The organism is Klebsiella sp. F11 (assembly GCF_056712265.1).
Genome location: NZ_CM160060.1, coordinates 2328886 through 2442217, shown reverse-complemented (window position 1 = coordinate 2442217; position 113332 = coordinate 2328886). Strand labels below are relative to the sequence as shown.

The following is a 113332-nucleotide window of genomic DNA, read 5'->3' as shown; positions in this document are numbered from 1 at the left end:
ATTTTGCATACCTTTTCATTACACTTGATTTAAGTGGTCATAAAGTAGCCTGCTGAAAGGTGTCAGCTTGACATAAAATTGATCTAAATCACGTAAATCGTACTCAGAAGTGAGTAATCTTGTTTACACCAAAGAGTGGAAGCCGGCAGTACCTGAGGATAAAGAAATAAAGCTTCGTTAGTAAATCAGTGAAGCCAGCAGAGCAAAATTCGATACGTTAACATTTAGATGCAAGCTATTAACCGCCTGTCTATACTATCGAATCGAGCTACTGATTTACTAAAAAAGTTTAACATTATCAGGAGAGCATTATGGCTGTTACTAATGTCGCTGAACTTAACGCACTCGTAGAGCGCGTAAAAAAAGCCCAGCGTGAATATGCCAGTTTCACTCAAGAACAAGTTGATAAAATCTTCCGTGCAGCCGCTCTGGCCGCCGCAGACGCTCGAATCCCTCTCGCAAAAATGGCCGTCGCCGAATCCGGCATGGGCATTATCGAAGACAAAGTGATCAAAAACCACTTCGCTTCTGAATACATCTATAACGCTTATAAAGATGAAAAGACCTGCGGTATTCTCTCTGAAGACGATACCTTTGGTACGATCACCATCGCAGAGCCTATCGGTATTATTTGCGGTATCGTCCCAACGACGAACCCAACTTCTACAGCAATCTTTAAATCACTGATTAGCCTTAAAACGCGTAACGCGATCATCTTCTCGCCACATCCGCGTGCTAAAGATGCCACCAACAAAGCGGCTGATATCGTTCTGCAGGCGGCGATCGCAGCCGGCGCACCGAAAGATCTGATCGGTTGGATCGACCAGCCTTCCGTTGAGCTGTCCAACGCCCTGATGCACCACCCTGACATTAATCTGATTCTTGCGACCGGCGGTCCAGGTATGGTTAAAGCGGCCTATAGCTCCGGTAAACCGGCTATCGGCGTTGGCGCAGGTAACACCCCGGTTGTTATCGATGAAACCGCTGATATTAAACGCGCCGTGGCGTCGGTGCTGATGTCCAAAACCTTCGATAACGGCGTTATCTGTGCGTCTGAACAGTCCGTTGTCGTCGTTGACTCCGTCTACGACGCCGTTCGTGAGCGTTTCTCCAGCCACGGTGGCTACCTGCTGCAGGGCAAAGAGCTGAAAGCGGTTCAGGACATCATCCTGAAAAACGGCGCGCTGAACGCCGCCATCGTTGGTCAGCCGGCGTATAAAATTGCTGAACTCGCAGGCTTCACCGTCCCGAGCAACACCAAAATTCTGATTGGTGAAGTGACCGACGTTGACGAAAGCGAGCCGTTTGCTCACGAAAAACTGTCTCCGACTCTGGCCATGTATCGTGCCAAAAACTTCGAAGACGCCGTTGATAAAGCTGAAAAACTGGTGGCGATGGGCGGTATCGGTCATACCTCCTGCCTGTACACCGACCAGGATAACCAGCCGGCTCGCGTGGCCTTCTTCGGCCAGATGATGAAAACCGCACGTATCCTGATTAACACTCCGGCTTCTCAGGGTGGTATCGGTGACCTGTATAACTTTAAACTCGCGCCTTCCCTGACTCTGGGTTGTGGTTCCTGGGGTGGTAACTCCATCTCTGAAAACGTTGGTCCGAAACACCTGATCAACAAGAAAACCGTTGCTAAGCGAGCTGAAAACATGTTGTGGCACAAACTTCCGAAATCTATCTACTTCCGTCGTGGCTCTCTGCCAATCGCGCTGGATGAAGTGATTACTGATGGTCACAAACGCGCGCTGATCGTGACCGACCGCTTCCTGTTCAACAACGGCTATGCCGACCAGATCACCTCCGTACTGAAGGCATCCGGCGTTGAAACCGAAGTATTCTTTGAAGTTGAAGCTGACCCAACTCTGACCGTAGTACGTAAAGGTGCAGAACTCGCCAACTCCTTCAAACCGGACGTCATCATCGCCCTCGGCGGTGGTTCCCCGATGGATGCCGCGAAAATCATGTGGGTGATGTACGAACATCCGGAAACCCACTTCGAAGACCTGGCGCTGCGCTTTATGGATATCCGTAAACGTATCTACAAGTTCCCGAAAATGGGCGTGAAAGCGAAAATGATCGCCGTCACGACCACTTCCGGTACCGGTTCTGAAGTGACCCCGTTTGCGGTCGTTACCGACGATGCGACCGGTCAGAAATATCCGCTGGCAGACTACGCGCTGACTCCGGATGTGGCGATTGTCGATGCCAACCTCGTCATGGATATGCCGAAGTCCCTGTGCGCATTCGGTGGTCTGGATGCCGTCACTCACGCCCTGGAAGCCTACGTTTCCGTGCTGGCGTCTGAGTTCTCCGATGGCCAGGCTCTGCAGGCGCTGAAGCTGCTGAAAGAGTACCTTCCTGCGTCCTACAATGAAGGTTCTAAGAACCCGGTAGCGCGTGAACGCGTGCACAGTGCAGCGACTATTGCCGGTATCGCGTTTGCTAACGCCTTCCTCGGCGTATGTCACTCGATGGCGCACAAGCTGGGCTCCCAGTTCCATATCCCGCACGGCCTGGCCAACGCCCTGCTGATTTGTAACGTTATCCGCTACAACGCGAACGATAACCCAACCAAGCAGACCGCATTCAGCCAGTACGATCGTCCGCAGGCTCGTCGTCGCTACGCAGAGATTGCTGACCACCTTGGCCTGAGCGCGCCTGGTGACCGCACCGCAGCGAAAATCGAGAAACTGCTGGCGTGGCTGGAAAGCATGAAAGCTGAACTGGGTATTCCTAAGTCTATCCGTGAAGCTGGCGTGCAGGAAGCTGACTTCCTGGCCCACGTTGACAAGCTGTCTGAAGATGCATTCGATGACCAGTGCACCGGCGCTAACCCGCGCTACCCGCTGATCGCCGAGCTGAAACAGATTCTGCTGGATACCTTCTACGGTAACGAGTTCAGCGAAGGCGAAGCTGCCGCAAAGAAAGAAGCCGTAGCAGCGCCGAAGGCCGATAAAAAAGCGAAAAAATCCGCTTAATTTACGCCGGTAACAATAAATAAAAGGCCTCATCTTTTGATGAGGCCTTTTTTGTCGTCACTATTTTGCCTGACGTCGTAAAACCGGCGCAGAGCGGCGCCGAAGCATCAGCCCATCATATTACAGCAGCAATGGTAGCAGGACATTATCAGGCGCCTGGTGCGCGCCTGAGCGGGATCGACGAAGGGAGATTAGCTGGAGCGCTGTCTGCTTTGTACAAGCGTTAAAGAGCCCTCTTTTAAGGCTTCTTTATAATGTTTACGGCAGACCGATACGTAGCGTTCGTTGCCGCCAATAACCACCTGCTCACCCTCATTGTACGGCCGCCCTTCCTGGTCAAGGCGCAGCACCATACTCGCCTTGCGGCCGCAAAAACAGATGGTTTTTAATTCAACCAGCTTATCTGACCAGGCCAATAAATACTGGCTGCCGATAAACAGCTCCCCGCGGAAATCAGTACGCAGGCCGTAGCACAGCACCGGGATATCCAGACCATCAACAACCTCGGATAGCTCATGCACCTGCGCACGGCTCAGAAACTGGCTCTCATCAACTAATACACAATGAACCGGCTGCTTTGCATGCTCTGCGCTAATCTCGGCAAATAATGAGGTCTGCGGGTTAAACAGCCGGGCCGGCGATGAGAGGCCAATTCTTGAACTGACCTTACCGGAGCCAAAGCGGTCATCAATCTCAGCCGTATAAACCAGGGCACGCATGCCTCGTTCCTGATAATTGTATGAGGACTGCAGTAGCGCAGTCGACTTACCTGCATTCATTGCAGAATAGTAAAAATAAAGTTGTGCCATCGGCTGCGTAACCCCAATCAATGTGTTTTATCGCGGCGGGATTGTAGCATATTTTCTACCGCTGTCGGCCCCTTCAGGGAAGGACTGGCGGTTTATGTTGCGCAAACCGCCGCCTGAAAGATTAAGCGTCTTAATACAATCGGAGCTTCGGCTATTTGCCCGAAGCGCGAGGTTCAGGCGGCTGGAGCCGTTGTCTTTTGTGCCAATCAGCGCATTTTGCGGGCGGTTATAACGGATTTTGTGCAGCGTTTTATATTAAACATCCCCGTAACTAATGCGCTAATACTGAAGGGGGATATTTATCCCTGCAAAGTATAATTTTACTCCCTGGCCGCCAGGAAAATCATACTATCTCAGGGTTTTAGCTTGAGGTGCCGGTTAAGCTATAAGCGAGAAAGATGTGAACTCACGCGAAAAATTTAACTTAAATTAATTAATTACCGGGACAAATAACAAGTAATTTTGAATTCCTTACATTCTACCCTATTGCACATCTGATTATATCGCTCTATTATTAGTCCAACAAACCACCCCACAATATAAGTTTGAGATTACTACAATGAGCGAAGCACTTAAAATTTTGAACAACATCCGTACTCTTCGTGCGCAGGCGAGAGAATGCACCCTTGAAACGCTAGAAGAAATGCTGGAAAAATTAGAAGTTGTCGTTAACGAACGTCGCGAAGAAGAAAGCGCTGCGGCTGCAGAAATTGAAGAGCGTACTCGTAAACTGCAACAATACCGTGAAATGCTGATTGCTGATGGTATTGATCCGAATGAACTGCTGAGCACCATGGCGGCAGTTAAAGCGGGCACCAAAGCCAAACGCGCAGCACGTCCGGCAAAATATAGCTACGTTGATGAAAACGGCGAAACCAAAACCTGGACTGGTCAGGGCCGCACCCCGGCAGTGATCAAAAAAGCGATGGATGAGCAGGGCAAATCTCTGGATGATTTCCTGCTTTAATAAGTCGTCAGATTTGAAAAATCCCGCTTCGGCGGGATTTTTTTATCTTTACTCACTGCGATAAAAAAGCCGGAGCACAATACCTGCGCCCCGGCTCTGATATCTAAAGATAACGATTACTTAGCGATCGCTTTTTCCAGCCACTCTTTAAAATCGGCGCCGAGCGTTTTATGGCGCACGCCATATTCAACGAAAGCCTGCATGTAACCCAGTTTATTACCACAGTCATGGCTCTTGCCCTTCATATGGTAGGCTTCAACCGTTTCCTTCTCGATCAGCATATCGATGGCATCGGTCAGCTGGATTTCGTCGCCTGCGCCCGGAGGGGTTTTGGCCAGCAGCGGCCAAATATCGGCGCTCAGCACGTAACGACCGACGACGGCCAGGTTAGAAGGCGCAACGTCTGCTTTCGGCTTTTCTACCACGCCAACCATCGGCACGCTCTCACCCGGCTGCAGGGTCTGCCCCTTGCAATCAACGACGCCATAGGCGGTGACGTCAGCAACCGGCTCAACCATAATCTGGCTGGATCCGGTTTCATCGAAACGCGCGATCATTTCCGCGAGGTTATCGCTGCTCAGGTCGGATTCAAACTCATCCAGAATAACGTCCGGCAGAATAACCGCGACGGGCTCGTCGCCCACCACCGGGTGCGCGCACAGTACGGCATGACCAAGGCCTTTAGCGAGGCCCTGACGAACCTGCATAATGGTAACGTGCGGTGGACAAATAGATTGGACTTCTTCGAGAAGCTGACGTTTTACACGTTTTTCCAGCATTGCTTCCAGTTCAAAACTGGTATCGAAATGGTTTTCGATAGAATTTTTGGAAGAGTGCGTGACCAGAACAATTTCAGTAATCCCGGCCGCAATACATTCGTTAACAACATACTGAATTAAAGGCTTATCTACCAGCGGCAGCATTTCTTTCGGAATAGCCTTGGTAGCGGGCAGCATCCTTGTGCCTAATCCCGCAACCGGGATAACAGCTTTTCTTACTTTAGAATTAACGGCAGCCATTGAAATCTCCTGGACTGTATGTTTTTTAAACTAGCCATAATAATAACGCACCGAGTATATCAGCCTACCCAGGTAGGTCTGGTCTGAAAGGCGCGGATTTTCTCGAATTAGGACTTATACGTATAAAACCCATCGATAGTATCACTGCCAAAGACGATGCGGTAATCCTACCAGCGTGAAAATAATCTTAACTGTTCATTCCGCAGACAACATCAGGCGTAAACGGCCGCCCGCCCCCCAAATTTGGCACTGCCACGAGGAGCAGCGCTGGCTAATTTGGTTGAGATAAGCATTACCTAATGTGCCAAGCGGCACACCATTACTAATCTGTATTTGATGTTCTCCGGTATTCAGCGTGCCGTTTAAACCCGCCGATACCAAAATCAAATTTTTCAACCCGCTGTGGTAATAACCCACCAGCAGAGGAAATTGTCCGGGTAAATTCGCCTGACGAAGTAGCTGGTTGACCTGCTTTAACAATCCGGTCATTTCCGGCAGACGCTGGCCCTGATGGGCAAGCTGCTCCTGAAGCAAACCGTTAAACAGCGCGCGCAGCAGCAGCGCCGCAAGAACGCCATTATCACCCGCCCGGGTGACATCCAGACAGTAAAATGCCAAATCATTTTCTGATAATGGCGCAATATCGAGAACCAGACCGGGCCTGTCGGCGGTGACCAGCTGGCGATAGTGAATGCGGCAGCGCGATATTTCCTGCTGCACCGGTGGCTGTAGCTCCTGCAGCAGCCGGGACGCCGCGTTCGGGTCGCTGACCAGCGCATCCCAGTCCTCAAACAGCCGCTCCTCCTCTTCCACCCGCGAACTGAACATATGGGGATAGAGGCAGGCATAGACCGTCTCACGCAGGCGGTTAAAATCTTTTACCGGTTTAAGCAGAACATCCTGAACTCCAAGACGCAGCGCCCTGGCAATATCCGCCATATTCTCCGTCGCCGAAATCATCAGAATCGGCATCTGCTCGCCCTGGCCACGCAGATACTCCACCAGCTCAAGGCCATTCATGCGCGGCATCGAGATGTCGCAGATCATCAGGTCAGGCTTTGACTCGGCCATCTTTTGCAGTGCATCAACGCCATCCTCAGCCTGCGCGGTAGCGGCGCCCAGCGAGGTTAACCAGGAGTGCAAAAGAGTGCGGAAAACGGGCTCGTCTTCAACGATCAGAATGTGTTTTCCCGCCAATGGCTGCGTCATGATCTCTCCTCTGGCTGACGATAATTAAATATTGGCATGCAATTCACACTATCGCCTGTCAGAATTTACTGAAGTCTAAGTCAAGGGCGTCACGCCGAAGCGCGCACCAAAGGTAATAGTTCATCCATCTTTTTTTCCACCGCCAGATGGCCGGCAGCAATCGCCTCCCCGGCGCGATGGAAATCAAGGGTCGATATTTGTGGGCAAAAGGGCTGCAGCAGAATATCCGGTGGGTCACCCGCCATGCGGTTACGCTTCAGGCGGTTTTCCAGCACCTGAATAGAGGTGGACATAATTTCCATTGCCGTAGGCGTCGCGGTGGTCTTTTGCCGGGAACTCATTCCCGTCAGCCGCGCGCGCAGGCGCGAATGCCAGGTAAATTCTTTATCATCTTCTGCGCGCGGCTTCTCGATAGACCATAAGTCCTGCTGCATCAGATGCGCGTCGTGCTGAAGATCGACGGCGATGACAATGTCTGCCCCCAGCGCGCGCGTCAAAGAGACCGGGACGGGATTGACGACGGCGCCGTCAACCAGCCAGTAGCCATTGTGCATAACGGGCGACATCAGGCCGGGCATGCTGCAGGAGGCGCGTACCGCCAGATGCAAATCGCCTTCGGTAAACCACAGCTCGCGGCCGGTGCTCAGGTTGGTGGCCACCGCCGCAAACCGGCGATCGCAGCGTTCAATTTCAGAGGTAGGCAAGACTTGTCGATATTGATTGAATACGCGCTCCCCGCGCAGCAGGCCTCCACGACGCCAGGAGAGATCCATTAACCGCAGCACGTCCCAGTTGCTAAAGGAGCAGACCCATTTCTCCAGTACCGGAAGACGATTGCAGGCGTAGGCCGCGCCAACCAGCGATCCGATAGAGCACCCTGCCACAACGTCAATTTCAATACCTGCTCGCTGTAGCGCTTTAATCACACCGATATGCGACCACCCTCGGGCGGCTCCCGCCCCTAAGGCCAGACCAATCTTAAGCTTTCTCATTATTACCGATATACTTCCTTCCACCGCGAACATGGCATCATCGTCACGGCTCAGTTAACATAAAACACTTTGGCGTCGATGCGCCGTCATTCTTTTTCCATGGAGGCCGCTTTGTCGCCATTATGTCCCTGTGGCAGCGCTCTGGAGTATAGCGCATGTTGCCAGCGTTATCTGGACGGCGCGCTGCCAGCGCCAGACCCGTCACAGCTTATGCGATCCCGCTACAGCGCGTTTGTTATGAAAGATGCCGATTATCTGATTAAAACCTGGCATTCCTCTTGCCAGGCGCAGCAGTTCCGCGCGGATCTGGAGAGCGGTTTTGCCAAAACGCACTGGCTGGGATTGAGCGTCTTTGCCGCCGATGAGGGGCGAAATCCCGATGAAGGATTCGTCAGCTTTATTGCACGCTTTAACGACGATAGCCGTTCCGGCGTAATTATTGAACGTTCCAGATTCTTAAAAGAAAATGGACAGTGGTACTATATCGACGGCACGCGACCGCTGGTTGGTCGTAACGACCCCTGCCCTTGTGGCTCAGGTAAAAAATTTAAAAAATGCTGCGGCCAATAAACCGGCGTCAGCAATAGCAAACACTACAGGATTTCCCCCGCGATGCATTCATTACAACGTAAAGTACTACGCACTATTTGCCCTGATCAGAAAGGACTCATCGCGCGTATCACCAACATTTGCTACAAGCACGAGCTGAACATCGTGCAGAACAACGAGTTTGTCGATCACCGAACCGGCCGCTTCTTTATGCGTACCGAGCTGGAAGGTATTTTCAATGATGCCATCCTGCTGGCCGATTTGGATAGCGCGCTGCCGGAAGGTTCGATTCGCGAACTGACGCCTGCGGGGCGCCGCCGCGTGGTCATTCTGGTCACCAAAGAAGCGCACTGCCTTGGCGATCTGCTGATGAAAGCTAACTATGGCGGTCTGGATGTGGAGATTGCCGCTGTTATCGGTAATCACGAGACGCTGCGTACGCTGGTTGAGCGTTTTGATATTCCGTTCCAGCTGGTCAGCCATGAAGGCCTGACGCGTGAGGAGCACGATAAGCGGATGGGCGATGCTATCGAAGCTTTGGCGCCGGACTATGTGGTGCTGGCGAAATATATGCGCGTGCTGACGCCAGAGTTCGTTTCCCGCTTCCCGAACCAGATTATCAATATCCACCACTCATTCCTGCCGGCCTTTATTGGCGCTCGTCCGTATCATCAGGCTTACGAGCGCGGCGTCAAAATCATCGGCGCCACCGCGCACTATGTGAACGATAATTTGGACGAAGGCCCGATCATTATGCAGGACGTGATTCATGTCGATCACACCTATACGGCAGAAGATATGATGCGCGCCGGCCGCGACGTTGAGAAGAACGTGCTGAGCCGTGCCCTGTATCAGGTGCTGGCGCAGCGCGTGTTCGTTTACGGCAACCGAACGATTATTCTTTAATCGATAGATAAATTAGCTGGTTAGCTTTGCGCCTTTGCGCGCAAAAAGCAGGCAACCAGTTTATTTTTATCAACGGAGTGCTTTACAGGGGCGCGTCATTTGGTATGATGCGCCCCGCTTCCCCGGAAGGGAGCAGGCCAGTATTAGCATTACCCCGTGGTGGGGTTCCCGAGCGGCCAAAGGGAGCAGACTGTAAATCTGCCGTCATCGACTTCGAAGGTTCGAATCCTTCCCCCACCACCATTATTCACCACAGCCATGTGGTAACCCCGATGAGCCTTAGCGAGGTTTGCACTTATCGGGAAGGGTAAGAACCTTCGACCAGGGTTCGACTCGAGCGTCAGCGAGAGAACGTTGCCGAAGGCAACGGCCCGAAGGGTGAGGAGCGAAGCGACGAATAATCCTTCCCCCACCACCATTGTTCACTTTGCTGAATAGCCTACAATTTGATTTTACCCCTGGTGGGGTTCCCGAGCGGCCAAAGGGAGCAGACTGTAAATCTGCCGTCATCGACTTCGAAGGTTCGAATCCTTCCCCCACCACCATCACTTCCAGATATCTCATCAGTCGTAAACAAACACCAGCGTTGCATATCCTACCCATGCGGGAAGGATGAGAAGCTTCGACTAAGGTTCGACTCGAGCGTCAGCGAGAGAACGTTGCCGCAGGCAACGGCCCGAAGGGTGAGGAGCGAAGCGACGAATAATCCTTCCCCCACCACCATCACTTCCAGATATCTCATCAGTCGTAAACAAACACCAGCGTTGCATATCCTACCCATGCGGGAAGGATGAGAAGCTTCGACTAAGGTTCGACTCGAGCGTCAGCGAGAGAACGTTGCCGCAGGCAACGGCCCGAAGGGTGAGGAGCGAAGCGACGAATAATCCTTCCCCCACCACCATCACTTCCCAGATATCTCTTCACTCCCAAACAAGCATCAGCGTTGCACATTCTGCCCATCCGGGATGAACCTACATCGGCGGCAGGCGGCGCGTTACCGGCGAGCTTTTTACTATCGAGGTGTTGCACTGGGCATGTTCCGCCAGACCATCCAGCAGGGTATCAAGCTGCGCAATATCCCGCACCGACAGGCGCATGACGAAGCAATCTTCCCCCGTGACCTTGTCACATTCGATGCATTCTGGCATTGCCTGAATATATTTATCGACCTTCTGCAGCAACCCCGGAAGGGGCCTGACGCGAACCAGCGCCTGCAGGCCGTAGCCCAGCGCGGCCAGATTAATCCGGGCGCCATATCCCTGAATCACCCCGCGCTCTTCCAGACGCTTCACCCGCTCGGCGGTGCTGGGCGAGGTCAGCCCCACCCGCGCGCTCAGCACCTTTAGCGATACGCGCGCATCTTCCGCCAGACAGGCCAGGATAGCGCGGTCGATATTATCAATTAAGTGTTCCACTGTTTTTACCTGATAAATAAAAGTCATACCCGGAATTTACCTTAGATCACGCATATCAACCTGTCATCTGATTAACGACAATAGAGATACGCAAACGGAGGTAGAAAAATGACACATACGGTGACGGGCGTCTGGCAAATGAGCCTGGCGATGGTGATTTCGGGTTCGATCGGCGCATTCGTTTTACTCTCCGGTTTGCCGGTTATCGACGTGGTCTTCTGGCGCTGCCTTATTGGCGCGCTGACCTTAGCGGGCTTTATCTATCTCAGCCGACAGCCGTTCAGCCAGCTCACGCGGCTCACGCTGCTGCTGGCGATCCTCGGAGGCGTCGCCCTGGTCATTAACTGGCTGCTGCTTTTTGCCGCTTACGCCCGAATATCTATTGGCATGGCCACCGTGGTGTATAACACCCAGCCATTTATGCTGGTATTGATGGGAATGCTGGCCGGCGAGCGGGTGACGCTGATTAAGTGGGGCTGGCTGATTCTGGCCTTTTGCGGCGTGGTGGTCCTGCTCTCCAGCGAGCTGCTGCAGGCGCACGGCGGCCAGCTGGCGGCGGGTATTGCGCTGGCCCTTGGCGCCGCCTTTTTCTACGCGTTAACGGCGATAATCGCCCGCAGGCTGCGCCCTCTCCCACCCCAGCATATTGCCTTTATTCAGGTTATCGTCGGGACCATCATGCTGCTGCCGCTGGTTCAGGTTCCCGATTTTACCGCTGCGTTCCCCTGGCGGTACCTGCTGATTCTGGGCATTGTGCACACCGGCGTCATGTATCAGCTGCTCTACAGCGCGATTCAGAAACTGCCGACGCCCGCGATCGGTTCACTCTCCTTTATCTATCCGATTGTGGCGATCGTTGTCGATTATCTGGTCTTCGACCATGCGCTGGCGCCGGTGCAGCTGGCCGGGGGCGCGCTGATTCTGCTGGCGGCGGCGGGAAACAATCTGGGCTGGGGGGATGGGCTGGCGCTGAGCAATAAAAAACCCCGCCGAAGCGGGGTTTGATACGACCGATAGCGGCATTAGCGACGGGCGCGAACGATCTGATATTTGCGCGTCAGGTACTCTACCGGCGCGCTCCAGATATGCACCAGGCGGGAGAACGGGAACAGCAGGAACATCGTCATCCCCAGCACCAGGTGCAGGCGGAACACGAACGCCACGCCGTCCAGATGCTGTGAAGCGCCGCCGTGGAAGGTCACCACCGACTGCGCCCAGCCGACCAGCTTGAGCATTTCGCTCCCGTCCATATGCTGCGCCGAGAACGGAATCGTCAGCAGGCCCAGCGCGCACTGCACCAACAGCAGCGAGAGGATCAGGATATCCGCCGTCGTGGTGGTTGCGCGCACGCGCGGGCTGAACAGACGGCGCTTGAGCAGCAGCGCGCCGCCGACCAGGCACATCACGCCGCTGGCGCCGCCGGCAATCATCGCCATCTTCTGCTTCACGTCCATCGGCAGGAAGGACTCATACATCCAGTGCGGCGTCAGCATCCCGAGGAAGTGGCCGGCGAAAATGCCGAGGATCCCGATATGGAACAGGTTAGACGCCAGGTTCATGCCCTTGCGATCCAGCATCTGGCTGGACGCGGCTCGCCAGGTGTACTGACCATAGTCGTAACGCAGCCAGCTGCCGATCAGAAATACCGAACCGGCAATGTACGGGTAGATGTCAAAGAAGAACATATTCAGGAAGTGCATTATTGCGGTCCTCCGTTAGAGATATCCAGGTATTGCGGGGCCACGGCCCCGGCAAAACGACGCTGGTGAGCGGCAATTTCTGATTCGCCGCAGCCTTTATCGGCAAAGAATTTCACCTGCTCTTCTTCCCATACCGCGTCCAGCGCCTGCGGCGTATCGTCGCGGGCTTCATCGGCGATTTTTTCCGCGACCTTCTGGCTATCAACCCGGGTATCCGCCAGCTTCAGCAGCAGTTCAAACAGTACCGCATAACGGCTTTCGCGCTGCTGCAGGCGGGCGCTAAGCAGACCCAGAATCGGCGCCACGTCCTTCAGCCCGGCGATAGCTTCATCTTCCGGCAGCTGCGCCAGATATTCCAGGTACAGCGGCAGGTGGTCAGGAAGCTCATGGCTGTCGAGCTCCAGGCCATGACGCTCATATTGCGCCATCAGATCGACCATCGCCTGACCGCGATCGCGGGACTCACCGTGAACGTGTTCGAACAGCAGCAGCGACGTCGCCCGCCCGCGGTCAAACAGCTCGCTGTAATCCGACTGGGTATCCAGCACCTCCCGGGCGGTCAAATGGCGCAGGAAGTCGCCCAGCCTGCGGGCATCCTCCGCGGCGAATTTTTCCGATGACGCCAGCGCCTCCAGCATCTCCTGCTGATGCTGCCACAGGGCAGCGTCAGGATACTCAAGCAGGCGCGATACGATCACGAGTTCAATCATGGGTGCGGCTCCGTTTTGCTGGTCACGTCGATAGTGTCGATGCGGCGGCTATTGAACAGGTTGAACTGGCTGTCCGAACCGTGGCAGCCGTCACCGAAGGTGAAGCCGCAGCCGCTTTTTTCCGGGAAGGCGTCACGCGCCTGCTCGCGGTGGCTGCTCGGTACCACGAAACGGTCTTCGTAGTTGGCAATCGCCAGGTAGCGATACATCTCCTGCGCCTGGGCTTCGCTCAGACCCACCTCTTCCAGCGCGCGGGTATCCACGACGCCATCAACGCTTTCAGCGCGTTTAAAATGACGCATCGCCAGCATGCGCTTCAGCGCCAGCAGCACCGGCTGGGTATCGCCTGCGGTCAGCAGGTTCGCCAGGTACTGAACCGGAATACGCAGGCTTTCCACGTCCGGCAGAATACCGTTGCTCCCCAGCTCGCCGGCATCCGCCGCGGACTGAATCGGTGACAGCGGCGGCACGTACCAGACCATCGGCAGCGTGCGGTATTCCGGATGCAGCGGCAGCGCCAGCTTCCAGTCCATCGCCATCTTGTAGACCGGAGACTTCTGGGCGGCGTCGATAACCCCCTGCGGTACGCCGTCTTTCAGCGCCTGCTCGATGACTTTCGGGTCATTCGGGTCAAGGAAGACGTCCAGCTGACGCTGGTAGAGATCTTTCTCGTTTTCGGTGCTCGCCGCGGTTTCAATCGCATCCGCGTCATACAGCAGTACGCCAAGGTAGCGGATGCGGCCGACGCAGGTTTCTGAACACACGGTCGGCTGGCCCGCTTCGATGCGCGGGTAGCAGAAGATGCATTTCTCAGATTTACCGCTCTTCCAGTTAAAGTAGATCTTCTTGTACGGGCAGCCGGTGATGCACATCCGCCAGCCGCGGCACTTGTCCTGGTCGATCAGCACGATGCCGTCTTCCTCGCGCTTGTAGATAGCGCCGCTCGGACAGGTCGCCACGCACGCCGGGTTGAGGCAGTGCTCACACAGACGCGGCAGATACATCATGAAGGTATTTTCGAACTGGCCGTACATCGCCTTCTGCATGTTCTCGAAGTTTTTATCTTTCGCCAGCTTCTCGAACTCACCGCCCAGATCGTCTTCCCAGTTCGGACCCTTGGTGATTTTAGCCATGCGCTGGCCGGTGATCAGCGAGCGCGGGCGGGCAATTGGCTGCGCTTTGCTGTCAGCCGGCGCGTTATGCAGCGTCTGGTAGTCAAAATCAAACGGCTCGTAGTAGTCGTCGATACCCGGCAGATGCGGGTTGGCGAAGATTTTACCCAGCAGCATCGCGCGGTTGCCCATACGCGGCTGCAGCTTGCCGTTGATCTTACGAACCCAGCCGCCCTTCCATTTTTCCTGGTTTTCCCAGTCGGTGGGGAAACCGACGCCCGGCTTGGTTTCAACGTTGTTGAACCACGCGTACTCGGTCCCTTCACGGCTGGTCCAGACGTTTTTACAGGTGACTGAGCAGGTATGACAGCCGATGCATTTATCGAGATTCAGCACCATGCCGACTTGTGAACGAATTTTCATTTTACGCTCTCCTGTACCTGATCATTGCCTTCGCCATCCAGCCAATTAATATTTTTCATCTTACGTACCACCACAAACTCATCACGGTTCGAGCCGACGGTGCCGTAGTAGTTAAAGCCGTATGCCAGGTGCGCATAGCCGCCGATCATATGCGTCGGTTTTGGCGTAATGCGGGTCACCGAGTTATGGATCCCGCCGCGCTGGCCGGTAATTTCCGAACCCGGCAGGTTCATGATGCGTTCCTGCGCGTGGTACATCATGGTCATCCCGGCCGGCACGCGCTGGCTCACTACCGCACGCGCGGTCAGGGCGCCGTTGTTGTTGAAGACTTCAATCCAGTCGTTATCTTCAATGCCCATCTCTTTGGCATCCGCTTCGCTCATCCACACGATGGGGCCACCGCGGCCGAGGGTCAGCATCAGCAGGTTGTCGCTGTAGGTCGAGTGAATGCCCCATTTCTGGTGCGGCGTCAGGAAGTTGAGCGCTTTCTCCGGGTTGCCGTTTGATTTCTTACCCATCACCGCTTTCACCGAACGAGTATCGATCGGCGGACGGTACACCAGCAGGCTTTCACCAAAGTCGCGCATCCACTGGTGGTCCTGATACAGGGACTGGCGGCCGGAGAGCGTACGCCACGGGATCAGCTCATGGACGTTGGTGTAGCCGGCGTTATAGGAGACATGCTCATCTTCCAGTCCTGACCAGGTCGGGCTGGAGATAATCTTGCGCGGCTGCGCCTGGATATCACGGAAGCGAATTTTCTCGTCTTCTTTATTCAGCGCCAGGTGCGCGTGATCGCGACCGGTAAACTCGCTCAGCGCCGACCAGGCTTTCACCGCCACCTGGCCGTTGGTTTCCGGCGCGAGGGTGAGGATCATCTCAGCCGCGTCAATCGCCGTATCCAGCATCGGCTGGCCTTTCGCCGGGCCATCGGCCTTGGTGTAGTTGAGCTTACGCAGCAGATCCATCTCGCTCTGGGTGTTCCAGGCAATCCCCTTACCGCCGTTGCCGATTTTCTCCATCAGCGGGCCGATGGAGGTAAAGCGTTCCCAGGTTGCCGGATAGTCGCGCTCAACCGGAAGAATGTGCGGCGCGGTTTTCCCTGGGATCAGGTCGCATTCGCCCTTTTTCCAGTCCTTCACGTCGAGCGGCTGCGCCAGCTCGGCCGCCGAGTCGTGCTGGATTGGCAGGGTCACAATGTCGGTCTCTTTTCCGAGGTGCCCGACGCAGACTTCGGAGAATTTCTTCGCGATGCCTTTGTAGATCTCCCAGTCGCTTTTCGATTCCCAGGCCGGGTCGACGGCGGCAGAGAGCGGGTGAATAAACGGATGCATATCCGAGGTATTCATGTCGTCTTTTTCGTACCAGGTGGCGGTCGGCAGCACGATGTCGGAGTACAGGCAGGTGCTCGACAGACGGAAGTCCAGCGTCACCACCAGGTCCAGCTTGCCGTCGAGGCCGTTATCCTGCCACTCCACTTCTTCCGGCTTCACGCCGCCCTGTTTGCCCAGATCCAGCCCCTGAATACCGTGTTCTGTACCGAGCAGGTACTTGAGCATATATTCGTGACCTTTACCGGAAGAGCCCAGCAGGTTAGAACGCCAGATGAACAGGTTACGCGGGTGGTTTTTACCGTTTTCCGGCTGCTCCGCCGCGAAGCGGATGGTCCCCTCTTTCAGCGCCTTCACGGTGTAGTCAACCGGCGTCATACCGGCTTTCTTCGCCTCTTCGGCGATGCGCAGCGGGTTAGTCCCCAACTGCGGGGCGGACGGCAGCCAGCCCATACGTTCGGCGCGCACGTTGAAGTCCAGCAGATGGCCGGTGTAGCGGGATTTATCCGCCAGCGGTGACAGCAGCTCCTGCGCGGTGACCGACTCGTAGCGCCACTGGCTGGAGTGGTTATAGAAGTAAGAGGTGCTGTTCATGTGACGCGCCGGGCGCTGCCAGTCAAGGGCAAACGCCAGCGGCTGCCAGCCGGTCTGCGGACGCAGCTTTTCCTGACCCACGTAGTGAGCCCAGCCGCCGCCGCTCTGGCCGACGCAGCCGCAGAACACCAGCATGTTGATCAGGCCGCGATAGTTCATATCGAGGTGATACCAGTGGTTCAGACCGGCGCCGACGATGATCATCGAGCGACCGTGCGTCTTATCAGCGTTATCGGCGAACTCGCGGGCGGTACGAATGATGTTCGCCCGGGCAACGCCGGTAATTTTTTCCGCCCACGCCGGGGTGTATGCCTTAACGTCATCATAGCTTTTGGCGCAGTTTTCATCGTCCAGACCACGTTCCAGGCCGTAGTTGGCCATGGTCAGGTCATAAACGGTGGTCACCAGAGCGGTCGTCCCATCCGCCAGCTGCAGGCGTTTTACCGGCAGCTTATGCAGCAGGATGTTTTCCAGCTCAACGTTGGTGAAGTGTTCGGTGCCTTCGCCGCCAAAGTACGGGAAGCCCACCTGAGCTATCTCATCCTGGCTGCCCAGCAGGCTCAGCTGCAGTTCGATCTCTTCGCCGGATGCGCCGTCGCGCTGTTCAAGGTTCCATTTGCCTTTTTCACCCCAGCGGAAGCCGATTGAGCCGTTCGGCGCCACCATGTCGCCGTCGACGTTAATCGCCACGGTTTTCCATTGCGGGTTGTTTTCCTGGCCCAGCGAATCGACCAGGTCGGCGGCGCGCAGCATACGGCCCGCCGCGTAGTAGCCGTCGCGCTCTTCCAGCATCACCAGCAGCGGCATGTCGGTATAGCGACGGACGTAGTCGGTGAAGTACTGGCTTGGCTTGTCGAGATGGAACTCGCGTAGCATAACGTGGCCCATCGCCAGCGCCATCGCCGCATCGGTCCCCTGCTTCGGCGCCAGCCACAGGTCGCAGAGCTTGGCGATTTCGGCGTAGTCAGGGGTGATGGCAACGGTTTTGGTGCCTTTGTAGCGGACTTCGGTAAAGAAGTGGGCGTCCGGCGTACGGGTCTGCGGAACGTTAGAGCCCCAGGCAATAATGTAGCTCGAGTTGTACCAGTCGGCGGACTCCGGTACGTCGGTCTGCTCGCCCCAGGTCTGCGGGGAGGCCGGCGGAAGGTCGCAGTACCAGTCGTAGAAGCTCAGGCAGGTGCCGCCAATCAACGACAGGTAGCGCGCGCCGGAAGCGTAGGAGACCATCGACATCGCCGGGATCGGCGAGAAGCCCGCCACGCGGTCCGGGCCGTAGGTTTTGACGGTATAAACGTTGGATGCGGCAATCAGCTCGTTCACTTCCTGCCAGGAGGAGCGAACGAAGCCGCCGCGGCCGCGCGCCTGCTTGAAGCTTTTGGCTTTATCGGCATCTTCAATAATCGAAGCCCAGGCCGCAACCGGATCGCCGTGCTGGACCTTAGCCTCACGCCACATTTTCATCAGGCGTTTACGCATCAGCGGATATTTCAGGCGGTTGGCGCTGTACAGATACCAGGAGTAGCTGGCGCCGCGCGGGCAGCCGCGTGGTTCATGATTGGGCAGGTCCGGGCGGGTACGCGGATAGTCCGTCTGCTGGGTTTCCCAGGTGACGAGGCCATTTTTGACATAAATTTTCCAGCTGCATGAGCCGGTGCAGTTTACCCCGTGAGTGGAACGCACGATTTTGTCATGCTGCCAACGCTGACGGTAACCATCCTCCCAGTCCCGGTTGGTGTGTAGAAGCTGGCCGTGCCCGTCGGCAAAGGTCTCGCCCTTCTGTTTGAAGTAGCGAAACCGGTCCAGGAATTTACTCATGGGTTTCTCCTGTTTGGAGCCTGACGGCTCTCTGATAAATCGACATTGCTGGATTTGCAGCGAAGGTAACGCCATGAAAGAGGGAGAGAATTGATAACGATCAATGCGAAATGCCTTATGAATACCGCCCGAACCGCCAGCTACCACTTTGGTATTAGCTTTTTCTATTTTTTATCTAGCTGTTTTTTAAGGATTTTAATGGAAAAGTACGCCATTCGAAGCACGAGCATTATCCATATAGGTATTAAGGGGTAGACCGGACGACCGGGGGACGGTTTTGCTGAATTTCGCTACGCCGCCGCGCTAGCGCAGACGGCAGCGATTTAGGGGACAAAAAAAGGCGCAAATCACCTTGCGCCTTATGCCGGTAAACCGCATCGCTTAGGACTTCTGTTTACGCCCGTAAACCAGCCAGGTAATGATGACGCAGGCCACGTAGAACACGAGGAAGACCTTCATCGCCCCCGCCGGAGAGCCGGTCAGATCCAGAGAGATACCGAACGCTTTCGGGATAAAGAAGCCGCCAATCGCGCCGATCGCTGAGATAAAGCCCAGCGCCGCCGCCGTATCGGTCGCCGCTTCACGCGTCGCCTGCTCTTCGCTACCGCCCTGCGCCTTCACCCGCTCGGTGGTCATCTTACGGAAAATAACCGAAATCATCTGGAAGGTAGACGCGCTCCCCAGCCCGGCGATCAGGAACAGCACCATAAACACGCCGAAGAACGCGATAAAGCTACCGCCTTCACCGTGAGTCGGCAGCGTCAGGAACAGCAGGCCGCAGAAGATGGCCATCACCACGAAGTTAACCAACGTCACGCGAGTCCCGCCCAGACGGTCAGAGATAGCCCCGCCGGTAGAGCGCGCGAGGGCGCCAATAAACGGCCCGAAGAAGGCATAGTGCAGGATCTGCACGTCCGGGAACTGCGTTTTAGACAGCATCGCAAAACCGGCGGAGAAGCCGATAAACGAACCGAATGTTGCCAGGTACAGCAGCGCCATGATCCACAGATGCGCGCGCTTGAGCACCGGCAGCTGCTCGCGCAGCGAGGCTTTCGAGGCCGACAGGTCGTTCATAAAGAACCATGCCGCCAGAGTCAGGACGACAAGGAACGGAACCCAAATCCAGGCCGCGTTTTCGAGATACAGAATAGAGCCATCCGGCTGTTCGGCGCCGGTCCCGCCGAAGACGGCGAAAATAGACAGAGATACCACCAGCGGCGCAACCAGCTGCATAACGCTGACGCCCATGTTGCCGAGACCGCCGTTAATACCCAGCGCCCCGCCCTGCTTCTGTTTCGGGAAGAAGAAGCTGATGTTCGCCATGCTCGACGCAAAGTTTGCCCCGGCAAAACCGCACAGCAGGGAGATAATCACGAAAACGCTGAACGGCGTAGAGGTATCCTGCACCGCGAAGCCCAGCCAGACGCAAGGTACGATCATGATCCCGGTGCTGAATGCCGTCCAACGGCGGCCGCCGAACAGCGGAACCATGAACGCATAAGGCACGCGCAGCAGCGCGCCAGACAGCGCCGGCAGCGCGGTCAGCATAAATAACTGATCGGTCGTAAACTGAAAGCCAACCTTATTCAGGTTAACGGCCACGGCACTGAACAACATCCAAACGCAAAACGCCAGCAAAAGACACGGCACGGAGATCCACAGGTTGCGGCTGGCGACGCGGTGACCGCGCTGCTGCCAAAACTGAGGATCTTCCGGACGCCAGTCGGTGATGACTGAAGTGGTAGTCTTCTCCGGAAGGGAAGATTGACTCATATATACCTCTGATTATTCATATATCCCGCAGATACATTAGGGGTTACATGCGGCAGTAAGTTGATATAAATCAAAGGAAAAGTTGGCACCAATTGGCTTAAAAAAAAGCCATCACCCGAAGGGGGTAGTTATTTTCGCTTAAAAAAGTGTGGTTTTTCACATGACTGCCGGCCTTAATCGATCCCCTCATGGCGGCCCCCCTACTACCGACAATTAAAGGGTAATCCTTTATAGGTATGGGTATACTCCATCGGATATCCGAGAATAGGTCCCACTCCCGGATGGTTTGCCGGTCAGGAGCCACGCATTCTATGTTAAAACGTCTTTTTACCCCGCTCACGCTGGTGAATCAACTGGCGCTGATTGTCCTGCTTTCGACGGCCATTGGCGCCACCGGGATCGGCATATCCGCGCGGCTGGTGCACGGCGTTCAGGGCAGCGCCCACGCGATTAATAAAGCGGGCACGCTGAGAATGCAGAGCTATCGCCTGCTGGCCGCGGTGCCGCTCAACGCCAGCGACAGCAGGCTGCTCGACGAAATGACCGCCACCGTATTTAGCAAAGAGCTGCAGGACGCCGCCCTGCGGGACGGCCAGCAAAATCAGCTTAAAACGCTGCAGCACTACTGGCAGCAGGAGCTGGCGCCGGGGATGCGGCACGCGCAGAATCAGGCGACCGTCGCCACCGACGTCGCCGGCTTTGTCGACCGCATAGACCATCTGGTCACCGCCTTTGACCATACAACCGAACAGCGCATCAGGCACGTTGTCTGGATCCAGCGGATCCTGGGCTGCGGCATGGCGCTGCTGTTTCTGTTCACCATCGTCTGGCTGCGGGCGAGGCTGCTGCGCCCGTGGAAACAGCTGCTGGAGATGGCCCGCGCCATAAGCCATCGCGACTTTACTCGCCGCGTGCGCATCCGCGGACGCGATGAAATGGCCACCCTCGGGATGGCGCTGAACAACATGTCGGAAGAGCTGGCGGAGAGCTATTCCGTGCTCGAACGGCGGGTGCAGGAAAAAACCGCCGGTCTGGAGCAGAAAAACGAAATCCTCGCTTTTTTGTGGCAGGCCAACCGCCGCCTGCACTCCGGCGCCCCGCTCTGCGAGCGCATCTCGCCGGTGCTCAACGGCCTGCAGGGGCTGACGCTGCTGCGCGATATTGAAGTCAGGGTCTATGACCTTGAAGATGAGGACAACCATCAGGAATTCGCCTGTCATTCCGATTTTCACTGCGATGACAAAGGCTGCTATTTATGTCCGCGCGATCTGCCGCCGCTGCCCGACGGCGGGGCAACGCTGAAGTGGCGGCTCTCGGATGCCCATAACCAGTACGGCATTCTGCTGGCCACCCTGCCGGCGGGCCGCCATCTGAGCCACGATCAGCAGCAGCTGGTGGATACCCTGGTCGAGCAGCTGACCTCGACGCTGGCGCTGGACAGACATCAGGAGCATCAGCAGCAGCTGATCGTCATGGAAGAGCGCGCCACTATCGCTCGCGAACTGCACGACTCGATTGCTCAGTCGCTCTCCTGCATGAAGATGCAGGTCAGCTGCCTGCAGATGCAGGGCGAAAATTTACCGGAAGAGAGTCGCCTGCTGCTGGGTCAGATTCGCAACGAGCTGAATACCTCCTGGGCGCAGCTGCGCGAGCTGCTGACCACCTTCCGCCTACAGTTAACCGAACCGGGACTGCGTCCGGCGCTGGAAGCCAGCTGTCTGGAATATAGCGCCCATTTCGGCTTTACGGTAAAGCTGGACTACCAGCTGCCGCCGCGTTTCGTCCCCTCGCACCAGGCGATCCATGTGCTGCAAATCGCCCGCGAGGCGCTCAGCAACGCGTTGAAGCACGCCGAAGCGACGGAGGTCACCGTAACCGTGTCGCTGCGGGATAATCAGGTCAGGCTGATGGTCGCGGATAATGGCCGCGGCGTACCCGACCATGCCGAACGGAGTAACCATTACGGTTTAATTATTATGCGGGATCGCGCCCAGAGCCTGCGCGGAGACTGCCAGGTACGCCGTCGCGAGACGGGCGGTACCGAAGTGGTCGTCACCTTTATCCCGGAAAAAGCGTTTTCAATCCAATAGGAGAACCCCATGAGTCAACAGGAACGGGCAACCATCCTTCTCATTGACGATCACCCGATGCTACGCACCGGCGTTAAACAGCTGGTTAGCATGGCATCCGACATCCAGGTGATCGGCGAAGCCAGCAACGGCGAACAAGGTATTGCGCTGGCGGAGTCGCTGGATCCAGACCTGATCCTGCTGGATCTCAATATGCCGGGCATGAACGGCCTGGAAACCCTCGATAAGCTGCGAGAGAAGTCGCTCTCCGGCCGGGTAGTGGTCTTCAGCGTCTCCAACCATGAAGAGGATGTGGTCACCGCCTTAAAACGCGGCGCCGACGGCTATCTGCTTAAAGACATGGAGCCGGAAGATCTGCTGAAAGCCCTGCAGCAGGCGGCTGCCGGCGAGATGGTGCTGAGCGAGGCGTTAACGCCGGTGCTGGCGGCCAGCCTGCGCGCCAACCGCGCCACCTCGGACCGCGATATCAGCCAGCTGACCCCGCGCGAGCGCGATATCCTCAAGCTTATCGCCCAGGGCCTGCCGAACAAAATGATCGCGCGCCGTCTGGAGATCACCGAAAGTACCGTCAAGGTGCACGTTAAGCATATGCTGAAGAAAATGAAGCTAAAATCGCGCGTCGAAGCCGCGGTCTGGGTACACCAGGAGCGCGTTTTCTAGGGCAGTTGCTGCCAGGATACGCCCTGGGCCGAGAATTTTACCAGTGGCTCGCTCAGCGCCAGTGCGATCTCATTGGAAGAGACGCGCTGACCCGTTTTATCTTCTACCACCACCGACAGATGCCACAGATTGGTCGCGCCCGGTTCATCGCTCCACGCCGGCAAAATCACGCTCCAGCCGTCAGGGCTATTGGCATCCACGGGCGACGTCAAACTCAGCAGCTGCGTATCCCCCTGCCATTTCAGCGATTTAATCCCATGCAGGCTACGAATCTGCAGCTTAAGCTGTACCGTTTCCCCGGACTGCAGATCCCACGGCGGCGTGGCCAGATAGGCCGACAGCGATTTACGCTGGCGATACTCAACCACCGGCAGATTATCGCGCTCCGGGCTGTCGTAGCGGCTGCCGCGCAGGGAGCGGCCGATCGCCACCTCGTCGGCCGCCAGCTGCTGCTTTAACGGCACGCCGAAGCGATAGTTCAGATTCAGCCCGACGTTGTTCTGACTGAGCCCGCTTTCGCCCTGCTTATGCTTTGCCGTAACCGTCACCAGCGGAACCGGGGTGTAGTTGAGTCCCACCGAGACCGCCACCGGATTATGGTAGCCGGTACCCGAATGGAACAGGTCAACGCTGTCGCCAAAATACTGCTCGACGCTGACGCTGGTATTAATATGCTGGTAAAAGGGCAACCGCGCCTGGGCCGTGACGTCGTAGCCGCTCGCCATGCGCTGCTCCTGGGTCAGGCTCCCGCCCTGCTGCCAGCTGCCTACCGGGTGGTAGTAGTTGGCCGACAGGCGTATCGACTCTCCCCACGCCTCGGCGCCGATGCTGCCGCGCGCCAGGCTCTCATCCAGCACCTTATCGTAGAATGAGTTGTAGCCCAGCAGCCAGGTTCCAACCCGCCAGCGCTGCCCGAGGCCGATATTGCCCACCAGGCCGCTGTCGCGCTGGGTCACCGAATACTGGTTCCAGGTGAGGAAGTCGCCGCTATCCTGCAGCGGCACAAACCAGCTGCCCTTGCTGCCGGTAAAGCGTCCTTCCTTATTCACCAGCAAATCAACGTTGGCGTTGCCCCACGGCGATAGCCAGCTCTCCAGCTGCTGGCTGACCTCGCTGCCAATCTTGCCGATCGCAAGCATCCGCGCCTGCTCGCCGGTGGTCAGGCCATTATCGCTCATGCTGGCTTCGCCGAATTTTTTCGCCATCTCGGCAAAGTGCTGCGCGTCTTCATCAAGCTGGGGCGCGATGCCGAGATCGGGCAGCGCCGTCTGTTGCTCGCTAAAAGCATTGCTTCCCTGCAGGGCACGTACCGGCGCGCCGGCCAGCAGCAGGAGGATGGGGAGAAGTGGCGTAAGGCGGAATGACAAAGGCATTAAACGGATGACACAGGCTCGCGAAGGATGGCAACAGAACCTAAGTTTACCGTTTTTTGCCATCCCCCGCAGCCCATTAGCCAATTTCAGGAATATGCCGAATCTTACGCCCCGGCCCAATTTTCCGTTAACGGCGCTTTCAGTTGCGGGAGAGAGGAGCCCGCAGCAGACGGGTCTCCGCCATCAGGAGGCCTCCGCCCGCGCCAGCAGAACCTGGTTGCCCACCCACACCTTGCCGTTCTCCACCTTGACCGGCCAGGCGCGTACCGCCTGCTCGCCGCCGTCGCAGGCGCGGCCGTCGCGCAGGCGAATGCGCTGTTTGTAGAGCGGGGAGATGACTATCGGCTCGCCGCCGGCGTCGCCGAGGATCCCGCGCGACAGCACGTTGGCGTCGCTGCCGGGCTCAAGGTTATCGAGCGCGTAAATCTGCTCGCCAAAGCGGAACAGCGCGATCTGCCGCTCACCTAGCCGCGCGCCGATCCCGGCCTCGGCGGGGATCGCCTCGAGATCGCAAATCGCCTGCCACGGGCGGGCCGAAGGCGCGCCTTCATGCAGCACGGGCGCCGCCACCGGCTGCGGCTGGCCGCGGAGCGGCCGGCGCTGCACCGCGTCATCCGGCTGCTCGCTGTTGACGTAAGAGCGGAATAGCGCCAGGCGCTGCGGATCGTTAAGGGTGGTTTGCCACTCGCACTGATAGCTCTCCACCACCCGCGCCATCTCCTGCTCCAGCTCCTCGCCGATCCCGAGGCTATCCTCAAGGATCACCTCGCGCAGATAGCCGATGCCGCCCTCAAGGTTGTCCAGCCAGGTGCTGGTACGCTGCAGGCGATCGGCGGTGCGGATATAGAACATCAGCAGACGGTCGACGGTGCGGATCAGCGTCGCGTCATCGATATCGCTGGCAAACAGATCCGCATGGCGCGGCTTCATGCCGCCGTTGCCGCAGACGTATAGATTCCAGCCCTTCTCGGTAGCGATTACCCCGATATCTTTACCCTGCGCCTCGGCGCACTCCCGCGTACAGCCGGAAACCGCCATTTTGATCTTATGTGGCGCGCGCAGGCCCTTGTAGCGGTGCTCCAGCGTCACCGCCAGGCCGGTCGAATCCTGCACACCGTAGCGGCACCAGGTGGAGCCGACGCAGGATTTCACCGTGCGTAAGGATTTACCGTAGGCGTGGCCGGTTTCAAACCCGGCCTCCGCCAGTTCGCGCCAGATGGCCGGCAGCTCCTCAAGGCGGACGCCGAAGAGATCGATACGCTGGCCGCCGGTAATTTTGCTGTACAGCTGATAGCGTTTGGCAATCTGCCCGATGGCGATCAGGCCATCCGGCGTCACCTCTCCGGCCGCCATCCGCGGCACCACCGAATAGGTACCGTCCTTCTGGATGTTGGCGAAGTAGCGGTCGTTGGTATCCTGCAGCGGCAAATGCGCCGGCTTCAGCAGATATTCGTTCCAGCAGGAGGCCAGCACCGAGGCCACCAGCGGTTTACAGATTTCGCAGCCGTGCCCCTGGCCGTAGCGGGCAATCAGCTGTTCAAAGGTGCGGATGTGGTTCACGCGCACGAGGTGATAAATCTCCTGCCGCGACCACGGGAAGTGCTCGCAGATGTCTTTTTTGACCTCGACGCCCTGGGCGGAGAGCTGATACTCCATCACCTGCTTGACCAGCGCGCTGCAGCCGCCGCAGCCGGTAGCGGCTTTGGTACAGCTCTTGATCGCCGCCATGTCGCCCGCGCCGCCGCTGACCGCCCGGCAAATATCGCCTTTGCTGACGTTGTGGCAGGAGCAGATTTGCGCGCCGTCCGGCAGCGCCGCTACGCCGAGCGCCTTCGGCGCGCTCCCTTCGAGAGCGGGCAGGATCAGGCTTTCCGGACGCGCCGGCAGCGCCATAGCGTTGAGCATCATCTGCAGCAGCGTGGAGTAATCGCTGGCGTCTCCGAGCAGCACGCCGCCAAGCAGCGTTTTGCCATCCTCGCTGACGACGATTTTTTTATAGATCTGCTCCGGCCCGTGGGTCCACTGATAGCTCTGGCAGCCGGGCGTGCGCCCCTGGGCGTCGCCGAAGGAGGCGACGTCGATGCCCAACAGCTTGAGCTTGGTGCTCATATCCGCCCCGCTGAACCTCGCCTCCTCTCCGGCGAGGTTCGCCGCCGCCGTTCTCGCCATCTGATAGCCCGGCGCCACCAGGCCGTAAATTTTATTCTCCCACAGGGCGCACTCGCCGATGGCCAGCACGTCCGGGTCGGAGGTACGGCAGAGATCGTCAATGCAGATACCGCCACGCTCGCCTACCGCCAGCCCGCCGCTGCGCGCCAGCGCATCCTGCGGGCGGATACCGGCGGAGAACACCACCATATCGGTACTGAGCGAGCCGCCGTCGGCAAAATTAAGCGTCAGCCCTTCGGCATCGCGCACGATGGCCTGGGTTGCCTTGCTGGTATGCACCCCGACGCCAATATCGCTAATTTTTTCCCGCAGCATCGCCGCCCCCGGACCGTCCAGCTGTACCGCCATCAGGTTCGGCGCAAACTCCACCACGTGGGTTTCCAGCCCCAGTTGCCTGAGCGCGTTGGCGGCCTCCAGCCCGAGCAGGCCGCCGCCGATCACCACCCCGCGCTTCGCCCCGCTGGCGCAGGCGGCGATCCGGTCGAGATCGTCCAGCGTGCGGTAGACGAAGCAGCCGTCAAGATCGTGGCCCGGCACCGGCGGAACGAAGGGGTAGGAGCCGGTGGCCAGCACCAGCTTGTCCCAGTGGGTTTCGTGGCCGCGGCCGTCGCGAACCACCCGCGCCTCGCGATCAATGGCGGCCACCGGCTCGCTCAGGCGCAGCTCAATCCCGTTGTCGGTAAAGAAGTCGCCTTCCACCAGCGACAGCGATTCCGCGCTGCGGCCGGCGAAATATTCCGACAGATGCACCCGGTCATAGGCGGCGTAGCGCTCTTCACCAAACACCACGATCCGATACTGCTGATGCAGGTTACGGCTGACGCATTGCTCAAGAAAGTGGTGGCCGACCATGCCGTGTCCGATCAGCACCAAAACGGGTTTTGTCATAGAGATTTGTCCTGCAGCGCGCGGCTGCGTTGAAGAAGGTTCAAAAAGCCATTCTGGCGGTGCGCGGATTCCCGGCCGTGCCGTCAGCGGCGCTGAACGGCTCAAGACCGGTCACCTTCAGGCGGGTACCGCCGCCCCCCTACGCCGCTTTCGGCTGTTTTTCGTAGAGGAAATGCAGGATCTGCTGGCGCAGGTGGTGATAGCGGCTATCGTCCGCCAGCTGCACGCGATTGCGCGGCCGGGGCAGATTGATATCGAGGATTTCACCGACCGTCGCCGCCGGGCCGTTGGTCATCATCATTACCCGGTCCGACAGCAGCACCGCCTCATCTACGTCGTGGGTAATCATCACGATGGTGGTGTTCAGCGCCTGCTGTATTTGCATGACCGCGTCCTGCAGATGGGCGCGGGTCAGGGCGTCGAGCGCGCCGAAGGGTTCATCCAGCAGCAGCACCTTGGGCTTCATCGCCAGCGCCCTGGCGATCCCCACCCGCTGCTTCATTCCCCCGGAAATTTCCCCCGGGCGCTTGTGCAGCGCATGGCCCATCTGCACCCGATCGAGGTTGTGCTCGATCCACTCCCGGCGCTCGGCCTTGCTCATGGTGTGGCGAAAGACCCGATCCACCGCCAGAGCCACGTTGTCAAAGCAGGTCAGCCACGGCAGCAGGGAGTGGTTTTGAAACACCACCGCCCGCTCCGGCCCCGGTCCGGCGATTTCGCGGTTATCGCACAGCAGGCCCCCTTCCGTCGGCAGCGCGATCCCGGCAATCAGATTCAGCAGCGTCGATTTGCCGCAGCCGGAGTGGCCGATCAGGCTGACGGTTTCCCCTTCGTAGATATCGAAGGAGACGTTTTGCAGCGCCAGAAACTCGCCGCTGGCGGTATTGAAACGCTGGCTGACGGCCTGTACCTGAATTAATGGTTTCATAGCGACTCCCTATTTTTCCTGCCAGCTGAAGCGGCGGGCGATAAGCATGAGGCCCTGCTCAAGCAGCAGGCCGACGACGCCGATAATCACGATGGCGATAATGATGTTTTCCACGTTGAGGTTGTTCCATTCGTTCCAGATCCAGAAGCCAATTCCCAGTCCGCCGGTGAGCATTTCGGCGGCGACGATCACCAGCCAGGCGATGCCAATGGAGAGGCGTACGCCGGTCAGCACCGCGGGCAGCACCGCCGGGAAGAGGATGCGGCGCATCACCGTCCATTCGGAGAGCTGTAAGACGCGCGCCACGTTGAGGTAGTCCTGCGGAATACGCCGGACGCCCTCGGCGGTGTTGATCACCATCGGCCAGATGGAACAGATAAAGATGGTGCAGCTCGACGCAGGTTCGGCTTTCTGGAACAGCAGCAGGCCGATTGGCAGCCAGGCCAGCGGGCTGACCGGACGCAGCAGCGCGATCAGCGGGTTAAACATGCGGGCAAAGAACAGCGAGCGGCCAATCAGGAAGCCCAGCGGAATGCCGACCAGCGCCGCGAGGCCGAAGCCCACCGCCACGCGCTGCAGCGATGCCAGCACGTTCCAGCCGATGCCCATATCGTTGGGGCCATCCTGATAAAACGGATCGGCAAACAGCGTCAGCGCCGAATCAAGGGTGCTGAGCGGCGTCGGGAAGCCTTTGCCGTTAATCGCCGCCAGCTGCCAGCAGAACAGGAGCAGCCCTAGCCCCAGCAGCGGCGGCAGCACCCGCTGGACGCCTTCACGCAGCCAGCGCCTGACGGCGGGCGTTGGGCGCCGGACCTGCACCGGCGGCAGGATAATCACTTCGCCCGGCGCGTTTTCCGCGCGGACCACTGCCGGTTGGGTACTACTTTTTTGCGCGTGTTTCATCTCATGCCCCCATACGTTGAATCGCAAAGCCGCGGGCGTAGCCTTCCGGATCGGCCCCCGTCCATACCGTTCCGTCCATCAATGTGCTGCTGCGCATCGTCTGACCCGGCGCGCTGATGCCGCCAACCGCCTGCGCCGCCTCTTTCCAGACGTCGATGCGGTTGATCCGCTGCGCCACCGCCTGATAATCCGGCGCCGCTTTCAGCAGCCCCCAGCGGCGGAACTGGGTCATAAACCACATGCCGTCCGACAGCCACGGGAAGCTGACTTCGCCGCGATCGTAGAAACGAATCGGGTGCGCGTCCTGCCAGCGGCGCCCCAGCCCGTTGCCGTACTCACCCAGCATCCGCCCGGTGAGGTACTGCTCTTTGGTATTCAGCCACGCGCGCTTCGCCAGAATGCGCGCCGTCTCACGGGTGTTCTCCGGCGAAGCCTCTATCCAGCGCGAAGCCTCCAGCACCGCGGCAACCAGCGCCCGGGCGGTGTTCGGGTTACGCTCCACCCACTCGCTGCGGGTGCCGAGAATTTTTTCCGGATGATCCGGCCAGATCTCCTGCGACGTGGCGGCGGTAAAACCGATGCGATCGTTGATGGCCCGCGCGTTCCACGGCTCGCCGACGCAGAAGCCCACCATGTTGCCGATCCGCATATTCATCACCATCTGCGGCGGCGGCACGACGACGGTGCGCACGTCGTCAAACGGATTGATGCCGCCGCTGGCCAGCCAGTAATAGAGCCACATCGCGTGGGTGCCGGTAGGAAAGGTATGGGCGAAGGTGTAGCAGCCCGGCGCGCTCTGGCCAATCAGCCGCTTCAGGCCGGCAAGATCGGTGACGTCTTTGTCCTGCAGATCGCGTGACAGGGTGATGGCCTGCCCGTTGCGGTTGAGGGTCATCAGGTTGGCCATGGACTGCGGTTTGCTGGCAATTCCCAGCTCGAGGCCGTACAGCAGGCCGTAGAGAATATGCGCCGCGTCCAGCTCGCCGGAGATCAGCTTATCGCGCACCGCCGCCCAGCTGGCCTCTTTGGTCGGCACAAGGGTAATGCCGTATTTTTTATCAAAGCCTTTCAGCGATGCGATCGCCAAAGGCGCGCAGTCGGTTAGCGGAATAAAGCCCACCCGCACGGTGGTTTGCTCCGGCTTATCGGAGCCTGCCGCCCACGCCGCCTGCATCACCCCGGGCAGCAGCATCGCGCCGCCAAGCGCGGCCCCCGCCTGTAGAAAACGCCGCCGCGTTATTGAAATTTTATCGCCCATACCCGCTCCAGAACGCGCAAAAAAAAGCGCCCGACAGTGCTTACGCACTGCAGGACGCCTTTATCCACGGACCCGCATGCCGCCGTTGGCCTGCTGTCCAAAAATGATGAACTAACTCGATTTAACTGACTCTGTTTTAATTAATGCAAACGGGATGCCAGTTTTCCAGATAGCCGTTTTTGCCGCTTTTCCTCCCTGCTGCGGCGGTGGTCAGGGCCAGAATTGCACCGCCGACAGGCAGGGAATGCCCACTCATTGTGCACCTACTCCTTTGGGGTTAGCGGCCATAATGACTTCACCATCAGCAGGGCGCGGGCAATTTCCACCATCCGCTGATTCTTATCCATCGCCATCTTGCGCAGCGCCTGCCAGGCCTGCTCTTCGCTCATTCCCTGATGGGACATCAGGACGCTTTTGGCCTTCTCAATGACCTTGCGCTCTTCGAGGCTATCCTTGAGCGACGCCAGCTGACCGGAAAGCTGCTGTAGCTCATAGGCCTGCTGGCGCACCAGCGGCAGTAGCTGCCGGTCCAGCCGTCGCGCAACGTCGTCCCCGCCGTCCTCTTCCGGCCAGCGGTCGGGCGGCATCTCCGGCCCGCTCCCCTGCAGCAGCCGATCGGCGGCATCGAGCAGATCGCTAATCAGCTGCTCTTCCAGACCGCGCATCAGCTCCAGCCGCTGCGTCTGGGCGCAGAACCAGCGCAGCGCCGTTTCGCCGCTCTCCTGCGAAGGCAGGCGGGTGCAGGCGATACGCCGCAGTTGCTCTATTTCGAGGCCGGCCTGGCACTGCTCATAGAACAGCGCGGTCTGTGCCGCATCGGCCAGGGCCAGAAAGCTGTCAAAGCACGGCTGCTGCCCGTCGATCCGGTCCACCAGCAGCTGGCGCAGCTCATCGCTGAACTGACCGCGGGCAAAGCCCGACGCCCCCAGCGCGCGCTCCTGACCCACCAGCTCTTTGCCCTGCATAAAGCTGTAGAGCGCCACCATCCCGCCGGCGATCTGCGGGTCGTCGATGCTGTCATTGAGCTGCGGGACGATATTCAGCAGATGCCGGATAATGCGGCTGAACTGACCGGTCGCCTCCTCGGCGGCAATCGTACGAAGACGTACGGCCTCGCGCAGAACAGGAAGCTGCCCGAGGTACCATACCGCGCTGGCGATACGCCAGCACAGGGCGCTGCTGGCGCTGGCGCGCGTTGGCCCCAGCGCCAGGCGAAAGGCGGCCAGCCGTTCATCCACCAGCGCCCCGCCGGCGCGACACTCGGCGGCGTAGAGCCGGCCGCCGGAGCAGAGCCAGATATTGGACGCCCCGCGCTCGCACTGCAGCATATGCACCAGGGCGCTAATCTGATTGGCCAGCGCCCCCTGCTGCGCCAGCTGACGCAGCTGCTGCTTCTGGAGCTGGCGCGCATGTTGGAACCAGTCGTTTGCTTCAGGCACGGTGCCGGCCGTATTATTCATACCCCCTCCCGGGTTAACGCTTTATACTTCAGCTAAGCAATAACCGTGCCTTATACCAAGGAGTCCTTATGCAAAGTATTGTGCTTATCGCCAACGGCGCCGCCTACGGCAGCGAATCCCTGTTCAACAGCCTGCGTCTGGCGATCGCCCTGTGCGAACAGCAGTCCGAGCTGGCGCTGAAGGTGTTTTTAATGTCCGATGCGGTCACCGCCGGGCTGCGCGGTCAAAAGCCGGCGGAAGGCTATAACATTCAGCAGATGCTGGAGATCCTCACCGCGCAGAACGTGCCGGTAAAGCTGTGCAAAACCTGCACCGACGGCCGCGGGATCACCACCCTGCCGCTGATCGATGGCGTCGAGATCGGTACGCTGGTTGAGCTGGCGCAGTGGACGCTGGCGGCGGATAAAGTCCTGACCTTCTGAGTTAACCCTCTTTAGCAGGATTAAATATCAGGCTGGCAGCGTTTATTGCCTTAAAAAATATGCCAGCTGAATGCTTTCAGGAACAACGTCATTTTTGTTTAATCTTTATCCTTTTTTTTGATCAAAATCATCATCCGCACCTTCCCCATTTGGTGTTATGCCATGAGCAAAGTGTGAACAATATCACGCGCAGGATTGAACGGGCAGGATGCCGTGGGCTGACAAAGACGGGGTAGGAAAATGGCAATGGTAAAAGCAAGTTTGACGTTGTTTGGCGGTGATACGCTGGTGGTGCGCTGTTCAGAGCGCTGCCATATTCACCTGATGAGCGCTAAGGTTCCAGGCGACAGCCACGCGGATGTGCTGAGCGTGCAGGACCGGGACCGCGCGTATATGACCGTGCCCTACAGCGGCACCTGGAACGTGCTTATTGACAGCCACAGCCAGTCGCTGGAGCACTCAATTAGCTACGTTCCCGCCTGATACGTCCGCTTCTCGCATTCTGACCGCAGGTTTCATGCCCGGGCTTTCCGGGCATTTCTCAGGCCAGCCCCGGCTGACCGCTATCACCCAGCAGATTTCGCACCTTGCCGACCAGATCGTCGAGGCAATCATCGTGCATGCCGAGTTTACGCAGCTCCTGCTCCAGCGAAAAAAGATACTGAGCGTTAGTGCCGAGCGGACCGCTGGCTTTGGCAATCAGCGGCGCGATCACCTGGGCGCTGGTATCGGCTTCGAACAGCGGATGGCGCGGATCCATAATAAAGACCAGCGCGTTGACCGTCCGGCCGTCGTCGAGCTCCAGCTTGCACCAGGTCGGCAGATAGCAGCCGGTGATCATCTCCCGCTTCCACAGCAGGGTGAGCTCCTCTTCCAGGGTGCAGTCCGGCAGGCGATAGGCGACGCCGGTGGTGCGTCCGCCCTCCTTCAGCGCCAGCATGCGCCCCGGCTGATGCGCGCTTCCGCGCCCGGCGGTGAGCCGCAGACAAAAGGCGCGGTGCCAGCCCGGCAGCGTGCCGGTACAGGACTCACGATACTCAAGGGCCGGGTTCCACATCAGCGACCCGTAGCCAAAAATCCAGACCGATCCCGCATCCGGACGACAGGCTAAAGTGGCCGCCAGCGAGGCCGCCCGTTGCTCTGCCGACCAGAGTAGCGATTCCTCAATAGCGCCAAACGCCGTCTTACAATCCGCATTGATTAAGAAATCACGTGTTAACACTTCTACTACCTCCGCCACTGCCCGCTTCCGGCGTTTATCTGATGCCATCCTTGTGAAACATTGCTGAATTATTATCCAGCTTTATTTGGCAATTAGCAATTGACGCCGCGCGGGCGCCGGCCGGGCAGCAGAACCGGCTATGACTTCCTGTGCCAGCGGTCATCGTCTCCCTTGCGGTAGTTATGTTTTACCGCCGCCCAGGCCACCTTATGCGCGGTCTCTTCGCGGCTGGCGTCGCCCCGGCGATCCTCGCTGCTCTTGTACTGCTCCCAGGCGCTGTTAAACGCTTCTTTATAAATCTCCTGCGCATGTTCAGGCAGGACGTGGCGGACGCTATCGGGTAGTTCTTTTTTACTGTGATAAGGCATATTGTCCTCCAGAAAGGGGAAGTAATTTAAGTCTGGAACGCAATATTGGGCTACGCAAGGCGCGAGGGAGTGAGAAGTCGACTTTAGTAATTATCTGAATCATAAATATAAAAGCGCAATAACAGCAGGTTATAGCAATCTAACACCATTAGTGGTTGATAGCGGTAAATTTAAGTAAAAAAACCAATCAACTTCCGTAATGTCTGTTATTTTATCAACTTACGGTATCTATAATTATAACACCTGCACAATATGGAGATGGTTGATGACCCATGCACATGAGGCGGTAAAAACCCGCCACAAGGAGACGTCCCTCGTATTTCCGCTGCTGGCACTGGCGGTGCTTTTCTTCTTCGGAAGTAGCCAGTCACTGCCAGTGGTTATTGCGATTAATATTCTGGCGTTAGTCGGTATTCTCAGCAGCGCATTCAGCGTAGTACGCCACGCGGACGTGCTGGCCCACCGCCTGGGCGAGCCCTACGGTTCGCTAATTTTAAGCCTGTCGGTAGTGATTCTGGAAGTCAGCCTGATTTCCGCGCTGATGGCCACCGGCGACGCGGCGCCGACGCTAATGCGCGATACTTTGTACTCCATCATTATGATCGTCACCGGCGGGCTGGTCGGCTTCTCGCTGCTGCTGGGCGGGCGTAAGTTCGCCACCCAGTATATGAATCTGTTCGGCATTAAGCAGTATTTAATCGCCCTGTTCCCGCTGGCGATTATCGTGCTGGTGTTTCCCATGGCCCTGCCCGGCGCCAACTTCTCCACCGGCCAGGCGCTGCTGGTGGCGCTTATCTCTGCGGCCATGTATGGCGTGTTCCTGTTGATTCAGACCAAAACGCACCAGAACCTGTTTATTTATGAGCATGAAGATGACGGCGACGACGATGACCCGCATCACGGCAAGCCGTCGGCGCACAGCAGCGGCTGGCATACCGCCTGGCTGCTCATTCACCTGATTGCGGTGATTGCGGTGACCAAGATGAACGCCAACCCGCTGGAGACGCTCCTGACCAGCATGAACGCGCCGGTGGCCTTTACCGGTTTCCTGGTGGCGCTGCTGATCCTCTCGCCGGAAGGCCTGGGCGCCCTGAAGGCGGTGTTAAACAATCAGGTACAGCGTGCGATGAATCTGTTCTTCGGCTCGGTGCTGGCCACCATCTCTCTGACCGTACCGGTCGTGACCCTGATTGCCTTTTTAACCGGCAACGAGCTGCACTTTGGCCTCGGCGCGCCGGAAATGGTGGTGATGGTCGCCTCGCTGCTGCTGTGCCAGATCTCTTTTTCGACCGGGCGCACCAACGTGCTGAACGGCGCGGCGCACCTGGCGCTATTCGCCGCCTATCTGATGACTATTTTTGCCTGACGCTCCCCTGGCGGCATAAGCAGCGTGCCGGGCGCATAAAAAAAGCCTGCCGGTTTTACAACCGACAGGCTTTTGTCATATCAGGGGGCCGTTACTTGCTGGTATCCAGCTCGTCAAAGCCTTTAACCAGATCGTCGATGGCCTTCATTTGCTTCAGGAACGGCTCCAGCTTATCCAGCGGCAGCGCGGACGGGCCGTCGCATTTCGCATGATCCGGGTCCGGGTGCGCTTCAATAAACAGGCCCGCGATACCGACCGCCATTCCGGCGCGCGCCAGTTCGGCAACCTGCGCGCGACGGCCGCCGGAAGCGGCGCCAAACGGGTCGCGGCACTGCAGCGCGTGGGTAACGTCAAAGATAACCGGCGAGTTGTTAGAGGCTTTTTTCATCACCCCAAAGCCCAGCATATCCACAACCAGGTTGTCGTAGCCGAAGTTAGCGCCGCGGTCGCAGAGGATCACCTGGTCGTTGCCGCCTTCAATGAACTTGTCGACAATGTTGCCCATCTGGCCCGGGCTCACGAACTGCGGCTTCTTCACGTTGATCACCGCGCCGGTTTTCGCCATCGCTTCAACCAGGTCGGTCTGGCGGGCAAGGAACGCCGGCAGCTGAATCACGTCAACCACGTCGGCCACGGCCTGCGCCTGGCTGGCTTCATGAACGTCAGTGATGATTTTCACGCCGAAAGCCTGCTTCAGCTCCTGGAAAATCTTCATCCCCTCTTCCAGACCCGGCCCGCGATAGGAGTGGATGGAAGAACGGTTGGCTTTATCAAAAGAGGCTTTGAACACATAAGGAATGCCCAGCTTCTGCGTCACCGTCACGTAGTGTTCACAGATACGCATCGCGAGATCGCGGGATTCCAGCACGTTCATCCCGCCGAACAGGACGAAAGGCAGGTCGTTTGCTACGTTGATATCACCAATGCTAACCACTTTTTGTTTCATAAGATCGCCTTATCAGGGTGTAACCGGAATCATTCCAGATAAATACGCGTCATACCTCAAAGCCGCCTCAGCGCGGCGTATTTCGCGTATATCGACTAATGCAAGGTAATTTGTTTGTGCGAAATCGTGTTGATTTGCGCGCGGATCATTTCGCTGATCGGGTCTTCGGGACACTGTTCGACGAAGTAGTTCAGATCCAGCAGCGCCACGTGGTCGCACTCGAGCTGGGCGTAAATCAGCCCGCGGTCGCGGATCTCGTACGGGTCTTCCGGGTTGAACTGCAGCAGCGCTTCGCTGGCGCGCAGGGCCAGCTCCATCTGCCGCTCTTCCATCAGCGCCGATTTTAAAGTGTCGAGCAGCTTGTGGATTACTTCCGCGTTATCCGCCTCGTCAAGATCCTCGTTGAACAGCTCGGCCACCGGGCTAATATTGCCCTTCAGCCACACTTCCAGGGTGTGCTCATTGAGCGTTTCCCCATTGAACGGGTTAATCAGCCACATCTCTTCGCTGTCTTCAGGATCGGCGCGCAGCAGCATCTGCGTCGGGAAAATCACCGGCACCACCGGCAGATCCATGCGCTGGGCAATCCACAGCACAATCGCCCCCAGCGACGCGGCGCTCCCCTGACGATTAATCAACACCTTATCAATCCACAGGGCATCGGAAAGCCGGTAGACGCCGTGGGAGTCGCTGAAGCCCCATTCATGATAGAAAAGCTCCAGCAGCCGCTCCAGCTGACGTTCCTGATCCCACGAGGTTGCGATCTCTTCCTGCGCCAGGCCCAGCAGCCGCTCCAGCTCGTCCTGCACGTAAGCTGTTGGAAAGTCGTCGCGGATCAATTCAGAAATGAGGACCATTCCATCGCACAGTGGCGCTTTATTAAATTCGAAATCAGCTAGTGACCTCATGACTTACCCCAGTAACGGTGTTCTTGTGATGGCGAGTTGTATGATGATGAACAACACCACCAAAGCCAGCAGGAAAGCGATAAACCCGCTCTGCTGGCTGCGCGGATGCCGACGGCCCAGCGCGATAAAACCCAATGCGATGTAAATAATAACGCCAAACAGCTTCTCCGTCAGCCATGCGCCCTCTTCAGTAAACGGCAGATAGTGCGTTATTGCCATTAATCCGGCGCCGCTGAGAAATAATAGCGTGTCGCTGCAGTGCGGGACGATACGTACCCAGCGACGGTTAAGCTGCGGGCTGCCGCTATAGCGCCACCAGTAGCGTAACGCGAACAGGCTGACCGACACCACCACCGCCGCGATATGCAGATACAGCACCGCGGTAAACAGATTCATACGTCAACCTTCTTATCCATAGCCGGGAAACGTCCTAACGTCAGGCGGTCGTTATCGCCGTAATCGCGGCAGGTCACCACGTCCAGGTATCCCGCATCGCGGAACAGTTCGCGCACCGCGGCGCCCTGCTGCCAGCCGTGCTCCAGCAGCATCAAGCCATCAGGCGTCAGGAAGCGGCGCCCTTCGCGAACGATGTGCGCCAGATCGGCAAGACCCTTATCGGCGGCGACAAGCGCCGTTTTCGGCTCAAAGCGAACGTCGCCCTGCGCCAGATGCGGGTCGGTTTCGTCGATATAGGGCGGGTTGCTGACGATGATTTCAAACTGCTGGCCCGCCAGCGCGCTGAACCAGTTACTCTGCAGCACCGTCACGTTGGTGATGGCGAGCTGAGCCGCGTTGCGCGCGGCTAAAGCGGCGGCGTCGGGCATAAAGTCGACCGCCGTCACCCGGCAATCAGGACGCTCGCTGGCCAGCGCCAGCGCAATCGCGCCGGTGCCGGTGCCTAAATCGAGGATTCGACACGGCGTCGCCGGCAGCCGCGCCAGCGCCTGTTCGACGAGACACTCGGTGTCCGGACGCGGGATCAGGGTCGCCGGCGATACCAGCAGCGGCAGCGACCAGAATTCGCGCTGACCGACCAGGTGCGCGATCGGCTCGCCGCGCTGGCGGCGGCTCAGCAGCGCCTCCAGCTCGACCAGCTGGTCGTCAGTCAGCGCCGTTTCGCCAAAGGCGAGCAGCCAGGTGCGCGCCCTGCCGGTAACGTGTCCCAGCAGGATCTCCGCGTCGCGGCGCGGGCTTTCGCTGTCGCTCAGCCGGGCAATCGCCTGCGCCAGCCACCGTTGAAAAATCATCATTCCTGCTCGGAAAGCGCTGCCAGCTGATCGGCCTGATATTCCTGGACAATCGGCTCAATGAGCATATCCAGCTTACCTTCCATCGTTTCATCCAGACGGTAGAGCGTCAGGTTGATGCGGTGGTCGGTCACGCGGCCCTGCGGGAAGTTATAGGTGCGGTTACGATCGCTACGATCGCCGCTGCCCAGCAGGTTGCGTCGGGTAGAGGCTTCCGCCTGCTGGCGCTTGGCCACTTCGGCGGCACGAATGCGCGAGCCCAGCACCGACAGCGCCTTCGCTTTGTTCTTGTGCTGAGAGCGTTCGTCCTGGCACTCCACGACGATGCCGGTCGGTAAGTGGGTAATACGAATCGCGGAATCGGTGGTGTTAACGTGCTGCCCGCCCGCCCCTGAGGAGCGGAAGGTGTCGATACGCAGATCGGCCGGGTTGATGTCCGGCATTTCGGCTTCCGGCAGCTCCGGCATCACCGCGACGGTACAGGCGGACGTATGGATACGCCCCTGGGATTCGGTCGCCGGCACGCGCTGGACGCGGTGGCCGCCGGACTCGAACTTCAGCCGGCCGTAGACGCCGTCGCCGCTGATTTTAGCGATCACCTCTTTATAGCCGCCGTGCTCGCCGTCGTTGGCGCTGAGGATCTCCACGCGCCAGCGGCGGGCTTCCGCGTAGCGGCTGTACATGCGGAACAGATCCCCGGCAAACAGCGCCGCTTCGTCCCCGCCGGTACCGGCGCGAACTTCGACGAAGGCGTTACGCTCATCGTCCGGATCTTTTGGCAGCAGCCGAACCTGCAGCTGCTGCTCCATCTCTTCGCTCTTATCTTTGGCGTCGCGCAGCTCTTCCTGCGCCATTTCGCGCATCTCCGGATCGTCAAGCATCATCTGCGCGGTTTCAATATCATCCTGCACCTGACGCCACGCGGTATAGCAGCGCGCAACGTCGCTCAGCTGCGCGTACTCGCGCGACAGCGCGCGGAACCGATCCTGATCGGCGATGGTCGTAGCATCCCCCAGCAGCGCCTGAACTTCCTCATGGCGTTCGTACAGAGCTTCCAGTTTGGCAACAATAGAAGGCTTCATAGGTGTGAATTAACCCTGTCCTGAAAAAAGAGAGAAATGGCGCTATTCCAGCCCGAGGCTGTTGCGCAGAATATGCAGGCGTTCGTCGTCCCCGTCACGGGCGGCCTGCTGAAGAGATTTGGTTGGCGCGTGGATCAGGCGGTTAGTCAGCTTACGCGCCAGGTCCTGCATGATTTCCTGGGCATCGCCGCCCTGCTCCAGCGCAGCCAGCGCTTTTAGCGTCAGCTCCTCGCGGACCTGTTCGGACTGGGAGCGATATTCACGGATAGTCTCGCTCGCGCTCTGGGCGCGCAGCCAGGCCATAAATTCGCTGGTTTCCTGCTCGACGATCGATTCCGCCTGTACCGCGGCGGCTTTACGCTGCGCCAGGTTGTGCTGAATGATGTTTTGCAGGTCGTCGACGCTGTAGAGATAGGCGTTCGCCAGCTTGCCGACTTCGGGCTCGACGTCGCGGGGCACCGCGATATCGACCAGCAGCATCGGCTGATTGCGGCGCGCCTTCAGCGCACGTTCCACCATCCCTTTGCCAATTATCGGCAGCGGGCTGGCGGTGGAAGTAATAATAATATCGGCGTCTTTCAGCCGTTCATCGATGTCGCTCAGGGCAATAACCTCAGCGCCGACTTCATCCGCCAGCACCTGGGCGCGTTCACGGGTGCGGTTGGCAATGACCATTTTGCGTACGTGGTGCTCGCGCAGGTGGCGGGCTACCAGTTCGATGGTCTCCCCGGCGCCCACCAGCAGCACCGTCACGCTGGAGAGCGATTCGAAGATTTGTCGCGCCAGCGTACAGGCGGCGAACGCGACGGAGACCGCGCTGGCGCCAATGTCCGTTTCGGTCCGCACGCGCTTGGCAACGGAGAATGACTTCTGGAACATCCGCTCCAGCTCGCTGACGTTGAGATGCCCGCGGCTGGAATCAGCAAAGGCTTTTTTAACCTGACCGAGGATCTGCGGCTCGCCGAGCACCAGCGAATCCAGGCCGCTGGCGACGCGCATCAGATGGCTGACCGCATCGTTATCCTGGTGCCAGTAGAGGCTGTTTCGCAGATCGTCTTCATTAAGATGGTGGTAATCACACAGCCAGCGGATGAGCACTTCCTGCAGATTATCCTGCTCCTCAACGCTGAGATAGAGCTCCGTGCGGTTACAGGTCGACAGCACCACGCCTCCCTGCACCATTGGCTGAGCCAGCAAGCTCTCCAGCGCCTCATCGAGCGTGTCCGGCGAAAACGTTACGCGTTCTCGCAGCGCTACCGGAGCTGTTTTATGATTAATGCCAAGAGCTAAAAGGGTCATTGTGAGGGAGTAGTACCAGCGTTGCTAAGGTTAGTCTGAGCGCATCATACAGGATGCGCGGAATCAATAAAAGAGACGCTCCCCTTTTGGAGTAATAGCCAGGGCGTAACAGCCACTAACGGTAATTTTTTGATTTCAGACAATTTGAACGTAGACGCTACCGCCGGGCAACGCTAGCATTAAAGGTTATTATTGTAACCCGCTACACAAATCGTGTGCGTATTCACCCTATCGCCGGATTTCACTGTAGACATCAAGGATTTGTCATCATTATGAATCGACTGCTCCGCCTGTTGCCCCTGGCAAGCCTGGTCCTGACCGCCTGTACGCTCAACGCCCCGCAAGGCCCCGCTAAAAGCCCGGACTCGCCGCAGTGGCGCCAGCACCAGCAGGATGTCCGCAATCTTAGCCAGTTCCAGACCCGCGGCGCCTTTGCCTGGCTTTCCGACGAGCAAAAGGTTTACGCCCGCTTCTTCTGGCAGCAGACCGGGCAGGATCGCTATCGCCTGCTGCTGACCAACCCGCTGGGCAGCACCGAACTGTCGCTGACCGCGCAGCCGGGTAGCGTAACGCTGATCGATAACAAGGGTCAGACCTACACCGCAGCCGACGCGGAAGAGATGATTGGCCGCCTGACCGGAATGCCTATCCCGCTGAACAGCCTGCGCCAGTGGATCGTCGGCCTGCCGGGGGATGCGACCGACTACACCCTCGATCAGCAGTATCGTTTGAGCACCCTCAACTATACGCAAAACGGTAAAACATGGCGCGTGACTTACGGCGGATATACCAGCGATACCACGCCATCGCTGCCGGCCAACATGGAGCTCAACAACGGCAGTCAGCGCATCAAGCTGAAAATGGATAACTGGATTGTGAAATGATGACCCGCTGGCCCTCTCCTGCGAAACTGAACCTGTTTCTATATATTACCGGACAGCGCGCCGACGGTTATCACCAGCTGCAGACGCTGTTCCAGTTTCTCGACTACGGCGATACGTTAACCATTGAAGCGCGCGATGACGGCGAGCTACGCCTGCTGACGCCGGTGGACGGCGTGCCGAATGAAGAGAATTTGATTATTCGCGCCGCCAGGCTGCTGATGCGGGCGGCGGCGGAACGCGGGCGGCTGGCAGCCGGCAGCGGCGCCGATATCAGCATCGAGAAGCGCCTGCCGATGGGCGGCGGGCTGGGCGGCGGCTCGTCCAACGCCGCCACGGTGCTGGTGGCGCTGAATCAGATCTGGGGCTGCGGACTATCTGAAGATCAGCTGGCAACGCTCGGGCTGCAGCTCGGCGCCGATGTGCCGGTCTTCGTTCGCGGTCATGCGGCCTTTGCCGAAGGCATTGGCGAAATACTGACCCCGGTCGAACCGGCGGAAAAGTGGTACCTCGTCGCCCATCCTGGAGTCAGTATTCCTACCCCGGTCATCTTTCGCGACCCCGAGCTACCACGAGATACCCCGATCAGGTCAATAGATACGTTGCTAAAATGTGAATTTCGCAATGATTGCGAGGTTATCGCAAGAAAACGTTTTCGCGAGGTTGATGCGGCGCTTTCCTGGCTGTTAGAATATGCGCCGTCGCGCCTGACTGGCACAGGAGCGTGTGTCTTTGCTGAATTTGACACCGAATCTGCCGCTCGTCAGGTGCTGGAGAAAGCCCCGGAATGGCTACAAGGCTTTGTTGCGCGCGGAGTTAACATCTCGCCGCTCAGGCTAGCCCTACTCTAAGTTGCTCCGTTTTAGCGTGAGCAATAAATAAGTATGCCGGGCAAATTGAGTTACGGTGACAACGTCACCCTGTTCCAGACGTTGCATCGCTCTCTTTAAATACACCGCCTGGATGGAACGGCGCCGCCGCACGGTTTTTGGCCCTTTTCATCCACCACTGGACGCATGCCTGAGGTTCTTCTCGTGCCTGATATGAAGCTTTTTGCTGGTAACGCCACCCCGGAACTAGCACAACGTATTGCCAACCGCCTGTACACTTCTCTTGGCGACGCCGCTGTAGGTCGTTTTAGCGACGGCGAAGTCAGCGTACAAATCAATGAAAACGTACGCGGTGGTGATATTTTCATCATCCAGTCCACTTGTGCTCCCACCAACGACAACCTGATGGAACTGGTTGTTATGGTTGATGCCCTGCGTCGCGCTTCGGCGGGTCGTATCACCGCTGTTATTCCTTACTTCGGCTATGCTCGCCAGGACCGCCGCGTGCGTTCCGCCCGCGTGCCAATCACGGCTAAAGTGGTTGCGGACTTCCTGTCCAGCGTTGGCGTTGACCGCGTGCTGACCGTTGACCTGCACGCTGAACAGATCCAGGGCTTCTTCGACGTTCCGGTTGATAACGTATTCGGCAGCCCAATCCTGCTGGAAGATATGCTGCAGCTGAATCTGGATAACCCGATCGTGGTTTCTCCGGACATCGGCGGCGTCGTGCGCGCCCGCGCTATCGCCAAACTGCTGAACGATACCGATATGGCCATCATCGACAAACGTCGTCCGCGCGCTAACGTCTCCCAGGTGATGCATATCATCGGCGACGTGGCTGGCCGCGACTGCGTCATGGTTGACGACATGATCGATACCGGCGGTACGCTGTGCAAGGCGGCAGAAGCGCTGAAAGAACGTGGTGCTAAACGCGTCTTCGCTTACGCTACTCACCCGATTTTCTCCGGCAACGCAATCCAGAACATTAAAAACTCGGTGATTGATGAATTCGTCGTTTGCGATACTATTCCGCTGGCGCCAGAAATCAAAGCCCTGGAAAAAGTTCGTACCCTGACGCTGTCTGGTATGCTGGCAGAAGCGATTCGTCGTATCAGCAACGAAGAATCTATCTCTGCAATGTTCGAGCATTAATCGAGCCTGGCCCAAAGAAACCCGCTGAGGCGGGTTTTTTTGTCTCTTAAACCAATTTGTATGACCATTGCCTCCTTCACCTGCCATATTAGTTGACAGATGATGCGCCCATGGATGAAACATTATCGTGAATAGATTATTTTCCCCCCACGTGATGCCTTTCCGCGCCCTCATCGACGCTTGCTGGAAAGAAAAATATACCTTTTCGCGCTTCACCCGCGACCTGATTGCCGGGATAACGGTGGGGATTATTGCCATCCCTCTGGCGATGGCGCTGGCAATTGGCAGCGGCGTCGCGCCGCAGTACGGACTCTATACCTCCGCCGTCGCCGGGATCATCATCGCGCTGACCGGCGGCTCGCGCTTTAGCGTTTCCGGCCCGACCGCCGCCTTTGTGGTGATCCTTTATCCGGTATCGCAGCAGTTTGGCCTCTCCGGGCTGCTGGTCGCGACGCTGATGTCCGGTATTTTTTTAATTCTTTTCGGCCTGGCCCGCTTCGGGCGGCTAATTGAGTATATCCCGCTCTCGGTGACCCTCGGATTTACTTCAGGTATCGGTATTACTATCGGTACCATGCAGATTAAGGACTTTCTTGGCCTGCAGATGGCGCACGTGCCGGAGCACTACCTGCAGAAAGTCGCCGCCCTGGTCATGGCGCTGCCGACCGCCAACCTTGGCGATGCGGCGATCGGGATCGTCACTCTCGGTACTCTGATTATGTGGCCGCGTCTCGGGATCCGCCTGCCCGGCCACCTGCCCGCGCTGCTGGCAGGATGCGTCGTAATGGTGATCGTGAATCTGCTGGGCGACCAGGTTGCCACCATCGGCTCCCAGTTCCACTATATTCTGGCCGACGGCAGCCAGGGCAACGGTATTCCGCAGCTGCTGCCGCAGCTGGTGCTGCCCTGGGATATGCCGGGCTCCGATTTCACCCTCAGCTGGGCCTCGCTGCAGGCGCTGCTGCCGGCGGCGTTCTCGATGGCCATGCTTGGCGCTATCGAATCGCTGCTGTGCGCGGTCGTGTTGGACGGTATGACCGGCACCAAGCACAAGGCGAACAGCGAGCTGATTGGCCAGGGCCTGGGCAATATCGTCGCGCCTTTCTTCGGCGGCATTACCGCGACCGCGGCGATTGCCCGCTCGGCGGCAAACGTCCGCGCCGGGGCGACCTCACCGGTCTCCGCGGTAATCCATGCCCTGCTGGTGATCATGGCGCTGCTGATCCTCGCCCCGCTGCTCTCCTGGCTGCCGCTTTCAGCGATGGCGGCGCTGCTGCTGATGGTGGCGTGGAATATGAGCGAAGCGCATAAGGTAGTGAACCTGCTGCGCTATGCGCCGAAAGACGACATTATCGTGATGCTGCTGTGCATGTCGCTGACCGTGCTGTTTGATATGGTCATTGCGATTAGCGTCGGTATCGTGCTGGCTTCGCTGCTGTTTATGCGCCGTATTGCCCGCATGACGCGCCTGGCTCCGGTCAACGTAGAGGTTCCCGACGACGTGCTGGTGCTGCGGGTTATCGGCCCGCTGTTCTTCGCCGCCGCCGAGGGGCTGTTTAACGATCTGGAAACGCGAATCGAGGGTAAACGGATCGTGGTGCTGAAATGGGATGCGGTGCCGGTGCTGGACGCCGGCGGCCTGGATGCCTTCCAGCGCTTCGTGAACAAGCTGCCGGAAGGCTGCGAGCTGCGGGTCTCTAACCTGGAGTTTCAGCCGCTGCGTACCCTGGCCCGCGCCGGCGTCCAGCCCATTGCCGGACGCCTGAGCTTCTACCCCGATCGCAACGCCGCGCTGGCGGATATTTAACTAGCGGGATGCGGGCGTTTGCGCCCGCATCATCACCCCTATCGCCTGCTGGAGCCAGCCGAGCACCGGCGGCGTCATCCACGTCCCTTTCATCAGATGCGGTTCGCGCTCCATCGCGTGGCGAAACTTTTGCTGGGTCTGCGGGCTGGTTCCGGCATACGACTGAAACAGCGCCAGCCACTGCCGCGCCAGCTTTTGCCCGGCCTCGGATGCCGGATCGGTCTGTTCAGCGCAGGCCTGATGCAGCGCCGATACCAGCCCCGGCCACTCCATCAGCCGATCGAAGTAGTGCTCACGGGTAAACGCCAGCTCGTCGGCGTTCAAATAACGCGCCCAGATCGCCAGCTTGCTTTGCGCAAAGGCGTGGGTAATGTAGTCCACCACCTCGGGGGTAATCCCGGTTTGCGCGCGCATTTGCGGTTCCGCAGCGTGCATCTCATTGAGGCGGGTGAGAAACTCAGGCCGCCCGGCGGTGTCAAGCTCCAGGCGCTCCATCCAGCGGGTGGCCAGCGCCATCGCCGGCGGCGAGTCCGGCGGACAGCGCTCCTCCATCAGCCGCCGCGCTTCAACGACCAGCGCCTGCCAGATTTGATTGCGCTGCTCGTCCTGTTCTGCGAACGGCAGCGCCTGTAGTTCCTGCGGACTAAACCAACGATCGTACATATTCATAAGCTCCAGAGTCTGTAGCCAGGACTCAAGATCGGGTTCATTCCCGCTACCCAGTTCATCGCGCAGCAGCGACAGCCTTTCGCGCAGCGTTGAAATCGTGCGCAGCTGCGTATCAAGGGTGGCAATTTGCTGCCCCAACAGGTCGGATAACGAAAGCGAACCGCGATCGAGATGCCCCTTAATAGCGGCGAGTTCCAGCCCGGCCTGTGCCAGCGCCTTAATCATATGCAGCCGCTGAACGGCCGCCAGATCGTACAGCCGATAACCCGCCGCGCTTCTGGCCGAAGGCGTCAGCAGCCCGGTTTGCTCATAGTGATGTAGCGTACGGACGGTTATTCCGGCGCGTTTCGCCAGTTCCCCCACCTGAATTAACATGACTGCTCCTTTTGCCTGCCAGTGGCACAACTCTGCCGCCTGACGTTACGTTAGGGTCAAGCGCATATTTATCAACGGGGCAACAATATCAGCGGGACTGCCGTTGCGGGAGTAAAATAAGCAGGAGTAACATAATCAGCCAGCCGGTTAGATTGCGGCTGGCGGCTGTGCGGATGAGTTCACAAAATTGCACCCGCCTGGCGACAGGTGCAAGCAATGGACTGGCCTAGCTGTGGCGATGCTGGTCGCGACGGCAGCGTTTGTCGTAGTGGCGCACCCACCAGTATCTGTCGCCGACCTGTTCATGACCGCCGACGCGCGCGCCGGCAAGCCAGAGAACGGCGCCGACGAAGATGCTGAGGATCGCGCCGTGCGCGAAGAACTGCGGCAGGTCAAGCTGCGGTAGCTGGTTTAAAATGGAGTAGCCGACGCCAACAACCATGACGACCAACCCTAAACCCATCAGTATATTACCGAGTAACGAAGCGTTTCTGCGTTTCATATGTCACCTCCGGAACCTTGGGTTATCTGAGAGTATCCTCAGAACTTATAGGCGAAGTATAGACAATAGGCAGAAGAGTGATTGCGTAGGCGATCACATTAGCGAGCAACAAACCAACAAAAGTTTACAAATAACTTACTGAACAACATCAAATTCTAATGGTTCACCGGCGAAATTATCATCGCGATAGCGCTGCGTTGGCAGAATTTTGTCAAGCGCGCTCGCAGACAGTACACTACGCGCCAGAGAACGACCCATGCAGGATATAAAAGTGACGATAAAACTGATTGTCGGCCTGGCTAACCCCGGTGCGGAATACGCGGCAACACGCCATAACGCGGGCGCCTGGTACGTAGATCTCCTGGCCGACCGCCACCGCGCCCCGCTGCGCGAAGAGAGCAAATTCTACGGCTACACCTCGCGGATTAACTTTGCCGGCGAGGATGTCCGCCTGCTGGTGCCGACCACCTTTATGAACCTCAGCGGTAAAGCCGTGGCGGCGATGGCCACCTTTTACCGGATTAATCCCGATGAGATTCTGGTCGCCCACGATGAGCTGGATTTGCCGCCCGGCGTGGCGAAATTTAAGCTCGGCGGCGGCCACGGCGGACATAACGGCCTGAAAGATATCATCAGTAAATTGGGCAATAACCCGAACTTTCACCGCTTACGCGTCGGAATCGGCCATCCAGGCGATAAAAATAAAGTTGTCGGCTTTGTATTAGGTAAACCGCCGCTTAGCGAGCAGAAACTGATTGATGAGGCCGTTGATGAAGCCGCGCGCTGTACGGAAGTCTGGCTGAAAGATGGCCTGACCAAAGCAACCAACCGTTTACACGCATTTAAAGCGCAATAACCGGCCGACGTGCGGAATTTTTGCCGCACACCGTGTATAATAGGCGAAGCTATTTACTTTTCTACAATCTGTTCAATGTAACAGGTTGATTATCCAAAGATTAAGGTGATTTAAATCATGGGATTCAAATGCGGTATCGTCGGTTTGCCCAACGTCGGCAAATCCACCCTGTTCAATGCGCTCACCAAAGCGGGTATTGAAGCGGCCAACTTCCCCTTCTGTACTATTGAGCCGAACACCGGTGTCGTACCGATGCCCGATCCGCGTCTGGATAAGCTGGCCGAAATCGTAAAACCGCAGCGCATCCTGCCGACTACCATGGAATTCGTCGACATCGCGGGCCTGGTAAAAGGCGCATCCAAGGGCGAAGGTCTGGGCAACCAGTTCCTGACCAACATCCGCGAAACCGAAGCGATCGGCCACGTTGTTCGCTGCTTTGAAAACGACAACATCATCCACGTTAACAACAAAGTGGATCCGGCTGACGATATCGACGTTATCAACACCGAGCTGGCGCTGTCCGATCTTGATACCTGCGAGCGCGCGATTCATCGCGTACAGAAGAAGGCAAAAGGCGGCGATAAAGACGCAAAAGCTGAACTGGCCGCGCTGGAAAAATGCTTGCCGCAGCTCGAAAACGCCGGCATGCTGCGCGCCCTGGCGCTGACGGACGAAGATAAAGCCGCCATCAAATACCTGAGCTTCCTGACCCTGAAGCCAACCATGTACATCGCCAACGTCAACGAAGACGGCTTCGAGAACAACCCGTATCTCGATAAAGTCCGCGAAATCGCCGCCGCCGAAGGTTCGGTGGTGGTTGCCGTCTGCGCCGCCGTTGAATCCGATATTGCGGAACTTGACGACGCCGATCGCGATGAGTTCATGGCCGAGCTGGGCCTCGAAGAGCCGGGCCTGAACCGCGTTATTCGCGCTGGCTACGAGCTGCTGAACCTGCAGACCTACTTCACCGCCGGCGTTAAAGAAGTCCGCGCGTGGACCATTCCTGTCGGCGCGACCGCACCGCAGGCGGCGGGTAAAATCCACACCGACTTCGAAAAGGGCTTTATCCGCGCTCAGACCATCGCTTATGAAGACTTTATCACCTACAAAGGCGAACAAGGCGCTAAAGAAGCCGGTAAAATGCGCGCCGAAGGCAAAGACTACATCGTTAAAGATGGCGACATCATGAACTTCCTGTTCAACGTCTAAGATTCATTTTTGTTGTCTAATGAGATCTCAATGTATCTCATGAAGACTGACAAAACTCATAAAATCCACGCAGTTGCGTGGATTTTTCTTTTCATGGCGTCTCATTTCATCTCATGACAGCGCAGTTAAAAATGAGTACAGCAATGAGTATAATCAGTTTTCATCTTTCAGCATCGACCAGATGACTCTCGCGTTTTTGAGTCCAGCACAACTATTAAAATAACCCGCCCAAAGGCGTTATTTTGCTTTTCAGCGGCCGAATTCTCCAGCGACGATGTTCGATTATTCACCGCCAGCGACTCACTCCGTGAAAGATAAGAGCAGTCCCTTTACATCAAAACCCCAACGCCTGACCGTCGCGGCGGCTGTCGCTGGCGGCGACATAGCCGTGATTCGGGTCATCCGACAGCCGCCAGATAAATTGCCCGGCGCCAAAATCCATATAGGGATCGTCCACGGCTTTAAACCGGTGCCCGCGGGACTGTAGCTGCTGTGCCACTGCCGGGTCAAAACCCGTTTCCAGATCGAGGGTAAAATCCCGATTAACCTTCCAGCGTGGAGCATCACAGGCCGTCTGGGGTTGCTGATGAAAATCCAGCATGCGGACCAGCGTTTGTACATGGCCCTGGGGCTGCATATCGCCTCCCATTACGCCAAAACTCATCTGTGGCTGACCCTCTTTGGTCAGGAACGCCGGGATAATAGTATGGAAGGGACGTTTTCCTGGCTCCAGCACATTGGCTGATTTGGGATCGCTGGAGAATCCGGCTCCCCGGTTTTGCAGGCTGATGCCATATTCCGGTACCACCACGCCCGAACCGAAACCCATATAGTTGGACTGAATAAAGGAGACCATCATGCCCTGTTCGTCAGCGGTGGTAAGATACACGGTGCCGCCGGTACGCGGCACTCCCGCCGTAGGCAGGCTGGCGCGCGTCAGGTCAATTTGGGCGGCACGCTGTTGCAGGTAGCTGCTGTCCAGCATTTGTTGGGGGGTGATTTCCATTGATCTCGGATCGGCCACGTAACGATAGACATCGGCAAAGGCCAGTTTCATCGCTTCAATTTGCAGATGCTGCGCATCAATGCCATCCAGCACCAGGCTGGCAAGATCAAACTGTTCCAGAATGCCCAGCGCTATCAGCGCCGCAATACCCTGTCCGTTCGGGGGGATCTCATGCACATCATAACCGCGATAGCGCTGGCTGACGGGCGTCACCCATTCCGGCTGATACGCCTGTAAATCCTGCAGTGTCAGGCTGCCCCCCGTTTGCTGTGACCAGCTCACCATGGCGTCGGCCATTTCGCCTTCATAAAACGCCCGGGCGCCCTGGTCGGCCAGCAGGCGCAGAGTTCTCGCGGCAGCTGGAAAACGAAACAACTCCCCGGTTTTCGGCGCTCGGCCATCGGGCATGAACACATCGGCAAAACCAGGCTGCTGCGCAAGGAGCGGAACGGCCGCTTGCCATTTACGGGCCACCATCGGCGCCAGCGTTACGCCACGTTCGGCAATCTCAATGGCGCTGTGCATCAGGCGGGAGAACGGGAGTTTGCCGAACCGCCGATGTAACGCTTCCCAGCCTGCGACGGCGCCCGGCACCGTGACGGTATCCCAGCCTCGTTCCGGACGTTTTGCCAGCCCAGAGGCATCGTCACCGTAGCGGCGATGAAAATAGTTCAGGTCCCAGGCAGCCGGAGCGGGGCCGGAGGCATTCAACCCATGCAGTTGCCCGTCGGCCCATATCAGCGCAAAGGCATCGCTGCCCAAACCGTTTGACACCGGCTCTACGATGGTCAATGTGGCGGCGGTGGCGATGGCGGCATCCACCGCGTTGCCGCCTTCCAGCAATATACGATTGCCTGCCTGCGCCGCCAGCGGATGTGACGTGGAGACGATGTTACGGGCGAATACCGGCGTGCGCGGCGTATGATACGGGTTATGCCAGTTAAAACTCATGGTTGTTCCCCCTGTTGTACGCGTTGTTCCGCCGCTGACTGTAATGCCCGGCGGTCAACTTTATTGGTGCCTGCCAGCGGGAAGCCTCCCGTCAGCCAGATATGGCGCGGATGTAAATATGCAGGCCCCTGCTGCAGAACCCAGCTTTTCAGCGCCTGAGGGTCGAGGTTTTCTCCGGCGCGAGGGATCACCCAGGCGACGGGCTTCTGGCCTTTGATATCGTCCACCACAGGTACCACACAGGCCTGTTGTACCTGAGGGTGGCTTTCCAGCAGTTTCTCCACCTCGCCCGGCCAGATATTTTCACCACCGCAGACGAACATGTCGTCATGACGGCCGATGAACCAGAAAAAGCCCTGCTCATCCCGCCGGAACACATCGCCGGTAATGTAGTAACCGTCATCGGTAAACGGCACAGGCACATCGGGACGCTGGTGATAGCCTTGCATCAGCGCCGGGCTTTTCATCTCCAGCACGCCTTCATCCGCCAGCGTGCCGTCACCGTTGCGCAGCCGTACGCTGACCGCCTGATGGGGATAGCCCGGGGAGCCTGTGGGCGTTGTCAGCCCCTGCGGATGGGGCGCAAAGACCACCGGTCCAGCTTCCGTGGTGCCGTAGGCATTAATGATGCGCGCCTGCGGCAGCCAGTGGCGCAGCGACCGATAGAGGCCGTCGCTTACCGGCGCCGATCCCATTCGAATCACCCGCACGCAGGAGAGATCGCTGGTCGCCAGCAGATCTTTTTCCTGCAACATCATCGCCAGCATGGGCGGGACGGCTGTGAGCCAGGTGCAGCGGTAGTGGCTCACCGCCCGGAGATATTCACGGGCGGTAAACTGCGGCAGCAGCACCGTAGTCACCTTGCTTGCGAGCGTCAGCAGCGCCAGCGCCAGCGCGTTCATATGGTAAAACGGCGCGGCAATCAGCACGCGCTCATCCGTTAGTTCCCGGTTTGCCAGACGCGTGGCCACCACCCAGCGGTGGCTGGCGTGCGTCAGGCGCACGCCTTTCGGCATCCCGGTAGAACCGGACGTGTAGAGCATCAGGGCGAGATCGTCGTCAGCAGGGATAAAGCAGTTCAGCTCTCCGGGCAATTGCAGGGCCTCCAGCTCGGCGCCAAAACTGATGCGAGGCTGATGACAGGTGACGCGGGCAAGCTGATCTGCATCTCCCATCAGCAGATGGCTGCCGCTGTCCGTCAGGATGCGCTCAATGGTACTGATCGGAAAACGAAAGTTTATCGGTACCGCCACCAGACCGGCACGCATAATCCCCAGCAGGCAGGCCATATAGTCAATGGAATTCCGCGCCAGGATGGCCACGCGCGTTCCGGCAGGCCAGTTAAATTGCTTCAGGCCGAGGCCAATGGCGTCCGCCCGATCGTTCAACTGTCGGAAGGTTATTTCCCGCTGCGCGCCATCCGCCTGGGGGGTTATAAAAGCCGCCCGATCGCTGTGGCGCAGGGAGGGACGGAAGGCGCCGAGGTTGTCAGGTAAGGTATCAGTCATGGTTAAACTCCAGCACCAGCGAGAGGGCGGGGATCGCCACGCTCAGGTAGCCATGGTGTTGTTGCAGAGGAAAATGCTGTTGTTCTGCCGCTGTGGCGATTGCCCCGGCGTCAGCGCCGGAAATCCGGATACTGGCAAACCGGCTTTCGCGGTCATCCGCAAGCGGCAATAGCGCACCATATTGCGCCTGCCATGCGGCGTAACTTGTCACCTGTAACAGGTCGGTATCCCCCAGCCTGGCGTAATTTTCGCGGGTGGCTGCCGGATCGCGCGCCACCACGGTTAGTCCCTGAATTCGGCCCGGCTGTAGCCACTCGTCACGCCATACCCATTCCGGAGTGTGGTGCTGGCAGAAATAGACTCTCCCCGCGCTGAAGCTGCCGGACGTCAGACGCACGGTGCTGAAACGGGCCTCCCCTGTCTCCTCGCCGCTGGCGACATGACGGGAAAAATGCTGTACCGGTTGCACGTTGAACCCTGCATCCTGCAGGAGACCTTCTGTCTGTGCCGCGTCATCGCTGGCGAAGACCAGCCCGTCAATACCCGGCGGCGTATCCAGTAGTTCCCGGCGTAGCGGCTCCCCCTGCGCGGGCAGGCCAATCAGCTCCAGATAGTGGTCAGCAAACATGATCAAATGGTTGATCGAACCGAGGCTGTGATAGCCCCGCGGGGTTAAGGTGAAACCCAGCGCCCGGAACAGCGTTGCGCTATCATCCAGCGCAAAATGGCTGTTGATCACCAGATGATCCAGTTTCAGACTCATGCCGCCCCCTGCTGCGCCGGCGTGGCGTACAAACCACGTCCGCTGGCCACCAGACGGCCTTCTGCGTCATAAACCCAGGCTTCAGCGCTGGATGCCAGTTTGCCGTGTTTAATCACTTTTGCTTTCACCGTGAGTTCACCGCGGGCCGGGCGATGGTAATCCACATGCAGGTTGAGCGTGGGTACGCCCCTGTGGGTCCATGCCGCCAGCGCCCAGTCGGCGGCCAGGTCAATCAGCGTGGCGAGAATACCGCCATGGATGTAGCCTCCGACCGGGTTAACAACAAACTCCTCCCGGAAGGGCAGCGTCAGGGTAATTTCCCCTTCGCCGGCCTGCGTGACTTTGAGCCCCAGCCACTGGTGATAAGGGCCGTTCAGTAATTTTTGTTCGATGTCCTGCGCGTTCATTTTTTTCTCCGGAATCAGGGGGTGACGATCACTTTGCCCAGCACTTCACGGTCGCGGATCAGGCGTAACCCTTCAGCGGCTTGCTCCAGGGGCAGAACCCTATCGATCAGCGGAGCGATACTGCCTTCGGCTACCATCGTCAGCAGGGCGGTGAGGTTTTCTGTATAAAAACTGTTGGAGCCTTTAATATTCAGTTCAAAACTCCAGACATAACGCAGGTCTTCCTGCGGGTCATAGCCGGCAGTCGCGCCGCATACCAGCAGCGTGCCGCCCCGTTTCAGGCATTTCAGTGAAGGCCGCCAGGTGTCGCCGCCGGTAAAGTTGATCACCACATCCACCCCACCCTCATAAGTACGGCGCTGAGGTTTACCGTATTTTTCAATCGCCCAGCGGGAGAAATCCTGTTCGCGGTAGTTGACCACATGATCGGCGCCGAACGAGCGCAGCGCGGCGGCTTTTTCATCGCTGCCCGCACAGGCAATCACCTCCGCGCCAAGGTGTTTCGCCAGCACCACGCAGGCGGTGCCGACCCCCCCGCTGGCGCCGAGGATCAAGACCTTATCGCCTGCCTTAACGGTGTTGTGGGTGATTAACATGCGGTGGGCGGTGCCATACGCCACCGGCAGCGCGGCTGCCTGCTCAAAGGTCACTCCTTCCGGCAGGGCGATAAGCTGGCGGGCATCTACCAGCGCATACTCCGCCATACCGCCATCGGTCATCTCCCCCATCAAACCCACCTCGGGCTTCAGCGGGTTAATCAGCACCCGATCGCCGATGTTCCAGCCCGTCACCCCTTCACCGAGGCTGTCAATAGTGCCCGCCAGATCCAGCCCTGGAACGACCGGCAAAGGGACTTTAATGCCCGGCATGCCCTGGACGGTAAAGACATCGTGATAGTTAAACGAGGAGGCCCCGACACGTACCACCACATGCCCGGCCTGCGCCTGGGGAGTAGATTTGTGTTCATCAATCTGCAGTTGCTCAAGGCCACCGTGCTGCGGTAATACCAGCGCTTTCATTATGTTGTTCTCCAGGTTATTTCAGATTTTTCGAAGCCAGGTAAGGACGCGGGTCGAACAGGTCATCGTTTAGTCCGCCTTTAATCGCACCGCTGCTGAGCAGCACGGCGTGTTCGCGTTTCAGGGTTTCAATGTCAGCGGGTTCAAAGGACATCTGGTTCATGCGATCCCACAGGCTGACGTAAGCGCGCGCCTGGTCTTCTGGCAGGCTGGCTTTGGTTTTCAGGATATTGACCACTTCATCCGGGTGAGCGCGACCCCAGTCAAGGGTGTCGCGCAGGGCGGCGATGACTTTGGCCACGGTTTCCGGATGCTGACTTACCCACTCGCTGCGTACGGTACCAACGCCGATGTACGGCAGAGCATCGCTGTGCGTTAGTTTTTTCCATTCATCTGCAAAGGTACTGATGATGCGTAATTTCAGTTCGGGTAGCTGATTAACGGTCAGGGTTCGTAGCGCGGCGGCATCCACCTGCTTTTGCGCCAGGAACTGCGCCAGTCGAGACTCATTGCCTCCCACCAGTGAAAACTGGTTCGCGGCAATACCCGCATTTTCCTGTAACAGGGTGCTGCCAATCACGGCCACGGAAGAGCCGGCAGGAGACATCCCCACTTTTTTGCCTTTGAGCTGCGACAGTTCAGTAATCGGGGAGCTTTCCGGTACCACAAACGCCACATCGGCGGGCTGAGTGGCGGCAAATATTTTCACCGGCAACCCTTCGGCGGCCACGCTGAAGACGCCGGCGACCGGCGCGCCAAAGGCCAGATCAATGGAGCCGGATGCCAGGGCTTTCAGCGGCGCGTTGACGTCCGGGAAGTGGATAAACTCGGCATCGACGCCCCGTTTTTTCAGGAAGTCCTGGCTTTCCAGCACGGCGCCGTAGCCAAGGCTGACGCCAGAGGTCCAGTAACCGATACGCACTTTGCCATCAGCAACGCTGAGCTGCGGCAGGAGTCCCGCCAGCATGGCGAACACAATAAACAGCTTTTTCATTTGATTACCCCAGATTCAGTGAATGTTATGAGCGTTTTTTCCAGCGGAACAAATGACGTTCCAGTGGTTTCAACAGGCCGCCTTCCAGTAGCAACATCAGCGAGACGAGCAGCAGCGTCCAGGCGAACACCTGGCTGGTTTGCACCAGGTCCCCGGCCTGACGCAGGCGATAGCCAATGCCATCGGATGATCCGAGCGTTTCGGCCACCAGCGACACACGCCAGCCGAAGCCAAAGGCAAGGCGGGCGCCGGAAAAGAAGTAGGGGAGGATGGTGGGCAGATAAATTTTGCATAACGTCTGCCAGCGGCTCATGCGGAAACTGCGGGCCAGTTCGACATACTGCGCCTCCACGTTTTGCGCCCCCTGCCAGACGTTAGTCAGGATCAGCGGCATGGAGGTCATAAACACCACGAAAACGGTAGTGGCATCGGAAATGCCAAACCAGATAATGGCGAAGATAGCCCAGATGGCCGAGGAGACGGTGTTAAACACCGCCAGCAGCGGTTCGCAAAAACGCGCCACCCGCGGGCTGGCACCTAACACCAGCCCGAATACGGTTCCCACCAGCGCCGCCAGCACAAATCCCGAGACCACGCGGCTGAAGGTCGCGCCGATGTCATGCAGCAGCGTTTCTCCCTGCCACAAGGCCAGCAGCGCCTGCCAGGTTGCGGCTGGGCCGGGTAGCACAAAGGCCGGAAGATGTTGTGACCCCAGCCACCAGACGATAAGAAAAATCCCCAGCAGGATCATTCGCTGCAGCAGCAGACTCAGGTAGCGCGACAGATGCTTCATCTCATACCTCAAGACGTAACAGGCGAATCTGTTCATTCACCTCGGGAGTGGTGGCGATACGCGGGCGCGACAGGTTCAGCGCAGCTTCTTTGTGAATGCGCCCCGGATGGGGTTTAAGCACCACCACCCGATCGGCCAGTACCACAGCCTCTTCCACTTCATGCGTAACCAGGACCACGGTCATACCGGTCAGTTGCTGAATGCGCAGTAATTCGTCATGCATGGTGCTGCGGGTTTGTGGATCCAGGCGTGAGAAGGGTTCATCCATCAGCAGGATTTGTGGCTGCACCACAAGACTTCGGGCCAGCGCCACCCTACTGCGCATCCCGCCGGATAATTGATGCGGCCAGTGGCGGGCAAAAGGAGACAGGCCAACCAGCGCCAGGGCGTCGGCCACCCGCTGGCGGCGTTCTTCTTTGCGGAGCGCGCTATTTTCCAGACCAAAATTGACGTTTTGCTCGACAGAGCGCCACGGCAGCAGGCGATCTTCCTGAAACAGATAGGCAATACGCTGCCAGTGTTGAAACTGTCTGGCCGAAGTACCCTGAATCGCGATGTCGCCGCGGTCTGCCGTTAACAGGCCAGAGATCAGATTTAAGAGCGTGCTTTTGCCGCCACCGGATGCCCCCAACAGCGCGACGATTTCTCCCTGGTAAATCGTCAGGGAAATATTGCTCAGCACCTGCTGACTGGTGAAGGATTTACTAACGTCGCGTAATTCAATCGCCGGGCTCATCCAAAGATCTCCCGCGGCAATATCGGTAATAACGTGCCCTCTTTGCTCAGGGTGGCGTAGATTTTTTCCAGCGTCATCGCCTGAAAAGTTTCAATATGGCGACGGGCAATAAATTCCACACGTTTGGCGTCACCTTCAATAAAGGCATCAATCATGGCGTTATGATCGTGTTTAATTTCCGGCTTAATACGTTGGACGTTAAATCCCAGCGCCACCAGACGAGCCATTTCATCCATTAATCCGGAGAGCGTGCGAATTAAATGATCGTTCCCCGTGGCCTCCGCAATAGCTAAATGAAAGCGTTTATTGGCATTCATAAATACATCAATGCGCGTGGACAACGGCGCCGCGACTTCTACCCGACATTCTGCTTCAAGAGCTTTCAGCAGTTCAATATCCACCTTTCCTACCGCCAGTCGTGCCGCCAGCGGTTCCAGCGCGGCGCGCACCGTGAATATTTCTTCCACGTCCTGTACCGTCACGGGAGCGATACGATAGCCTTTACGCGGACGCGAAATAACCAGTTTTTCATGGCTCAGGCGCGTCAGGGCCAGACGGATGGTGCTTTTCCCGGACTCATAACGTTCCATCAGTTCGGATTCTGTCACCAGCGTCCCGGGTAACAGGCGACAGGTTAGAATATCACGGCGAATAGTGTGATAAGCCCGATCGCTTAAAGATGAATAATCGCTCATTCCGGCCTCTTAAATTATTACTGTGAGAAGCTCACAGCGTCCCTTTGAATATCCTAATGAGGGTTATTCTGAAACAGTGCCGGAGAGTGATCTAATAATTAAATCAGGAATGCAATGTGACAATTTGCATATACTGAGCAGCCCAGAGACAGGCGTTAAGAGTATCCCGTGGAGTTTTATCTGAATGACGGTGAGCAGCCCACTTCATCCAGGATATGCACATTCTTAGATAAAGTTTTTAGCAGCGGTCACATCAACCGGCTTCCGTTCAGGAGGCCGTTTTTTTCCTGTCTGACCATACCACCCCGTTGCACCATTTCATGCCGCCTTACAATTCAATTGCACCAATATGACACCCATTAATAGTGCACGCGTTTTGACCGGGAATTAAAATTTCATACAAAATCAATGTGATAAAAACTGGTATCGTTTTTGCAGTTCCATTTAATGAAACATTAGTCCCATTTTTTGAGACCTTAATATGTCAATCTTAGAGACCACGGCCAGTATTTTGAAACTGATGGTGAGTCAGCAGCGCGCGATCCGCATCAGCGATGTGATTATCCATCTCGGTATGCCGAAAAGCACCGCCTCACGGGTAATGAGCCAGCTGGAATCCTACGGATACCTGGAGAAAGACGACGTCCAGGGTACCTTCCTGCCAGGACCGCTGATCATGTCTGCCTCCCATCTGGTCAGCCGTCAGATAACCCTCAGCGATCACGTTGACGCGGCGCTGCGCAGCCTCTGCGAACGCACCGGGTATACCGGCTATATTTCGATGCTTGATAACCAGGAAATTCTGGTCCTCCGGGTGATCCACGGCCGCCAGGCGCTGTCGGTCGTCACCTGGCCGGGTTCCCGTTCTCCTGCCTGGGGCACCTCTACCGGACGTGTGATCTGGTCAAGTTAAACAGGACACTTTTTTCTCAGCCATCTGTTCATATCGCACTGGCGATAAATACCCATTCGAAGCATGGTTTCTGTCAAGATTGTAATAACGCATATAGTCTGCAACATCACGTTTCATACCTGCCCGCGTCTGCTGCGGGATCAACAGCACCCATTCATGTTTCAAACTGCCCCAAAAACGCTCCATTACCGCGTTATCCCAGCAGGCGCCAACATCTCCCATGCTGCTTCTGAGTCCGTAACTGGTTAACTGCGTTTGGAAGCGCTTGCTGGTATACTGCGCTCCACGATCGGTATGGACGACCAGCCCTGTCGGTGGATTGCGCAGGTTGTAAGCCTGCATGAGAGCCCGGCAAACCAGCGACGATGTCATTCTCTTGTCAATGTGCCAACCGACGATCCGGCGGGAATATAAATCCATGATCGCAGCCAGGTACAACCAGCCTTCACCCGTTTTCAGATACGTAATATCACTCACCCATATCTGGTCCGGTCCGGGAGGATTGAAGTTCTGATTCAACAGATTTGGTGCAAAATCAGCCCCTTTCTTCGGTTTCGTTGTGACCTTCCAGGCACGGCGTTGCCGGCAGAGAAGTCCCTCTTCGCTCATGATTTTTCTAACGCGCCAACGACTTATGGTGACGCCTTCTTCACGGAGCTTTTTAACCAGCGTTCGGCTCCCGGCACTTTCCCGACTGGCAGAGAATAACGCCTTGAGCATCACCCTGACTGCGGTATCTTTCGACGGGCAGGCTATCGGCTTTTTTCGCCAGGCATACCATGCGGACGGGCTAATGCGCATCACGCGACAAAGCGTCCGTAGCCTGTAATTACCTGCGTTATCGAGGATAAACTGGTATCTCACGACATGTGCTTCGCAAAGAAGGCGCTCGCCTTTTTTAATATTTCCTTCTCAATGCGTAACTCTTTGTTTTCTAGACGTAGCCTTCGGAGTTCAGCTTGTTCATCTTCACTAAGCGGACTTTCATGGCGCTGGCGCGCGGCGGCGACCCAACTGCGCAATGTTTTGGCGCTGATCCCCAAAGAAGTTGCGGCACGCGCAATGGAGTAATTTTGCGTCAGCACCAGGGCCACCGTTTCCTTCTTAAATTCTGGCGTAAATTTTCGCTTCTGATTCACTAAACACCTCCATTTTGGATGTAAGTTTAGTGTCCTGATTATTCGACCACAGCACCAGGCTGCGGGGGGAATAATTTTAAGATTTACCGGCATAGTCAGGGTATAAAGACCAGTTCAGGGGCGTCAGAATCGAGATTCAGCTGAGCCTTTAGATTTGTGAAATTCGGAGGTAATATCCAGTCAAAAGTGACCCCTTTTTCAGTCCAGGTTATTGATGAAAAGTCACCCTCTTCTCCACGACTAAGAGCCTATCCCAAAAGGAATTATCGTATAATACGTTACGGTAATTTCTGAGGGGGAATGTATGGCGGGTAGCAAGTGGCAGATCAGCGACGAACTATGGGAAAAAATGGCTCCACTCATCCCGGAGCATAAAACCAGCCACCCACTGGGGACTCATCGTAGACGCGTTGATAACCGTGCTGCCATGGATGCCATATTCTTCGTCCTCAGGACCGGTTGCCAGTGGAACGCCCTGAACGCCACCGGGATATGTTCATCGAGTTCTGCACACCGACGCTTCCAGGAATGGCGCGATGCGGGAGTCTTCGAACGCTTCTGGCAGAACGGTTTGCTTGCCTGCGAACATCTGGACGGCATTGACTGGTCCTGGCTGTCGATGGACGGCTGTATGACCAAATCGCCATTGTCAGGAACAAAAAAACAGGCCGTAATCCCACGGACAGAGGGAAACAAGGCGTAAAGCGTAGCCTGCTGACAGACGCCAACGGGCTTCCTCTGTCGCTGGTTGTTGCAGCAGCGAACACGCACGATATCAAACTGGTTGCAGATACGCTCGATGCACTTCAGACGGGGCGTCCGGGGCAAAAACTCAGACTCTGCCTGGACAAAGGTTACGAAGCTGGCTGGCTGAAAACGTATCTACAGAGCCGCCGCTACGAGCCGCATATCCAGTCCCGTAAAGAGGAGTCTGATGCAGGTAAAAACACCGACTTCAAAGCCCATCGCTGGGTTGTCGAGAGGACTCATAGCTGGATGAATCGCTTTCGCCGGGTTCTGACCCGATGGGAAAAGAAGGCCGAAAATTACGAGGCCATGTTGCATTTTGCCTGCGGCATCATTGTCTGGAACAAAATCCTATTGGGATAGGCTCTAAGCTGTTCAATAGAACCCCGACAACTGACAATCATCACACGTTGTACTTTAACTGTTTTTTTATTATTAACCTGATATATACTGCTTCTCTACCGTAGTCATCATAAAAACTACCTTTGGGATGTCTACACCCATTTCCAGGTGAAATCTCCAGTGTGCCTATTTTAGTTTTACCGTGCAACCAAAGCTCATTAACTGCTTGTTTATAAACATCAGGCCTGTCCATCAGCAGGCAATAAAACAATGATGCAGGTCCACACAAGCTAGCCCCCCCCCTTGATTAGGATAATTACTATGTTTTATTCTTGACGTGAGTTGACTTTCTATCTTTTTCTTATCGAAAGGATCATCAGCACTGCCTATGGGATACTCTTTTGCTATAAAAGCTCTTTCAAGGCAGGTTATTTGCACACTATGGATATTTTCATCTCTATTATCATTAACGAGTTTAGTCTGAGCTTTAGTTTCAAAATAACAGACATTTTCTCGCTTACTTTTTAAGTATGCTTTTCCGGAAGCAATTTCACCCAGTGTGTACATTCTTTTAGCCGGGGACGAAAGCACCGAAATTTTCTTTGCATCGTTCGTATCGCAACCACTAAAATCTGGTTCAGTAACTAAGCCTGAGTTACTTTATGTTATTTTGGTTTTGAATTACCAACTCCGATAAACAAATTTTTCACCACGCTGACGTCGGCATTCTTAACGGCCGTGGCAATCAGGTTCTGGCCAGCTGATACCTACAGGTGTTGTCCGCTGGTTAGCGCCATACCGTCCGGTGCGCTGACCAGCAGCACTGATTTTTTGAGGTCTGTCAGCTGCTGTTCCAGCAGTTTGATCTGCGCCTGGAGATCGGCCGGGTTCACGGTCGCCTTCTGTGCGTCACCGGAGATGGATGTCATCTGCTCCCGGGCATCACCCAGATTGCTGATCGCTGGCTGCATCGCCAGCACCTGGCCCTGGCCCTGTGCTTTCGTCTGACCATCAGCGCTGATGAACATCCCTTTCAGCGCCCGGATGGCGCCCCAGCTGTCGGTTCTGAGCTCAAAACCCTCACCACGCTTCTGCTTCTCGCTGTCGCCAAGATACCCGAAGTTCGGTTGGCTCATTTCAATAACAGCCTGGTACTTGTGATTAATTGTTGCAACTTCAAGAGAGTTTTTTTCAGGCAGAATTGTTGGGTGAGTGCCGACGCAACCGAACACAATAAGGATTAAAACATAATTAAAATAACCCAAGCATCTCAAAAAATTGAATATCATGCACACGACGACACGCTCAATTAATTTACTGAAGATATTATTGCCTTTTATTTCTCAATCAAGAAAAATATCAATTAAATCCCCTCACATAAACCAATCCACATTTCCATTTAAAAGAAACGCTTCGATTATTTACTTATTAATATACACATGAACCTGAGTAAAATTAATTGGATAAACTTCCCCGCTCATCCTTCCATTAGCTACATTAAAATCAACAATAACACTATTTCTGTAGCTATAACGTAACACTTTAAATTTGTAAACAACCTTCCCACCATCATCAGTAGGATAGACTCCCTCCTTCTCATACGTTCCCATATAAGTTAGTTGAGCCTTCTTGATAAAATCTAAACTGTAATACTTGTCATGTTCAGAAATAGACCTAAAAGAAATATACGCTGAATTCCAGATACTGGAGTTATTCTCTTTTAAAAAGTCTATTCCAATTTTTCCATGATGAGAAAGTGAGTATCTAACTACAGGACCACGCTTAGGATAATGAGGCGTTGCTTCATCGAAAAATGCCTTGTACTTGTCTGCCTGTTCTTCAATAGTGCTTTCTCTCGAAATGATTTTCGTTGTCGAACTGATAGTCTGGAGGATTGACTCTTGAATATTACATGACATTTCGTTCTCCTTAGATTTATCAAATTTTGCAGCGTCCGCTGACGAACACACAAAAAAATAGACCATATAATTAAAAACCAAATCAATGCTAACACCTTAAAAATAAAACTACTTCTCTGTAACATCTCCATGAACGATTCCCTCTTGGCTTGTTGATATTAGCACATCATTATTACCAGGATGAAGAGCCCATGATCTATATAGTGTAATCAAATCATTATCTATATTATTATTTCCACCGGAGCCATAACATATGTTCCCTGTCGTTCCATATTTCTTTGAGAAGGCAAATGCCATTTATAAGAATTAACAAAACTTTCCATTGTTGTAATATCATCAGAACCCACAGCTTTAATAGACCCGCTCCCAGATTGAGAACTAATTAAATAATACTAATGGAATTCATATCTCTGTCGATACAATGACTACTGTATTTCACCACGAACATTCCCTACAGTATAATAAATATCATTACCTTTGATGTCATACACAAACACATTCCTGATGTCCTGATGCTGACCACTTTCCCCTATGCCTGAGAATGGCACATTGACACAAATAAAATCCCTCTTATTTAGTTTAATACTTCCCCATTCTGAAACCGCATAATCTATCTCTTCAGGAACTATTTTTATAGGTAGCCCAACTTCAATCACTTTTGATTTTGATAAAGGATATGGTTTCGTCCCTTTATAAAAGGCCATCCCAGATTGAGACGCACCATACCCAATAGCAAATCCATTATATTCTGCATAGTGTACTTCGCCTGATGCAGAATAGTCGCCATCTGTTATCACCGCACTAATATCTACTGGGGAATAATTACCACCCTCAATTGAGGAATGTTGAAATAAACAAACTTTAAGTACATTTAATGGGATATTACTATTAGCCGCAACAGCCATTGAATAAAACAGAGAGAAGTGGAAAACTATTTTCTTAATCACTTGTATGCTTTTCCTTTTGATAAGGTTATATAGTCATCATTATTTTTCCAAAAGATCGTCCCACCATAAGCAGCAGTCGAATCATAAACATGATCGTATCGTCCTATTTCAACTTTCTCTTTGCTGGTTTTAACTTTCCCTTTCACCATTTTTCTTACCTTGACAATTTTGTAAAGAATTACTATTTTTGTTGACTCATTAATGTTATATATATTATGAACAGGATCTGTAAATTTAATCCCATGCTTGACTTTAAAATGCTTTGAATAATTTGATTTTATATCTCCCCCATCCCAAAAGTATGCCCCATTTGAAAGATCAGGTCCATCTACCAATGCATTTCTTGCTGCTGCCAAGGCATTCGACATGCCAGGATCCCTATATATATCTTCGTCTTTGGCCTTGGTGATTTTTTTATACTTTGCATTTCCATCACCAACAACATAGGAATAAGAAGGTTCCCCATCAATAAATTCCTTCATTGTAGTATAGCCTCTGGCACCTCTCTGACGGATCAACACGCTCGCTAAGGCTTTTAATTCATTCGCATCATTACTCGTTGATGCCTCTCCATATGCCATAGCTGCGAGCAAGCGTTCCTCATCTGTAATTTTCTCATCTTTTGTATTACTCATGATCTTTCCGCCCTATCAACACTCAGCCAAAAAGTTATATTTTTATCCTCACCAGAAATAATCTCCGAGGTTCCAGCAGAACCAAAAAACTCAGACTTACAATCACCCAACCGGTATCGATAACTTTCAATTGGATTTTCGCCATCATCCAAAAGGATATAACTTTCGGTTATTTCCTCTTGACTTGGATCCAGTATTATTTCAGATAGAGCTGGTATTTCAGGTTTATTCTGCGCCTGTGCTTGCCTATCGTAATATCCGGCCCGGGTTCTGAAATCACCCAATGTGGCTAATTCAATCGCATTACCATCCATTGTGATGTAACTTCCACCACCGTTCAGGGTCAGCCTTTTCTTCGCAATAATTTTGATTTCATCTTCCGTACTGACAATGCTGATTTCCTTACGAGCAAGCAGAGCCATCAGGTCGTTCTGCGCCTGTACCTGCACCGGTCCCTGGTTCGCAATCAGCTTGATCCCCAGCTTGCGGACAAACACGCTCAGGGCATTACCCACCCCGATGAACAGATTTTTCGCCACGCTGACGTCGGCATTCTTACCGGCAGTAGCGATCAGGTTTTGACCGGCCGATACCTGCAGGTGTTGTCCGCTGGTCAGCGCCATACCGTCCGGTGCGCTCAGCAGCAATACCGACTTCTTAAGGTCCATCAGCTGCTGTTCCAGCAGTTTAATTTGAGCCTGCAGATCGGCCGGGTCCGCGGTCGCCTTCTCCGCGTCATCCGAGATGCATGCCATTTGTTCCCGGGCATCACCCAGATTACTGACCGCCGCCCCCATCTCCAGCACTTCCCCTTGCGCCTTTGCCTGCCCGTCAGCGCTGATGAACATCCCTTTCTGCGCCCGGATGGCGCCCCATGAATCCGTGCGCAGCTCAAATCCCTCACCGCGCTTCTGCTTTTCGCTGTCGACGAGATGCCCGAGATTCAGCAGGCTCTTGCCGCCGTACTCCGTCGAGACCTTGATATGCTCTTTTCCGCGCTCATCGTCGAGGCGAATTTTATTATTCGCAGGCGTCCGCAGAACGTTACGTTTGTAGTTGCGGATGGTGACGTGGTCGCCGTGGGCCGAGTCGTGCAGCACGCCCGCGATGTACGGCCTGTCCGGGTTACCGTCCTCAAAGCCAATCGCCACTTCGGTGCCCGCCAGCAGCGGCAGGTGCAGGCCGTAAGTGTCGCCCGCGTACGGGCGGGACTGACGCACCCATAGGCTTTCGAACCCGCTCTCCCAGCCGTCGCGGTCGAACAACATGTTGACCCGGTAGCGCCCGTCTTTATCAATATGGCCGTAGGCGTCGTTCTCCGTGGTACTGGTCACGCGGGCAGGCAGCGTACCGGCCATCACCGGGCGTGAGCCTGGTTCGGAACGGAAACCAAAATCGACGCTGTCCGGGATGCCGTCAAAATCAACCGCAAAGTCCTTGTCACGGCGGGCATGCGTGCGCATGGCCGTGATGACCACGCCCTGAACAAACACGTCTGCCACTTCGTAGCCGCCGGTGACTTTCAGCACCTGACCCGGAGAGAGCGTCGGGCAGCTGGTAATCGCCCGGGTCCGCGTCTGGCCGTTCAGGTAGCGTTCATGGCGGATACGGGCATAAAAGGCACCGGATTCCGGAGCCAGGTTGCGGTCATATGCGCTGCCCGGCGCCAGATAGTTATCGGCATAGTGATAGGCATCACCGTAGGTGGTCGCATCCCCGCGGGTGGCATCCACCTGCGCATTCATGTCCTCGTTAGCCTGACGATAGTTATAGTCGCGGGTGCTGACCTGCTTCTGCACCACGTTGTGATGGCATTCCATCTCCCAGACCGAATCCACCCCTTTCGAATGCTGGCCCGACAGCGGTACCGATGGCAACGTCAGGCCTTTCCCGTAGCCCTGCTGGCTGTCGTGAAATACCACCACGTCGATGTTCAGCCGCGTGTCGGCGGTAAAACGAAACCAGATCCCCACCTCGCCCAGCAGACGGGTGATGAAATGCAGGTCGTCCTCAGCGTACTGCATCACCTGCTCCCGGCGCGGGTACCCTTTGCTCAGCGAGAACAGAAAATCCTGCCCTTTGAAGCCATGGCGTTCGCGCAGAATTTTTTCGACGACCTGTGGGACGGACATGTCCTGGTAGATAGCGTTCTGGTGCGAACGATCGAGCAGCGCCAGACGCGGCTGGAGCGTCAGCGCGTAGTGGGTTTCATCCGCGGAGGTACTGAGGCGTTCAAAGCCGCTGACTACGCCCTGAATCACCCGCACCGGTTGCTGCAGCTTAATGCCGAAGCCCTGATCGACCGGGGCCTGCAGCGTCAGGGAGCCGGCCTTCATCAGCATCATCTCTTTGCTGATGCTATGGTCGGCGCAGGTGAACTCAATACGGTAGCTAAACGGCTGGCTCAGGGCTTCCTGGCCTTCAAAGGCCAGCACGTCCAGCGCTGGCTTACATCCCTTAATCGCCAGCTGGTGGTGGTTATGGCTAAATCTGGTTTTTGGATTTGTACTCATAATGCCGCTCCTCTGGATCCGCTAAACTCCACGGCAATACCGTCATCTTCGCTCCAGCCTAACGTCAGCGACGTTGGCTTCCGCTGCGCCGCCATATGAGCCAGCAGCTGCTGGCTCAGCACCGGCAGGATTTGCTGATTGAGCAGGCTGTCGACGTTGCGCGCACCGGTATCCGGCAGCAAGCAGGCGGCAGTGATTGCGTCATACAGGCTCTCGCCGATATGAGTTTCCAGGCCGTAGTGGCGCTGCAATCGCTGGCTTACCTGCTTAAGCTTCATTTCCACAATGGCGCGCATCGCAGACTCGCTCAGCGGGCGATAAATCACCGTCTGGAAGCGGGCCAGCAGCGCTGGCTGGAAATGGCCGCGCAGAATGGGGCGCAGCAGTTCATGTAAATCAGTTTCGGTGGCTTCCGGGCGTTCATCCAGCAGCCGCATGATAGGGTCGCTGCCGAAGTTGGAGGTCATCAGGATCACGGCGTTGCGGAAGTCGATTTCGCGCCCTTCTCCATCGCGTATAAAGCCGCGGTCAAACACCTGATAGAACAGGTTCATCACGTCGCGGTGGGCTTTCTCCACTTCGTCCAGCAGCACCACGCTGTACGGGCGCTTGCGTACCGCCTCGGTCAGAATGCCGCCCTGTCCGAAGCCGACGTATCCCGGGGGGGAACCCTTCAGTTGGGAAACGGTATGCGGCTCCTGATATTCGGACAAATTGAGGGTGATAAGAGATTTTTCGCCGCCGTACAGCGCGTCCGCCAGCGCCAGCGCGGTCTCAGTTTTGCCAACGCCGCTGGGGCCCACCAGCAAAAATACGCCCTGCGGGCCGTTTTCAGGCGTCAGCCCGGTTTTAGCGGCCCGCAGGCGTTGGGCGATGGCGCTGAGGGCCACATTCTGACCCACCACGCGTTTGCCGATTTCGCTTTCCAGGTTCAGCAGTTCGGTCTGTTCATTTTTTATCAGCGAGGAGAGCGGGACGCCGGTCCTGTCGGCAATCACATTGGCGACGGTGCGAACATCCACATCAACCGAAAGCAGCGGACTGCTTTGCTGAATATCCCATAGCCGCTGCTGCAGTTCGCGTGTCTCGCCCTGACGGGAGATATCCTGACGGCTCTCCAGCAGCTGCTCCGTAAGGGTGAGTTCCTGACCGTACCGGGTTTCCCGCTCATCAAGTTCGACAATCAGGCGTACCTCTTCCTGTTCAATCATGGCCAGGCGTTCGCCGTCAGCGTGATTCCCGACGGCAATATCTTCCAGCAGCGCCTGTTTTTCCATCTCCAGCGCGGTGATCGCCATGCGGATACGGGTAAGTTGTTCCGGTAGGGTATCGAGGCTCATGCGCAGCCGCGCCGCCGCGGTATCAAGCAGGTCGACGGCCTTGTCCGGCAGCTGGCGGCCGGTCAGATAACGGCGCGACAAGGTAACCGCAGCGCGTACCGCATCGTCGGTGATATGTACGCGATGGTGCTCCGCGTAGCGAGATTTCAGGCCGCGCAGCATCAGGCAGGCAGTTTCATCGTCAGGTTCATCGACTTTCACCATCTGGAAACGGCGCTCGAGCGCGGCGTCGCGCTCAAAATACTGCTTGTATTCGCTCCAGGTCGTGGCCGCGATGGTCCGCAGCTCCCCCCTCGCCAGCGCAGGCTTCAGCAGGTTGGCCGCATCGGCGCCGCCCGCCTGATTGCCGGCGCCGATAATGGTATGGGCTTCGTCAATAAACAGCAGAACGGGCGTCGGTGACTGCTGTACCGCGTCGATGACGTTTTTCAGACGCTGTTCAAACTCACCTTTGACGCCCGCCCCGGCCTGCAGCAGGCCGAGGTCCAGAGTACGCAAGCTGACGGCTTTTAGCGGTTCAGGTACATTACCTTCGGCGATGCGCAGCCCCAGCCCTTCCACCAGGGCCGTTTTTCCCACGCCCGGCTCGCCGACGAGGATCGGGTTATTTTTGCGGCGTCTGGAGAGAATATCCACCATCTGGCGGATTTCCGTATCTCGACCAAATACCGGATCGATGCTGCCTTCCCGCGCCCTGGCGGTGACGTCGAGGGTATATTTATCCAGCGCGCTCTGAAGCACCGGATTAAGCTCACCTTCTTTTATCCCGGCCCCGACCGGCCGACCGACAAACTGCACCTCTCCCCCATTCTGCGCCAGCTCCGCGTCCTGCTGGGCTTCCGGGCGTTCGTCGGACTGCGTATCAAGTAGCGGACGCAGCCGCTCCAGCTGACTCTGCCCCAGCGTCAGCAGCGGCCACAGGCCGTCGCAGCGCGCCAGCTTAGGCTTATCCACCAGCGCCATCAGCAGGTGCACGCCGCGAATATGTTCTTCACCCGCCAGCGAGGCCCGCATCCAGGCTTCCCGCATCAGAGTCTGGGTGCTATCGGCCAGCTGCGGGCGGCTACGTACCGAGCGCGGCAGCGTATCCAGCCAGCCGAGTAAATCCTGCCACAGGGCGTCCATATCCCATTCATAGCGGCGCGCCAGGACCGTGAGGTCTCCCTCACCCTGCTCCAGCAGCTTAAGCAGCCAGTGTTCCGGCAGAATTTCAGCATGCGCGCGGGTGGTGCACAGGGAGGCTGCCCCTTCCATCGCGCGGGCGCAGTAGGAGTTGAGACGTCGCAGGAGGATTGCCGGGTTTTCCATGTTCTTGAACTCGCTGTCTGGGGACCTTCAGGCACGCTACCGCCCATCGCTTTTCCTCGTCGTAAGGAACCTAAAGCGCATCAGGTCAGATTTTTCGTTTACGGGATGTTTTACTCAGTACCCGCAGGGCGGATACTCAGGAAAACTGCGGACAGGTTGCCCCATCCGCATTGGGCTTACGCGGTGGCGCGTTCGTTCCAGGAGTCGGAATGAATGATGTTGCCGTCTTTGTAGGTCCAGATGATTTTTTCGTACCGCAACTCGATCTGCTCGAGGTGGTTATGCTTTTCGTAGGATGGATCTTTGATGTCGTGCATTTTCGGCGCGACCTTCACCAGCTTGACGTTTTCCAGTCTGGTGTTGAAGTACTCCACCTCCTGGCCCGCATCGTTGATTTTGTACCACCTGAATTCGGCTGATTTCAGGGTCTGGCCGGTGGTCACCGCCTTGTACAGGTACGGGCTGGAGGAGTCGATCTCCTTGGTGAAAAGGAACGGCGTGTGGATGCGAGTGCCGGTCAGCTTGCCGGTGTTGTTGTCGGTCGGGATGTACAGGTTGTGCTCCTGTGCCACCACCTCGATGCTGCCTTCACGATCTTTCACATCGACGGATCCTTTAATATCCGCACCGCCGTCGTCTTTCAGCCAAAGATAAACAGGAATTGCCATGAATTACTCTCCATTGTGTTGTGATGCGCCATCATCCTGCGATGGCGCCTGGGGGATGCCCGGTATCTGGCAGGCGTTGGCCTGCGGTACCAGACTGATTTCGACACGGCGGTTTAGCGCACGGCCTTCCGACGTGTCGTTGGTCGCGATCGGACGGCTTGCGCCGTAACCCTGCACCGCAAAACAGGTTTCCGGGACGTCGCCGGTGTCCCGCATCCAGTTCCGCACCGCTTCGGCACGCTTCAGGGACAGCGTCTGATTGCGCTGCGGATTGCCGGTGTTATCGGTGTGCCCCGCCACCACGATCAGCCAGCCCGGTTTGGCCCTGATTCCCGCCAGTGAATTGACCAACGTTTTGGTGAAGCCGGTTTTCAGTGCAAAACTGCCGGAATCGAACAGCGACATGCTGTCGAGACGGATAATTTTCGGTACTGGTGCCGACTTTGCATTCGGTTTTGGCGGAGATGGCGGCGGCACATACGAGCGGATCGCATTCAGCACCGGCATGCGTAATCTTTCTCCCTGGTACAGGCCAAGGCTCATCTGTAGCGGTTCGCCGTTACGCGCCCAGCCATCCAGCTGGGCGGAGTCCCGGCGTAAGATCTTGACCGCATCGGCTTTCGGACCGTAGTCGTCCATAGAGAGTCGGTAGTAATGGGCTATATCGAAACTCACACGGTGCAACAGCTCGCGATTGTTCCAGCCGCTACTGAGCAGGGCCGCTGCGGACGCCAGGGTGAAAAGTCCGAGCGCACAGCGCCAGGCGCGGCCGCGGGGCGTGAGGCTCTGGCTTTCCGGTAAGTGCGGAAGGACAAAGTCCGGGAATGGAGACGCTACCCTGGGGCCATCCTCCACCGGTAGCCAGCCCGCGACGTGCCGCATGGCGGTGTGTCGTGTCAGCCAGCTGCTCCAGAGGGAAATACTGAGACCGCCGGAGAGGGTCGGCCCAATACCGCATAACATGGCGGCGGGCGCAATTTCCGGGATATCCGGATTCTTATCCGTAAACACCGCTTTGACATGATTGTGAAACCAGGTCATCAGGCTATTCATCAGCACCTGGTGTTCTATGGCCATCGTGTCACCGGCCATAGCCCATGCAGAAACGGGGCCGGGTGCCGGGGACTCTTGCCAGACGTGAATTCCGCCCCCGGGAATAGCGGCCTGCCAAAGCATGCCATTCATCATCGCGCTGCCGGCCTGGACGCAGAGGATTAGCGACACGCTATGGCCGGTATCACGACGCAGCTGGCTGATGTACCAGCGCAGGGCCAGCAGACGGCTGGTCAGGGCTTCGCTGTCCGCATGCTTCTGCGGGCAGATACTAACCATCACCGAAAGCTGACGCCCCCAGTTCGGACGCAGCCATAACAGCTGCCGGGCCACCTGCTCCAGATTCTGACTCTCTTCTACCCTGATCCAGCATCCCTGAGTGACGGTAAGCACCTGAGACTGCTCAGGCCAAACCTGCGGCAGATCGCCACAGACCAGCACTACCGGCTGGCGATACGTGGCCTCAGGAAGATTCTCCAGCCGGAGGAGCACTTCCTGCTCACAGCGCCGCCTTGTGATATACCCAGTTGCAGCAATTATCCCCAGCCCAGCCAGCAGCATGAGAATAGAAAACAGTCGGGATGCCGGCAGAAACCCCAGACACAGGATAGCGGTCAGCAGAGCCGCCCACAGCGCAAGTCCACGCCGCTGCGCCGGACTCATTTCACGGTCCCAGGCAGCAGGGCTGCCAGCATCTGATCGAGCCAGTAGCTCAGCCCCCACCACAGGCCAGCGAGCGCCAGAATGCTGATGCCGATGCGTACGGGCCATGAGGACAGCCAGCCGCCCATAAACCGCCCTGCCCGGCTTTCAGCCATTACCATATGGGTCTGTGGGTAGCTGAAGGGGGAGGTATGGTCACTCAGTGCCTGTATCAGTTTCTGTCTTTCGGGATCGTTCAACGAACGGAAATCACCGAGAAACCCCAGCATCATGACGCGCTGAAAGCAGGTGAGAACCGCATCGTCAGGCGCAGGCTCACGCAGCACGTCGCGCATACGTTCACACAGGGTGTCGCCGGCATCCATAGTGCCGAGGAAATGCCCCTGCAGAGGTATGCTGTGGTCGAATAATCAGGACACTAAACTTACATCCAAAATGGAGGTGTTTAGTGAATCAGAAGCGAAAGTTTACGCCAGAATTTAAGAAGGAAACGGTGGCCCTGGTGCTGACGCAAAATTACTCCATTGCGCGTGCCGCAACTTCTTTGGGGATCAGCGCCAAAACATTGCGCAGTTGGGTCGCCGCCGCGCGCCAGCGCCATGAAAGTCCGCTTAGTGAAGATGAACAAGCTGAACTCCGAAGGCTACGTCTAGAAAACAAAGAGTTACGCATTGAGAAGGAAATATTAAAAAAGGCGAGCGCCTTCTTTGCGAAGCACATGTCGTGAGATACCAGTTTATCCTCGATAACGCAGGTAATTACAGGCTACGGACGCTTTGTCGCGTGATGCGCATTAGCCCGTCCGCATGGTATGCCTGGCGAAAAAAGCCGATAGCCTGCCCGTCGAAAGATACCGCAGTCAGGGTGATGCTCAAGGCGTTATTCTCTGCCAGTCGGGAAAGTGCCGGGAGCCGAACGCTGGTTAAAAAGCTCCGTGAAGAAGGCGTCACCATAAGTCGTTGGCGCGTTAGAAAAATCATGAGCGAAGAGGGACTTCTCTGCCGGCAACGCCGTGCCTGGAAGGTCACAACGAAACCGAAGAAAGGGGCTGATTTTGCACCAAATCTGTTGAATCAGAACTTCAATCCTCCCGGACCGGACCAGATATGGGTGAGTGATATTACGTATCTGAAAACGGGTGAAGGCTGGTTGTACCTGGCTGCGATCATGGATTTATATTCCCGCCGGATCGTCGGTTGGCACATTGACAAGAGAATGACATCGTCGCTGGTTTGCCGGGCTCTCATGCAGGCTTACAACCTGCGCAATCCACCGACAGGGCTGGTCGTCCATACCGATCGTGGAGCGCAGTATACCAGCAAGCGCTTCCAAACGCAGTTAACCAGTTACGGACTCAGAAGCAGCATGGGAGATGTTGGCGCCTGCTGGGATAACGCGGTAATGGAGCGTTTTTGGGGCAGTTTGAAACATGAATGGGTGCTGTTGATCCCGCAGCAGACGCGGGCAGGTATGAAACGTGATGTTGCAGACTATATGCGTTATTACAATCTTGACAGAAACCATGCTTCGAATGGGTATTTATCGCCAGTGCGATATGAACAGATGGCTGAGAAAAAAGTGTCCTGTTTAACTTGACCAGATCAGTATGTCATACCACCGAATGCAGGCGTCATCTTCCACGCCGCGGCCTTTGACCGCTTCGTCGAGCAGCGCGCACTGTGCAGTGAGAATATGCTGGCAGCTGACGTCATCCAGCTCGCGCTCTTTCAGCGCGCGCTGGACGCGTTCGACGTCGGCAACGCAGCGATCCCACAGTAATCGCCCTTCCCCTTCCTGAAACCTCGGGCCATAGCGCAGGCTGATAACCTGCAGCCAGCTGTCCTGCAACAGCGCATCAATATCAATGGACGCGGTGATACCGCGTTTATGCCCGCTCATGTTCTCAGCACCGCGAAGAGTTCGAGTTCCGGCTCACCGAGCATACCCGGGACGTAAAACATGCAGCTGCCGCACTCAAGCATGTCGAGCGCCAGGGGATGGGACACATCAAGACTGAAATACTGGTTCTCCAGACGCAGCGGAATAGCGGCCGGCACGTGGCGCAGAGGCGTCAATGGCACACCTATCCGAGAGGAATTGACTATCCCCCGAACGTGATCCGGGCTGCCCACCTTGCACTGGCGCGGGAACTGTTCCTGCAGCTGCGCCACCGGGATCGGGGAGCGTACGGATAAGTAGTAGTCGGCCCCTTCGCGCAGACGAGGATCGTGCAAACGCGCCTGCCAGAAATGCAGCCGGCTATCGTACTCAAGCTCAACGGATACCACCCGTGACGGCAGACTCGCTTCCAGCAGGTCGCTGAGCAAGTCAAACAACGGTGGAAAAACGGCACTCAACCGTTCGTGCTGCCAGACCGGAATAGCGCTGACCTGATGCTCAAGGGAGAATGTGAGCAGGCTGCCGGCAAGCCTCGCCAGTTCCGGATACAGTCGCTCAGGCGGGCTCTGCGGATAGCGCAGAAACTGGCCGAGCACCGGTTCCGCGCTGTTCAGGGCATTGAGCAGCCAGAAGAGGGACACGTCGGCCACCGCAAAATCTGCCATCCGCGCATTGCTTTCCCGACGCATAGCCATCAGACGGGTCAGACGGGCGCGCAGCTGGGCCATCAGCTGTTCGAGCTGGGTCACCAGCCAGCGGCTGCTCTGTACGGACAGCAGCGGCGGGAGGAAACGGTCATCAAGCGTCCAGACACTCTGCGAATCCTGCTGCAGACGGGCCACCGGGCAGGTCAGATAATCGCTGTTGTTCTGATGAGCAAAGCGTAGAGTCAGTTCCGGCTGCAGCACCGCAATCTGGCGGGTGTCTTCGCCAAACTGGTTACGCACGTCCCGCCAGCGCTGACGGTAGCGTGCCGGACGTTCGGCCACCTCATCGGGTTTCAGGCAGTTACCGCCATTCGCCCGCAGCAGGGGCAGAGCCAGCACCACCACCACGTCATGAGATTCGTCGTCCAGCGACAAAGCCGACGGCAGCGCATCCGCATTGTCCGTATCGATAAGCGTACCGTCCTGAAAACGGACATGCAGCTTACGGGCCTGCAGCCGCCCGAGCTTCAGCACGTCCGGTTCAAAGGTCGCCTCAATCATCCCCCAGGGATGATTGAGGCCCTGTCGGGCGACGCATTCCAGAGACCAGGCCGTATACGCGGCCTGTTGCTGGAAGTGCTGGGGGGAGACCATGATCCCCCGAGCCCATAACGGTTGTTCCGTTTTCATCAGCTTCCGCCCTAAATTACGCTTTCGCTTTCGGCATCTGGGAAACCAGCGACAGATTGACGTCCATGCCTTCGACCTGGAAATGCGGCACGGCAAACAGCTTCACGCGGAAGAAGCCCGGGTTGTCCTCTATATCCTCCACCACCACTTTTGCATCGCGCAGCGGGTGTGACGCCTGCAGCTCATCGCCCGGGTCGGTCATTTCGGTCACCAGGCTACGCACCCAGGCGTTGAGCTCCAGCTCAAGCAGGCGGCGGTCCTTGGTGGTGCCGATGTTTTCACGCTGAATAAGCTTCAGATAGTGCGCGATACGCGACAGCAGGAAGATATAGGGCAGGCGCGAGTTAATCCGGCTGTTTGCGGTCGCCTCCGCGGTGTCGTACAGCGCCGGTTTCTGGGCCGAGTTCGCCGAGAAGAAGCAGGCATAATCGCGGTTTTTGTAATAGGAAAGCGGAATAAAGCCGAGGTTGGCGAACTCAAATTCGCGGGTTTCCGGCAGCATCACCTCTGACGGAATTTTTACCTGATTGCCGGTGCCGAGGTCATACAGGTGAATGGGCAGGTCCTGCACCGCGCCGCCGGCCTGCGGCCCGCGGATCTGCACGCACCAGCCGTTGTTGATGAAGCTTTTCACCATATTTGCCGCAAAGGCGAAGGAGGCGTTGGTCCACAGATATTTGTCGTGCTCTGGCCCCTTCACCTCTTCGACGTAGTTGAAGCTGCGCACCGGCACGGTGTCCGGGCCATACGGTAGACGGCCCAGCACGCGCGGCATCACCAGGCCGATGTAGCGGGAGTCGTCGGTTTCGCGGAAGCTTTTCCATTTGATATATTCGGCGCGATCGAAGTAGTTGCCGATATCCTTGATGGCCGCCACCTGCTCCATGCTCTCCTTTAAAAAGAATTTCGGTCCCGCGGAGCCGATAAACGGCATGTGCGCAGCGGCGGAGACTTTTGAGATATTACGCATCAGCGCTACATCCTGCGCCGAGGCATCAAACTCATACGCGGAGATAACCGCGGCAATAGGCTCGCCGCCCGGAGTGTCGTATTCCGCGATATAGGTCTGCTTATACAGCCCGCTCTGAATTATTTCCGGAAAGTCCTCGAAGTCCTGGCGCAGCTCTTCTTTCGACAAATCGAGCAGCTCCAGCTTGACGTTCTGGCGAAAATCGGTTTTATCCACCAGCGATTTGAGTCCGCGCCAGACGCCCTCAACGCGCTGAAAATCCTCGTGATGCATAATTTCATCAAGCTGACGGCCGATCTGGAAATCCAGCTCCGCAATATGATGGTCGAGGATCGTCTTATCCAGCTTCTCCACTTTGTGCCCGGATTTTTGCAGACACTGCATAAACACTTTTACCGCGGCGGTCACGCGCGCGTCGGCGGAGGTTTCCGCCATCACGGTGGTATCATCAAAACTGTTTAAATCACCGAGTTCAGCCACCGGCGTTAAATTAATTTTGTCAAACAGTGAGGCGTATACACCACCCTGCGGCAGGTATTTTTCGACAACGGCGCCACCCGCCTGGTTCTGGGGTTCGTTATTAACTGACATTAGCATTTACTCGTCATTATTCCGTGATAAAAACTTCCAGTAATTAATCCTGGGCCGGGGCAAGCGCATTCAGCTCATTACGCAACTCTGCGGAAAGGGCCGGATCTTTTAAGATGATTTCCAGTTCTTTCCGGAAAGTCATATTATCAAGAAGATTTGATTTTAAATCGCGTAGCAGATTACGCATCGCGAGCATTGCCCGCAGCTGTGGAATTTGACGCGCCACCGCCTCCGGCTCAAAATCCTTCATATTCTGAAAACACAGCTTCACATTATCTTCAGAACCGTCGTTGGCAAGGGTGTTTTTAACGCTGAGGTTGACTTCGGGATTAAGATTCGCCAGCACGCTGTTAAAATTGTTCTTGTTGATGTCGATCTTATCGCGCTCGGAGAGCGTGCCCTCTGCCTTGCCGTTGCTGAAGTCACCCACGCTCAGGAGCTTTAACGGGAGCTCAACTTTCTTCTGAACTCCCCCTGTCAAAAGATCCAGCTTTATATTTACACGCGCACGAGGTATTTCATTCTGAAATGATTCAGACATATATACTTATCTCCTGAATGAATTAATCACTTAACCTGAATATTGTCGCTATAGAGGATATGGCCTTTTGTTTTTACGCTAAATCCAGCGCGACGTAAAGTGTGAAAAACTCAAATAACCTGTAACGTTAATCACTAATTAAAAGCGACCCTGCGCCATAAGCCCGACATAACAGGCCTGGCGCACCTGGCACCTTCCAATATTTATTTTAAAAAACCCACACCACAAAAATAAATAACATTCACGACAGCAATGAGAATACCAAATTAATAAATGAAATAATAAAATAATATTTTTCAAGTCCAGTGTCGGACATTTAAAGCGTCACAAGGAGAGGCGTCGGCGATATTGACATAAGGAATGGCATTGATTAAAGGGACGGGCAGGCGAAAGCCGGCGCGGCCGACGTTGGTCGCTAAAGCGCGTCCGCCGGTTTGCAAAAACGAAAAAACCCGGAAGGCAAACGCTTTGCCATCCGGGTTTAGAGCGGGCTACGCTATTTACAGCGCGAATTAGTTCGCCGCAGCGGCGGACGGCTCAAGTTTTGGGCCCGCCAGAGCCAGGCGCGCGCCGGCCTCGGTATCGCTATATTGCCTGAAGTTATCGATAAACAGCTGGGCCAGGCTTTCGGCTTTATCCTGCCAGCCGTCGGCGGAGCTCCAGCCGCTGCGCGGATCGAGAATCGCGCTGTCAACGCCCGGGATGCTCTGCGGAATGGCCAGGCCAAACACCGGAATCGTCTCCGTACGCATAGGGCCCGTAGTATCGTTCAGGATTGCGCTGATAATGCTGCGGGTATCGCGCAGCGACAGACGCTTACCTTCCCCATTCCAGCCGGTATTGACCAGCCAGGCTTCCGCGCCGGCTTCCGCCATTTTGGCGGCCAGCACGCTGGCGTACTGCGTTGGGTGCAGCAGCAGGAACGCCGCGCCGTAGCAGGCGGAGAAAGTCGGCGTCGGCTGGGTGATGCCGCGCTCGGTCCCGGCCAGCTTCGAGGTGAAGCCCGACAGGAAATGGTACTGCATCTGTTCGGTCGTCAGACGCGACACCGGCGGCAGCACGCCGAAGGCGTCGGCGGCGAGGAAAATCACCCGCGCCGGATGGCCGGCGCGAGAGACCGGTTTGACGATATTTTCAATATGCGACAGCGGGTATGAAACGCGGGTATTTTCGGTCTTACTGCCGCCGGCATAGTCCACCGTGCCGTCAGCCCGGACCACCACGTTCTCCAGCAGCGCATTACGGCGAATCGCCTGATAAATTTCCGGCTCCGCCTGCGGATCGAGGTTAATGGTTTTGGCGTAGCAGCCGCCCTCAAAATTGAAGACGCCGTCGTCATCCCAGCCGTGTTCATCGTCGCCGATAAGCTGGCGCAGCGGATCGGTGGAAAGGGTCGTTTTGCCGGTACCGGAAAGACCGAAGAACAGGGCCACGTCGCCCTCTTCGCCGCGGTTGGCCGAGCAGTGCATCGAAGCAATGCCCTGCTGCGGCAGCAGATAGTTCATGACCGAGAAGAGCCCTTTTTTCATCTCTCCGCCGTACCAGGTCCCGCCAATAAGCTGAATTTTCTCACTCAGGTTAAAGGCGACAAAGTTTTCAGAGTTAAGGCCCTGCTCCTGCCACCGGTCGTTGGTGCAGCCCGCGCCGTTGAGGACCACGAACTCCGGCGTGAACTGCGCCAGCTCTTCAGCGTTGGGAACGATAAACATATTTTTGACGAAGTGGGCCTGCCACGCCACTTCGGTGACAAAGCGCACGCCGAGACGCGTATCGGGGCTTGCCCCGCACCAGGCATCAACGACGTACAGCTTTTTGCCGCTCAGCTGGCCGGCAACCCGCGCTTTAAGGCTGTCCCAAATCTGCGGCGTTAACGGTTTGTTGTCGTTGCGGCCAAGGCCGGCATCAGACCACCAGACGGTGTCGCGGGTCAGGTCATCCCTGACGATATATTTGTCGCGCGGCGAACGTCCGGTAAATATTCCGGTATCAACGGCCACCGCGCCGGATGCGGTCATTACGCCGCGCGCCGCACCGGTGAGCTCAGGGCTGGTTTCATGAGCAATCAGCAGGTCGTAATCGGGGTTATAAAATAACTCGCTGCTATCCTTAATACCAAGCTCCAGCAGAGCCTGTTTTACTAATTCGATATGTGGCATGGAACTCCTGACAAACGGCTGGCTAGGTAAGATGTATTCTTTATTTCAGCCCATTATTGCGCTCTTCTGTGAATTCCGGTCGAGAGGAAACCACAGTAAAACGAAATAACAGGATCAGCAGCCTGGAGCAGCGATTTTATAACGATGCTCGTAGGGTATCGCCCGTGCTTTTCCGGCATGCATATTTACGGCTAAGGAATACGCTCAATTTTCAGAAAAAATGTTAACACCTGTGGTTAGTTATGTTAATTGCATAGTTTCTATGCGTTATGCTAAAATTGCATAGCATTAAATAGAGCGCAAGGAACGGGTCGGTGCTGGCGAATCTTGAAGTGAAGTGGCTGTACGATGTCATTGCTCTGGAGGAGTCCAGAAGCTTTACCCTTGCGGCTAAAACCAGAAATATATCGCAATCCTCCTTCAGCCGCAGGATTCAGGCGCTTGAAGCCTCGCTGGGTTTCAGCATTTTCGATCGTGGGGTTAACCCGCTGCAGCTCACCACCCGCGGAAAAATTTTCGTCGGCTACGCGCGAAATATGCTGGATGATATGGACTTTCAGATTAGTCGCATTAAGGGGCTCAATAACACCACCCAGAAAATAAGAATCGATGCCGCTCCGTCGCTCTCGGTTTTAGTCCTTCCGGAATTAATCGCCGGCTACACCGATATAAAAAATAAAACCTTCCACGTTGAATCGATTAACGTCAACGAAGCCGTATTTAACCTTAAAGAGGGTAAGAGCGACTTTATTCTGTCGTTTTATAATGAAGAGTTAATGAACTATCCGTTTATTAACCACAAAATTTTTGACTCCTCGGTGCACCTGGTTTCGCCCTGCGATGAGAGCGGCAGACCGCTATTTCATCTGCACCGCGGCGTTTTGCCGCTGATGAGATACGCCAACGATAGCTATATGGGGCGCCAGGTCAATCAGGTCATTGACCGCACGCCGGGGATCACCTTCTCGCTGACCTTCGTCTCTTCGATGAGCGAGCTGCTTAAGCGCATGATCCTCAACGGCGACGGCGTGGGCTGGCTGCCGCAATACTCTATCCAGCGCGAGCTCGATGAGGGCCGTCTGGCGATTATGGACCCCGCGCTCTCGCTGCCGATCGGCGCCTATATGTATCGTTCCGGCTCGCGGCTTAACCAGTCGGCCGAGCGCTTCTGGCAGCATATTAAATCCCGGGATGCCCGGCAGTCCTGAGCGGTGCAATCGGCGTATTTGCGCTCATTGCCGGCTCAATAGCGTATTCGCCAGCCGGCTGAAAATCCGCTATCATCCGCTCCCCCGTTCTGCAGGCGAGCCGCCCGATGTCCACGATTGTTGATACCTTTATTGCCCCGCCGTGCCATGCGGAGATTGAGGTCCTCTATCAGGACGACCATCTGCTGCTGATCGCCAAACCCGCCGGCCTGCTCAGCCTCTCGGGGAAAAACCCGCGCAATCTCGACTCGGTGCACCATCGCTTAGTTCAGATCTTTCCCGGCTGTACCCTGGTTCATCGTCTCGATTTCGGGACTTCCGGTCTGATGGTGATTGCCCGCAACAAGGCCATCAACGCCGCCCTCTGCCGGCAGTTTAGCCAGCGTACGGTGAGTAAGGTATACGGCGCGCTGCTGTGCGGACACCTGGCCGATGACGAAGGGGTGATAGACGCACCCATCGCCAAAGACCCGGCGCTGTTTCCGCTGATGACTATTTGCGCGACCGGCGGCAAGCCGGCCCGCTCCCGCTTTCAAGTGCTTGAGCGCCTGCATCGCCCGGCTGAAGACGGGACGCTGCTGCCGCTGACCCGCGTACGGCTCACCCCGGAGACCGGACGCACCCATCAGCTGCGCATTCACTGCCAGTTTGCGGGGCACCCTATTTTAGGCTGCGATCTCTACGGCGGGCTGCTGCTACCGGGTACCGAAAGCACGCCGCGCCTGATGCTGCACGCCAGCGAGCTGCGCTTTACCCACCCGGTCAGCGGAGAGTTAATCAACGCCAGCAGCGCCAGCCCGTTCTGAAGCCTGCCACCGCCTATATCGATGAGGTCGCGAAGGCGCCGGGGGTGATACCAAAATGCAGGCGGAAGTATTTAATCAGGTGGCTTTGATCGTAAAACCCGACGTCCGTCGCCACCTGCGCGGCGCCGAAGCCTTTCGCCAGCAGCCCTTTGGCTCTGACCAGGCGCAGCTGCGTCAGGTACTGATGGACCGATAGCCCGGTCTGCGCCTGGAAGGTGCGCATAAAATGGAACTCGCTCAGCCCGGCAACCCCGGCAATCTCCTTGACCGCCAGCGGCTGCTGATAAGCACAGTGTAAAAACTCGATGGCGCGCCGAATGTCGGCGCGGATCGCGTCCCGTCGGCCGCCGCGGGCGCTGCGTCCGGCATAGCGCCCCACCAGCATATTCAGCACCTGGTACATCAGGCACTCTTTTTCCAGCGGGTCGCGGCTGGCGCCCAGCACCGCGGAAGCCTGCAGCATGCTGCGGGCCATCAGCGGGTCGTGCCGCATCCCCTCGCCGCCGAAATTCACCTCGCCGCTGCCGGTGAGTACCGTTGCGGCCACCTCGTCAATCAGCTGCGCCGAAGGATAAAAGGCGCAGTAATCCCAGCCTTCATCGCGCTGCACCGCTTCGCCGGTGTGCACTTCGCCAGGCATGATCACCATCACCGTCCCCGCCGCCGCAATACCGCGCTCCCGGCAGATGCGCGTGCGCTGGGCGCCGCGGGCGAAAGCGGCAATCACATATTCATTATGAAAGTGCGGCGGATAGCTATGCTCGTAGCAGGAGGCGCGAAGGATCTCCATCCCGCCGTGCAGCTCGCTATCCCGCCAGAGCCTGATATCATCCCGTATCTCTTTCGCCACCTCGGCACCCTTTTTATTGCGCAATATTGCTATTTCAGCCAATGAGCAGGATTTTACTATAGCGATCCTGACGATTTCTTAAGATTATCATTCAGTGACGGACAATTCGGGACTATTTGATGTTGATGAACAAGAAGACCTCGCCCAGGAATGAGGCCGCGACGGAGTTTCGCGCAGGGATTATCGCCTGCCTGCCCACCATCCCCGGCTACTGGAGCATCGGGTTTGCCGCCGGGGCGATCGGCACATTATCCGGGTTCACCACCGCGCAGACGGCTTTACTGGCCAGCGCGTTGTACGCGGGCTCCGCCCAGTTCCTGTTCTATTCGCTATGGGCCACCGGCGCCGAAGTCGCCTCGGTGGTGCTGAGCGTGCTGCTGGTGAACCTTCGCTACCTGCTGATGAGCTCCGCCATGAGCGTGTTCTTTCGGGAATACAGCAGCGGGCAAAAAATTATCAGCGGGCTGCTGCTGACCGACGAAACCTTCGGCGTCGCGGTCCAGCGCGGCAGCGCGCACAACAAAGTGCCCTACGCGTGGATGCTCGGGCTGAATGTCGCCGCGTGGCTGAACTGGATCCTCGCCTGCGTGGTCGGCGCAGGCTTAGCCTCCGCCCTTCCGCCGTCGCTGATGGAGGGGCTGAGCTTCAGCCTGGTGTCGATGTTTATCGGGCTGGTGCTGATGATCTGGTTCGCCAGCCGCCGCAAGGCGCTGGAAGCCTTCAGCATCGCCACGGCGGTAGTTATCACGCTACTCACCGCCGGCCGCGCAGATATGAGCGTGGTGGTCATCGTGGCGGCATCGGTCGCGGCAACGCTGGCGACGCTCGGGCTGCGTCTGACGTCCAAAGGAGAACAATAAGATGGAACGCAATATCCTCCTCGCCATTCTCGCCTCCGCGCTGGTCACCGCGCTGATGCGCACGGTGCCCGTTTTGCTGCTTTCGCGCTTTCGCCTGGCGCCGGTTATCCAGCAGTGGCTGAGCTTTATTCCGTCAGCCATTATGGCGGCGATTATTGCCGCCGAGCTGCTCGGCAAACCGGCGCTGAGCGCCTCGGGCATCAGCATTTCGCTGCTGGCCGCCGCCGCCGCGACGGTGGCCGGCATCTTCACCCGCAGCCTGTTTGCCACGGTGATTGCCGGCATGGTCGCGTTCTCCGCACTCGGCTACCTGCTGCTTTAATTCGCCAATGGGCCACGCCAGTCGTGGCCTTTTCATTATCAATTTTCCCCGGCGCGTTAAATTCAAATAGCAGCATTGCAAATGCAAATATCATATTTGCTCGTTAATCACCGCCTCTGTAGCTTGTAGTTAATTCATGCTTTCCATGAAATAAACTTCAGGGCGCGACGGCAGCAAATGATTAGACTCGAAAATATTTATAAGACCTACCCCGGCAGCGCGCATGCGGCAATTAGCAACCTAAACCTGACGATTAATAGCGGCGAGCTGTGTACCTTTGTTGGCCCCAGCGGCTGCGGCAAAACCACGATATTACGCATGATTAATCAGCTCGATAAGCCGGATGACGGCCACGTCTACGTGCAGGGGGTGAAAATAGCCGACAGCGATATTATCCAGGTGCGGCGCAAAATTGGTTTTGTGATGCAAAGCGCAGCGTTATTTCCGCACCGCACGGTGGCGCAAAATATCGCCACGGTGCCGCGCCTGCTCGGCTGGAATAAAACGCAGATCCGCGCGCGCATCGCCGAGCTGGTCGATTTAATGTCGCTGGACCGCCTGCTGCTTGAGCGCTATCCGCACCAGCTCTCCGGCGGCCAGCAGGGGCGCGTCGCCATCGCCCGGGCGCTGGCGGCCGACCCGCCGGTGCTGCTGATGGATGAACCCTTTGCCGCCATCGACCCGCTGGTGCGCGAGCGCCTGCAGGACGAGCTGCTGCTGCTCCAACAGCGCCTGCATAAAACGATCGTGCTGGTGACCCACGATATTAACGAGGCCATCCGCCTGGGCGACAGGATTGCCATTTTCGCGGAGGGCGGCGTGCTGGCGCAGTTTGCCTCCCCGGATCATATTTTATCGCACCCGGCCAGCGAGTTTGTCCGCCGCTTTATCGGTCCCGAGCCCAACCTTAAGCGCCTCGGCATGATTCAGGTCGGCCAGATCCCGCGCCATGACGTGGCGCTGGTCGATGAACACTATGCGCCTATCGCCAGCCGCCACCCAACGCTCAGCAGCCCGCTGCAGCTGATCCTCGATAGCCACCAGCGCCCGCTGCAGTGGTTCGATCCGCACAGGCGCATCTCGCTGCCCATCACCCAGCCGCTGGCGGCGCTGCACAGCCTGCGTTTTGCCTACAGCGCGCTGCTGGATGCGCCGGGCGGCGTGCTGGTACGCGTCGATGAGAGCGGTAAATATCAGGGCGCCATTTCGTACTCCCTGCTCCAGCGCGTGCTGGACGGTCTGGTGGAAATTCGTCGCTATGGTTGACTGGCAGTGGATCCTCGATAACCGAACGATGATTGGCGCGCTGCTGTGGCAGCATACCCAGCTGGTGGCTATTCCGCTGTTTTTTGGCACCCTGCTGACGGGATTACTGATTGGGCTGACCCTGCGCTGGCCGCGGGCCGCGCAGCCCCTGCTCTATCTCTGCGGGATCCTGTTTACGATCCCCTCACTGGCGCTGTTCATTTTACTGCTGCCGTTTACCGGCCTGTCGCTGACCACCTCGGTCATCGGCCTGACGCTCTACTCCCTGCTGATCCTGCTGCGCAATACCCTTGCCGGCATCGAGAAGCTGCCGGCGGCGGTGCTGGAGTCGGCCCGCGCGCTGGGCTACACCCGCGGCTATCGCTTTTTCGATATCGAGCTGCACCTGCTGGCGCCGTCGCTTTTTGCCGGCCTGCGCATCGCCTCCGTCACCGTGGTGGGGCTGGTGACGGTGACCGCGCTTATTGGCCAGGGCGGGCTGGGACAGCTGCTGCTGGCGGGGTTTAACCAGGATTTTATTACTCCTGTTATTGTCAGCCTGGCGTTGAGCCTCGCGCTGTCGCTGTTATTTGACTCGCTGATAGCCCGCGTTGGCTATTGGCTTACGCCCTGGACACGCTGATGGATATCATACAGGCCACGCTGCGCTGGTTTTTGCAGCCCGAACACTGGCTCGCCGACGACGGTATTCTGGTACGCCTGCGGGAGCATATTTACTATGTGACGCTGAGCATGCTGATCGCCTCCGCCATTGCCCTGCCCACCGGCATCGCTCTTGGCTACTGGCGTAAAGGCGCCTTTGTCATTATTAACTTATTTAATATCGGCAGGGCCATTCCGGCGCTGGGATTAATTCTGTTGAGCATTCTTCTATTCGGCTTTAACGATATTCCGCTCTTCGCCGCGCTGGTCGCCATGTCCATTCCGCCGATTCTGACCAACGCCTGGGTCGGGATCTATCACGCCGACCGCCAGCTTTGCGATGCGGCGAAGGCGCTGGGCATGACGCCGCTGCAAAGCCTCTGGCAGCTGCGGATCCCGCTGGCCGCGCCGCTTATTTTTGCCGGGATGCGCACCGCGCTGGTACAGCTGATCGCCACCGCCGTCGTCGCGGCCTATGCGGGGCTGGGCGGCCTCGGGCGGTTTCTGATTGACGGCCTCGGCCAGCGCGATATTCCACAGGTCATCGCCGGTGCGCTGGTGGTCTCCCTGCTGGCCATCGGCAGCGAGCTGCTCTTTTCACTGATTGACCGGCGCTTCACCCATACCATCGGCACTCCGGAGCATTAATTTTTTATCACCCTTCGCCGCGCCCCGAATATTCCACCCGGGGGCGGCGTAACCGTGGCTGACTTAACCCATCACGGATATTTATATACTTAGCGAGGCACTATGCAGAATAAATTAGCTGTTCCTTTTCACCATCGCCGTTTTCGCCTGTCACTATTCGCCGTCGGATTACTGAGTTTAAGCTTTAGCTCATTAGCGGAAAAGGTCACGATCGGCGGCGCTAATTTCACCGAGAGCTCGATTCTCGCCAATATTTACGCCAGCGCGCTGAAGAAAAATAATATTGAGGTCAGCACCCGACTTAATCTCGGCAACCGCGAAATTATTATTCCGGCATTAAAGAGCGGCGAAATTGATATTGTCCCGGAGTATCTTGGCGCCCTGCTTAACTATTACGACGGTAAAACCCTGGCCACCGCCCAGAGCGATGTCAGCGCCGAGCTGGCTAAAGTTCTGCCCGCCGACTTCACGCTGCTGACGCCTTCGCCGGCCACCTCGATTACCGCGTGGGCGGTTCGCGCCGACACGGCGAAAAAATATGGTCTGAGCAAGCTCTCCGACCTGCAGCCCGTTGCGCATCAGTTGACGATCGGCGGGCCGCCGGAGCTGGCGGTGCGCGCCCTCGGCCTGCCGGGGCTGAAGCGCGTCTACGGTCTCGAATTTAAGGCGGTCAAATCCCTGGATATGGGCGGGCCGCTGACTCGCCTGGCGCTCAACTCCGGCAAAATCGACGTCGCGACGGTTATCTCCACCCAGGGCAACCTGGCGAAAGAGGACTGGGTGGTGCTGGACGACGATAAGCACGAGCAGCCGAGCCAGAACGTGGTGCCGCTGGTGCGCAAAGCCAGCCTGACGCCGACGGTGAGTAAGGTGCTGAACGACGTCTCCGGCAAGCTGAATAACGCCACCCTGATTGAGCTCAATCAGCAGGTCGATCTGCAGCATAAAGATCCGGCAGCCGTTGCCGAACAGTGGGTCAATAGCCATCTGACAGCCCGCTAACCTCTCTCATGCCAGGGATCGGCAATAACCGGAAACGAGCCGCACCATGTCTGAAAATCATATGATTCTGAACCTGTTTTTCTTTAATCCGCAGGGGGATTACCGCTTCTCGTGGCGCCATCCGCAGGCGCCGGGCAAGGAAATTTTTACCCTCGGCTACTACGCGGATCTGGCGAAGAAGGCCGAGGCCGCCACCCTCGACGCCATCTTCATCGCCGACCATATCTCGATCTGGGATACGGTACCCAGCGGCTTAACCCACTACGCCAACGCGCGGCTGGAGCCCATCACCCTGCTCGCCGCCCTCGCCGCCGTGACCGAGCATATCGGCCTGATGGGCACCGCCTCCACCTCCTACAACGAGCCCTACAACCTCGCCCGCTATTTCGCCTCGCTGGACTTCCTCAGCGGCGGCCGGGCGAGCTGGAACGTGGTCACCTCGTGGCTGGAAGAGGAAGCGGCCAACTTCGGCCTCGACCAGCTGCCGCAGCACGGCAACCGCTACCAGCGCGCCGGGGAGTTTATCGATGTCGTCACCCGGCTTTGGGACTCCTGGGAGGACGATGCCGTGCTGTATGACAAAGCGAGCGGCCTGTTTGCCGACGCGCCGAAGGTGCACCATCTCAACCATCGCGGCGAGTTCTTCAACGTCCGCGGGCCGCTCAACGTCCCGCGCCCGCCGCAGGGCCATCCGGTGCTGGTCCAGGCGGGCTCCTCCGAGGCGGGGAAAAACCTCGCCGCGGCGTGGTCGGATATGCACTTCGTGTTTATTCAATCCATTACCGAGGGCCTGGCCTATCGTCAGGAGATGAACCAGCGGCTGCGGGACTACGGTCGCGACCCGGCGCACTTTAAAATCATCGCCGGCGTCCTGCCCGTAGTGGTCAATTCCGATGCCGAGAAGGAGGAGCGCCAGCGGCTTAACGAGCGCTTGATGAGCGACCAGATGGCGATAGATCTGCTCTCATCCTATCTGCGTATGGATTTAAGCGCCCATTCGCCGAACCAGCCCCTGCCGCCGCTGCCGGACGAGGAGACGTTTGACGGCATCCGCACCGCGCTGCGGCTTATCCGCCACTACGATCCCAGCCTGACCGTTCTGCAGCTGGGTCGCCTGCTGCTGCAAAGCTCCGACAGCTGGCTGCTGATCGGCAGCGCGGAGGAGGTCGCCGAAGCGCTGACCGCCACCTGGCGCGCCGGGGCGGCGGACGGCTTTAACCTGATGTTTCCGCTGCTGCCGGGAGACTTCGATCGCTTCGTCGAACAGGTAGTGCCGATTCTGCAGCGTAACGGCGCGATGCGCACCAGCTACCCGCCGGGCACGCTGCGGGAAAAACTCGGGCTACCGGCGGCGAAAAACCGCTTTGCCGGCTGCTGACCCGCGCCGGCCCACGCCGAAGGAGGCCCGGCCTCCTTCACAAACCTACAGCCGGGTCACGCCGCTGGCCGCCGCCTCGTCGCGCCACGCCAGCAGCTGCGCGTAAGGCTGGCGCGTTACGGCGCTAAAATCGTCGATCAGCAGCGCCCGGCAAATGTCCCGGTACTGCGCCCCGGTCACCAGCTGATGCAGCGCCTCGCGCAAGAGCGCAATCGTCGCCGGGGGCGTATCCTTGCTGCTAATCAGCGGCAGCCCCGGCGCCAGCGGGCTGCGTCCGATAACGCTCAGCCCGGCAAGCAGCGCCGGTTCGTGGCGCTGCAGCAGCGCCCAGCTGACGCAGTCAATCGCCGCGATATCGGCGGTTCCCTGCCGTAATTCAATCAGCGACTGGCGGTGGCTGCCGCTCCAGCGCACGGCGGAAAAAAACCGCCCGCTTTCGGCCAGCGGCGCCACCATTTTTCGCAGCGCGTTGTAGCCGGACTGGGAGTCTGGCGAATTACACACCGCCCGCCGCTGGCGAAAATCCGCCAGCGTCAGATGCCGGTTAGCCTCCTGGCTCACCAGCAGGCTGCGGTAGTTCGCTCCTTCACAGCCCGGCGCCGCGTAGTGAAAGCAGCCGACGATCTGCACCTCCGGGAGCCGGGTGACCAGCGGATAGCCGCAGGTCTGGCTCAGCAGCAGCTGCGGATCGCGCCAGTGGCTCAGCAGCTCCTCCCGGGGCCAGCGGGTCGGCAGGTCGTCCACCGCCACCCCGCAAGCCGCGAGGATCTCGCGCAGCGCCAGCCACAGCGCCCGCGTCTCTTCGTGATTAACCGCATACATGGGAAAATCGACAACGTTACTCATGGTTCTCCTCCGCGCCGCCCCGCTGTTTCACGCCGGGATGGGCGTTGACCTCTACCGCACGAAACAGAAATCGCCGCAGCCATTCGCCATAGCCGCGCACCAGGAATCCGTGGTTGCGCTGGCGGTAGCCCTCCTTCTCCAGCAGATAGAGTTTGCGCAGCCCGTACCAGGGGACTCCCGGCAGATCGTGATGGACTGAATGATAGTTCAGATTAAGAAACAGCACCCGCCACGGCAGACCCGCTTCATTAATCACCGAGCGCGCCAGCGGATCGTCGGCGGCCCGATGCTCCAGGAAAGAGCGGACCTTGGTGAGCGCCAGCGCCGGATAGCTGACGACGGCGACAAAATAGAGCGGCGAAAAATCGACGCGCGCCATCAGCGCAAACAGGCCCGCCAGCAGCAGGCCGTGGGTCGTCCACATCGCCATCGCCGCCTTCTGCCGCCGGCGAAAGGCGCGCCACGCGCTGAGGAGCGTTTGCCCAATGTCCAGCAGCGGCGCCAGCAGCAGGCGCCCGATAAAGGTGTTGCGCAGATGAATCACCCGACGCTGCCAGGGCGCGAAGCGCCGCCAGCTCTCGGCGGTAAAATAGTAGGATTCGGGATCGTCGACCGGGATCGTGAGATGGTGATTATCGTGATGCGCGAGATGCGAATCCCGATACAGGCCGTAGGGATACCACACCGCCAGCGGCAGGATGCCCAGCAGCTGGTTCAGTCGCGGCCAGCGCGTCGGATGGCCGTGTATCAGCTCATGCTGCAGGGACATATACCAGGCGCTAAACCAGATCAGCAGCAGCGTCGCCGGGAGCAGCCCCAGGGTTTGCCAGTACGCGAGGGAGGCAAACCAGCCGCCATAGATAGCGACAATCAGTAGCCAGGTCGGCAGTTCGCTGCGCCACAGGCGGCTGCGGGAAAGCTGGTGGATCAGGTCGCGCTGCTGCGGGTGCAAATAGACAGACTTTTTTTTGGCCATTACTGCAAATACCGTTTCCGCGTTATCTTTTATCCCTCGAAGATGTGAGATAACGCGGAAAATAACAAAGTATTTAAATGGCTTAGCTTTGCCAGAAACGTGAGTTAAGCCGGCTGCGCGCGGTGAGCGCTCCCCGGACGATTTACTTCAGCGACGCCGCCGGCTTCATCGGCGCCACCACCACGTTCACCCCCAGCTCGCGCATCCGGTTGAGCGCCGGAAGGGGGATGCCCTGATTGACAATTACCACGTCAAACTCGCTCAGATCGGCAAACCGGTGCAGCGCCCGGCGTTCGAATTTGGTGTGATCCATCAGCAAAATACGCTGCTGCGCCGATTCGAACATCGCGCGCTTGGTTTCGACCATTTCGGCAGATTGATGAAAGACGGCATCGTCCACGATCGCCGACATGCTGAGGAAAAACATATCCGCGCGCAGCCCGGCGATCTCGCTGCGCGTCATATGCCCCATAAAGGCGTTGCACCAGTTGTGCAGCTGTCCGCCAAGGCCGAGCAGGGTGATATCCGGCAGGCCTTTGAGTTCGCCCATCAGCGTCAGCGAGTTGGTGATGATGGTCTGCGGCGCCCTGGCGGGCAGCAGCCGCGCCATCTGAAAGACGGTGGTCGAGTCGTCGAGAAAAGTGGACTGCCCCGGCTCCAGGTAGCTGACCGCCACCTCGGCGATGGCCTGCTTCTCTTCCAGCTGGCGGGTTGAGCGGTAGATATCGCTGGACTCCACCAGGCTGGTAGGCGTCGCCGACACCACTCCCCGGGATTTGTGCAGCAGCCCGCGCTCGACCAGCTCGTCGATATCGCGATGGGCGGTCATCAGGCTAATACCAAAGCGCTCGGTGATATCCTCGATGCGAATCGCCCCTTCGACCATGACGGCTTCGACAATCAGCTGACGGCGCGCGCGCTGGCGGGCCTGGCGGCTGTCGCCTGGCAGCCCTTCCGCCAGGAAAGCGTTGAGTGAATGATCCTGCGTAAATTGCGTCATAGTTCGTCCATAAAAAGATCGGTAGAGGGCCTGAACAGCGTCAATTACAGCGCTATAGCCGCCATACTTCAAGCGGCTTTCGCGCAAAGGGGCGGCGGGCGCCCCGATGCGGAGACTGCGCGGTTATTCGGAGAGGATAAACGGCGAGGTCATCTTCGCGGCGTTATCTTTGGTTATCAGGACGCAGTCAAAAAGCTGCTTCTCCGCCGCGGCGCCGGTTTTGCCCGTTTTCAGGAACGTATCGGCCTGCTCCACCGCTTTGGCGGCAAAGGTCGCCACCGGCTGCATTACGGTATAGGCAAGGCTCCCCTCCTTCACCGCATCCACCGCGTCCGGCGAGCCATCAAAGCCGCCGACCGTCACCTGCTTGAGCTTTCCGGCCTCCTTCAGCGCGGCGATCGCGCCGAGCGCCATCTCATCGTTACCGCTGATGACGCCCTTAACGTTCGGATTGGCCTGCAGCAGGGACTGCATCTTGTTAAAGCCCTGGGTGCGATCCCAGTTCGCCACCTCCGAGCCGACCTTCTTGAGGTCCGGATACTGGCCGAGCACGGTTTCGAAGCCGTTGGCGCGGGTGGCGGCGTTGTTGTCGGACGGCGGCCCCTTCAGCTCGACGTAGTCGCCGCTGTCACCGACCTGCTGCACCCACTGCTGGGCTCCCAGCGCGGCGCCCTGGGCGTTATTGGAAACCAGCTGCGCTTTTGCCAGCCCGCTTTGATTCAGCTCGGCGTTGATAATAAACACCGGGATGTGGGCGGCAATGGCTTTTTTCACCGAACCGATAGAGCCATCGGCGTTCGCCGGGTCGAGGATAATCGCTTTTGATTTATTGGTGATCGCCGTATCAATCAGCTGGCTTTCGGTATTGGTATCGCCTTTATGAGCGCTGACTTTCGCGGTGTAGCCAAGCTTCTCCGCGGTTTTCTGCGCCACCTGGCCCTCCGCCAGCCAGTAGGGATTGGACGGGTCGTTAACGATAATCGTCATCAGCCCGTCGGCCCAGGTTGGCGCAGAGAAGGCGGTTAGCGCCGCGGCGGCGGCAACGAGGATAAAACGCTTGCTGTTATCAAATATCATAGCGGTAGTGCTCCGTTATTTTTTAGGGTAGAGGTACGGATTAACGTCAGAGCGGATACGACCCGGCCTCCGCTACGGACAGGGTTACGGTTACCGGCCGCGGCGGCCGTATTGCAGAGTATTCAGCAGCACCGCCAGCACGATCACCGCGCCGGTAAACACCGTCTGCCAGTAGGCGGAGACGCCGATAATCACCAGGCCATCGGAGAGGAAACCGATAACAAAAGCCCCCAGCAGGGTGCCGCGCACGTTGCCGCGCCCGCCGGTCAGCGCCGCGCCGCCGATCACCACCGCGGCGATCGCCGTCAGCTCGTAGGTGGTGCCGGCCGTTGGCCCGGCGGAGGTCAGCTGCGAAGAGAGCACCAGCCCGGCCATCGCCGCGCAGATCCCCGACAGCACGTAGACGCTGATTTTGACGCGCTTAACCGGCACGCCGGATAGCTCCGCCGCCCGCTCGTTGCCGCCGGAGGCGTACAGCCAGCGGCCAAACGCGGTACGGCTCAGCAGGAAGCCGCAGGCCAGCGCCGCCGCCCCCAGCACCAGCACGCCGACGGGAATGTTAAAAATACGGTTGAACCCCAGCCAGTCGAAGCCGGTATTCCCCAGCTCCGTCGCGCCGGAGAGCTTGTTGTAGGTCAGGCCGTTGGTCATCAGCAGCGCCACGCCGCGAGCCACGTACAGCGAGCCAAGGGTGGCGACGAACGCCGGCACCCGGCACCAGGCGATCAGCACCCCGTTGATCAGCCCCACCAGCGCCCCGACGGCGAGGGTCAGAAGAGCCACCGCCCACACCGGCAGATAGAGCACCACGCCGGCCGCATCGAGATGGATGCCCTGCATCATATAGCCGGCGCAGACCCCCGCGAGGCCCAGCGTGGAGCCCACGGACAAATCAATGCCGCCGTTGAGAATAACCAGCAGCATGCCAATCGCCGGCAGGCCGAAAATGGCGACGTGCGAGGCCATGGTGAGAAAGTTGGCGCCGCTTAAATAGTTCGGCGACAGGAACGAGAACACGGCAATAATCAGCAGCAGGGCGAAAAAGGCGCGCCCCTCCAGCAGGATACGGGCCACGCTCGTCCCTTTATTGGCCCGGCCGGCGCGCGCCGGCTGCGTAACGGGGCTTAACGACTGAGTTCTGTCGGTCATGGTTTCTACTCCAGGTTTTATTTTCATGCCACCAGCGACTCGCCGGAGGCCGCCATGATGCGTTCTTTGCTTACGTTGGCGTCAAACACGGCCGCAATCCGGCCTTTGCTCATCACCACAATTCGGTGGGCAATGCTTAAGCACTCCCCCACTTCCGAGGTGGAGTAGACCACCGCCAGCCCCTGCCTGGCGTTCTCCGCCAGCAGGCGAAAGACCTCGGCTTTGGCGCCGATATCGATCCCGCGGCTGGGCTCATCGAGTAAAATCACCTTCGGCCGGGTGGCGAGCATTTTGCCGATCACCACCTTTTGCTGATTCCCGCCGGAGAGCGAGCCGATCGCCGCCTCCCCGCCGGCCGTTTTGACCGTCACGTTGCGAATGCTGGCGTCAATCAGCTGCTTTTCCCGCCGCGTGGAGAGCACCATGCCGCGAATAAACTCGCCGATGCTGGCGAGGGTCAGGTTTTCCCCCACCGACATGGTTTGCACCAGCCCGTCGCGCTGGCGATCTTCCGGCACCAGCGCCAGGCCGCTGGCGATGCGCTGCGCAATAGACAGGCCCGAGACGTCGCCGTCGCGCAGCGAAATCGTCCCCGCCGACTGTTTTAAGCGTCCGGCGATGCACTCCATCAGCTCGGTCCGCCCCGCGCCCATCAGGCCGTAAATGCAGACGATCTCCCCGGCGCGAACCGTTAGCGACAGGTTGTCCACCAGCCGAATTCCGGCTTTGCCTTTTACCGTCAGGTCGCTGACCGCCAGCGCGGTTTCGCCGAAGGCGTAGCCCTCCGGCGGCGAGCCGAGATCGAAGCTGTCGCCCACCATGTTGCGCACCACCCAGTCGAGGTCGATCTCATCCCGGCTGGCCCAGGCGGTCATTACGCCGTCGCGCAGCACCACCGCGCGGTCGGTTATTTCCAGCGCCTCCTCGAGGTGGTGGGAGATGTAGACAATCGCCACCCCCTGGCTGGTGAGATCGCGAATCACCTGGAACAGCACGCTGACCTCCGCGGCGCTCAGCGCCGAGGTGGGTTCATCCATAATCAGGATCTGCGAATCCACCGACAGCGCCCGCGCAATCTCGACGATCTGCTGCTGGCCAAGGCGTAAATTTTCCACCAGCGTCAGCGGCTCGATCCCCTCCTCCAGCGACTTCATCAGGTGGGCGGTCAGCCGCGTCTCTTCGGCATAATCGACGCCGCCCGGCTTCATGATTTCGCGGCCGATAAAGATGTTGTCGCGCACGTTCATGTTCGGCGCCAGGTTCAGCTCCTGGTGGATAATCGAGATGCCGCTGTCCCGCGCATCGCTGGCGGAGCTGAAGACCTTTACCTCGCCGTCAAGCACGATTTCGCCGCTGCTCGGCGTAATCACGCCGGAGAGGATTTTCATCAGCGTCGACTTGCCGGCGCCATTTTCACCAAACAGCGTGGTGACTTCGCCGCGGCGAATATCAAAGTTGACGCCTTTGAGGGCGTGGGTGGAGCCATAGACTTTGCTCACGTTGCGCGCCGAAAGAATAATCTCGCCCTTCAGCAGCGCCGGGTGCAGTTTGGGTTGTTTCATTTCACCTCCAGGCTGACCGGCGTAACCAGCCAGTTATTGGGCGTCAGCAGCCGGAACACGCCGACGACCACGATCTGCTTGCCGGGTAGCGCCTGGCGATCGAGGCTATCCAGCAGCGTCGCTTTTAGCGTCCGGTTGAGGGCCGCGCCGGCGTTCTGATACTCAATCTGGTTGGTAAAATCACCAAACTGGATGGTGCCGGTGGCGTCCCGCAGCTCCGTGCCGGTGAGCACCGGCCCGGTCTGCAGGCGTACCTTCCACCCCTCCGGGAGCCCCGGCACCGCGACGCTAAAGATCCCCGCCTTTTCGCTGCCCGCCACGCCCTGAAAGCGCACCGCCATCACCGGCAGAGTGGCGCCAACGCCATATTTTTTTATCGCCGCCTGCGGGTCGGCCTTTAAAGCCGCGGCCAGCTCGCTCGCCTCCACCGCGCGCCCTTCAACGGCGCGCTTAACGTCGGGAAAGGTTTTGTCACCGTAGGTTTCGATGGAGAAGCCCTGCGCCTCGGCCGCTTCGCCGGAGCCCGTTTTGACAACTTTGGTATCCGCCGCAATAGCGGCAATCACCGCCGCGGCGGCGAGGCCGGTTAGCGCGTATCGCCGATAGCGCTGACACGAGTGCCGGGCGGAGAGTGCGGAAACACCGGACATAATGTTGACCTCACAGAGAGTTAGCGTTGACGCTGATAACGCGCCTTAGTGTTATAAATACGATAACTATATGTGATGAGAATTGTTCGTTTGTTGCACGATTGTCAACATTGGTTTGAGTTTTTTCTACAGAGCGCGATCTGGATCGAAGATTTCAGAGTAGAGGGGAAAGAGTAGAACATAGAGCTTACGCAGGCGATTAAGCGTCATGACCGACGTTGCCTGTCGCCGGAGAAATGTTAAAACCGTGATCGTCGCCGCTTTCTTAAATGAAATTTATTACATACAAGAAAAAATAATACATCGATAGTGTTAACTATGTGATAGATAGTGTATGAAATTATGCATCAAAACAATCACACTTCATTAACACACTGGTGACGACCGATGAACATTCTCTCTTTTCCTCTGCGAGGAGTACACCGGCACTGCGGAGGCATCAATGGATAATCGCGACATTATTCTGGGACTCGATTCGGGTACCTCGGTGGTCAAAGCGGTGGCTTTCGATCTCGAGGGGGAGCAACTGGGCTACGCTTCCGCACGCAACAGCTATCGCCGGGCGGAAGGCGGCGCGGCGCTGCAGTCAATGAGCAAGACCTGGGAGGATGCGGTCGACGCCATACGCCGGCTGGGGGAACGCATCGATAACCTCGCCGCCCGGGTGGTCGCCGTGGCGGTCACCGCCCAGGGCGACGGCACCTGGCTGGTGGGGGCCGAAAGCCGGCCGGTTGACGACGCCTGGATTTGGCTCGACGCCCGGGCGGCGCCGACGGTTGAGCGGCTGAAGCGTTCGCCGCTGGCGAGCGCGCGCTTTGAGGCGACGGGAACCGGCCTGAGCACCTGCCAGCAGGGGCCGCAAATGGCGCATATGGATCGCTATCATCCCGAACTGCTGGATAAGAGCGAAGTGGCCCTGCACTGCAAGGACTGGCTCTATCTAAACCTGACCGGCGTGCGCGCCACCGACCCGTCGGAAGCCAGCTTCACCTTCGGCAACTTCCGCAGCGGGCGCTACGATCCGCAGGCCATCGCCGCGCTGGAGCTGGAGCACCGCCGCCATTTGCTGCCGGAAATCGTCGACGGAACGCAAACGACGCATCCGCTTAGCGCCGGGGCCGCCGCGGCCACCGGCCTGCGGGCAGGCACCCCCGTGAGCCTCGGCTACGTCGATATGGCGATGACCGCGCTCGGCGCCGGAGTGCATACAGGAACGGCCAACAGCGCCTGCTCCATCGTCGGCTCAACCGGGGTTCATCTGCGCGCGGTCCCCACCGCCGAGGTCTGGCTCAACCCGCAGCAAACCGGGTACGTCATTCCCCTGCCCTGGCCGGGCTACGTCACCCAGGTGCAGACCAACATGGCCTCAACCCTGAACCTCGACTGGCTGCTGCACGTCGCCAGCAATCTGCTCAACGACTTCGGCTGCGAGGTCGACCACGCCAGGCTGGTCGGGCATATCGACCGCTGGCTGAGCGAAGCTCAGCCCGGCAGCCTGCTCTATCACCCCTACATTTCCGAAGCCGGCGAGCGCGGCCCCTTCGTCAACGCCGAGGCCCGCGCCAGCTTTGTCGGGCTGAGCTACAGCCAGGGCTTCGGCGACATGGTGCGGGCGGTAATTGAGGGCATCGGTTTCGCCGCCCGCGACTGCTATCAGGCGATGGGCCGCAGCATGCCCGGAGAGCTGCGGCTCACCGGCGGGGCCATTCGCTCGCCGCAGCTGCGGCAGATCCTCGCGGCCTGCGTCGGCGTGCCGGTGCGCAGCAGCCGCCGGGAAGAGGCCGGCGCCGCGGGGGCGGCGATGATGGCGGCGGTGGCGATCGGCGCCTATCCCAGCATGGCGCGCTGCGTCGAGACCTGGGTGACGCCGCTGCTGGATGCCCCGGAGGCCCCGGCTCCCGCGCTGGTGGAACGCTATCAGCACCTTTTTCACAGCTACCAGCAGGTTCGCAGCGAACTGCCGCCGGTCTGGCACGCCTTAAGGCAGCCGGGCGCGGGCCGTTAACCGGATTTATGGAGACCCCAAATGAGTGAAAAGATCCTCGATGTATTTGTTATTGGCGGCGGCATCAACGGCGCGGGCATCGCCCGCGACGCCGCCGGACGCGGCCTGTCGGTCATGATGTGCGAGAAGGACGATCTGGCGCAGGGCACCTCGTCGCGCTCCGGCAAGCTGGTGCACGGCGGGCTACGCTACCTGGAATATTATGAGTTCCGCCTGGTGCGGGAAGCCCTGATCGAGCGCGAGGTCCTGCTGCAGTCCGCGCCGCACATCATCTGGCCGATGCGCTTCGTTCTGCCGCACAGCCCGATCGATCGCCCGGCGTGGCTGGTGCGCCTCGGCCTGTTTCTCTACGACAACCTCGGCGGACGCAAAAAGCTGCCCGGCACCCGCACCCTGGATTTGCACCGCGACCCGCAGGGCGATCCCATACTTGACCAGTACGCGAAGGGCTTCGAATATTCGGACTGCTGGGTTGACGACGCCCGGCTGGTGGTGCTTAACGCCCGGGACGCCGCCGAGCGCGGCGCCACCATCCGCACCCGCACCCGCTGCGTCGCGGCGAAACGCGCCGAGGGAGCCTGGGAAATTACTCTGCAGAATACGCTGACCGGCGCGCAGCAAACCGTCCGCGCCAGGGCGCTGGTCAACGCCGCCGGCCCGTGGGTGCTGGATATCATTACTCAGGTCACCCGCACCCGCAGCAGGCGCAGCGTCCGCCTGGTAAAGGGGTCGCACATCATCGTCGATAAGTTTTGGCAGGGACATCAGGCGTATCTGATCCAGAACCACGATAAGCGGGTGATTTTTATCAACCCCTATGAAGGCGATAAAGCGCTGATTGGCACCACCGATATTCCCTGGGAGGGCGACGCCGACTCGGTTAGCGCCGACGACCGCGAGCAGCAGTATCTGATTGACGCCGTTAACCGCTATTTCAAAATCAAGCTGCGGGATGAGGATGTCATCACCCGCTTCTCCGGCGTTCGTCCGCTGTTTGACGACGGCAAGGGCAACCCCTCCGCCGTCACCCGCGACTACGTTTTCGACCTTGATGAACAGCAGCAGCTGCCGATACTGCATATCTTCGGCGGCAAAATCACCACCTTCCGCAAGCTGGCCGAACACGCCCTGCAAAAGCTGGCGCCCTATTTTCCGCAGATGGGGGGCGACTGGACCCGCGGCGCCACGCTACCCGGGGGCGAAATCGCCAACGCCGACTTTGGCTCCTTCCTGCAGACGCTAAAAGAGCAGTTCCCCTGGCTCCCGGCGTCGCTGCGCGGCCACTACGCCCGGCTGTACGGCGCCAGGCTGCCGCAGCTGCTGGGCGACGCCGGCTGCCTGCAGGATTTAGGGCAGCATTTTGGCGGCCTGCTGTACGAAGCCGAAGCCCGCTATCTGATTGAAAACGAGTGGGCCCAACAGGCGGAGGATATTTTATGGCGACGCACCAAGCATCAGCTGCACCTGACCGAGGAGCAGCAGCGGCGCTTTAGCGACTGGTTCGCCATGAACTCGACGCCCCTCGCCGAGGCTCCGCTTCACGCCAGGGCCGGTTAAGGAGAGGATGATGGCGCTGACTCTGTCCCTGAATACCAATCCGCTGGTTAACCGCTTTGCCGAGCCTGAGGATCTGATTGAGACCGTGGCGCGGCGGATTCGCATCCGCGACCTGCAGCTAACCCACGAGTTTATCAATCCCGGCTGGCCCGCTTCGACCATCACCCGGATGACGCGAAGAACGCGCGCCGCCCTGCAGAAAACCGGGGTGCGCGTCACTTCCGGGATGACCGGCCCCTACGGGCGGCTGAACCACTTCGGCCATCCCGACCCCGACGTGCGCCGCTACTATATTGACTGGTTTAAAACCTTTGCCGATATCACGGCGGAGCTCGGCGGCCGCGCCGTCGGCTCCCAGTTCGCCATTTTTACCTACCGCGACTTCACCGACCCGCGGCGGCGGGAGGGCTTAATCAACGCGGCGGTTGAGTGCTGGGCGGAGGTTGCGGAGCATGCGAAGGCGGCGGGACTGCAGTACCTGTTCTGGGAGCCGATGAGCGTCGGGCGCGAGTTTGGCGAAACCCTTGCCGCCTGCCGGGCGCTGCAGGAACGGCTTAGCGCGGCGGGGATGGCGCTGCCGATGCGGATGATGGCGGATATTGACCACGGTGACGTCACCTCCCCCGATCCGCGCGACTATGACCCCTATGCCTGGGCCGAAGCCGTCCCCCGCGACTCGCCGATTATCCATATTAAACAAAGCATGTTGGATAAAGGCGGGCATCGACCGTTTACATTACAGTATAATGTTAACGGACGGATCCAACCCGAACCGCTGCTCGACGCGCTCAGGCGCGGCGGCGCCGAGGATAACGAGATCTGCCTTGAGCTCAGTTTTAAAGAACGCGAACCGACCGATAGCCAGGTTGTCGCCGATATCGCTGAAAGCGTGGCCTTCTGGGCCCCCTATATCGATAGCGGAGTCGAGGATCTGCTGGTCTAAATGATTGGGTCCGCATCGCCCGATGCCGACCGTTTAACAGGAGTGAGTCATGCCATCGTTAAAAGTCGCCTTTATCAAAGCCAACTGGCACGCGGATATCGTCAGCCAGGCCGAAGCGGGCTTCCGCCAGGAGCTGGATCGCCAGCAGGCGGAATACGCCGTCGACAGCTGGGATGTCCCCGGGGCGTTTGAAATGCCGCTGCTGGCCCAGCGTCTGGCGAAAAGCGGCAAGTATGACGCCATCGTCTGCGCCGCGCTGGTGGTTGACGGCGGGATCTATCGCCACGACTTCGTGGCCCAGGCGGTAGTCAGCGGCCTGATGCAGGCGCAGCTGGCCACGGAAGTACCGATATTCTCGGTCTCCCTGACGCCGCACAACTTCCAGCCCGCCGCCGAATTTATCGATTTTTATCGCGAGCACTTCGTGAAAAAGGGCCAGGAAGCGGCGAAGGCGGTCCTGCAGATCCATCGTCTGCCGCTGTCAAAAGCCTGAGAAGATGAAGCTTACCTCTCTTCCCGACGGCGAAGACTCCCTGAGCCTGCGGGCGGCCTGGCTCCACTACGTGGGCGGGCTCACCCAGGCTGAGGTGGCCAAACGCCTCGGCCTTCCCTCGGTCAAAACCCATCGCCTGATCGCCCGCGCGGTGGCGGAAGGCGCGGTGAAGGTGACGATTGACGGCGATATCGTCGGCTGCGTGGAGCTGGAGTCGCGCCTGCGTCACGACTACGGGCTCGATTTCTGCCGCGTGGCGCCGGACGTCGCCGAAGAGGGGCTGCCGGTGCGCGCCTTAGGGGTGGCGGGGGCGGACTATCTGCGCACGGTGCTGGCGAATAATCCGGATATTACCATCGGGCTGGGCCACGGGCGCACGCTGTCGGCCGCTATCCACCAGCTGCCGCGCCTTGACGCGCAGCGGGTGCGCTTTGTCTCCCTGCTCGGCTGCCTGACCCGCAACTACGCCCTCAACCAGCACGACGTGATGCACCGTATTGCCGAGAAAACCGGGGCCAGGGCCTATATTATGCCGGTGCCGTTTTTTGCCAACACCGTGGAAGACCGCGACGTGCTGCTCTCTCAGCGCGGCGTCAGCCAGATTTTTGAAATGGCGGCGGCGAGCACGCTGAAACTGGTGGGCATCGGCACCGTGGAGCCGGCGGCGCAGCTGGTGGAAGCCGGGATGTTGGAGGTCCAGGAGATGCACGAGATCTCCGCCTCCGGCGCGGTGGGCGAGATGCTCGGCCACTTCTTTGACGCCCGCGGGCAACGGATCGATAACGGCCTCACCGCCAGAACGATGGCGGTACCGCTGAACCCAAACGGGCGGGATAACATTGTCGCCCTCGTCGGCGGCGCGGCCAAAGTGCCGGCCCTGCGCGCGGTGCTGGCCAGCGGCCTGCTGCGAGGATTGATTACCGACGAGCTGACCGCCCGGGCCCTGCTCACCCCTCAGCCTTAGCTCCAGCGGCCGCCTTCCCGGCCGCCGGGCTACTTCATCAGCGCCTGAAACTGCGGGTTAAACTCATCAAAAATAGGCAACGCGGCGGCGCCGAGCGCGGCGGTATCGGTGCCGGTCATGCCCATTTTTACCCGCATTGCGGTCAGGTAGCGCCCGCGCACCGATTGATACAGCGGCGGCAGGCGCGCCAGCACTTTTTCCAGCAGCGGCGCCGGCATCGTCCCGCCCACCACTACCGTTTCGGCGTCAAAGACGCACTCCAGCAGGTTGATCGCCTGGCGCAGCGGCGGCAGCGCCGTCTCAATCCAGCGGTCGAACAGCGCCTCGTCGACCGCCAGCAGATCTTCCGGCAGCGCCCGATAGGGGTCAAGGCCGCAGAACTCGTAGGCCGCCTGCAGCGAAACATAGCGCTCAAGGCAGCCCTGATTGCCGCAGTAGCACGCCCGGCCGCCGGGCTGGACCACGATATGCCCGACCTCCCCGGCGTTGTGCGCGTGCCCGGTATAAATATGTCCGTCGGTAAAAATACCGGCGCCCAGCCCGGTGCCGATATAGAGGTAGACGAAGGAGTTGAGGTGGCGGGCAACGCCGTGAAAGCGTTCGCCGATGGCCGCCACCGTCGCGTCGTTTTCGAGGGTCACCGGCAGGCCGCTGAGCCGCGCCAGCTCGCCCTCGACGTCCACCCCCTCCCAGCCGTTAAGGGTCGTCGGCCCGGTGGAGGAGATCCCCTCCACGCCGAACGGCCCGGGCATCACCACGCCGATCCCCAGCACCCGACCCCAGTCGAGCCCAGGTAGCGCGCGCAGCTCCTGCATCACTTCGCCAATGCGGGCAAAGGTGGCACCAGGCTGGGGCTTTTGCACCAAAATGAGCCGGCGAAAGTGGATCTCGCCGGTGAGATCGACCAGCACCACGATCAGCGTTTGGTGATCGAGATGAATGCCGATTGACCAGGCGCTGGAGGGGTTGAGGCTCACCGGCACCGCGGGCTGGCCGCGCCCCGCCGCCCGCCGCGGCGCGTGGCTGGTAAGGATCTCCATCTGCTGCAGTTCGGCGACGATGTTGGAGACCGTCTGCGGGGTCAGAGCGGTGAGGCGCGCCAGCTCGGCACGGGTTAATTTGCCGTGCAGGCGCACGGCCTCAATCACCACCCGCCGGTTGTGCACCCGCGCGTGCTCAAGGTTTGTTCCCGATGCTTTCATCCTTTCCCTACCTTCCCTTTCCCAGGCGCCCGATGCTGCAATTCTAGCCCTCGTCACAAATCCCGCAATCACATTCTCAGGCGGACTTTCGCATGGCACAGGCTTTGCTACGCTTACCCAAGGGCCACGAATGACCTTGCGGCTGTATTGTCGCCCCGATTAAATCAATCAAATTGATTTAATAAATCATAACCCCTTTTTCCCAGTACAGCGGAGAGCAACATGAAATACCACAGCACACTTCGGGTGAAGGCCGGTCTGTTGGCTATGCTCGTCATCAGCGGCAGCGCGGCCGCGGCCGCCACCCAGGTCAACGCCCTGTTTATGACCCAGGCGGCGTACAGCGAAAACGATATTCGTGCGATGACCGCCGACTTCGAAAAGCAAAATCCGGATATTAAGATCAACCTTGAGTTCGTCCCCTATGAAGCGCTGCATGACAAGATCGTCGCCGCGCGCGGCGCCGGCGGCAACGGCTACGGTGTGGTGCTCTTCGACGCCATCTGGCCGGCGGAGTTTAGCCGCTTCGATCTGCTGCAGGACGTCTCGGCGCGGATCCCCGCCGACGAGCGGGAGAAGGTGTTCCCTGGCGCAATGAATACCGTGGTCTACAAAGGCAAAACCCTCGGGATGCCGTGGATCCTCGACACCAAGTATCTCTACTACAACAAAGCCATGCTCGAAAAAGCCGGTATCAAGCAGGTGCCGACCACCTGGCAGCAGGTGCTGGACGACGCCAAGATTCTTAAAGATAAAGGGGTGGTCAAATACCCGCTGGTCTGGAGCTGGTCCCAGGCGGAAGCGCTGGTCTGCGACTACACCACCCTCGTCTCCGGCTTCAGCGGCAAGTTCTACGAGGGCGGCAAGCTCGACTTCTCCACGCCGGCTTCGCTGAAAGCGGTCACGCTGATGAAGCAATCGCTGGACGACGGCCTGACCAACCCCGCCTCGCGCGAATATCTCGAAGAGGACGTGCGTAAAGCCTTCTCCAACGGCGACGCGGCGTTCGCCCTGAACTGGACCTATATGTACAACATGGCCAATGACCCGAAACAGAGTAAAGTCGCCGGCGACGTCGGCATTATTCCCGCCCCCGGCGATACCCCGGACAGGGCCGGCGCCGTCAACGGCTCGATGGGTTTAGGCATCGCCAAAGCCAGCCAGCATCCGGAGCAGGCGTGGCAGTATATCCACTACCTGACCTCGCAGCCGGTGCAGGATAAATACGCCAAACTCAGCCTGCCGGTGTGGAAATCCTCCTACCACGACCCGGTGGTCGCCCAGGGCCAGGAGAGCCTGATCGCCGCCGCGGATAAATCGCTGAACGTCATGCTGTCGCGCCCGGAAACCGCCGACTATTCGCGGCTCTCCAATACTCTGCAGCAGCAGCTTCAGGCAGTGCTTCAGGGTAAAGAAGCCCCGGAAGCCGCCATGCAGACCGTTGATAAAAGCGCGGCCCGCCTGCGTTAAGGACCTTTGATGCTGAGCTTGCAACAACGCGAGCGTCGTCAGGCATGGGTGCTGCTAGCGCCCATGCTGGTGGCGATGTTCCTGCTGACGGCCTGGCCTCTGGCGCGCACCCTGTGGCTAAGTTTTACCGATACCGCGCTGGTGGGCAACGGCGAGGCGACGAACTACGTCTGGCTGGAGAACTACCTCTATGCCCTGACCGACCCGGATTTTCGCGCCGCCTTCGCCCGTACGCTCTATTTTACCGTGGTTTCCGTCGCCATTGAGGGCGTTATCGGCGTGCTGGTCGCGCTGTTGCTCAATCAGCGCTTTGTCGGACGCAATATCCTGCGGGTGCTGGTGATATTGCCCTGGGCGCTGCCGACCATCGTCAACGCGATGATGTGGCGGCTTAACTTTAACCCGGACTACGGCAGCATTAACGCGCTGCTCAGCCAACTGGGGATTATCGACGGCTACCGCAGCTGGCTGGGGTCGCCGGACTCGGCGCTGAATGCGGTGATGCTGGCGGATATCTGGAAAAACTATCCGCTGGTCACGCTGCTGGTGCTGGCGGCGCTGCAGTCGATTCCTGAGGATCTGTACGAAGCGGCGCGCCTCGACTGGGCCGGATCGTGGCGGCGCTTTCGCGCCATCACCTTCCCGGCCATCGCCGCCCCGCTGGGCGTGGCGCTGGTGCTGCGGACCATCGACGCCTTCAAGGTGTTCGATATCATCTACGTGATGACCCGCGGCGGCCCACTCGACAGCACCAAAACCCTCAGCTTTTTCGTCTATCAGGAGTCCTTCAGCTATCTGCGGGCAGGCAGCGGCGCGGCCTACGCCATTCTGATGACCCTGATGTGCGCGCTACTGATCGCCCTGTATCTGTTTATGCTGCTGCGCCAGCGCCGCCGGAGCACCGAATATGAAGCGTAAAATCCGTACTCTCCTGCGCTATCTGGCGGCGCTGTTGGTGGCTCTGTCGATTCTGGCGCCGATGCTGTGGTTATTTTTGATGAGCGTCAGCACCCCGGCCGATCTGACCCGCGTGCCGCTGGAGTGGCTGCCGCGGCAGTGGGACTTTAGCCGCTACGGCCGCCTGCTCTCCCTGCAGCCCGGCGAGCCGGGGGCGCTATTTTTACCCGCGCTGCGCAACAGCCTGCTGGTCGCCGCCGGGGCCACGCTGCTCTCGCTGCTGCTGGCGGTGCCCGCCGCCTTCAGCTTCTCGCGCTATCCGGGCCGCGACGGCTGGCTGTACGCCGGTCTCGGTATTTATATGGTGCCGCCGGTGGCCTTCGTCCTGCCGCTGTACTTTATTCTCGAACACTTCGGCCTGCTTAATACCCGCAGCGGGCTGGTGCTGGTCTACTGCTCGCTGATTATGCCGTTCCTCACCTGGATGGTGAAAAACCAGTTCGACGCCCTGCCGCACGATATTGAGCAGGCCGCGCGCCTCGACGGGCTGCGGGTGTGGCAGGTGCTGCTGCGTATCACCATACCGTTGGCGAAACCGATGCTCGGTGCCTCGGCGCTGTTCGGCTGGCTGCTGGCGTGGGACGAGTTTTTCTATTTGCTGCTGTTTACCAGCAATATCGCCGCCCAGACCCTGCCGGTCACCATCGCCGGGTTTACCGCCGGACGCGCCACCGACGACGGTCTGGTGGCCGCCGTCGGCATTCTCGCCTCGGTCCCGCCGCTGTTTATCGCTATCTGGTTACAAAAAACGCTGGTCAGCGGCCTCACTAACGGTGGAAGTAAAGGATAACTATGCACAAGCTCGCCGCGCCCGTGATCTATATCGCGGGCAACTACAATATTGATTTGATTATGGGCACCCTCGCGCAGTGGCCGCAGCCGGGGACGGAGGTGATGCTGGAGCATAGCGCCCTGCGCCCCGGCGGCTCGGCGGGCAACTGCGCCCTGGCGCTGGCCGCCATGCAGATCCCGCATCGCACCATCGGCTGCCAGGGCGACGACGCCTTTACCGCCTGGCTGGCGGACCAGTTTCCGGGCAGCGCCGAGCGCTGGCCGCAGTACGCCTGCGAAACCTCGCTGACGGTAGCGGTCACGCATCCGGATAAAGAGCGATCTTTCCTCAGCAACTACGGGCATATTACCCGCCTCTCCGCCGAGGACGTTCTCGCCCAGCTTCCCGAACGGGCGACGGCCGGCGATATCGTGCTGCTCTGCGGGACGTTTTTGTGCACCGCCCTGCTACCGCACTATCCCGCGCTGCTGCGGGCGCTGCGCCAGCGCGGTTTCCAGATCGCCGTGGATACCGGCTGGCCGCCGCAAAGCTGGGACCCGGCGCTGCGCGAAGCGGCGAACCAGTGGCTGGTCGATTGCGACTGGCTGCTGCTCAACGAAGTGGAAACTCTCGGCCTCGCCGCGATGAGCGACCTGCCGCAGGCGGCCCGCAGCCTGGCGTCGCGGCTCAGCGGCCGGGGCGGCTGCATCGTCAAGTGCGGCGCCGAGGGAGCCTGGTGGTGGACCGCAGAGCGCGGCGACCGCGCGCCGGTGAAGCCGGTCGAGGTGATTGACACCATCGGCGCGGGCGACAGTTTTAACGCCGGCTTTCTCGCCGGGTTGTTAAACGGCCAGCCGGCATCACAGGCGCTACGCTGGGGCAACGCCGTTGCCGCCCACGCCATTAGCACCTCCCCCCGCCGCTATCCCGACTGGCGAACCCTGCAACACCACATTGAGGAGGCCGCCGATGGCCAGCGTTGAGCTGATAAAAGTCGCCAAACATTACGGCAAACAGGCGGTCCTTCAGCCGCTGGATTTAACCATTCCTGACGGCAGCTTCACGGTGCTGGTCGGGCCCTCCGGCTGCGGAAAATCGACCCTGCTGCGGCTGCTGGCCGGACTTGAGGCCCTCTCCGCCGGTGAAATTTTGATGAACCGCCGGCCGATCGGCGATCTCGACCCCGCCGATCGCGACGTGGCGATGGTCTTTCAGAGCTACGCGCTCTACCCGCATCTGACGGTGGCCGAAAACCTCGCCTTCCATATGCAGGTCAAAAAGGTCGATAAAGAGACGCAGAAAAGCAAAGTTCAGCATATCGCCGGCCTGCTGGGGATCGATAAGCTGCTGGCCCGCTACCCGCGCGCCCTTTCCGGCGGCCAGCGCCAGCGCGTGGCGATGGGCCGGGCGATGGTACGCAACCCGCAGGTTTTCCTGTTTGATGAACCGCTCTCCAACCTTGACGCCCAGCTACGCATGGAGCTGCGGGCGGAGATCAAATCCCTGCACCAGCGCTTTAAAACCACCATGATTTACGTCACCCACGATCAGGTTGAGGCCATGACCCTGGCCGATCAAATCGTGGTAATGCGCGAGGGCCTTATCGTCCAGCAGGGGCCGCCGCTGGCGATTTACGATCGCCCCTGCAACACCTTCGTGGCCCGCTTTATCGGCTCGCCGCCGATGAACCTGCTGGCGGGAGAGATCGTCAGCCGCGACGGGGTTCCCGGCGTGCGCTGCGGCGAGCTGTGGCTGGCGCTGCCGGAACGCTGGCATCGGGCGGCGGCGGTCCAGGGAAGCGCGCCGGTCACCGTTGGCCTGCGCCCGCAGGATATCCAGCCGGTCGCCGACGGCCTGCCCGGGACGGTTAATATTATGGAGGTTACCGGGGAGTCCACCCTGCTGCATCTCGACTGGCAGGGGTTCCCGGTTCACGTGCAGGTCGCCGGACGGATCGACGCCCGGCTCCAGCAGCCGCTGAATCTCGCCGCCCGACGCGAGAAAATCCACCTCTTCGACGCCGCCAGCGGCGAGCGGCTGGCGGAGGAGGACTAGCCGACGTCGCGCAGGCGCTGGATTTCGCCAGCGACAGCGCCTTTATCTACTTTTTCCGCACCATGACGGGGATGACGCCGGGGCGCTATCTTTCGTCATCGGCGGCGGTTTAGCGCTCGCGATCCGGCGCGAACGGCGGCAGCTTCTGGAAGGTACTCTGCAGCCCTTCGGACCACGCCCTGCGAATGGTGTTGAAGTAAGGGTCGCTTTCGGTGATGCGATGCTGCTCTGCGCCGCTCAGGCTACCGCTGCGGTAGAGCAGCGTATCCAGCGGCAGGCCGACGGAGAGGTTGCTGCGCAGCGTCGAATCAATGGAGATCAGCGCGCAGCACATCGCCTGCTCCAGCGGCGTGTCGACGGTCAGCACCCGGTCGATAATCGGCTTGCCGTACTTGCTTTCGCCAATCTGGAAATAGGGCGTATCGCGGGTAGCCTCAATAAAATTACCTTCCGGGTAGATATGAAACAGGCGGTGCGTCTCCCCCGCCAGCTGGCCGCCCAGCAGCAGGTTACAGTTAAAGTTGGTATTGCCGCAGTTCTGCTGGTTGCTGCTGTCGCGCTGGATGACCTCCTGCAGCGTTTTGCCCACCAGCATCGCCGCGTCATACATTGAGCTGACCTGCATCAGGTTCGGCTCCTGCTGGGTGCGAATTCGCGCGCTCAGCAGGCTAATCACGCTTTGGGTGGTGGCCAGGTTGCCGGCGGACTGCAGCACCAGCACCCGTTCGGATTCCTGCTGAAAAACATGAAGCTTTTTAAAGGTCGCAATATGATCCACACCCGCATTGGTGCGCGAATCCGAGGCGAATACCAGCCCGTCCGCTAAACACATGGCCACACAGTAGGTCATCGTTCTCCGTTCCTGCCTTTATTGCTGCTGCGCCTGTTGCGAATGCTCGCGCACTTCAGCGTTGGTTAACATAATTTCCCCGCCGCCCCCCAGCCGGGTACCGCGTACCGGACAGGCGTCAAGATAGTCCAGCCCGGTCGCCAGCCGCAGGTGCTGATTCAGGTTACGGGTATTATTGGTAATATCAAACGATTTCCAGCGCCCGTTGAGCCACACCTCCGCCCACGCGTGCATCGCCACGTGCTGCGCGTTATCGCTATAAACATAGCCGCTAACGTAGCGCGCCGGGATCGCCATCGCCCGACAGCAGGCGAGGAACACGTGGGTATGATCCTGGCATACGCCCCTGGATCGCGCGAAGGCGTCGGCGGCGGAGTCCTGCACCTGGGTGGCCCCCGGCGAATAGGGCATTCTGACCAGCAGCGCCGCCATCAGCTGATTGAGGCTCTCCTCCGGCTCGTCGGCGCGATACAGGCCGCGGGCGAACTCGCGGATCCGCTCGTCGGCACAGGTTAGCGGCGTGCAGCGCAGAAAGACCAGCGGCGAAAGCAGCTCCTCGTCGTCTCCCCCGCTCTCCTCGTCCTCCTGCGCGATATCGACCACCCCGCTGGCGCGGATCGCGATCTCTTTATGCGGGTTATCCAGCGTCAGCACGTGCAGCACGTTGCCCCACGCGTCGGTGGTCGCGATGCTCGCCCCGTCCGGCAGCGTCAGCGTCCAGGAGCTGATTTTTTGCCGCCCGGAGCTGCGCGGCGTCAGGCGCAGGTACTGCGTCGAAAACTTGACTTCTTCATCGTAGCCGTAGCGGGTCAGGTGGTCGATAACCAGTTTCATAGCGCCTCCAGATAAGTTTGTCTGATGCTGTCGGACAGGGCGTTGATTCGCGCCAGCAGTCCGTTGAGGTAACTCTGCAGATCGGCGCCGGCCAGATCTTCCCGGGTGCTGAAGCGCAGGTCGACGTTCAGCTGATGCGCCAGGCGCAGCGGCAGATGGGAGCGATCGTTGGCGATATGCTCCAGCTGGCCGATCAGGTCGGAGATGGAGGCCCGGAGCGAGCGCGGAACGTCGTTGCGCAAAATTAGCAGCTCCATGACCGTCTCCCGGCTCACCGGCTGGCGATAGAGGCTGTTGTAGGCTTCGCGGGCGCTGACCGCGTTGAGCAGCGTATCCAGCCGGTAATATTCGCGCACCGGGTCCGGGTCGCTGCTCAGCTGCTGGTCCTTGATCAGCAGCAGCTGGGTGGTGGCGTAGGCGCGCTCAATCAGTGTGCCGATACCGATAAAGCTCAGGGCGTCGTTGCGCAGCAGGGTGCCCAGCACCGCGCCGCGAAACAGGTGCACCCGCTCTTTAACCCACTCGAGGAAGCCGTCGCTGCCGAGCTCGCTTATCCCCTGCTGGCGCAGCCGGCGCAGCTCAATCCGCGTCGCGTTAATGCACTCCCAAACCTCCGCGGAGAGGCTGCCGCGCACCGCGTGGGCGTTATTCCACGCCATCTCGACGCAGCTGTAGATGCTGCCGGGATTGTTGCCGTCGAGGGCAAAAAAGTTGAACAGGTTGCCCATCGAGAAGCGCGCGTGGCGCTCCTGAAACAGCTCGTGGGTCTGCGACAGGTTCAGCGGCAGGGCCAGATCCCGCGCCTGCTGGCTGTGGCGGGGGATCATCGACAGCTTCCAGGTCACGTCGAGCACCCGGGCGTAGCTTTCCGCGCGCTCGAGGTAGCGCGCCATCCAGAACAGTTCACTCGCGGTACGGCTTAGCATGATTCGTCATCCTCCATCACCCAGGTGTCTTTGGTGCCGCCGCCCTGCGACGAGTTCACCACCAGCGAACCCTCCGTCAGCGCCACCCGCGTCAGGCCGCCGGGCACCAGGCGAATCTCCTGGCCGGAAAGCACGAAAGGACGCAGATCGATATGTCTGGGCGCCAGGCCGTCCTCAACGAAGGTCGGACAGGTTGAGAGCGCCAGCGTATCCTGGCCGATGTAGTTGGCCGGGTTTGCCAGCAGACGCTGGCGGAAGGCCTCGCGTTCCTCTTTCGTCGAGCGCGGGCCGACCAGCATGCCGTAGCCGCCGGCGCCGTGCACTTCCTTGACCACCATCTGCTCGAGGTTGTTCAGCACGTACTGCAGGTCTTCCGGTTTGCGGCACTGCCAGGTCGGGATATTGTTGAGGATCGGCTGTTCGCCTAGGTAAAAACGGATCATCTCCGGCACGAAGGGATAGATCGATTTATCGTCGGCCACGCCGGTGCCGATCGCGTTCGCCAGCACCACGCCGCCCGCGCGGTACACCGACAGCAAGCCGGGAACGCCGAGCATCGAATCGGCGCGGAAGGCCAGCGGGTCAAGATAGGCATCGTCGACCCGGCGGTAGATCACGTCCACCCGCCGCGGCCCCTCGGTGGTGCGCATGTAGACCGCCCCTGCTTTAATAAACAGATCGGCGCTCTCCACCAGCTCCACCCCCATCTGCTGGGCGAGAAAGCTGTGCTCGAAATAGGCGCTGTTAAAGCGCCCCGGCGTCATCACCACCACGCAGGGATCGTCCACCGGCGAGCTTTCGCGCAGGGTTTGCAGCAGATAGCCCGGATAGCGCTCCACCGGCGCGATGTGGTGCTGCTCAAACATCTCGGGATAGAGACGCATCATCATCTTGCGGTTTTCGAGCATATAGGAGACGCCCGACGGCGTGCGCAGGTTGTCCTCCAGCACGTAGTACTGGCCGTCGCTATTGCGCACCATATCGACCCCGGTGATATGGGCGTAGATATTATTGGGCAGATTAATCCCCTGCATGCAGGGCTGGTACTGTTCGTTGGCCAGCACCTGCTCCGGCGGAATAAGGCCGGCGCGCAGGATGTTCTGTTCGTGGTAGATATCGTAAAGAAAGGCGTTCAACGCCTTCACCCGCTGGCGGATGCCGCGATCGATGCGCCGCCACTCGGCGGCGGGAATAATGCGCGGCACGCTGTCAAACGGGATCAGCCTTTCGGTCCCCTCGCCTTCGCCGTAGACGTTAAAGGTAATGCCGATACGGTGAAAAAGCAGCTCCGCCTGCTCCTTTTTTTGCCGGATAGAGAATTGATCGGTGTTGTGAAACCATTGCCACCAGGCGTTATAGTGCTGGCGCTGCTGTCCCCCGACGGTAAGCATCTCGTCATAATAATGCCCGTCAGGAAGCGTTATTTTTATCATGGCCGTCTCCTCCGGTTGTACTCACTTTGGGGTAACCCCGGAAAGAGATAAGCATTAATTATGCCAGGTCACGGCCGATGACCTCGCTGTGCAAGCCCGCAGCCTCGCGCCGCCTGATTGTGCAAAAAACAACCCGCTATTTTCCTTATATTCCGCCCGGTCTGCACCACGATGAGGCACGGAAAGCGGCGCTGCGCCATTACGGCGAGAGCGCCTCCAGCCAGCGCGCATAGCGCTCCGGCCACTCGACGGTTGGCGTGCCCGGTCGCCCCATTCCAAAGCCGTGGCCGCCGCTGGCGTAGCGATACAGGCTCACCGCCACCCGGTGCTGGCGGCAGGCGGCGGCCATAATCAGCGTGTTGTGCGGATCGGACACCGGATCGTCCTGCGCCTGGGCCAAAAAACAGGGCGGCGTGCGCCCGCTCACGTAGGTCTGTACCGACCAGGCGCGGTCAACCGCCGGCGAGGCGTGAGGCCCGGCGAGGATCCGGTGGGTGGCGGTATGGCTGTAAGGCGACTCCAGGGAAATAATCGGGTAGATCAGCGCCGCCCCGTCGGCGCGGGCGGGCAGCGCATCAGCCGCATCGAGCGGCGGATAAGAGGCAAAATCGGCCCGGCAGGCGGCCATTCCCAACAGGTGGCCGCCGGCGGAAAAGCCCAGCAGACTGACCTTTTTCTCGCGCTGGCGAATCAGGCGCAGCGCCCGCTGGGCATCCTGCAGCGGCGCCAGGCCCCCCGCCGCCCAGCCTTCGCCGGGCAGGCGGTAGCTCAGCACGTAGGCGGTATAGCCGCGTGCCGTGAGCCAGCGGGCGGCGGGCCACGCCTCCTTCGCCATCTCAATACGCCGGTATCCGCCGCCTGCCGCCACCAGTACGCCGTGACCATTGGGTAC

At 58.4% G+C, this 113332-nt stretch carries 100 protein-coding genes, 2 tRNA genes, 3 other RNA genes and 4 pseudogenes (1 of these 109 cut by a window edge); 44 read left to right on the top strand and 65 right to left on the bottom strand.

Annotation, left to right across the window (positions count from 1 at the left end; all coding sequences use genetic code 11):
* Positions 1–311 precede the first annotated feature (311 nt).
* Positions 312–2990, top strand: coding sequence for a bifunctional acetaldehyde-CoA/alcohol dehydrogenase (gene adhE, locus AC1M2H_RS12060; protein ID WP_480151517.1), 2679 nt, complete (start codon positions 312–314; stop codon positions 2988–2990).
* Between the two features lie 191 nt (positions 2991–3181).
* On the opposite strand, the gene tdk is transcribed toward adhE, so the two are convergent.
* Positions 3182–3799, bottom strand: coding sequence for a thymidine kinase (gene tdk, locus AC1M2H_RS12055; RefSeq protein ID WP_480151516.1), 618 nt, complete (start codon positions 3797–3799; stop codon positions 3182–3184).
* Positions 3800–4358: 559 nt separating this feature from the next.
* Between tdk and hns the strand changes: the two genes are divergently transcribed.
* Entirely contained in the window at positions 4359–4766 is a 408-nt protein-coding gene (gene hns, locus AC1M2H_RS12050) for a histone-like nucleoid-structuring protein H-NS (protein WP_041146073.1), read from the top strand.
* Between the two features lie 116 nt (positions 4767–4882).
* Here hns and galU read toward each other — a convergent pair whose 3' ends face one another.
* The 3 genes from galU to rssA all read right to left on the bottom strand — a co-directional run bounded on the left by galU (position 4883) and on the right by rssA (position 7986).
* The gene (gene galU / locus AC1M2H_RS12045; protein ID WP_480151515.1) at positions 4883–5785 is read right to left on the bottom strand and encodes a UTP--glucose-1-phosphate uridylyltransferase GalU; all 903 of its coding nucleotides are present in this window, start codon (positions 5783–5785) and stop codon (positions 4883–4885) included.
* 195 nt (positions 5786–5980) lie between these two features.
* The gene (gene rssB / locus AC1M2H_RS12040; RefSeq protein ID WP_480151514.1) at positions 5981–6994 is read right to left on the bottom strand and encodes a two-component system response regulator RssB; all 1014 of its coding nucleotides are present in this window, start codon (positions 6992–6994) and stop codon (positions 5981–5983) included.
* 89 nt (positions 6995–7083) lie between these two features.
* The gene (gene rssA / locus AC1M2H_RS12035) at positions 7084–7986 is read right to left on the bottom strand and encodes a patatin-like phospholipase RssA (protein WP_426814457.1); all 903 of its coding nucleotides are present in this window, start codon (positions 7984–7986) and stop codon (positions 7084–7086) included.
* 111 nt (positions 7987–8097) lie between these two features.
* Between rssA and AC1M2H_RS12030 the strand changes: the two genes are divergently transcribed.
* From AC1M2H_RS12030 to AC1M2H_RS12000, 7 genes are all read left to right on the top strand, one after another.
* On the top strand, positions 8098–8556 hold the full coding sequence (locus tag AC1M2H_RS12030) for a YchJ family protein (RefSeq protein ID WP_480151920.1): 459 nt from the start codon (positions 8098–8100) through the stop codon (positions 8554–8556).
* Positions 8557–8598: 42 nt separating this feature from the next.
* The gene (purU, locus tag AC1M2H_RS12025) at positions 8599–9441 is read left to right on the top strand and encodes a formyltetrahydrofolate deformylase (RefSeq protein ID WP_426814455.1); all 843 of its coding nucleotides are present in this window, start codon (positions 8599–8601) and stop codon (positions 9439–9441) included.
* Positions 9442–9599: 158 nt separating this feature from the next.
* A tRNA-Tyr gene (locus AC1M2H_RS12020) sits at positions 9600–9684 on the top strand.
* 43 nt (positions 9685–9727) lie between these two features.
* Positions 9728–9859, top strand: a non-coding RNA gene (locus AC1M2H_RS12015) — RtT sRNA.
* A gap of 42 nt (positions 9860–9901) precedes the next feature.
* Positions 9902–9986, top strand: a tRNA-Tyr gene (locus AC1M2H_RS12010).
* 46 nt (positions 9987–10032) lie between these two features.
* Positions 10033–10164: non-coding RNA, RtT sRNA (locus tag AC1M2H_RS12005), on the top strand.
* A 46-nt stretch (positions 10165–10210) separates the two neighbouring features.
* Positions 10211–10342: non-coding RNA, RtT sRNA (locus AC1M2H_RS12000), on the top strand.
* A gap of 70 nt (positions 10343–10412) precedes the next feature.
* Here the strand turns inward: AC1M2H_RS12000 and AC1M2H_RS11995 are convergent.
* Positions 10413–10883, bottom strand: a complete 471-nt coding sequence (locus AC1M2H_RS11995; RefSeq protein ID WP_480151513.1) for an Lrp/AsnC family transcriptional regulator — start codon at positions 10881–10883, stop codon at positions 10413–10415.
* Positions 10884–10964: 81 nt separating this feature from the next.
* Between AC1M2H_RS11995 and AC1M2H_RS11990 the strand changes: the two genes are divergently transcribed.
* Positions 10965–11861, top strand: coding sequence for a DMT family transporter (locus AC1M2H_RS11990; RefSeq protein ID WP_480151512.1), 897 nt, complete (start codon positions 10965–10967; stop codon positions 11859–11861).
* Positions 11862–11878: 17 nt separating this feature from the next.
* Here AC1M2H_RS11990 and narI read toward each other — a convergent pair whose 3' ends face one another.
* The 5 genes from narI to AC1M2H_RS11965 form a co-directional block, all read right to left on the bottom strand.
* Entirely contained in the window at positions 11879–12556 is a 678-nt protein-coding gene (narI, locus tag AC1M2H_RS11985; RefSeq protein ID WP_480151511.1) for a respiratory nitrate reductase subunit gamma, read from the bottom strand.
* Positions 12556–13266: a nitrate reductase molybdenum cofactor assembly chaperone gene (narJ, locus tag AC1M2H_RS11980; RefSeq protein WP_480151510.1), complete on the bottom strand. Its 711-nt coding sequence runs from the start codon at positions 13264–13266 to the stop codon at positions 12556–12558. Before narJ ends, narI begins: the two co-directional genes overlap by 1 nt.
* Positions 13263–14801 carry a nitrate reductase subunit beta gene (narH, locus tag AC1M2H_RS11975; protein ID WP_480151509.1) on the bottom strand — a complete coding sequence of 513 codons (1539 nt, stop codon included), beginning with the start codon at positions 14799–14801 and terminating at the stop codon, positions 13263–13265. Before narH ends, narJ begins: the two co-directional genes overlap by 4 nt.
* A complete protein-coding gene (locus AC1M2H_RS11970; RefSeq protein WP_480151508.1) occupies positions 14798–18541 on the bottom strand; it encodes a nitrate reductase subunit alpha in 3744 nt (1247 codons plus the stop codon). The genes narH and AC1M2H_RS11970 overlap by 4 nt, the downstream gene beginning before the upstream one ends.
* Before the next feature lie 381 nt (positions 18542–18922).
* Positions 18923–20314, bottom strand: coding sequence for a NarK family nitrate/nitrite MFS transporter (locus tag AC1M2H_RS11965; RefSeq protein WP_480151507.1), 1392 nt, complete (start codon positions 20312–20314; stop codon positions 18923–18925).
* A 311-nt stretch (positions 20315–20625) separates the two neighbouring features.
* Between AC1M2H_RS11965 and narX the strand changes: the two genes are divergently transcribed.
* The gene (gene narX / locus AC1M2H_RS11960; RefSeq protein WP_480151506.1) at positions 20626–22404 is read left to right on the top strand and encodes a nitrate/nitrite two-component system sensor histidine kinase NarX; all 1779 of its coding nucleotides are present in this window, start codon (positions 20626–20628) and stop codon (positions 22402–22404) included.
* A gap of 9 nt (positions 22405–22413) precedes the next feature.
* Entirely contained in the window at positions 22414–23064 is a 651-nt protein-coding gene (gene narL / locus AC1M2H_RS11955) for a two-component system response regulator NarL (RefSeq protein WP_041146087.1), read from the top strand.
* On the opposite strand, the gene AC1M2H_RS11950 is transcribed toward narL, so the two are convergent.
* The 6 genes from AC1M2H_RS11950 to nasR form a co-directional block, all read right to left on the bottom strand.
* The gene (locus AC1M2H_RS11950; RefSeq protein WP_480151505.1) at positions 23061–24437 is read right to left on the bottom strand and encodes a YchO/YchP family invasin; all 1377 of its coding nucleotides are present in this window, start codon (positions 24435–24437) and stop codon (positions 23061–23063) included. The two genes, narL and AC1M2H_RS11950, sit on opposite strands and share 4 nt — an antisense overlap.
* Before the next feature lie 183 nt (positions 24438–24620).
* Complete coding sequence (gene nirB / locus AC1M2H_RS11945; protein WP_480151919.1) at positions 24621–27458, bottom strand: nitrite reductase large subunit NirB; 2838 nt, start codon at positions 27456–27458, stop codon at positions 24621–24623.
* 175 nt (positions 27459–27633) lie between these two features.
* A complete protein-coding gene (locus tag AC1M2H_RS11940) occupies positions 27634–28422 on the bottom strand; it encodes an ABC transporter ATP-binding protein (protein WP_480151504.1) in 789 nt (262 codons plus the stop codon).
* Positions 28423–28431: 9 nt separating this feature from the next.
* Positions 28432–29325 carry a nitrate ABC transporter permease gene (gene ntrB, locus AC1M2H_RS11935; RefSeq protein ID WP_480151503.1) on the bottom strand — a complete coding sequence of 298 codons (894 nt, stop codon included), beginning with the start codon at positions 29323–29325 and terminating at the stop codon, positions 28432–28434.
* Position 29326: 1 nt separating this feature from the next.
* Positions 29327–30583 carry a CmpA/NrtA family ABC transporter substrate-binding protein gene (locus tag AC1M2H_RS11930; protein WP_480151502.1) on the bottom strand — a complete coding sequence of 419 codons (1257 nt, stop codon included), beginning with the start codon at positions 30581–30583 and terminating at the stop codon, positions 29327–29329.
* A 263-nt stretch (positions 30584–30846) separates the two neighbouring features.
* Complete coding sequence (nasR, locus tag AC1M2H_RS11925) at positions 30847–32043, bottom strand: nitrate regulatory protein NasR (RefSeq protein WP_480151501.1); 1197 nt, start codon at positions 32041–32043, stop codon at positions 30847–30849.
* A 68-nt stretch (positions 32044–32111) separates the two neighbouring features.
* Here nasR and AC1M2H_RS11920 point away from each other — a divergent pair, with 68 nt between their 5' ends.
* Together AC1M2H_RS11920 and AC1M2H_RS11915 are read left to right on the top strand one after the other, a co-directional pair.
* On the top strand, positions 32112–32465 hold the full coding sequence (locus AC1M2H_RS11920; RefSeq protein ID WP_480151500.1) for a DsrE/DsrF/TusD sulfur relay family protein: 354 nt from the start codon (positions 32112–32114) through the stop codon (positions 32463–32465).
* A gap of 240 nt (positions 32466–32705) precedes the next feature.
* On the top strand, positions 32706–32948 hold the full coding sequence (locus AC1M2H_RS11915; RefSeq protein ID WP_045858962.1) for a DUF1883 domain-containing protein: 243 nt from the start codon (positions 32706–32708) through the stop codon (positions 32946–32948).
* 58 nt (positions 32949–33006) lie between these two features.
* On the opposite strand, the gene AC1M2H_RS11910 is transcribed toward AC1M2H_RS11915, so the two are convergent.
* Both AC1M2H_RS11910 and chaB read right to left on the bottom strand, forming a co-directional pair.
* On the bottom strand, positions 33007–33687 hold the full coding sequence (locus AC1M2H_RS11910; RefSeq protein ID WP_041146095.1) for a gamma-glutamylcyclotransferase: 681 nt from the start codon (positions 33685–33687) through the stop codon (positions 33007–33009).
* A 137-nt stretch (positions 33688–33824) separates the two neighbouring features.
* Positions 33825–34055, bottom strand: a complete 231-nt coding sequence (chaB, locus tag AC1M2H_RS11905; RefSeq protein WP_480151499.1) for a putative cation transport regulator ChaB — start codon at positions 34053–34055, stop codon at positions 33825–33827.
* A gap of 265 nt (positions 34056–34320) precedes the next feature.
* On the opposite strand from chaB, the gene chaA reads away from it, so the two are divergent.
* On the top strand, positions 34321–35421 hold the full coding sequence (gene chaA, locus AC1M2H_RS11900; RefSeq protein WP_480151498.1) for a sodium-potassium/proton antiporter ChaA: 1101 nt from the start codon (positions 34321–34323) through the stop codon (positions 35419–35421).
* Positions 35422–35512: 91 nt separating this feature from the next.
* Here chaA and kdsA read toward each other — a convergent pair whose 3' ends face one another.
* The 6 genes from kdsA to hemA all read right to left on the bottom strand — a co-directional run bounded on the left by kdsA (position 35513) and on the right by hemA (position 40903).
* A complete protein-coding gene (gene kdsA / locus AC1M2H_RS11895; RefSeq protein ID WP_095101974.1) occupies positions 35513–36367 on the bottom strand; it encodes a 3-deoxy-8-phosphooctulonate synthase in 855 nt (284 codons plus the stop codon).
* 95 nt (positions 36368–36462) lie between these two features.
* On the bottom strand, positions 36463–37275 hold the full coding sequence (gene sirB1 / locus AC1M2H_RS11890) for an invasion regulator SirB1 (RefSeq protein ID WP_480151497.1): 813 nt from the start codon (positions 37273–37275) through the stop codon (positions 36463–36465).
* Between the two features lie 3 nt (positions 37276–37278).
* The gene (gene sirB2, locus AC1M2H_RS11885) at positions 37279–37671 is read right to left on the bottom strand and encodes an invasion regulator SirB2 (protein WP_480151496.1); all 393 of its coding nucleotides are present in this window, start codon (positions 37669–37671) and stop codon (positions 37279–37281) included.
* Complete coding sequence (prmC, locus tag AC1M2H_RS11880) at positions 37668–38522, bottom strand: peptide chain release factor N(5)-glutamine methyltransferase (protein ID WP_480151918.1); 855 nt, start codon at positions 38520–38522, stop codon at positions 37668–37670. The genes sirB2 and prmC overlap by 4 nt, the downstream gene beginning before the upstream one ends.
* Positions 38522–39604 (bottom strand): peptide chain release factor 1, encoded by a 1083-nt coding sequence (prfA, locus tag AC1M2H_RS11875; RefSeq protein WP_480151495.1) that lies wholly within the window; start codon positions 39602–39604, stop codon positions 38522–38524. Before prfA ends, prmC begins: the two co-directional genes overlap by 1 nt.
* Positions 39605–39646: 42 nt before the next feature.
* On the bottom strand, positions 39647–40903 hold the full coding sequence (hemA, locus tag AC1M2H_RS11870) for a glutamyl-tRNA reductase (protein WP_464415342.1): 1257 nt from the start codon (positions 40901–40903) through the stop codon (positions 39647–39649).
* A 272-nt stretch (positions 40904–41175) separates the two neighbouring features.
* On the opposite strand from hemA, the gene lolB reads away from it, so the two are divergent.
* The 4 genes from lolB (at position 41176) to dauA (ending at position 45573) form a co-directional block, all read left to right on the top strand.
* The gene (gene lolB, locus AC1M2H_RS11865; protein WP_480151494.1) at positions 41176–41787 is read left to right on the top strand and encodes a lipoprotein insertase outer membrane protein LolB; all 612 of its coding nucleotides are present in this window, start codon (positions 41176–41178) and stop codon (positions 41785–41787) included.
* Positions 41787–42635 carry a 4-(cytidine 5'-diphospho)-2-C-methyl-D-erythritol kinase gene (gene ispE, locus AC1M2H_RS11860; RefSeq protein ID WP_480151917.1) on the top strand — a complete coding sequence of 283 codons (849 nt, stop codon included), beginning with the start codon at positions 41787–41789 and terminating at the stop codon, positions 42633–42635. The genes lolB and ispE overlap by 1 nt, the downstream gene beginning before the upstream one ends.
* Before the next feature lie 183 nt (positions 42636–42818).
* The gene (gene prs / locus AC1M2H_RS11855) at positions 42819–43766 is read left to right on the top strand and encodes a ribose-phosphate diphosphokinase (RefSeq protein WP_004863536.1); all 948 of its coding nucleotides are present in this window, start codon (positions 42819–42821) and stop codon (positions 43764–43766) included.
* Between the two features lie 127 nt (positions 43767–43893).
* Entirely contained in the window at positions 43894–45573 is a 1680-nt protein-coding gene (dauA, locus tag AC1M2H_RS11850) for a C4-dicarboxylic acid transporter DauA (RefSeq protein ID WP_480151493.1), read from the top strand.
* On the opposite strand, the gene AC1M2H_RS11845 is transcribed toward dauA, so the two are convergent.
* Complete coding sequence (locus tag AC1M2H_RS11845) at positions 45574–46617, bottom strand: MerR family transcriptional regulator (RefSeq protein ID WP_480151492.1); 1044 nt, start codon at positions 46615–46617, stop codon at positions 45574–45576.
* A gap of 226 nt (positions 46618–46843) precedes the next feature.
* Complete coding sequence (ychH, locus tag AC1M2H_RS11840) at positions 46844–47119, bottom strand: stress-induced protein YchH (RefSeq protein ID WP_346431313.1); 276 nt, start codon at positions 47117–47119, stop codon at positions 46844–46846.
* A gap of 271 nt (positions 47120–47390) precedes the next feature.
* Between ychH and pth the strand changes: the two genes are divergently transcribed.
* Both pth and ychF read left to right on the top strand, forming a co-directional pair.
* Positions 47391–47975 (top strand): aminoacyl-tRNA hydrolase, encoded by a 585-nt coding sequence (pth, locus tag AC1M2H_RS11835; RefSeq protein ID WP_426814441.1) that lies wholly within the window; start codon positions 47391–47393, stop codon positions 47973–47975.
* 117 nt (positions 47976–48092) lie between these two features.
* On the top strand, positions 48093–49184 hold the full coding sequence (ychF, locus tag AC1M2H_RS11830; RefSeq protein ID WP_426814440.1) for a redox-regulated ATPase YchF: 1092 nt from the start codon (positions 48093–48095) through the stop codon (positions 49182–49184).
* Between the two features lie 334 nt (positions 49185–49518).
* Here ychF and ggt read toward each other — a convergent pair whose 3' ends face one another.
* The 9 genes from ggt to AC1M2H_RS11785 are packed head-to-tail and all read right to left on the bottom strand — an operon-like array spanning position 49519 to position 58056.
* Positions 49519–51141, bottom strand: coding sequence for a gamma-glutamyltransferase (ggt, locus tag AC1M2H_RS11825; RefSeq protein ID WP_480151491.1), 1623 nt, complete (start codon positions 51139–51141; stop codon positions 49519–49521).
* Entirely contained in the window at positions 51138–52649 is a 1512-nt protein-coding gene (locus tag AC1M2H_RS11820) for a class I adenylate-forming enzyme family protein (protein ID WP_480151490.1), read from the bottom strand. Before AC1M2H_RS11820 ends, ggt begins: the two co-directional genes overlap by 4 nt.
* Positions 52642–53412 carry a VOC family protein gene (locus AC1M2H_RS11815; protein ID WP_480151489.1) on the bottom strand — a complete coding sequence of 257 codons (771 nt, stop codon included), beginning with the start codon at positions 53410–53412 and terminating at the stop codon, positions 52642–52644. The genes AC1M2H_RS11820 and AC1M2H_RS11815 overlap by 8 nt, the downstream gene beginning before the upstream one ends.
* Positions 53409–53819 (bottom strand): PaaI family thioesterase, encoded by a 411-nt coding sequence (locus tag AC1M2H_RS11810; RefSeq protein WP_480151488.1) that lies wholly within the window; start codon positions 53817–53819, stop codon positions 53409–53411. Before AC1M2H_RS11810 ends, AC1M2H_RS11815 begins: the two co-directional genes overlap by 4 nt.
* A 14-nt stretch (positions 53820–53833) precedes the next feature.
* The gene (locus AC1M2H_RS11805; RefSeq protein WP_128877793.1) at positions 53834–54838 is read right to left on the bottom strand and encodes a zinc-binding dehydrogenase; all 1005 of its coding nucleotides are present in this window, start codon (positions 54836–54838) and stop codon (positions 53834–53836) included.
* A gap of 16 nt (positions 54839–54854) precedes the next feature.
* Positions 54855–55832: an ABC transporter substrate-binding protein gene (locus tag AC1M2H_RS11800; RefSeq protein WP_128877792.1), complete on the bottom strand. Its 978-nt coding sequence runs from the start codon at positions 55830–55832 to the stop codon at positions 54855–54857.
* A gap of 25 nt (positions 55833–55857) precedes the next feature.
* Positions 55858–56625: an ABC transporter permease gene (locus AC1M2H_RS11795; protein ID WP_480151487.1), complete on the bottom strand. Its 768-nt coding sequence runs from the start codon at positions 56623–56625 to the stop codon at positions 55858–55860.
* Between the two features lies 1 nt (position 56626).
* Entirely contained in the window at positions 56627–57361 is a 735-nt protein-coding gene (locus AC1M2H_RS11790; RefSeq protein WP_480151486.1) for an ABC transporter ATP-binding protein, read from the bottom strand.
* Positions 57358–58056 (bottom strand): GntR family transcriptional regulator, encoded by a 699-nt coding sequence (locus tag AC1M2H_RS11785; RefSeq protein ID WP_480151485.1) that lies wholly within the window; start codon positions 58054–58056, stop codon positions 57358–57360. The genes AC1M2H_RS11790 and AC1M2H_RS11785 overlap by 4 nt, the downstream gene beginning before the upstream one ends.
* Before the next feature lie 481 nt (positions 58057–58537).
* Between AC1M2H_RS11785 and AC1M2H_RS11780 the strand changes: the two genes are divergently transcribed.
* Positions 58538–58969, top strand: coding sequence for an IclR family transcriptional regulator (locus AC1M2H_RS11780; protein WP_480151484.1), 432 nt, complete (start codon positions 58538–58540; stop codon positions 58967–58969).
* On the opposite strand, the gene AC1M2H_RS11775 is transcribed toward AC1M2H_RS11780, so the two are convergent.
* A protein-coding gene (locus tag AC1M2H_RS11775; protein WP_480151852.1) for an IS3 family transposase occupies positions 58961–60147 on the bottom strand; the annotation gives its coding sequence in 2 pieces (ribosomal slippage) (positions 58961–59871 and positions 59871–60147; 1188 coding nt in all). The genes AC1M2H_RS11780 and AC1M2H_RS11775 overlap by 9 nt on opposite strands.
* Positions 60148–60412: 265 nt before the next feature.
* Here AC1M2H_RS11775 and AC1M2H_RS11770 point away from each other — a divergent pair.
* Positions 60413–61218, top strand: a protein-coding gene (locus tag AC1M2H_RS11770) for an IS5 family transposase (protein ID WP_480147878.1) whose coding sequence is annotated in 2 segments (ribosomal slippage) — positions 60413–60763 and positions 60766–61218 — 804 coding nt in all. Because the reading frame shifts where the segments join, the coding sequence is not laid out codon by codon here.
* Positions 61219–61449: 231 nt separating this feature from the next.
* Here the strand turns inward: AC1M2H_RS11770 and AC1M2H_RS11765 are convergent.
* From AC1M2H_RS11765 to AC1M2H_RS11720, 10 genes and pseudogenes are all read right to left on the bottom strand, one after another.
* Entirely contained in the window at positions 61450–61764 is a 315-nt protein-coding gene (locus AC1M2H_RS11765; protein WP_480151483.1) for a hypothetical protein, read from the bottom strand.
* A gap of 110 nt (positions 61765–61874) precedes the next feature.
* Positions 61875–62330, bottom strand: a pseudogene (locus AC1M2H_RS11760) (type VI secretion system Vgr family protein); the annotation flags it as partial.
* A gap of 288 nt (positions 62331–62618) precedes the next feature.
* Positions 62619–63116: a hypothetical protein gene (locus AC1M2H_RS11755; RefSeq protein WP_480151482.1), complete on the bottom strand. Its 498-nt coding sequence runs from the start codon at positions 63114–63116 to the stop codon at positions 62619–62621.
* A gap of 425 nt (positions 63117–63541) precedes the next feature.
* Positions 63542–64063, bottom strand: a complete 522-nt coding sequence (locus AC1M2H_RS11750) for a hypothetical protein (protein WP_480151481.1) — start codon at positions 64061–64063, stop codon at positions 63542–63544.
* Positions 64060–64698 (bottom strand): hypothetical protein, encoded by a 639-nt coding sequence (locus AC1M2H_RS11745; protein ID WP_480151480.1) that lies wholly within the window; start codon positions 64696–64698, stop codon positions 64060–64062. Before AC1M2H_RS11745 ends, AC1M2H_RS11750 begins: the two co-directional genes overlap by 4 nt.
* A complete protein-coding gene (locus AC1M2H_RS11740; protein WP_480151479.1) occupies positions 64695–67211 on the bottom strand; it encodes a type VI secretion system Vgr family protein in 2517 nt (838 codons plus the stop codon). Before AC1M2H_RS11740 ends, AC1M2H_RS11745 begins: the two co-directional genes overlap by 4 nt.
* Entirely contained in the window at positions 67208–69859 is a 2652-nt protein-coding gene (gene tssH / locus AC1M2H_RS11735; protein ID WP_480151478.1) for a type VI secretion system ATPase TssH, read from the bottom strand. Before tssH ends, AC1M2H_RS11740 begins: the two co-directional genes overlap by 4 nt.
* A gap of 176 nt (positions 69860–70035) precedes the next feature.
* Positions 70036–70527 (bottom strand): Hcp family type VI secretion system effector, encoded by a 492-nt coding sequence (locus tag AC1M2H_RS11730; protein WP_480151477.1) that lies wholly within the window; start codon positions 70525–70527, stop codon positions 70036–70038.
* 3 nt (positions 70528–70530) lie between these two features.
* Positions 70531–72243 carry an OmpA family protein gene (locus tag AC1M2H_RS11725; RefSeq protein WP_480151476.1) on the bottom strand — a complete coding sequence of 571 codons (1713 nt, stop codon included), beginning with the start codon at positions 72241–72243 and terminating at the stop codon, positions 70531–70533.
* A pseudogene (locus AC1M2H_RS11720) lies at positions 72240–72644 on the bottom strand (DotU family type IV/VI secretion system protein); the annotation flags it as partial. The gene AC1M2H_RS11725 and the pseudogene AC1M2H_RS11720, both read right to left, overlap by 4 nt.
* An 8-nt stretch (positions 72645–72652) precedes the next feature.
* On the opposite strand from AC1M2H_RS11720, the gene AC1M2H_RS11715 reads away from it, so the two are divergent.
* A protein-coding gene (locus AC1M2H_RS11715; protein WP_480151852.1) for an IS3 family transposase occupies positions 72653–73839 on the top strand; the annotation gives its coding sequence in 2 pieces (ribosomal slippage) (positions 72653–72929 and positions 72929–73839; 1188 coding nt in all).
* Positions 73840–73848: 9 nt separating this feature from the next.
* Here AC1M2H_RS11715 and AC1M2H_RS11710 read toward each other — a convergent pair.
* The 5 genes and pseudogenes from AC1M2H_RS11710 to pckA all read right to left on the bottom strand — a co-directional run.
* A pseudogene (locus AC1M2H_RS11710) lies at positions 73849–74142 on the bottom strand (DotU family type IV/VI secretion system protein); the annotation flags it as partial.
* Complete coding sequence (gene tssK / locus AC1M2H_RS11705; protein WP_480151916.1) at positions 74139–75482, bottom strand: type VI secretion system baseplate subunit TssK; 1344 nt, start codon at positions 75480–75482, stop codon at positions 74139–74141. The gene tssK and the pseudogene AC1M2H_RS11710, both read right to left, overlap by 4 nt.
* Before the next feature lie 13 nt (positions 75483–75495).
* Entirely contained in the window at positions 75496–77046 is a 1551-nt protein-coding gene (tssC, locus tag AC1M2H_RS11700; protein WP_480151475.1) for a type VI secretion system contractile sheath large subunit, read from the bottom strand.
* Positions 77047–77083: 37 nt separating this feature from the next.
* Complete coding sequence (gene tssB / locus AC1M2H_RS11695) at positions 77084–77581, bottom strand: type VI secretion system contractile sheath small subunit (RefSeq protein WP_480151474.1); 498 nt, start codon at positions 77579–77581, stop codon at positions 77084–77086.
* 512 nt (positions 77582–78093) lie between these two features.
* On the bottom strand, positions 78094–79737 hold the full coding sequence (pckA, locus tag AC1M2H_RS11690; protein ID WP_480151473.1) for a phosphoenolpyruvate carboxykinase (ATP): 1644 nt from the start codon (positions 79735–79737) through the stop codon (positions 78094–78096).
* Between the two features lie 314 nt (positions 79738–80051).
* Between pckA and AC1M2H_RS11685 the strand changes: the two genes are divergently transcribed.
* Positions 80052–80945, top strand: a complete 894-nt coding sequence (locus AC1M2H_RS11685; RefSeq protein WP_480151472.1) for a LysR substrate-binding domain-containing protein — start codon at positions 80052–80054, stop codon at positions 80943–80945.
* 107 nt (positions 80946–81052) lie between these two features.
* A complete protein-coding gene (locus AC1M2H_RS11680; RefSeq protein WP_480151471.1) occupies positions 81053–81751 on the top strand; it encodes an RluA family pseudouridine synthase in 699 nt (232 codons plus the stop codon).
* 13 nt (positions 81752–81764) lie between these two features.
* Here AC1M2H_RS11680 and AC1M2H_RS11675 read toward each other — a convergent pair whose 3' ends face one another.
* Positions 81765–82589 (bottom strand): helix-turn-helix transcriptional regulator, encoded by an 825-nt coding sequence (locus AC1M2H_RS11675; protein WP_480151915.1) that lies wholly within the window; start codon positions 82587–82589, stop codon positions 81765–81767.
* 131 nt (positions 82590–82720) lie between these two features.
* On the opposite strand from AC1M2H_RS11675, the gene AC1M2H_RS11670 reads away from it, so the two are divergent.
* The 7 genes from AC1M2H_RS11670 (at position 82721) to AC1M2H_RS11640 (ending at position 88719) form a co-directional block, all read left to right on the top strand.
* Entirely contained in the window at positions 82721–83461 is a 741-nt protein-coding gene (locus tag AC1M2H_RS11670; RefSeq protein WP_480151470.1) for an AzlC family ABC transporter permease, read from the top strand.
* A gap of 1 nt (position 83462) precedes the next feature.
* Positions 83463–83783, top strand: coding sequence for an AzlD domain-containing protein (locus AC1M2H_RS11665; RefSeq protein ID WP_480151469.1), 321 nt, complete (start codon positions 83463–83465; stop codon positions 83781–83783).
* Between the two features lie 177 nt (positions 83784–83960).
* Entirely contained in the window at positions 83961–85049 is a 1089-nt protein-coding gene (locus tag AC1M2H_RS11660; protein ID WP_480151468.1) for an ABC transporter ATP-binding protein, read from the top strand.
* Positions 85042–85671, top strand: coding sequence for an ABC transporter permease (locus AC1M2H_RS11655; protein WP_480151467.1), 630 nt, complete (start codon positions 85042–85044; stop codon positions 85669–85671). The genes AC1M2H_RS11660 and AC1M2H_RS11655 overlap by 8 nt, the downstream gene beginning before the upstream one ends.
* The gene (locus AC1M2H_RS11650; protein ID WP_480151466.1) at positions 85671–86339 is read left to right on the top strand and encodes an ABC transporter permease; all 669 of its coding nucleotides are present in this window, start codon (positions 85671–85673) and stop codon (positions 86337–86339) included. Before AC1M2H_RS11655 ends, AC1M2H_RS11650 begins: the two co-directional genes overlap by 1 nt.
* A 102-nt stretch (positions 86340–86441) precedes the next feature.
* A complete protein-coding gene (locus AC1M2H_RS11645) occupies positions 86442–87341 on the top strand; it encodes an ABC transporter substrate-binding protein (RefSeq protein WP_480151465.1) in 900 nt (299 codons plus the stop codon).
* Positions 87342–87387: 46 nt separating this feature from the next.
* Positions 87388–88719: an LLM class flavin-dependent oxidoreductase gene (locus AC1M2H_RS11640; protein ID WP_480151464.1), complete on the top strand. Its 1332-nt coding sequence runs from the start codon at positions 87388–87390 to the stop codon at positions 88717–88719.
* A 45-nt stretch (positions 88720–88764) separates the two neighbouring features.
* Here the strand turns inward: AC1M2H_RS11640 and AC1M2H_RS11635 are convergent, their stop codons facing one another.
* The 7 genes from AC1M2H_RS11635 to AC1M2H_RS11605 form a co-directional block, all read right to left on the bottom strand.
* The gene (locus AC1M2H_RS11635; protein ID WP_480151463.1) at positions 88765–89565 is read right to left on the bottom strand and encodes a phosphate/phosphite/phosphonate ABC transporter substrate-binding protein; all 801 of its coding nucleotides are present in this window, start codon (positions 89563–89565) and stop codon (positions 88765–88767) included.
* Positions 89558–90541, bottom strand: a complete 984-nt coding sequence (locus AC1M2H_RS11630; protein ID WP_480151462.1) for a fatty acid desaturase — start codon at positions 90539–90541, stop codon at positions 89558–89560. The genes AC1M2H_RS11635 and AC1M2H_RS11630 overlap by 8 nt, the downstream gene beginning before the upstream one ends.
* Before the next feature lie 142 nt (positions 90542–90683).
* The gene (locus AC1M2H_RS11625; protein ID WP_045859055.1) at positions 90684–91541 is read right to left on the bottom strand and encodes a DeoR/GlpR family DNA-binding transcription regulator; all 858 of its coding nucleotides are present in this window, start codon (positions 91539–91541) and stop codon (positions 90684–90686) included.
* A 123-nt stretch (positions 91542–91664) separates the two neighbouring features.
* A complete protein-coding gene (locus tag AC1M2H_RS11620; RefSeq protein ID WP_480151461.1) occupies positions 91665–92618 on the bottom strand; it encodes a substrate-binding domain-containing protein in 954 nt (317 codons plus the stop codon).
* A gap of 90 nt (positions 92619–92708) precedes the next feature.
* The gene (locus AC1M2H_RS11615) at positions 92709–93767 is read right to left on the bottom strand and encodes an ABC transporter permease (RefSeq protein WP_480151460.1); all 1059 of its coding nucleotides are present in this window, start codon (positions 93765–93767) and stop codon (positions 92709–92711) included.
* Between the two features lie 23 nt (positions 93768–93790).
* Entirely contained in the window at positions 93791–95329 is a 1539-nt protein-coding gene (locus AC1M2H_RS11610; RefSeq protein ID WP_480151459.1) for a sugar ABC transporter ATP-binding protein, read from the bottom strand.
* On the bottom strand, positions 95326–95979 hold the full coding sequence (locus tag AC1M2H_RS11605) for a DUF2291 family protein (protein ID WP_480151458.1): 654 nt from the start codon (positions 95977–95979) through the stop codon (positions 95326–95328). The genes AC1M2H_RS11610 and AC1M2H_RS11605 overlap by 4 nt, the downstream gene beginning before the upstream one ends.
* A gap of 442 nt (positions 95980–96421) precedes the next feature.
* Between AC1M2H_RS11605 and AC1M2H_RS11600 the strand changes: the two genes are divergently transcribed.
* The 5 genes from AC1M2H_RS11600 to AC1M2H_RS11580 are packed head-to-tail and all read left to right on the top strand — an operon-like array spanning position 96422 to position 101941.
* Positions 96422–97984, top strand: coding sequence for an FGGY family carbohydrate kinase (locus AC1M2H_RS11600; RefSeq protein ID WP_480151457.1), 1563 nt, complete (start codon positions 96422–96424; stop codon positions 97982–97984).
* Between the two features lie 21 nt (positions 97985–98005).
* A complete protein-coding gene (locus AC1M2H_RS11595; protein ID WP_480151456.1) occupies positions 98006–99541 on the top strand; it encodes a glycerol-3-phosphate dehydrogenase in 1536 nt (511 codons plus the stop codon).
* Positions 99542–99551: 10 nt separating this feature from the next.
* Positions 99552–100484, top strand: a complete 933-nt coding sequence (locus tag AC1M2H_RS11590; protein WP_480151914.1) for a sugar phosphate isomerase/epimerase family protein — start codon at positions 99552–99554, stop codon at positions 100482–100484.
* Between the two features lie 49 nt (positions 100485–100533).
* A complete protein-coding gene (locus AC1M2H_RS11585; protein WP_480151455.1) occupies positions 100534–100977 on the top strand; it encodes a 6,7-dimethyl-8-ribityllumazine synthase in 444 nt (147 codons plus the stop codon).
* 4 nt (positions 100978–100981) lie between these two features.
* Entirely contained in the window at positions 100982–101941 is a 960-nt protein-coding gene (locus AC1M2H_RS11580; RefSeq protein WP_480151454.1) for a sugar-binding transcriptional regulator, read from the top strand.
* 29 nt (positions 101942–101970) lie between these two features.
* Here the strand turns inward: AC1M2H_RS11580 and AC1M2H_RS11575 are convergent, their stop codons facing one another.
* Entirely contained in the window at positions 101971–103143 is a 1173-nt protein-coding gene (locus tag AC1M2H_RS11575) for an ROK family transcriptional regulator (RefSeq protein WP_480151453.1), read from the bottom strand.
* A 222-nt stretch (positions 103144–103365) separates the two neighbouring features.
* Between AC1M2H_RS11575 and AC1M2H_RS11570 the strand changes: the two genes are divergently transcribed.
* The 6 genes and pseudogenes from AC1M2H_RS11570 to AC1M2H_RS11545 form a co-directional block, all read left to right on the top strand.
* Positions 103366–104613: an extracellular solute-binding protein gene (locus AC1M2H_RS11570; RefSeq protein ID WP_480151452.1), complete on the top strand. Its 1248-nt coding sequence runs from the start codon at positions 103366–103368 to the stop codon at positions 104611–104613.
* 9 nt (positions 104614–104622) lie between these two features.
* The gene (locus AC1M2H_RS11565; RefSeq protein WP_480151451.1) at positions 104623–105531 is read left to right on the top strand and encodes a carbohydrate ABC transporter permease; all 909 of its coding nucleotides are present in this window, start codon (positions 104623–104625) and stop codon (positions 105529–105531) included.
* Positions 105521–106360 carry a carbohydrate ABC transporter permease gene (locus AC1M2H_RS11560; protein ID WP_480151450.1) on the top strand — a complete coding sequence of 280 codons (840 nt, stop codon included), beginning with the start codon at positions 105521–105523 and terminating at the stop codon, positions 106358–106360. Before AC1M2H_RS11565 ends, AC1M2H_RS11560 begins: the two co-directional genes overlap by 11 nt.
* Positions 106361–106362: 2 nt before the next feature.
* On the top strand, positions 106363–107325 hold the full coding sequence (locus AC1M2H_RS11555; protein ID WP_480151449.1) for a carbohydrate kinase family protein: 963 nt from the start codon (positions 106363–106365) through the stop codon (positions 107323–107325).
* Complete coding sequence (locus tag AC1M2H_RS11550) at positions 107312–108397, top strand: ABC transporter ATP-binding protein (protein WP_480151448.1); 1086 nt, start codon at positions 107312–107314, stop codon at positions 108395–108397. Before AC1M2H_RS11555 ends, AC1M2H_RS11550 begins: the two co-directional genes overlap by 14 nt.
* Before the next feature lie 2 nt (positions 108398–108399).
* Positions 108400–108510: pseudogene (locus AC1M2H_RS11545) on the top strand (AraC family transcriptional regulator); the annotation flags it as partial.
* Here the strand turns inward: AC1M2H_RS11545 and AC1M2H_RS11540 are convergent.
* From AC1M2H_RS11540 to AC1M2H_RS11520, 5 genes are all read right to left on the bottom strand, one after another.
* On the bottom strand, positions 108507–109247 hold the full coding sequence (locus AC1M2H_RS11540; protein ID WP_480151447.1) for a proteasome-type protease: 741 nt from the start codon (positions 109245–109247) through the stop codon (positions 108507–108509). The pseudogene AC1M2H_RS11545 and the gene AC1M2H_RS11540 sit on opposite strands and share 4 nt — an antisense overlap.
* A gap of 18 nt (positions 109248–109265) precedes the next feature.
* The gene (locus AC1M2H_RS11535) at positions 109266–110081 is read right to left on the bottom strand and encodes a transglutaminase family protein (protein ID WP_480151446.1); all 816 of its coding nucleotides are present in this window, start codon (positions 110079–110081) and stop codon (positions 109266–109268) included.
* Entirely contained in the window at positions 110078–111007 is a 930-nt protein-coding gene (locus AC1M2H_RS11530) for an alpha-E domain-containing protein (protein ID WP_480151445.1), read from the bottom strand. The genes AC1M2H_RS11535 and AC1M2H_RS11530 overlap by 4 nt, the downstream gene beginning before the upstream one ends.
* Positions 111001–112440, bottom strand: coding sequence for a circularly permuted type 2 ATP-grasp protein (locus AC1M2H_RS11525; RefSeq protein WP_480151444.1), 1440 nt, complete (start codon positions 112438–112440; stop codon positions 111001–111003). The genes AC1M2H_RS11530 and AC1M2H_RS11525 overlap by 7 nt, the downstream gene beginning before the upstream one ends.
* Before the next feature lie 199 nt (positions 112441–112639).
* Positions 112640–113332, bottom strand: the 3' portion of a protein-coding gene (locus AC1M2H_RS11520; RefSeq protein WP_480151443.1) for an alpha/beta hydrolase. 207 nt of this gene lie beyond the right edge of the window; only the last 693 of its 900 coding nucleotides appear in the window; the start codon falls outside the window, past its right edge — the gene reads right to left on this strand; the stop codon is at positions 112640–112642.

What these genes read in the sequence shown, in the direction of transcription:
- adhE (WP_480151517.1), top strand. Translation starts at nt 312, where the DNA reads ATGGCTGTTACTAATGTCGCTGAACTTAACGCACTCGTAGAGCGCGTA.
- tdk (WP_480151516.1), bottom strand. Translation starts at nt 3,799, where the DNA reads ATGGCACAACTTTATTTTTACTATTCTGCAATGAATGCAGGTAAGTCG.
- hns (WP_041146073.1), top strand. Translation starts at nt 4,359, where the DNA reads ATGAGCGAAGCACTTAAAATTTTGAACAACATCCGTACTCTTCGTGCG.
- galU (WP_480151515.1), bottom strand. Translation starts at nt 5,785, where the DNA reads ATGGCTGCCGTTAATTCTAAAGTAAGAAAAGCTGTTATCCCGGTTGCG.
- rssB (WP_480151514.1), bottom strand. Translation starts at nt 6,994, where the DNA reads ATGACGCAGCCATTGGCGGGAAAACACATTCTGATCGTTGAAGACGAG.
- rssA (WP_426814457.1), bottom strand. Translation starts at nt 7,986, where the DNA reads ATGAGAAAGCTTAAGATTGGTCTGGCCTTAGGGGCGGGAGCCGCCCGA.
- purU (WP_426814455.1), top strand. Translation starts at nt 8,599, where the DNA reads ATGCATTCATTACAACGTAAAGTACTACGCACTATTTGCCCTGATCAG.
- AC1M2H_RS11995 (WP_480151513.1), bottom strand. Translation starts at nt 10,883, where the DNA reads ATGACTTTTATTTATCAGGTAAAAACAGTGGAACACTTAATTGATAAT.
- AC1M2H_RS11990 (WP_480151512.1), top strand. Translation starts at nt 10,965, where the DNA reads ATGACACATACGGTGACGGGCGTCTGGCAAATGAGCCTGGCGATGGTG.
- narI (WP_480151511.1), bottom strand. Translation starts at nt 12,556, where the DNA reads ATGCACTTCCTGAATATGTTCTTCTTTGACATCTACCCGTACATTGCC.
- narJ (WP_480151510.1), bottom strand. Translation starts at nt 13,266, where the DNA reads ATGATTGAACTCGTGATCGTATCGCGCCTGCTTGAGTATCCTGACGCT.
- narH (WP_480151509.1), bottom strand. Translation starts at nt 14,801, where the DNA reads ATGAAAATTCGTTCACAAGTCGGCATGGTGCTGAATCTCGATAAATGC.
- AC1M2H_RS11970 (WP_480151508.1), bottom strand. Translation starts at nt 18,541, where the DNA reads ATGAGTAAATTCCTGGACCGGTTTCGCTACTTCAAACAGAAGGGCGAG.
- AC1M2H_RS11965 (WP_480151507.1), bottom strand. Translation starts at nt 20,314, where the DNA reads ATGAGTCAATCTTCCCTTCCGGAGAAGACTACCACTTCAGTCATCACC.
- narX (WP_480151506.1), top strand. Translation starts at nt 20,626, where the DNA reads ATGTTAAAACGTCTTTTTACCCCGCTCACGCTGGTGAATCAACTGGCG.
- narL (WP_041146087.1), top strand. Translation starts at nt 22,414, where the DNA reads ATGAGTCAACAGGAACGGGCAACCATCCTTCTCATTGACGATCACCCG.
- AC1M2H_RS11950 (WP_480151505.1), bottom strand. Translation starts at nt 24,437, where the DNA reads ATGCCTTTGTCATTCCGCCTTACGCCACTTCTCCCCATCCTCCTGCTG.
- nirB (WP_480151919.1), bottom strand. Translation starts at nt 27,458, where the DNA reads ATGGTCGGCCACCACTTTCTTGAGCAATGCGTCAGCCGTAACCTGCAT.
- AC1M2H_RS11940 (WP_480151504.1), bottom strand. Translation starts at nt 28,422, where the DNA reads ATGAAACCATTAATTCAGGTACAGGCCGTCAGCCAGCGTTTCAATACC.
- ntrB (WP_480151503.1), bottom strand. Translation starts at nt 29,325, where the DNA reads ATGAAACACGCGCAAAAAAGTAGTACCCAACCGGCAGTGGTCCGCGCG.
- AC1M2H_RS11930 (WP_480151502.1), bottom strand. Translation starts at nt 30,583, where the DNA reads ATGGGCGATAAAATTTCAATAACGCGGCGGCGTTTTCTACAGGCGGGG.
- nasR (WP_480151501.1), bottom strand. Translation starts at nt 32,043, where the DNA reads ATGAATAATACGGCCGGCACCGTGCCTGAAGCAAACGACTGGTTCCAA.
- AC1M2H_RS11920 (WP_480151500.1), top strand. Translation starts at nt 32,112, where the DNA reads ATGCAAAGTATTGTGCTTATCGCCAACGGCGCCGCCTACGGCAGCGAA.
- AC1M2H_RS11915 (WP_045858962.1), top strand. Translation starts at nt 32,706, where the DNA reads ATGGCAATGGTAAAAGCAAGTTTGACGTTGTTTGGCGGTGATACGCTG.
- chaB (WP_480151499.1), bottom strand. Translation starts at nt 34,055, where the DNA reads ATGCCTTATCACAGTAAAAAAGAACTACCCGATAGCGTCCGCCACGTC.
- chaA (WP_480151498.1), top strand. Translation starts at nt 34,321, where the DNA reads ATGACCCATGCACATGAGGCGGTAAAAACCCGCCACAAGGAGACGTCC.
- kdsA (WP_095101974.1), bottom strand. Translation starts at nt 36,367, where the DNA reads ATGAAACAAAAAGTGGTTAGCATTGGTGATATCAACGTAGCAAACGAC.
- sirB1 (WP_480151497.1), bottom strand. Translation starts at nt 37,275, where the DNA reads ATGAGGTCACTAGCTGATTTCGAATTTAATAAAGCGCCACTGTGCGAT.
- sirB2 (WP_480151496.1), bottom strand. Translation starts at nt 37,671, where the DNA reads ATGAATCTGTTTACCGCGGTGCTGTATCTGCATATCGCGGCGGTGGTG.
- prmC (WP_480151918.1), bottom strand. Translation starts at nt 38,522, where the DNA reads ATGATTTTTCAACGGTGGCTGGCGCAGGCGATTGCCCGGCTGAGCGAC.
- prfA (WP_480151495.1), bottom strand. Translation starts at nt 39,604, where the DNA reads ATGAAGCCTTCTATTGTTGCCAAACTGGAAGCTCTGTACGAACGCCAT.
- hemA (WP_464415342.1), bottom strand. Translation starts at nt 40,903, where the DNA reads ATGACCCTTTTAGCTCTTGGCATTAATCATAAAACAGCTCCGGTAGCG.
- lolB (WP_480151494.1), top strand. Translation starts at nt 41,176, where the DNA reads ATGAATCGACTGCTCCGCCTGTTGCCCCTGGCAAGCCTGGTCCTGACC.
- ispE (WP_480151917.1), top strand. Translation starts at nt 41,787, where the DNA reads ATGACCCGCTGGCCCTCTCCTGCGAAACTGAACCTGTTTCTATATATT.
- AC1M2H_RS11845 (WP_480151492.1), bottom strand. Translation starts at nt 46,617, where the DNA reads ATGTTAATTCAGGTGGGGGAACTGGCGAAACGCGCCGGAATAACCGTC.
- ychH (WP_346431313.1), bottom strand. Translation starts at nt 47,119, where the DNA reads ATGAAACGCAGAAACGCTTCGTTACTCGGTAATATACTGATGGGTTTA.
- ychF (WP_426814440.1), top strand. Translation starts at nt 48,093, where the DNA reads ATGGGATTCAAATGCGGTATCGTCGGTTTGCCCAACGTCGGCAAATCC.
- ggt (WP_480151491.1), bottom strand. Translation starts at nt 51,141, where the DNA reads ATGAGTTTTAACTGGCATAACCCGTATCATACGCCGCGCACGCCGGTA.
- AC1M2H_RS11820 (WP_480151490.1), bottom strand. Translation starts at nt 52,649, where the DNA reads ATGACTGATACCTTACCTGACAACCTCGGCGCCTTCCGTCCCTCCCTG.
- AC1M2H_RS11815 (WP_480151489.1), bottom strand. Translation starts at nt 53,412, where the DNA reads ATGAGTCTGAAACTGGATCATCTGGTGATCAACAGCCATTTTGCGCTG.
- AC1M2H_RS11810 (WP_480151488.1), bottom strand. Translation starts at nt 53,819, where the DNA reads ATGAACGCGCAGGACATCGAACAAAAATTACTGAACGGCCCTTATCAC.
- AC1M2H_RS11805 (WP_128877793.1), bottom strand. Translation starts at nt 54,838, where the DNA reads ATGAAAGCGCTGGTATTACCGCAGCACGGTGGCCTTGAGCAACTGCAG.
- AC1M2H_RS11800 (WP_128877792.1), bottom strand. Translation starts at nt 55,832, where the DNA reads ATGAAAAAGCTGTTTATTGTGTTCGCCATGCTGGCGGGACTCCTGCCG.
- AC1M2H_RS11795 (WP_480151487.1), bottom strand. Translation starts at nt 56,625, where the DNA reads ATGAAGCATCTGTCGCGCTACCTGAGTCTGCTGCTGCAGCGAATGATC.
- AC1M2H_RS11790 (WP_480151486.1), bottom strand. Translation starts at nt 57,361, where the DNA reads ATGAGCCCGGCGATTGAATTACGCGACGTTAGTAAATCCTTCACCAGT.
- AC1M2H_RS11785 (WP_480151485.1), bottom strand. Translation starts at nt 58,056, where the DNA reads ATGAGCGATTATTCATCTTTAAGCGATCGGGCTTATCACACTATTCGC.
- AC1M2H_RS11780 (WP_480151484.1), top strand. Translation starts at nt 58,538, where the DNA reads ATGTCAATCTTAGAGACCACGGCCAGTATTTTGAAACTGATGGTGAGT.
- AC1M2H_RS11765 (WP_480151483.1), bottom strand. Translation starts at nt 61,764, where the DNA reads ATGTACACACTGGGTGAAATTGCTTCCGGAAAAGCATACTTAAAAAGT.
- AC1M2H_RS11755 (WP_480151482.1), bottom strand. Translation starts at nt 63,116, where the DNA reads ATGTCATGTAATATTCAAGAGTCAATCCTCCAGACTATCAGTTCGACA.
- AC1M2H_RS11745 (WP_480151480.1), bottom strand. Translation starts at nt 64,698, where the DNA reads ATGAGTAATACAAAAGATGAGAAAATTACAGATGAGGAACGCTTGCTC.
- AC1M2H_RS11740 (WP_480151479.1), bottom strand. Translation starts at nt 67,211, where the DNA reads ATGAGTACAAATCCAAAAACCAGATTTAGCCATAACCACCACCAGCTG.
- tssH (WP_480151478.1), bottom strand. Translation starts at nt 69,859, where the DNA reads ATGGAAAACCCGGCAATCCTCCTGCGACGTCTCAACTCCTACTGCGCC.
- AC1M2H_RS11730 (WP_480151477.1), bottom strand. Translation starts at nt 70,527, where the DNA reads ATGGCAATTCCTGTTTATCTTTGGCTGAAAGACGACGGCGGTGCGGAT.
- AC1M2H_RS11725 (WP_480151476.1), bottom strand. Translation starts at nt 72,243, where the DNA reads ATGAGTCCGGCGCAGCGGCGTGGACTTGCGCTGTGGGCGGCTCTGCTG.
- tssC (WP_480151475.1), bottom strand. Translation starts at nt 77,046, where the DNA reads ATGCTAATGTCAGTTAATAACGAACCCCAGAACCAGGCGGGTGGCGCC.
- tssB (WP_480151474.1), bottom strand. Translation starts at nt 77,581, where the DNA reads ATGTCTGAATCATTTCAGAATGAAATACCTCGTGCGCGTGTAAATATA.
- pckA (WP_480151473.1), bottom strand. Translation starts at nt 79,737, where the DNA reads ATGCCACATATCGAATTAGTAAAACAGGCTCTGCTGGAGCTTGGTATT.
- AC1M2H_RS11680 (WP_480151471.1), top strand. Translation starts at nt 81,053, where the DNA reads ATGTCCACGATTGTTGATACCTTTATTGCCCCGCCGTGCCATGCGGAG.
- AC1M2H_RS11670 (WP_480151470.1), top strand. Translation starts at nt 82,721, where the DNA reads ATGTTGATGAACAAGAAGACCTCGCCCAGGAATGAGGCCGCGACGGAG.
- AC1M2H_RS11665 (WP_480151469.1), top strand. Translation starts at nt 83,463, where the DNA reads ATGGAACGCAATATCCTCCTCGCCATTCTCGCCTCCGCGCTGGTCACC.
- AC1M2H_RS11660 (WP_480151468.1), top strand. Translation starts at nt 83,961, where the DNA reads ATGATTAGACTCGAAAATATTTATAAGACCTACCCCGGCAGCGCGCAT.
- AC1M2H_RS11655 (WP_480151467.1), top strand. Translation starts at nt 85,042, where the DNA reads ATGGTTGACTGGCAGTGGATCCTCGATAACCGAACGATGATTGGCGCG.
- AC1M2H_RS11650 (WP_480151466.1), top strand. Translation starts at nt 85,671, where the DNA reads ATGGATATCATACAGGCCACGCTGCGCTGGTTTTTGCAGCCCGAACAC.
- AC1M2H_RS11645 (WP_480151465.1), top strand. Translation starts at nt 86,442, where the DNA reads ATGCAGAATAAATTAGCTGTTCCTTTTCACCATCGCCGTTTTCGCCTG.
- AC1M2H_RS11640 (WP_480151464.1), top strand. Translation starts at nt 87,388, where the DNA reads ATGTCTGAAAATCATATGATTCTGAACCTGTTTTTCTTTAATCCGCAG.
- AC1M2H_RS11635 (WP_480151463.1), bottom strand. Translation starts at nt 89,565, where the DNA reads ATGAGTAACGTTGTCGATTTTCCCATGTATGCGGTTAATCACGAAGAG.
- AC1M2H_RS11630 (WP_480151462.1), bottom strand. Translation starts at nt 90,541, where the DNA reads ATGGCCAAAAAAAAGTCTGTCTATTTGCACCCGCAGCAGCGCGACCTG.
- AC1M2H_RS11625 (WP_045859055.1), bottom strand. Translation starts at nt 91,541, where the DNA reads ATGACGCAATTTACGCAGGATCATTCACTCAACGCTTTCCTGGCGGAA.
- AC1M2H_RS11620 (WP_480151461.1), bottom strand. Translation starts at nt 92,618, where the DNA reads ATGATATTTGATAACAGCAAGCGTTTTATCCTCGTTGCCGCCGCCGCG.
- AC1M2H_RS11615 (WP_480151460.1), bottom strand. Translation starts at nt 93,767, where the DNA reads ATGACCGACAGAACTCAGTCGTTAAGCCCCGTTACGCAGCCGGCGCGC.
- AC1M2H_RS11610 (WP_480151459.1), bottom strand. Translation starts at nt 95,329, where the DNA reads ATGAAACAACCCAAACTGCACCCGGCGCTGCTGAAGGGCGAGATTATT.
- AC1M2H_RS11605 (WP_480151458.1), bottom strand. Translation starts at nt 95,979, where the DNA reads ATGTCCGGTGTTTCCGCACTCTCCGCCCGGCACTCGTGTCAGCGCTAT.
- AC1M2H_RS11600 (WP_480151457.1), top strand. Translation starts at nt 96,422, where the DNA reads ATGGATAATCGCGACATTATTCTGGGACTCGATTCGGGTACCTCGGTG.
- AC1M2H_RS11595 (WP_480151456.1), top strand. Translation starts at nt 98,006, where the DNA reads ATGAGTGAAAAGATCCTCGATGTATTTGTTATTGGCGGCGGCATCAAC.
- AC1M2H_RS11590 (WP_480151914.1), top strand. Translation starts at nt 99,552, where the DNA reads ATGGCGCTGACTCTGTCCCTGAATACCAATCCGCTGGTTAACCGCTTT.
- AC1M2H_RS11585 (WP_480151455.1), top strand. Translation starts at nt 100,534, where the DNA reads ATGCCATCGTTAAAAGTCGCCTTTATCAAAGCCAACTGGCACGCGGAT.
- AC1M2H_RS11580 (WP_480151454.1), top strand. Translation starts at nt 100,982, where the DNA reads ATGAAGCTTACCTCTCTTCCCGACGGCGAAGACTCCCTGAGCCTGCGG.
- AC1M2H_RS11575 (WP_480151453.1), bottom strand. Translation starts at nt 103,143, where the DNA reads ATGAAAGCATCGGGAACAAACCTTGAGCACGCGCGGGTGCACAACCGG.
- AC1M2H_RS11570 (WP_480151452.1), top strand. Translation starts at nt 103,366, where the DNA reads ATGAAATACCACAGCACACTTCGGGTGAAGGCCGGTCTGTTGGCTATG.
- AC1M2H_RS11565 (WP_480151451.1), top strand. Translation starts at nt 104,623, where the DNA reads ATGCTGAGCTTGCAACAACGCGAGCGTCGTCAGGCATGGGTGCTGCTA.
- AC1M2H_RS11560 (WP_480151450.1), top strand. Translation starts at nt 105,521, where the DNA reads ATGAAGCGTAAAATCCGTACTCTCCTGCGCTATCTGGCGGCGCTGTTG.
- AC1M2H_RS11555 (WP_480151449.1), top strand. Translation starts at nt 106,363, where the DNA reads ATGCACAAGCTCGCCGCGCCCGTGATCTATATCGCGGGCAACTACAAT.
- AC1M2H_RS11550 (WP_480151448.1), top strand. Translation starts at nt 107,312, where the DNA reads ATGGCCAGCGTTGAGCTGATAAAAGTCGCCAAACATTACGGCAAACAG.
- AC1M2H_RS11540 (WP_480151447.1), bottom strand. Translation starts at nt 109,247, where the DNA reads ATGACCTACTGTGTGGCCATGTGTTTAGCGGACGGGCTGGTATTCGCC.
- AC1M2H_RS11535 (WP_480151446.1), bottom strand. Translation starts at nt 110,081, where the DNA reads ATGAAACTGGTTATCGACCACCTGACCCGCTACGGCTACGATGAAGAA.
- AC1M2H_RS11530 (WP_480151445.1), bottom strand. Translation starts at nt 111,007, where the DNA reads ATGCTAAGCCGTACCGCGAGTGAACTGTTCTGGATGGCGCGCTACCTC.
- AC1M2H_RS11525 (WP_480151444.1), bottom strand. Translation starts at nt 112,440, where the DNA reads ATGATAAAAATAACGCTTCCTGACGGGCATTATTATGACGAGATGCTT.